Raw genomic sequence first — 115,343 nt, 5'->3', positions numbered from 1 at the left:
CCACCAATTTTTACACGCACTTTTCCTGGTGCAAGGTCTAATTCGTCATAAATGACAAGTAAATTTTTTAAATCTAATTTATAAAATCGTAAGGCTTCGCCAATGGCTTGACCGGAGAGATTCATGAAAGTTTGAGGCTTTAGAAGAAGAATTTTCTCATCATTTATGAGACCATTGGAAATCTCGGCTTGAAATTTTCTCGACCATGGAGAAAAAGAAAAAGAGTGGTAAATGGCATCAATAGCCATAAAACCGATATTATGGCGGTTCTTTTGATATTGTGAACCAGGATTGCCAAGACCCGCAATAAGCCACATGCGTATGCCTTCAGTATAGTATAAGGAATTTGAGAATTTTAAATAAGGGAAGGCGGGAATTTTCCCGCCTGCTAAAATTTATCAAGTTGTTTCGTTGTTTTCATCATCCTCTTGTTCGGAAGTTTCATCACTGACATCCATACCAGCAGGGGCTGCGATGGTTGCAATGGTAAAGTCTCGATCTTGGATAACGGGTGTAACCCCTTCTGGTAATTTTACTGCTGAAATATGGATAGAATCACCAATAGAGTAGCTTGCGAGATCAATCTCAATCGCTTCAGGGATAGCGTTTGCTGGAGCGGTACATTCAATTTCGTGGCGGACAATATTGAGGACACCTCCCTTTTTAAGACCAGGTGCTGTCTCTTCATTGAGGAAGTGGACAGGAATATTCACTTCGACAACTGATTTCGCTGAAATACGTAAGAAATCAACATGTAAGGGGAAGTCACGCACTGGGTCTAATTGGTAATCTTTTGGTAACACCATAATTTTTTGTTTACCAATAACAATAGTTGCGGTGGTGGTACGAAAACCACCAGCCTGAATTTTATAAAAAATTTCTTTATAGGGAACTGTGATTGCCAAAGGTGGTTGTTTTTCACCATAAATGACAGCAGGAATAAGACCGTTGCGGCGAAGTTCACGGGAGGACCCCTTACCAACCCGCTCGCGTATCTCGGCCTTAAGAGTATAGCTTTTGCTCATAATTTAAGTCCTTTTATATGATTGGAGATTCATCAAAACCAACAACAGTTTTGTATGAATATGAAGATATACGTTGCTAAGCAACGATTGCTCCATCCTGCGTTGCCTCCAAGGGTGTCTACGCAGAAGACTGTTCTATAATTCAAACTGTTTACAGATGCAAGAGTTGTGGGAAAAATCGATGATTTCTATCGTTGGGAAAGAGGAAATGTTACACACATGGTTTGGATGGAGAATAAATATGCGCCGATATATTCAAAATCAAATACTGGAGATGTTATGAAAGTTGATATCGCCTTGGGTGAGATGACAGAATGTCGTGCTTTGCATAAAGCGATGCCCGCATGCGTTGATTTGGAAGAATTATTGGCAACACGTCTTCTTGTGCAAGGTAATTCTGGTTCAGGAAAATCACATCTTCTCCGTCGTCTTCTGGAACAAAGTGCTGCGTGGGTGCAACATTGTGTGATTGATCCAGAAGGTGATTTTGTCACTTTAGCAGATAAATTTGACCATGTTGTTGTTGAGGCTCAACGCAGTGAACGAGAATTGACACGCATTGCCCATCGAATTCGCCAACATCGGGTTTCTGTTGTTTTCAACCTTGAAGGTTTGGATACGGAACAACAAATGCGCGCTGTGGGTGCTTTTCTTGGTGCATTATTTGATGTGGAGCGTGATTATTGGTATCCTATGCTCGTTGTGGTCGATGAAGCGCAATTGTTTGCTCCAGCTGTGGCGGGTGAAGTTTCTGATGAAGCACGTAAGATTTCCCTTGGTGCTATGACCAATCTTATGTGTCGAGGACGCAAACGTGGTCTTGCCGGTGTCATCGCTACCCAGCGTTTGGCTAAACTTGCCAAAAACGTAGCTGCTGAAGCATCAAATTTTTTAATAGGGCGAACTTTTTTAGATATTGATATGGTGCGCGCTGCTGATCTTTTGGGGATGGAGCGTCGTCAAGCGGAAATGTTTAGAGATCTTGAACGAGGGCATTTTGTTGCTTTAGGACCAGCTTTATCACGACGCCCCTTACCGATTGTCATTGGCCCTGTCGAAACATTGGCACGTTCTACTAGCCCTAAATTAATGCCCCTCCCAACGGAGCGGGTTGATGTCAAAGAACTCGTTTTTACGGCTTCTCCGGAGGAAATTTTACTTCCCTTTAAACAATCACGAGAGATGGCACGAGAGCCGGTCAGAGAAAAATCAGTTCATGAGATATTAGAAGAAGTCGCGCATAAAAAACAAGAATCGTTGGAAGAAGAACCAAGCTTATTTTCTGAACTTTCTGCCGTTGATCGTGATATCCAAGCAGAACATGTTATTCGGGAAATTCTTGATGATCCTGAGGCTTTTTATCGTTCAACAGCCGTGCTTTATCAAGATTTCTTGGTTCGTTGCCGGATTCATGGTCATTCAGGACAGCTTTTAAATCTTGCACAATTTCGGCGTAAATTGGCTGTTGCTCAGGCTGATGTTGATGAAGAAACTGCGGTAAGTGAAAACTGGAAACGTATTTTACATCTTTCGGAAAGTTTGGAAGATGATGTTCAAGGTGTTTTTTTGAATGTGGCGCAGGCTGCTTTAAGCGGAAAACCATGCCCATCCGATGCATTTTTGGCACGTCTTTATGGGACACACTCTTTAAGTCGTGCTCGTCGGCTTTTAACCTACTTCGAAGAGCGTGGACTGGTTGTTGTTCATACACATTTTAATGGTCAACGCATTGTCGCTTTTCCTGATCTTGGTATAGAAACAGCACCAGGAGATCCAAAGGGACCAGCTTAACCAAATAAGCTTGAGACAGATTGTTCTGCTGCTGTTCTGGCAATTGCTTCTCCAATAAGGTCGGCAATGGGTAAAACGCGAATATTATGTGCTTTTTCAATTGCTTGCGTTGGCATAATTGAATCTGTAATAACCAATTCTTTCATTTCTGAATCGGTAATGCGTTCAATAGCATTTCCAGAAAGAACACCGTGCGTTATGTAAGCTGTAACACTATTGGCACCATGTTTAAGGAGAGCACTTGCTGCATTGCACAGTGTTCCACCTGAATCAACAATATCATCGAGCAAAAGACAATCTTTTCCAGAGACATCGCCAATGATATTCATAACTTCTGATTCACCAGGACGTTCACGACGTTTATCAACAATAGCAAGCAAACTGTTCAGACGCTTGGCGAGTGCGCGTGCGCGCACTACACCACCAACATCAGGTGAAACAACAATAACATTTTCAAGGGAGTAGTGCATTTTAACATCCCGAGAAATAACCGGAACAGCATAGAGATTATCGGTTGGAATATCAAAAAAACCTTGAATTTGTCCTGCATGAAGATCCAAAGTTAAAACGCGATGCGCTCCTGCTTCAGCAATCAGGTTGGCAACAAGTTTTGCTGAAATAGGTGTGCGTGGTCCAGGTTTACGGTCTTGACGGGCATAACCAAAATAGGGGATTACAGCTGTAATACGACGTGCCGAAGAACGGCGAAGCGCATCAATCATGATGAGCAATTCCATCAAGTGATCGTTAGCAGGATAGGATGTGGATTGCAAAACAAACACATCTTGTCCGCGTACATTTTCATGTAATTCTACGAAAATCTCTTGATCGGCAAAGCGTTTCACAGTTGCCTTGCCTAAGGGAATATTTAAATAATTCGTAACATCCTCAGCAAGGCGTGGGTTAGAATTGCCGCAGAAAAGTTTCATAGTAGAACCTCTAAAGAATCACGGTAGAGATGGTGTTTAACTTCTTGTTACCAGAAGACAAGACAACAATTACAAAAGCATTACAATTTTCTTTATCATTATGAAAGAGCTATGCGTTTGGTTTTTTCTTTTTCCAGAATTTTTGTTACTTTTAAGCAGCATTCTTTTGGGTTATGAGGTGAAAAAGACCTTTTTATTAAGCTTTTTTCTTTCATGTTATAACAAAACGATATCACTCTATGTGATTTCTGATCTATGAATATTTTTTTCCCATCATAAGAAAATCTTGAAAAGAACATGCGTTAAAGCGCTTATATGCTCCAAGTTAAGAGATCATTTTGCGATAAAGTGCCATCCTATAAGAGAAGTTGTTAAAATTTATTGAGAGATAAAAATTATTGTACAATTTTGCTCTTCTTCTTTAAAATCCAAGGATCGTTATCTCTTTTTCAGCATAAGAGCAGAAATTTGCCGTTCATCATCAGGTTCATTGTGGTGTATCGCACGGCGATAGGAAAAAAAGCGTTGTTCATCCTGATAGGTACAAAGCTCTACACAAGAAGCGTGAACTCCTGCTTCTTTTAGTTGATTCATAATGAATGCCCATAGGTTAAAGTGAAAGTGGTTTTCTTTATCTGTTTTCAAAAAATATTTTTGGAATTTATGATGGCAATCAACAAATTGGTGATAAAATTCGCTGGTGACTTCGTAGTTGCAAGGACCGATACAAGGTCCAAGGACTGCTGTTATCGATTGTCTTTTGGCGCCTTGTTCTTCCATCACACAAATGGTTTTTTCTACAATGCCATTGAAGCTTCCTCGCCAGCCAGCATGTGCAGCAGCAATGACACCTGCTTGTGGATCAGCAAAGAGAACTGGTCCACAATCTGCGGTAAGAATACCGATTGCTAGTCCTTGTGTGGTGGTAACAAGAGCATCGGCTTTTGGAACGTCATCAATAAAAGCTTGATTAACCACGACAACATTGCAGGAATGTATTTGATTGAGAGTGACGAAATTTTGCACCTCAACACCAAAATAATCGGTAATCAAAATGCGATTTTGGTCATTATATTCAGGTTGGTTATGTGCTTTTTGTCCAAAATTTTGGCTTTGATAAAGACTTTTTGAAACCCCAGTTTGACGTGTAAAAAAACCATGTTTTATCCCATGCGGATGTAAAGCAGAAAGATCTTTTGCTAGGATAGGAACAGGGATAGAATTCATAAAAGTTCCTTATAGGGGGTGTCTTTTTTTAAGTAGAATGGCGGATAAGATGTCTTTGTCAATAAGCATGATTGCCGGTTATTAAAATTGAGGAGGCAAAGATATGTTTTTATCACAAATATATAAGACTTTAAACAATTTTCCCATTTGATCTGGACCGGCTAATCGTTCGATGTCTTGACGGATTTTATCTTTTTGTGTCGTGCTTTTTCCTGCTCCAAGCTGTTGTGCGCGCTCCAAAAGTCCCATTTTTACAAGAAACTCTCCTTGTTCTAGAATTTCAGTAAAACAGCCTTGTTCAAGAGCTATTTTTTTTAAAAAAGAAAAATCAACATGGGATGTTAAATCATGTTCACCGGGAGATTCAAAGATATTGCGGAATCTATGCTTTGAAACTGCTTGTAATGTATCGCCAAAGGCAAGATCAGAAGCACCATAGTCAATAAGCAAAGCAGAACCTGTTACTTTCCTTAAGTGGTTGCTGATTTGTTGCATTAATTGATGTCGAGAGGGAGCGTGTTCAAAAATTGTTCCGTCAGGGACTTTAGAACAATAGGATTGTAAGCAGGAAGAAGGAAGTTTATGTGGAGAAGCGATAAAGGTAAAGTCTCCTTCTTGATTGACTGTAATAAGGCGTTCTTTCCATATTCCGTTGATTTTAATATATTGATTGATGGGAAGAGTATCGAAGAACTCATTGGCAATTAAAAACAGAGGTTTTGAAGGAATTTGAGAAAAGTTGTTAAGATTGTAGATTTTTTTCTGATAAGAAGAAAGACGTCTTTTTTGTTCCTCGGCAAGCTTTTTACTGATTTCAATAAGAAAAATTTCGGCAGCATTAAAGGCTGTTGTGGATAATTTTTGAATGGTACGTAAAATATCATCCATGAGTGTTCCACGTCCTGGACCCATTTCAGCCAGAATGAAAGGTTGAGGACAGCCATGGGCTTTCCAGCTTGCAAGGGTCCAAATACCTATCATCTCTCCAAATAATTGGCTTATTTCAGGAGCGGTGATAAAGTCACCTGTGCTGCCAAAGGGTTTCTGGGTTTGATAATAGCCAAATTCACAATCAGTAAGCGCTAATGTCATGTACTGACTGACTGTGATTGGCCCATTCTGCGCAATGATTTCTTTAATTTTTTCTTTGAGGCTAATCATTTTCTGTTGGCTTGTGTTTAAAGGCTTGGAGAATGAAATAAAATCCTAAAAAAAACATGGGAAGAGATAAAGCCATACCGTAGGTCAATCCAGTAGAATGGAAAAGAGTAGAAAACCATTCTGGATCTTCTTGAGGAGCACGGTAAATTTCTGAAAAACTGCGTGCTATTGCATAGCCTATAATAAAGACTCCTGCTATCAGTCCGGGGCGCTTTAACGCTTTAAAAGCAAAAATCATAAAGTATAAGATGATGAAAAGAAGAAATCCTTCCATGAAAGCTTCGTAGAGCTGGCTTGGATGACGAGGGAGATAATAGGGATCTAGGGGAAAACAAACAGCCCAAGGTTGTGTGGTAACATTGCCCCATAATTCTTGGTTAATGAAATTGCATATTCTCACAATACCAATACCAATAGGCGCACCTGCAGCAACGATATCAAACATTGCTCGTATGTTGATATTGTTTCTTCGGGCAAACCAGACCATGGCAATGATAATGCCAATCAATCCACCATGAAAGGACATTCCTCCATCCCATACTGCAATGATGGCGCTTGGATGGCTAAAATAATAAATGGGATCCCAGACGAGAACTTGTCCTAAGCGTCCACCAATAACAATGCTGATGGCAGACCAGACAACAAAATCCCCTATTTTTTCTTTATCCATGGGAGGATGATTTGCATACCATAGTGGTTGTCTTTTTAATAATTTTTGCGCATACCACCAAGCAAAAAGAATACCCACTACGTAACCTAGTCCATACCAATGGAGAGATACGGGTCCTAACTGTATAATGACGGGATTAAGAAAAGATGGAAAAGCAATAGCAGGACAAGAAAGAGTGTTCATGAGTTAAGCATTTTACATTATGAAAGAGACATGATGGTGAGGAATGACAGAAGAATGCGGAATGGTCAAGCTAGGAGAGGCTTAGGTTTCCACTGAATTTTAGTGTGAAAACTTTATAATGGAAAAAAGTATAAAAAGGCTTAAAGCAAATCTTCATGGAAAAATAAACTCTATAGGATAAAAGGAACAAATACAGTATCTAAATATTATGAAAATACGCTATAATGGGTGTGTCAGTCAGTTCACTTAAAGGAAAATCTTATGCGTAATGGATCTAATCGCATTCTTGATGAATTAGCAAAACTAGCAACAGATGCAGCGAGTGTTGCACAAGGTATACGACAGGAAGCCGGAACAGCGTTTCGTTCGCAGGCTGAAAAAATCGCCAATCAACTTGATCTTATTCCACGGGAAGAATTTGAGACCTTTAAGGAGATGGTATTGAAACTACATGCCGACAATGCCGATTTAAAAAAACGTCTTGATGCGTTAGAAAAAATAAAGCTACAGAAAAAATAAGAGCATTAGAAAAAATATCCCCAATTTTTCAATGCCATGCGTGGAGCTAAAAAATGCTTAATCTTGAGTCTGTTAGAGGAGAGGTGTTCTTCATTTTTTGATTTGTTTTTCGTAAAAGAACATTTTTTTGAATCAGGGGGGCTAGTACTATAAAATTGTATCAATACACTGGAAGAACTTGATGATTCGTTTTTTATTATCAGGTTACCGCGGGGAACATTATTGTGGTCCGGGGTGTGTGTACTGTCGATTGTTTTTAATGTGTATTTGTTTCGTGTAAAAGTTTTGATTGTAGCAAAATATTGTTACAGTTTGGGTTGTTTATATTCTGTTGACCAATGTTTTAATGTGATTGAGGGTTATGATGAGGCTTGCATTTCGCGCCACAGAAAGGGAAGAGCATCCTGTTGACTTTATTGAACAGATTGCCTGTAAATATGATTGGTCGTTTGAGCGAGATGCTCAAGATGAAATTAGTGTTTGCGTGGAAGGAAAACGGGCAAATTATCGCCTTGCTTTTTCTTGGATGGAAGAGCAGGAGGCACTCCATTTAGCTTGTGCATTTGATCTTTCTATGGAAAATGCGCGAACAGCAGAAATGCACCGCTTATTGCTAGCAATTAATGAAAAATTGTTGCTGGGACATTTTGATTATTGGCAAGGGAATAATTCTGTTATTTATCGACAAGGGCTTCTTCTGGCTGGGGGGGTGCACCCGTCTCATATACAGGTTGAAACATTATTGATCTATGCGCTTAAAGTTTGTGAAAGCCATTATGTTGCATTTCAGATGGTTGCTTGGAGAGGGGAGAGTGCTTGCAAGGCACTGCAATATACTTTGTTTGAAACTGTAGGGAATGCTTAAATCGGCAAGTTTTCGTTAGATTTCCTTATGGACGATTTGTGAGCTATGACTCATAGAGGAATATCAACAGTCGCGCGTAATCCCCCAAGCGGGCTGTCATTTAATTGAATGTTGCCTCCATGGCTGCGCGCTATATCTTGAGCAATAGAAAGGCCAAGGCCCGTTCCACTTGCATCTTGATTGCGTGCTTTATCAAGCCTAAAAAATGGCTTAAAAACTTCTGTACGCATATTTTTACGGATTCCAGGTCCGTCATCGTCGATAGTTAAGATAAAAGATTCTTGTTTAGAGGTGGCTCTTAAATGGACAGTGGTGGCATAACAAAAGGCATTTGACATAAGATTGCTTACAAGGCGTGTGAAGGCACGGGGGCGCACTTGTATGTATGTCGGGCCTTCAATGGTATAGGAAAATTGACGTTTATGAAGATGCGCATCGGCAGAGAATTTTTGCATAAGAGCATTTAAATCAAAGTTTTTAACACTTTCATTTCCTTCGCCACGGGCAAAAGAAAGGTAATCTTCTAACATATTTTGCATGTCACTTACATCTTGCTCAAGGGGTTTCATATCCATGTCAGTATCTGCTAACGCTAGCTGCAGTTTAAAGCGTGTAAGAATGGTTCTTAAATCATGGCTTACTCCTGAGAGCATCATGGTACGTTGTTCAATTTGCCGTTCAATACGCTCACGCATGCGTAAAAAAGCAATACCCGCACGACGAACCTCATCAGCACCTTGTGGTTGAAATCCTTTGGGCAAAGGACGACCACGTCCAAAACTCTCTGCTGCTTCAGCCAATTGTTGAATCGGTCTGATTTGGTTGCGCAGGAAATAAATTGCTATCAGCAATAAAACGAGCGCTGTTCCTACCATCCAGCTTAAAAAAATAGCCGTATTGGAAGCATAAGCTTGGCTGCGTAATGCGAAGACGCGCAAAATATTATGACCAAGATGAATACGGATTTCAACAAGATCAGAATCACCTACGGTATCAATCCAGAAAGGGCGGTTAATTTGGCGTTTAATTTCTTCGCTTAAAAAATAATCAAGAATGGCAAAAAATGGTTTGGGTCCTGAAGGCGGAAGGGGAGATGGGGGTAAAATAGAAATGTTTAATCCCATGCGTTGTTGTGCAATACGCTTGATATCTTCATAGTTATCTTGTTGCGGATAAGTTTCAATAATATCAATAATGGCAGAAATATCATGAACAACAGCCGTTGAAAGACGCTCAGTGACCATTTGCCAATGGCGTTCCATAAAGACATAACCAATTACTGTTTGTAGGAGAACCATAGGAGCAATAATAATGATCAAAGAGCGGGTATAAAGCCGTTTCGGCATCCTCTTTGTTAGCCATTGGATAAGTTTTCTTGAAGATTTGATCATTATGTCTCTATTCAATGGAGAGTTTATAACCTATTCCTCGCACAGTTTGAAGCCATATGGGGGTTGTTGGTTCTTGTTCGATTTTACGACGGAGACGGTTAATTTGTACATCAATAGTACGCTCACTGATAGTGCTGTCCTCCGTTGCAAATTTATGGCGTGGAATTGTATCACCGGCATTTTCGGCAAAAAGGACCATCATTTCTTGTTCCTTGTCTGTTAATTTGATAATTTCTCTCCCTTTTTTGAGTTCTCGCCGTGAAATTGAAAAAATATAAGGTCCAAAAACAACCTGTTCAATTTTGGGTTGAGAAAGAGGAGAGCCACGTCGTAAAATAGCATTAACGCGCAGTAAAAGTTCACGAGGATCAAATGGCTTAGCGAGATAATCATCTGCGCCCGCTTCTAAGCCATCAATACGATTGTCTGTTTCTGATAACGCTGTGAGCATGAGGATGGGAACATCTTTTGTTTGACGCAGTGCGTAGGTAAGATCGATACCGTTTTCACCAGGCATCATAACATCAACAATAAGAAGATCAAAATCTAAGCTTGAAAGTTGCCGTCTTGCTTGCTTAGCATTGGAGGAGACTGAAACACGAAATCCATTTTTAATGAGAAATTGAAATAAAAGATTACGGATACGGGTATCATCATCAATTACAAGAAGGTGAGGTGCATCGTCACATAAAGTTTGAACATGATCACTCATTCTTTAAAAACCTTGACAAAAATTTAGTTTATACAAAGTCTAAGTTTACATAAGTTGCATAAAACTGTCGAGCAGGCTATTTTTTGTAAAGGGAGAGGGAATGCTCCTTATAGACTTAGAAAAATTTTACTTTTGGATAGGATATCATGGGGAAGCTTAGTACATGTATTATTCCGGTTACAGCTTTTCAACAAAATTGCACTTTGCTTTTTGATCATGAAAAAAAAGTGGGTGTTCTCGTTGATCCTGGTGGTGATTGGTTTCGAATTCAAGAAGTGATTAAAAAGAGTGGTGTTATTGTTGAGGCTATTTGGATAACGCATGGTCATTTTGATCATGTCGGAGCTGCTATGCAAGCAAAACAGGCGCTTGATGTTAAAATTATTGGTTCCCATCGTGATGATAAACCTGTGATGGAGAGTGTGAGAGAAAGCGCAAAAAATTATGGTATTGATGACGTATGTATTTGTATTCCTGATCAATGGTTAGAAGATAGCGAATACGTTCATTTTGCTGGACATGTGTTCAAAGTCTTTCATACACCGGGACACTCTCCTGGTCACGTCATTTATTTCAATGAAAAAGAACGCCTTGCTCTACTCGGTGATGTTCTGTTTCGTGGCTCGATTGGGCGTACGGATTTGCCATTCTGCTCTCATGAAAAATTAATGAAATCGCTTCGAGAAAAGGTTTTGCCTTTGGGTGATGGTGTTTGTTTCATTTGCGGCCATGGTCCAGGAAGTCGCATAGGCTATGAACGTCAAAACAATCCTTTTCTTCAAGAAATTTAAGGGATAGATACATCAAAAACCCGCTTTAGAGCGGGCTTTTTCAGTGTTCATTTCATTTTATTGGGTTCATTCAATTCACCGGAGCATAGCAGACATGATCTAGACCATCATATCCTCTAAAAGTTCCTGTTTTAGGATTGAATGAACGGTAATTTTTTGTGCAATATTCAAGCCATTGAGCTTTCGAAGTTTGCTCTAATGGTAGATATTCCACACTTTCCTGTACTTGATAAACCACCTGATTTTGTGGTGGTATTTGATAGATAACTTGAGGCTGCGCTGGTTGTTTCAAAATATTACCCAAAATAGCACCCGCTGCAAGGCCAAGAACACCCGCGGCTAAAGTATCTCCTGAGTTATCGCGATTCACATAAACATTACGATATTTTGTCTTTTCGCGTTCAACATAATGATATGTCTCACGTTCAACGTAACGATGGCTTTTTTCTCTCCTTTTATGATCCACATGATGATATTTCTTAGAATCATAAGAGGGATGATATCTCTTAAGAGTTGAACGAGAGCTATAGTCCTCAGAACGGATTCTAAAGTCGTTAGAAGGGAAACGCGTTTCGGACTTCATTCTTTTCATCGAATGATCCATTTCCTTTCGCATGTTCTCTATTCTTCTTGTGACAGATTCACTATGAAAGGATGCCATATCCGCACGTGTTGTACCCAGTGATATCAAAACAGTTGCCGTTGACATTGCTGATAATACCGCTAGTTTGATTGCTTTTTGCATAGCAACACTCCTTATATAAATTCGCATTTTTTCGTATCTTACACGGACCAAACTGAATAGAACCTGAACAAATTTAGAATTTATTTATTTTTACAAAACGAATAAAAAGCTCTTTAGTTAAAATATATAGCGTGAAATCATAGAATAATATCATGTCAAAAATTTGATTTTAAACATTATACTTTTCTTCGCTTAATTTATTTATAAACGTGGATTAAGAGCACTTTATTTTTACTATGGATGTAAGTTCTACATTGAACAATACTTATTTATATCTTTTGATCTTAGATCGCATCGATAGTATGAGCATAAACAAAGACTCTCATTTTTCTCATTATAGGATTATGAAATGGTGATAAAATATTGCTTTGTTTCTTTGCACTATGGAGCTTTGTCCTTTTTGTTTGCTTTTATAGGGTTGATGATCTTTCGCTATTATGATCGTATAGACAATGTCTGTGGTGTATGAGATACTACAAGATATTGATTGATAACGATAATTTATCGTTTTTCATGTTGAATTATTCCCCGAATATTGTAAGATTCTCTTATCTTATGTTTAATCAATCAAAACTATGTTTCTGCATGCCACCAAGCAGAGCTGTCATGTGGGTAAAAAACTCTAAAAAAGGAGTAAAAATGCTTCTTATGAATCGTCTCAATATCAAGGGCTGTTGCAACATTGGGGGTTGGTAATATAATGATGAGGCCGGATTGCATGCTTCATAAGCGTAAAGATGGTGATGCTCAATGGCTTTCACACTATATCATTTACCGGTGCCGTCGTGAAATGGGCTTGGATGTTTTAAGAAATGTCTCTTTAAAGCAAGTGCGTGAATGTGCAACTGGGTGGCGATCTGTTTTGCATAAGGGTTGTGATCCCATTAAAGAATGTGAGAAACAAAAGTATGAAGCAATGCGTAATCTGCATTATTTAAAAGATTTTGCTTTGTATAGTTTTGGAACTCGTAAAGCTGAACTAAAAGGAAATTGTAAAAATGGTGAGTGGTTTTCATCTTTAAAACTTCATATTTTCTCTAAATTAGGTTGTTTACTGGTTTCAGAGATTACGCAAACTGAGATATATAACGTATGGGGATTTTTTTGATATATGAGAAAAATTCTCTCATTAATTTTTTGTGCTCATTTAGTTTCTGGAAGTATTTTTGGCACATTTTTACAGTTTTAGAGCTTTTGCATAAGCTGTTGGAGAAAGAAAAATTGTGTTAAAAGTTAATCAGTTGAAGTGTTTTTTGGCAAATGCTCTCTCTTATATTTTTTGAGACAAATCGGAGCATTCTTGATGTTTGAGGTTATCTTTTTAAAGATAACGCTCTTTTTTTTGGTCTTTAGTTGTTTTTTCAAAAGAATAAAAGCTTCTTTTTAGTGCTTTGAAACTTTTTGCTGGTTTGCTAGACGTTTTTTTATTTTCGCTTTGTTAGAGGGGAATGAGATTTTCGTTTTCCTTTTCGATTTTCCAAAATACCAGTATCTATCGTTGGTCCCATATGGTTAAGGTCTGGTTTGGAAAAAAGGCTTTGTTGTAGCATGGGTTCGTGGGTAGATTGTTCGCTATGATGTGGTAAGGGATCATTGGCAATCGCTAGTTCGATTTTTTGTAAGTGTTTGATTTCATCACGAAGTCGCGCGGCTTCTTCAAAGTTAAGATCAGCAGCTGCTTCATGCATTGATTTTTCGAGATGTTGAATATGGAGTGCTAAATTGTTGCCAACCATTTTGTTTTTCTCGATGAAATCAGGAATATTTGTCTGAATAGGGTCGTTTCCATCGCCTGAATTGAGAATATCTGCGATATTTTTTTTGATACTGGTCGGTGTGATATGGTGCTCTTTGTTGTGAGCGATTTGTTTTTGTCGACGTCTTTGTGTCTCCTGCAAGGCGCGTTCTATAGAACCGGTGATTGTATCCGCATAGAGGATAACACGGCCATCGACGTTGCGTGCTGCGCGTCCGATGGTTTGTATGAGAGAAGTTTCTGAGCGCAAAAAACCCTCTTTGTCGGCATCTAAAATAGCGACAAAACCACATTCTGGGATATCTAAACCTTCTCGCAATAGATTGATACCGATTAAGACATCAAAAGTGCCAAGCCGAAGATCTCGTAGAATTTCAATACGTTCTAATGTATCAATATCGGAGTGCATATAGCGGACGCGGATACCTTGTTCGTGGAGATATTCCGTTAAATCCTCGGCCATACGCTTGGTGAGGACAGTTACCAGTGTACGGTAGCCTTTTTGGATTGTTTTATGAATTTCATTCATAACATCATCTACTTGATTTTTGGCTTTGCGGACTTCTGTTGGTGGATCAACAAGCCCTGTTGGGCGAATAATTTGTTCCGCAAAAATGCCGTGAGATTGTTCCATTTCCCAGCGACCTGGTGTTGCAGAGACGGCAATCGTTTGCGGACGCATGGCATCCCATTCTTCAAAGCGTAGTGGACGATTGTCCATACAAGAGGGAAGGCGAAAACCATATTCTGCTAAGGTCGCTTTTCTCCGAAAGTCACCTCTGTACATGCCACCAATTTGCGGAATTGTTACATGGCTTTCATCGATAAAAACAAGGGCATTGTTTGGAATATACTCGAACAAGGTTGGTGGTGGTTCACCGGGTTTTCGTCCTGTTAAATAGCGTGAATAATTTTCAATTCCCGCACATGAGCCGGTGGTTTCTAACATTTCTAAATCAAAAATTGTACGTTGTTCCAAACGCTGTGCCTCTAAAAGACGCCCCGCTGCGTTCAATTCATCGAGGCGTTGAATGAGTTCTGTTTTAATTGATTTCATTGCTTGATTGAGTGTTGGGCGTGGTGTTACATAGTGTGAGTTGGCATAAATTTTAATAGATTGAAGAGCACCTGTTTTTTGACCTGTGAGAGGATCAAATTCAGTAATTGTTTCTACTTCATCGCCAAACAGCGAAATACGCCAAGCACGATCTTCGAGGTGGGCAGGGAAGATTTCAATTGTATCTCCTCGAACACGAAAGGAACCACGAATGAAATTGATATCTTGTCGACGGTAATGTTGGGCAACTAAATCGGCCAATAATTGCCGTTGATCAAGCCGATCACCTTTTTCTATTGTAAAGGTCATCGCAGTATAGGTTTCTACCGAACCAATCCCGTAGATACACGATACAGATGCAACAATAATGACGTCATCACGTTCAAGGACAGCACGTGTTGCGGCATGGCGCATACGATCAATTTGTTCATTAATAGAGGATTCTTTTTCAATATAAGTGTCAGAGCGTGCCACATAGGCTTCTGGCTGATAGTAGTCATAATAGGAAACAAAATATTCTACAGCATTGTGGGGAAAAAAGCTTTTAAATTCTCCGTAAAGTTGGGCTGCAAGAGTTTTATTGGGCGCTAAGATCAGGGCCGGACGTTGTGTTTTTTCAATGATTTTGGCCATAGTATAGGTTTTCCCCGATCCGGTAACGCCCAAAAGGACTTGTGTACGTTCACCCTTTTCAATTCCTTCAACCAGAGTTTTAATTGCTTTGGGTTGATCTCCTGCTGGTTCAAAGGACGTTTCGAGTTGAAAGGAAATGCCACCTTCAGATTTTTCAGGACGAACAGGGCGGTGAGGTGTCCATAATACACCATTCTTAAAAAGAGGATTTCCTGAAGCAATGAGTCTGGAAAGAGCCTCAACTGTTGCTGTAACACCATTTTTCATTATTGCTTCCTTTGAGAGAGAAAGGCATATGCTTTTCAGGGAATATTATATTCACCAAGATTTGATCGAGATAACGACAAAGCGTTGTTGAGGGGGGATTCTCGCTTGTTAAATCTTTCATAGAACATTTTCTTCGTTCTCTAAAGCGTTTCTTTTTGCTTTTTTAGCATCATGACAGTTGAGGTTCTTTGTATTGCTTTTGTCATTTATACTATGATGATGTTCACTGCCATTGCTATGGATAGTGAGATTGTCCATATGGCAATTTGTAACAGGAAGTCTTGCATATGTGCGGTAAAGATCATCACCATCTTTAAAGGAGAGATAGCGTGATGATACCCAGCCTGTTTGAGTGTTATATTGTATATGGCACCAGTTTCCTCTACAGGTTTGGACAAAGATCAATGTTCCTGCAGGAATTAAACCACGAAGTGTATGTTGCGTACTTGGTCCCGTTCTAAAATTAAGATTGCTTGTGACAAAAGCACCGATAGCTCCAGAGACACTTGTGTTTAGAAGGAGAGAGCTAAACACAAAAAAAATTACCAAATTTTTCATTTTTCCACAGAAGATTCCTCTCGAGATTTCTCTTCCTTCTCTTTTCATATAAGATCTCTTTTGTTAGACTATGATAAAATAAAAAAAATTACAATTATTTCTTCTATTATAGGATGTTTCGTTGAATATTTTAAATGTCCTCATTATTGAAGTTTGCTCAACAAAATTGTTGAATGCTTTGTTTTCCTTTTTATTTTTATATGGAAAAGAGGGGTGCTGTACTATATAATATATAGAATTGTGGTTTTCGGATTCCAAAAGTGATTTTGGAAGCCGTTTTTTATGTTTTTATTGATCCTTCTATGTAACAGAAAGGGACGCGTTATGAAAAAAGTTCCGATGACTACAGCTGGTTTTGAGAATCTTAAAGAAGAGTTGCGTTGGCGTCAACAAGAGGAACGTCCGCGCATTATTGAAGCGATTTCTGAGGCGCGTGCGCATGGTGATCTATCGGAAAATGCTGAATATCATGCTGCTAAAGAGGCGCAAAGTCATAATGAAGGGCGTATTAACGAGCTTGAAGATTATATTGCTCGGGCAGAAGTTATTAATGTTTCGCGTCTTTCAGGTGACCAAATTAAGTTTGGAGCGACTATTAAACTTTTGGATGAGGATACTGAAGAGAAAAAAATTTACCAAATCGTTGGTGATCAAGAGGCTGATGTAAAAACTGGTAAAATCTCTATTTCTTCACCTATTGCACGTGCTCTCATTGGTAAACGAGAGGGCGATGTGATTGAAGTGATTGCACCGGGGGGAGCACATAATTATGAAATTATTAAGGTTCAGTATATCTAAACGAATATGCGTATGTCTTTAAAAGAGACTGAGATTATTGCTCCTCACTTTAAAAAGCGGTTATCGGGGGTGACATCTACAGTCGTTCAGCTTATTCCATTACAGCGCAAGCAAGGTGTGTGTATATCCACTTTTGGGTTTGGATTACCGAAAGATTTGCCAACTCTTGCTTTTAAAGATCTTTTGGGACTTTGGAAGAGTCCAGAGGGTAAGCCCTTTCGTATTTGGCATGCACGACGCAATATTGAAATGCTTTGTGGAGTCTTGCTGCGCGATGTGTTGCGGATGAAGTTAAAACTCGTCTTTACATCAGCATCTAGGCGCCATCATAAATCTTTTACTAAATGGTTACTGCGTCGTATGGATAAGGTGATTGCAACCAGTGCATGTACGGGATCCTACTTAGAGGTGCCTTATCAGGTGATTATGCATGGAGTGGATGTGAAGCGCTTTTCTCCACCAAAGGCGATTGATGATTACTTTGCTTCATCAGGATTTCCTGGAAAGTATGCCGTGGGGTGTTTTGGGCGTGTGCGTTACTTAAAGGGTGTTGATTTGTTTGTGGATGCAATGATAGCATTATTACCCCGCTATCCTGAATGGACAGCATTTATTGCTGGTCGTACGACAGAACAACATTATAATTTTGAAAAAAAATTGCGACAAAAAATTACTGAAGCCGGTTTGAGTGAACGCATTATTTTTCTTGGTGAGGTGTTGAATACACCCGTGTGGTATCGTCGTTTATCGCTTTATGTGGCACCTTCTCGTATGGAAGGTTTTGGTTTAACGCCATTGGAGGCAATGGCTTCACAAACTGCTGTAGTGACGAGTGATGTTGGAATTTTTAAAGAATTGGTGGTAGAAGGGACCGGAACGGTTGTTCCAGTAGACGATGGAGAAGCTTTAACGACAGCAATTGAATCGTATTTTGCTGATTTGAACAAAACATTAGCAGCAGGGCAAAAGGCTTTAGACCATGTTCGTGCGCATTTTCCTCTGGAAAAAGAGGCGAAAGCAATTGGGAGTCTTTATGAAGAAATTTTTACAGAAAAAGCACTTTAAATATATTAGAAATTTTCTTGAGAGGTAGGGAAAAATGCTCTCTTTAAAAATTTCCGCAAATAAAGATTTTCCGCGAACAATTTAATAATACAAATATTATGTTACAAAATTTAGGCGTATTTTGGGGGATGTTACGACAATAAGCTGTAAGCGTTTTTAAGCATTGTTTTTCAATTTCAGAAAAGATATTAAAATGAAATGATTTGTTCGGGTATTTATTCGTTTATTTATGCCTACTGTAAAGCTTTCTTTTTTCTTACCATTTTTTCAACTTTCTGTTAGTCTTTTTTACATTCTTAATCTCAACAGGTTTAGCTAGGTTTAAAATTTCCATTTTTCTATACCTGACGAAGTATTAAAATGTTTGTTCGTATAATTAATGCGTGCTCATAAATTTTTATAATCTTTTTTATTGATTTGTACCCAATATAGATTGTTATCCACCTGTTTCAGCCCCCTTTCGAATTGAACTAAAAAGGAGTTTTTTGTTTGTTTAAAATGTATTTTCTACATTTTTTGGGTTTGGGTTGTTTTGATAACTTTGAGGATTAAGACTTATCTTTAATATATTGACGATCTATCTGAATTTATGGTGATTTTTACATATTTCAATAACAATATTAAGCCGTAATTTTTACTAGGGACTCTAAAAGAGACTATCATTTCGAAAAAACTTTGAAAACTTTTGCTGTTGGTGCATAGAGTATACGACCGTCATCTCAGTAGAAAAGGATAAGAACTTTATCCTTTTAGGTAATGTAAAAGACAAATAAGAGAGATTTATTGATTATTCTACTCATACACTTTTAAGAATAGAGTGTACTATTCTTTACTATGATGGCTGTACTATCGAAGCTGTTTGTATTGCTCTAGTTGGGTAAGTTGTTGTGCATTTTTAATAATCAAAATTTATGAGAGATGTCTTATAATAAAAAAATATTTTTATGAGCAAACATTGCATTTTCAATGAGAAACCATTTAAGAGGTTATATTCAATCTATTATCCTTTTTGATAAAGAATCTTCATAAAGAAGAATGTTATAACAGTTTATCTGATATGGAGGGTTTTTGCCTGCGCTTTATCATTTTGGTCCATGACAGCCGTTTCCAAGGGTTTGTGTGCTAAAAAGGAGGGTGCGAAATTCCTATTTCGTGTCAAATTTCTATGACGGTATGATTTAAGTGCTTGAAGCTTTTTATAGGTTTCTCAATAAGCAGAATGAGAATTAGGGCTTATAATGTACACTCTTTATCTTATGAATGTCTGATCATTCCAAAATTAAACGCTGTACATTAAAATTGTTCACGCCAAAAAGCGGGGATAAAAAGCACGAATATAGTTATAATTTCAAGACGTCCGGCTAGCATGAGAAAACTCAAAATCCATAGGGCATTATCGTTAATGGTAGAGAAATTACCAGCAGGACCAATAATGTCTCCAAAGCCTGGGCCAACGTTTGAGAGAGCCGTTAAGACACCGGTAAATGCAGATGTAAAATCAAGACCGGTTGTGAGGAGAAATGCTGTGCCGATAACAAGACAGAACATATAAAGAGAAACAAAAAATAAAACTGCTTTGGCAACGTCGCTTGATATATTTGCGTTGTCATAATGGGCTTTTACAACAATATTGGGGGCAATAAGCTTTTCTATATTTGCTTGTGTAAGGCGCCAGAGGATAATTAAACGATTGATTTTCATACCGCCAGAGGTCGAGCCTGCACATCCCCCTGTAAAAGAGATAATGAAAAAAATCCCAAGGGCAAAAGATCCCCAAAGCTGATAATCTTCAGCGCTATATCCAGTGGTGCTTATAATAGATGTGAGGTGGAAAATAACATCAAGGAAAATCCAGTAGAAGGCGCGATGGTCATGAAAATGTAACCATGTTGCTAAAGCAAGGCTAAAGAGGAAAACAATATTGAGAAAAACAATTACTTGTGGATCAATAAAGCGTTTGGAGTGGCCAGGGAGCACGAGTTTAACATAAAGTACGAAAGGCAAGGCAGAGAGTAACATAAAGATTGTTGAAACAATTAAAATAGCGGGTTTATCAGAAAAATATCCAAAAGAAGCATCGTGGGTTGAGAAGCCCGCTGTTGCTACCGTACTCATTGCATGGTTTATAGCATCAAATAAACTCATGCCTGCGGCAAAATAGGAGAGTATACATGCCAATGTTAATCCAATATAAGCTATGATAATTCCATTGGCAATTTGGTTGATGCGAGGCAATATTTTTTCAGATTTATCTGATGATTCCATATGAAAAAGTCGTACGCCTCCAACACGCAGTGAGGGTAAAAGCAATAAAGCTAAACCGATAAAACCAATACCGCCAATCCAACATATAAGTGAGCGCCATAGCAAAATACTTCGCGGGAAATTGTCAAGACCTGTAAGCACTGTAGAACCCGTGGTTGTAATGCCAGAAACAGATTCAAAGATTGCTCCTGCGAGAGAAATTGGAAGAGGAGAGAGATAAAGAGGTAAAGCACCAACAACACTTCCTGTTAGCCAAAGACAAACAGTGAGCATAAACCCTAACCTTGCTGAAAAACGACACGTAGCACCTTTGGTCGCTAACAGAATCAGTGTCGCTAATATGGTGATTATAGCACAAGAGTAGAGAAAGCTTACCCAATTATGGTTTCTATCGTGCAAATCCACAAGAATTGGCAGAAGCATTGCTGCTCCCATGATCAACGCAAAACGCGCACAGATGTTGATAATAAATTGAAAAATGGCCGTTCTCTATTTTTGTATCTATATTGTTGTTATGATTTTATGCTTATAAGAATTTACGTTTTTCTTTTTATAGGGTAAAGATTGATTTCTACATTAAGCATGCCTCGATGAATTGACAATTGAACTTTTCACCAAACCTGAAAAAAGTATGTATATACTATAATTTAGGCTATTGAAAAATGTTTTTTTAAAAGGCTGTATTTCGTTATAATTTATAGAATATTTAAAAAAAGTGAAGGGGATGCTATGGCACAATCGCATATTCGTCTGCTCATACTTGGTTCAGGTCCAGCTGGTTATACGGCAGCGATTTATGCAGCAAGAGCAATGCTTAAACCGGTTGTCGTTACTGGTTTACAACAGGGCGGACAGTTGACGATTACAACGGATGTTGAAAATTATCCAGGTTTTGCCGATCCAATTCAAGGGCCATGGTTGATGGAACAAATGGCAAAACAAGCCGAAAATATGGGAACAGAAATTGTCTATGATAGCATCACAAAGGCTGATTTATTAAAATACCCCTTTATTTTATATGGGGATTCTGGGACACAATATTGTTGTGATGCGCTCATTATTGCAACGGGAGCGAAGGCACGATGGCTTGGTTTGGAAAGCGAACAGACTTTTATGGGTGGTGGTGTGTCTGCTTGTGCTACATGCGATGGTTTTTTTTATCGTGGTAAGGATGTCATTGTTGTGGGAGGAGGAAATACAGCTATTGAAGAAGCCCTTTATTTATCGCATCTGGTGAAGAGTGTAAGCGTGGTTCATCGGCGCAATTATTTCCGAGCAGAGAAAATTTTGCAAGATAGATTGCTTGCTTGTGATAATGTTCGTGTTCTTTGGGATCATGTTGTAGAGGAAATTGTTGGTTTGCCAGCGCAGGATTCAAGAGGAGCCGTTGTCACGGGTGCTCGCCTTAAAAATGTGAAAACCGGTCAAGAAATGAAGGTGAATGCGGAGGGAATATTTATTGCTATTGGGCATGATCCGGCTGTTTCTTTATTTGAAGGACAATTGAAACAAAAACGTGGTGGATACTTATGGACAGTACCAGATTCAACAGCAACAAGCATTGCTGGGGTTTTTGCTGCAGGTGATGTAACAGACGAAGTCTTTCGCCAAGCTATAACAGCGGCGGGAAGAGGATGTATGGCAGCATTGGAGGCAGAACGTTTCTTAGATCTACAAGCATGAAAATTGATTTAAAATAAGAGGTTAAATTGTGACATCACCGTTGGATTGGGATAAATTGAGGGTTTTTCATGCTGCCGCGGAAGCAGGTTCTTTTACTCATGCGGCGCAAAAGCTTCATTTATCACAATCAGCAATTTCACGGCAGGTTTCGGCTCTAGAGCAAGAGGTTGGTGTCTCCTTGTTTCAACGTCATGCACGTGGGTTAATTTTAACAGAACAGGGGGAAATTCTTTATCGTACAACCCATGATGTTTTAATGAAGCTTGAGAGTGCACGCTCACAATTAAGCGAAAGTTGTGAAAAGCCAACAGGGAGTTTACGTATTACATCCACCTTTGGAATGGGGGCGGGATGGCTTGTAGATCGTATGCCAGAATTTCTCAGTCTGTATCCCGATATACAGGTTCAACTCTTGTTTGATGATAAAGAACTTGATTTGACGATGCGTGAGGCAGATTGTGCTGTTCGTTTACATCAGCCCCAACAACCCGATCTTATCCAAAGAAAACTCTTTACAATTCATATGCATGTTTATGCTTCAAAAAATTATATTGAAAATTACGGTAAACCAGAAACACTGTCTGAGCTGGATGCACATCGTATTATTTCATTTGGTGAACCTGTGCCCTCCTATTTATCTGGTTTGAATTGGTTGGAAAAGGCTGGTAGAAGTGATGGTTCTTTGCGTTTTTCAGTGTTGCGAATCAATAATATTATTTCAATCAAGAATGCAATTATGTGTGACCTTGGTATCGCTGTGCTTCCTGATTATATTGTGAATAACGATGAACGACTCGTGCGTCTTTTTCCTGATATGGTTGATATTCCCTCCTTTGATACTTTTTTTTGTTATCCTTATGCTTTAAAGAATTTGGCAAAGTTGAAAGCTTTTCGAGATTATATTTTTTTAAAAGCGCGTCAGTGGTCTTTTTAATGATATCATATTTTAAGCTATGTGTTTATTGCATAGCTGATGCGCTAAAGTCTTTATTGTGTTTTTTCTGATAAAATGACATAGAGTATTATCTCTTGATTATGTTGCCTCCCATTGCATTTTCTTGAGTGTTCCCTTATGAAAGTCTACTAGATTGATTTTATCTCTGGAGATTTTCCAAATTTGCCGGACGTTTGTCCGGCTTTTTTTTAGCTTTTGAAATAAGCTTTTAAAAATATGAATATCTTAGAAGATGGTAGAAAAATTTTTCATAAATTTTATGAGTGTCTAACAATTTGGGGCACATAATATGTGAGAAGCTTTGGATTACAATGATCATTGCAAAATAAAAAAGTTTGATTAAAGGGTATCGTTTTTATAAAGGGCTCATTTTTAGCTTCATAAATTGAGTTAAATAGTGTGAATCTTATGAGTATATAAAAACTTTTTAGTAATGGAGATAACTATAATATCCCAAAAGAATTGTTTCTTCGTTGTAGAGTTAAAATAGCCAACAGTATAAGCTTCAATATGGGAAAAAGATATCTCAAATATCATTCTTAAAATGACGTGTAATCCCTCTTTTCAAGTAAAGCATTTCAGCTTTTTCTTTTGTTTTTTGCTTGTATCGTCATGCATTTTTACTGTTATATGTGTTTTACAAAGTTTGTTCATGCATAATTTAACAGTTAAAAACCGTCCAAAGAAATTGATGTGCGGTAAAGATATGACTAGTGGAGTAACACGCTAAGTTTTTAAAGCAAACTATTACAAAAACGTTGGATACGTAAGCAAGCCTCTTCAAGTAACTTTTCCGATGTTGCATAAGAAATGCGAAAAGCTGGTCCTAGTCCAAAAGCAGAACCATGAACAACAGCAATTGATTCTGCTTCTAGAAGTGCTATGACAAAGTCTTCATCATGGGAAATGATTTTACCTTCCGGTGTTTTTTTGCCAATGAGTTCTGCACAGGAAGGATAAACATAAAAGGCGCCTTCTGGTGTTGGACAGTGAATGCCAGGCGCTTGGTTTAACATGGAAACGACGAGATCACGCCGTGCTTGGAAAGTCGTTTTATTTTGAGCGATAAAATCTTGTGGACCAGTAAGAGCTTCGACAGCAGCCCATTGTGAGATAGAGCTTGTGCCGGATGTTTGCTGACCTTGAATGGTATCCATGGCTTTAATCAATTCCTGCGGTCCCCCCGCATAACCGATTCGCCAACCTGTCATGGCATAGGCTTTAGAAACACCGTTCATGGTAAGTGTGCGGTCATAAAGCTTTGGTTCTACTTCTGCTGGAGTAACGAAGGTGAAGCCTTCATATGTTAGATGTTCATAGATGTCATCGGTGAGGATATAAACATGGGGATATTCTAGCAAAACATCTGTTAGTTTTTTTAATTCGTCGTATGTATAAGCGGCACCTGATGGATTTGAAGGAGAATTAAAAATAAACCATTTGGTTTTAGGTGTGATGGCAGCTTCTAGATCTTGCGGTTGAAGTTTATAAGAAAACGCGGCTTTGGTTTCTACAAAGACAGGTGTACCATCATTGAGTGTGACCATTTCCGGATAACTCACCCAATAAGGAGATGGAATGATAACTTCGTCTCCTTTATTTAAAGTTGCCATAAAGGCATTGAAGAGGATTTGTTTACCACCGGTACCAACGATAATTTGCTCTGGTTGATAGTTAAGATTATTTTCTCTTTTAAACTTGGTTGCAATTGCTTGGCGTAATTCTGGAATTCCCGATATGGGAGTATATTTTGTTTCTCCCCGTCGAATAGCTTCAATGGCAGCATTTTTGATATTGTTTGGTGTATCAAAATCAGGTTCTCCAGCGCTTAAAGCAATAACATCACGCCCTAGTGCTTTCAAATTGCGTGCTTTTTGGGAAACAGCAATTGTTGCAGAAGGTTTGATATGGGAAAGTCTCTCGGCGATAAAAGCCATAATTTTCGTCCTTAGATGATATAAGCAAATGATTGCTAATTTAAGAATATTCTATAAGAGATTACGTTGTATGCAAATATTGTATGCAATAAAAAATTGCAGGAAAATTTTGAGATGTTACGTGCCTGAATAAGGGGTGCAATAAAGGCAGTTGTTACCCTCTCGTTAGACAATAAAAATGCTCTCATAAAGCCGATGGGGACCCTCCTTTGATACCTTTTATAAAAATTCTATCTCAAGAGCAAAAGCTTGGCAAGGGATTTACGGTTTATTGAAAAAAGTTTCGGGAAGCGGTGTTGAGGCTTGGAAATCTTTTTCGTTGTCTTGTTGCAGCCGTTTATTTCGTTTTGAAAATGAGAACTCAAAGTTTTTTACTTTCAAAGTCAGTGGTAGTGTAACAATAAATGCTATGCGTTTTGTGTGGGGTAGAAAAGACGGATAAGGGTAAGAAAATTTATAAAGAGCTTGGGTATGAAGCTCTAATGGTTGATGCTCTGTTGGTCTGTATTCATCTCTATCATTGCTTCTCATTATAAATAACAAGGTATTGATTTATAAATATAATTCATCTTTTTGCATAGTGAATTAGACCTCGAATATTGTAAGATTCTCTCATCTCAACTCCCCTTATGTTCAATCAATTGAAGTCACGTACTTGCACGTCACAAGCGGGGCTGATGCGTGAGTAAAAAACTCTAAAGAAAGGAGTAAAAATGCCTTTAATGAAATCTTCTCAATACCAAGGGCTGTCGCAACATTGGGGGTTGGCAAAGTGTATGATGGTGCCGGCTTGTACCTTCACAAACGTAAAGATGATGGTGCTCAATGATTTTTACGCTATACCATTTATGGGCGCCGTCGTTAAATTGGCTTGGGTGCCTTAAGAAAGGTCTCTTTTAAAAAGGAAAGAGAGTGCAACACTATAATAAAGACATTCACAAAAAACGATATTTTATGGGAGAATTGTTCAAAATATTAAACAGATGGGATGTCTTTTTTAGCGATTTGATAGAAAGTATTTTCTTTTATAAGATTTCTGAATTCGTTTGGTAAAAAACAAAAAAATCTCCGCCTTTGCAGGCGGAAACCTTTAAAGCATATTGCAGAATTGAAAGATTAAAGTGCTGCGAGATTTCCAGCAGCAAATTTTCCAGAACGACGATCTTGAAGAACATCATAGGAAATTTTCTGTCCCTCATTAAGATTACTTAGACCAGAACGCTCAACAGCGGAAATGTGTACAAAGACATCTGCACTTCCATCACTAGGCTGAATGAAGCCAAAACCTTTTGTTGTATTAAACCACTTAACTGTTCCTGTAGACATAGGAAACTCCTTAGAATATATAATTATGTTATGCATTGAAGCCAAAAAGCCTCCAATACGGTTTTAGATCGAAATTGGGTGGGAGAAGTTTCGTCGAAAGTGCAGATCGCACAGGAAAGAAAGTCACATAACCGAAAGTTCGATGAAAATCATATAAGAGTTTTTACAGTAAAAAGCAAGCCTTAATTGGTATTTTTATATAAAAAGATCGAGAAAAAGTCTTTTGTATCATAGCAGAAATTTTAAGTGAAATAGCTCTGTAAGGAGCGCACCTCAAGGCCCATTTTTTTGAGTGCTTTAATAGCTTCCACGGCAGCTTCGGCACCAGCGACTGTTGTATAATAGGGGACTTTTTGCATCAGCGCTGCATGGCGTAATGATTTAGAATCAGAGACAGCACTGGCAGTACTGGTTGTATTAAAAATCAATTGAATTTGCCGATTACGTATGGCGTCCTCAATATGAGGGTGCCCCTCTAGGACTTTGTTAATTTTTTGTGCCTCAATTTTATGTTCGGTAAGAAATTTTTGTGTTCCACTTGTTGCTAAAACAGTAAAACCAAGATCGGCTAAAAATTTTACAGGATTTAAGATACGCTTTTTGTCTTCGTCTCTTACAGAAACGAACAACGTTCCTTCCTTTGGGAGTTCAACACCAGCTCCAAGTTGGGCTTTAGCAAAAGCAAGAGAAAATTCATAATCCAGTCCCATAACCTCACCCGTTGAGCGCATTTCTGGACCAAGAAGTGTATCGACACCTGAAAAACGTGCAAAAGGAAAAACGGCTTCTTTGACAGCGATATGTTGTTTTTGTTGTAGAGAGGGTAATCCACCATAAGCTTGAAGGGCTTTATCAAGAGTTTCTCCTGCCATAATCCGTGCGGCTATTTTAGCAATAGGGCGACCGATTGTTTTTGCAACAAAGGGAACCGTACGCGAAGCACGGGGGTTGACTTCCAAGACATAAATTGTGTCATCTTTAATGGCATATTGTACATTCATTAAGCCGCAAACATGAAGGGCTTTTGCGAGTGCTTTTGTTTGACGCTCTAATTCAGATACTATTTTATGCGAAAGTGTATGGACTGGTAATGAACATGCTGAATCACCAGAGTGGATACCAGCTTCTTCAATATGCTCCATAATACCAACAACGAGCGTTTCTTCCCCATCGCAGAGACAATCAACATCAACTTCAATGGCTTCTGTTAGATAGGTATCAAAGAGCAGTGGATTTTTACCAAGCAATGTATTGATTTGTCCTGTTTTGTCGTTTGGATAACGGGCTTTGATATCTTCTGAAACCAACTCAAGGACACTCTCGAGTAAATAGTTTTGTAAACTGCGTTCATCTCGGATAATCTGCATAGCACGTCCTCCTAGAACATAGGAAGGGCGTACAACCAGTGGAAAACCTAATTCATGGGCAATAAGGCGTGCTTGTTCAACTGAATGGGCAATACCATTTTTAGGCTGTGTTAGGTTAAGTTTAAATAACAATTTTTGAAAGCGATCTCTATCTTCTGCTAAGTCGATGGCTTCAGGAGAAGTGCCTAAAATGGGGATATTATATTTTTCGAGCGTGCTGGCCAACTTCAGGGGTGTTTGTCCACCAAATTGGACGATGACACCAACCAATTCGCCTTTTTGCTGTTCCGTTTCTAAAATAGCAATAACATCTTCAGTTGTTAAAGATTCAAAATAAAGACGGTCAGAGGTATCGTAATCCGTTGAAACAGTTTCAGGATTGCAGTTAATCATAATCGTTTCAAATCCTGCCTCACGGAGTGCAAAAGCAGCGTGGCAACAACAATAGTCAAATTCAATACCTTGACCAATACGATTTGGTCCGCCACCTAAAATAGCAATTTTTTTGCGTTTAGAAACATGTGCTTCTGACTGTTCTATACCTGCAAAAGGCATTTCATATGTTGAATACATATAGGCTGTTGGTGAAGAAAATTCAGCTGCGCATGTGTCAATTCGTTTAAAAACGTGCTGAACATTGAGCGATTTGCGTAGAATAGCAACAGACTCAGGATCTTGCCCCGTGAGGGTAGCTAAACGTGCATCCGAAAATCCCATAGCTTTTAACATGCGTAAATTTTCTGCGTCTTGGGGCAATCCATGAGTGCGGATGTATTGTTCCATTTCAACAATGGAGGCGATTTGTTGCAAAAACCATGGATCAATCTTGCTGATCTGGTGAATTTCATTTAAAGGTAAGCCTGCGCGCATTGCTTGGGCAATATAGCGTAGACGATCGGGACTTGGGATTGCTATGGCGGAGCGTATAGAATTCTTTTCATCGCCTTCCGCATGTTCAGGGATTATAATTTCATCAAGACCAGTAAGACCTGTTTCAAGTCCACGGAGCGCTTTTTGCAGCGATTCTTGAAAAGTGCGTCCTATTGCCATGACTTCTCCTACAGATTTCATCGCCGTTGTTAAGACAGTCGATGAACCAGGAAATTTCTCGAAAGCAAAACGAGGAATCTTGGTAACAATATAGTCAATGGACGGTTCAAATGATGCCGGTGTTGCTCCACCTGTGATATCATTTTTTAATTCATCAAGTGTGTAGCCAACAGCCAATTTAGCTGCTACCTTGGCAATGGGAAAACCTGTTGCTTTTGAGGCAAGCGCTGAGGAGCGTGAAACACGTGGATTCATTTCAATAACAATGAGGCGGCCATTTTCAGGATTAACAGCAAATTGCACATTGGACCCACCAGTTTCAACACCAATTTCACGCAGTACAGCGATTGAAGCATTGCGCATACGTTGATACTCTTTATCCGTTAAGGTAAGGGCGGGAGCTACGGTAATGGAATCGCCAGTATGAATGCCCATAGGATCAATGTTTTCAATGGAACAAACAATGATACAGTTGTCATTCTTATCGCGAACAACCTCCATTTCATATTCTTTCCATCCCAAAACGCTTTCTTCAATCAAAACTTCTGTGGTCGGTGAAGCTTCAAGCCCTCGTTCAATGATTTCATAAAATTCAGAGCGATTGTAAGCAATTCCGCCACCGGTCCCACCAAGGGTGAATGAAGGGCGGATAATCGCTGGAAGACCAATAGTGTCAAGAGCTTGCACTGCTTTTGCGGTTGCATGTGCGATATAATGTTGTTTACGGTCAGCTTCTGTATGATGCCAGTTGCGTTCAAGATCTTCTAATGCTTGGTCAAGAGTATCACCAGAAAGTTTTGCTTTAAGTTCATCGCGCATTTTTGCATGCTGTTTGCGATTTTCTTCTTTAAGTTCTGTTGCATTGGCTAACATAGACCGTGGTGTTTCTAAACCAATTTTTGCCATTGCTTTGCGAAATAAAGCACGATCTTCTGCTTTATCAATTGCGTCGGCATTTGCCCCTATCATTTCAACGTGATAGCGGTCTAAAACACCCATACGTTTTAATGATAGGGCTGTATTAAGAGCTGTTTGCCCTCCCATAGTGGGTAAAAGAGCATCGGGACGTTCATGAGCAATAATTTGAGCAACTATTTCAGGAGTAATGGGTTCAATGTAAGTTGCATCAGCTAAATCTGGATCTGTCATAATGGTAGCAGGATTAGAGTTAACCAAAATAATTCGGTAACCTTCTTCTTTTAATGCTTTACAAGCTTGTGTTCCTGAATAATCAAATTCACATGCCTGACCAATAACAATAGGTCCTGCTCCAATAATAAGAATAGATTTTATATCTGTGCGTTTTGGCATGGTTTTTTCCTATGACAAACATCCGTGCGCAATTGCGTCAGGCTGAATATTTAAATTTTAAAGCTGAAACTCATTTTATAGGTTAAGTGATAGAGAAAGTAAGCCATAAAATGCCTTTTCCATGCTTTTTTTATAGAATAGAAAAGGAGGCGCTTTGTATATGCTTTTTCAAAGTCAAAAATTGAGGATGGTAAAAAAAGAATGATTGATATCGAGTTGTTTATTTTAGCAGTGGGTAAAATAGACTAAAATGCTCTAATGTTATATTAAAAATATCAACAAGCTTATTGTATGTGTATTTGTAACACAAATTTAGATATTGCGTTTGATAACTTGAGGTCATATCAATATTATAGGTAGCTTTTCTGTCTTTGATAGAAGTTTATTTGAGGGCTCTTAAAACAATAATCCCTAGTGTTTTTGCTACGTAATCCATAAAGGGTGAGTCCACAACTTTTTCATTTTCTTTTCGTGAAGAAGCATTTCGTAACATTGGACCATTCTCTGTTACAATGAAGAAGCCAACATGGGTTACATCCAATCCGGCAAGTTTGGTGTATATACCAATAAAATCACCAGTTTGTAACTGATTTATAACGTCTTCATTAATAAAGTTACTTGGAATATAAGTTATGTTGCGTTTCACAATTGGTAATCCGGGCAGGTAGTTTCCACCGTCAGCCTTTTTATTGAGATATTTTTCAGTGGTTACAGCATTGGGGCTAAGCTGTGCCGTGATATCAGTGGCAAGTTTCTTTTCTCTATAAGCCCAGTCCGTGAAAAAATGCTTCCTCTTTAAAAAGCTTATATTACCATCAACATAACGTGTTTGGATAACGTTGTTTATGAATTCTGTTTGCGAAGTTGATTTCCGTAATGCTTCGACATAGTCTAGATAAGTAAAACAATCTAAACCTCTAAAGTCGATTATGAGTTCTTCTGGTACGGTTTTTGAACCATGCAACATATTTGCTTGGTAAGGTGTTCCTAAAAAAGCTCCTGATAAAAAGTCGATTATTTTTCCTGTTTCATGTTTATCAATTTTCGAGCGTTCTTTAAGAAGAACATTGAGTTTTTCTAAAGTATAGGGATCTAGATTCACTTGTTTTTTTTGCTGTGTTTCCGTTTTGTTTTCCGTTGTTTCTTTCTTTCCCTCAGAACTTTGAAAATCACATCCTGTGACTAACGCTGAAATTAAAATAAATTGGAGTATTTTTCGCATTTTTTCACCATTTTTGTATTAAACAATGAGTAGTCCTTTTCTGCGTTAATCAGTTTATTTTCATTATCATATATCATGAATGTAACATAAATAAAGAGAGCTACGATTTTATTTTATGTCATTCTGATTGCAGGTGATGTAAATATTTTTTTAGATGAAAATATACAAAAGTTTTTACTTCATTGAAGTCATATGAAGAGAATTTATTATTGTAAAAGAGAATTTACTCTTTTTAGATAAATATATTTATCAGTAATATTTTTTCAAAAAGCGTTATCGGTGGGTTCTTATCCTGGAATTTTTATGCATAGAATTCATTAAAAGAGATTTTTTGAAAAGACGATTTTTTACAAAAATATGGTGTTGTATGCCTGTTAAAATCAAGGTTTGTGAAAAGTTTTCACTTTCATTATCGTTTTTGTGAGAATAGGTTATATTATATCGCCATTTTTAGAAGCAGGGGGGATTTAGCAAATTGTAGGAAAAACAATTTGCATGTTATGAGCAATCAAAAAATCGGTTCAAAATTGATCTATGATGGGCTTAGATGGGCTTATTTTTAGTTTTTATTGCTTTAATTAGATGTGACGCGTATCGCTTATGAAGGAGCAAGCAGGCCCCCTCATACTCTTTACTGGCCCCCAATGTTGCGACAGCCTTTGGTATTTAGACGATTCAAAAGAGGCATTTTTGCTCCTTTCTTCAGAGTTTTTACCCACATGACAGCTCTGCTTGTGACGTGCAGATACATGGTTTCACTTGATTGAACATGAAAGGAGCTTACAATATTCGCAGGTCTAATTCAACATGCAAAGCGATAAATTATTACTATAAATCAATACTTTACTCTTTTAAAGTTGATGACTACTGATATTCCTCAATATGTAACATCTAAAAGTGGAAGGCGTTATTGTTTGCGTATTCTTGATGATCTCTTCAATTTTGAAGGAACAGCATCACTATCATCTCCAAAGATCACACAAAGTGAAGCCTTTTAGAATCCTTTAAAGAAGGATCTGAGTTTTAATTTAGATGACGAAGTTTCAGCAATAACAGTGGTAAGATGCGATTTTGATGATGATAATGCTCTGAATGCTTTTCGATACAGGGCTATATAGATATTGGTTCTCTGGAGGTAAGAAATACAAAGATAAATGCGATAAAGTTGCTAATGAATTATGCTATTATCAACGTAGAATGAGTAATACGCATTATTGGACGTCTTTGTTAGGAAATGTTGTAGGGGCTGTTTTGTCTGCATTGTTGGTGGGAGGAATAGCGGCTTTAGCACGAGGAGGAGTGTTTAGAGCTTCAAAATTAGGTCAAGCATTTTTGAGAGCTGGTCAAACTTTAGTGGGAAGATTCGGGAAATATTGTGGTGAGAAAGCAAGTTCATTTCTCAGTATTACCAAAAACACACCCTTCTCACATTCGCTTAAAGTAGGGATTGCATCTTAAAATGGATTATACTACTGTTAGCGCACAGCATTTGGTACATTATAGGGTGAAGGATTAGGTAATATACTCTAAACCATATTATTTGGTGCAGGTTTGGGATTAGTAGCGACAGCGCTTGGAAGTGTTGGTGGGTCTATGATTGATTCAGTTTTGGGAGATGTTCTTAACTATTTTAAACCTTCTCATGTAAGACAACGTATTGATTTATAATGATAATTTACTGTTTTGCATATTGAATGAGACCCCCGAATATTGTAAGATTCTCTCAATTCAAATCATATTATGTTCAATCAATTAAAGTCACTTATTTGCACGTCATAAGTGGGGTTGGTGTGTGGGTAAAAAACAGTTTAGAAAGGAGCAAAAATGCCTTTAATGAATCGTCTTAATGCAAGGGCTGTCGCAACATTGGGGGCTGGCAAATATAATGATGGTGCTGGCTTGTTACTTCATAAGCGTAAAGATGGGGGTGCTCAATGGCTTTTACGTTATACCATCCACGGGCGGCGTCGTGAAATGGGATTGGGTGCTTTAAGAAATGTCTCTTTAAAAAAAGCACGTGAATTGGCAACTGAGTGGCGTTCTGTTTTACAAGAAGGTCGTGACCCCATTAAAGAACGTGAAAAGCAAAAACGTGAGGCAATGCGTAATCTTCATTATCTAAAAGATATTGCTTTGGATGCTTTTGAAAGTCGCAAAGCAGAATTAAAAGGAGATGGTAAAAATGGTGAGTGGTTTTCACCTTTAAAACTTCATATCCTCCCTAAATTAGGTTGTATGCCGGTTTCAGAAATTACACAAACCGATATACGCAATACGCTTGCTCCCATCTGGCATACAAAAGCTGGAACAGCTATACAGGCTCTTAATCGCCTCAATATTTGTTTCAAACATGCTGCTGCCTTGGGTTTGGATGTTGATTTACAGGCTACAGAAAAAGCACGCGCGCTCCTAGGAAAACAACGCCATAAAACGCAAAATAGACCTGCAATGGATTGGAAAGATATACCGGCTTTTTACAAAACACTTTGCGAAACAACAACCATGACACATCTAGCTTTGCGTTTACTTATTCTTACAGGTGTTCGTACCTATCCTTTGCGTCATATCCATAAAGATCAAGTTGAAGATGATATATGGACCATCCCTGCTGAAAATATGAAAGGAAGGCTTGATACTACAACAGAGTTTCGCGTACCTTTATCAACAGAAGCATTGGAAATTTTGAAACAAGCGCGTTTGCTGTCTCGTAATGATTTCTTCTTTTCTGCAAAAGGTCGTGGTCCCCTTGCTGATACTTGCATGTCAAAATATATGAAACAAACTGGACTTGATGCTTGTCCCCATGGTTTTCGCTCTAGTTTACGCGATTGGTTAGCTGAAACAACCGATGCCCCTTTTGAGGTCGCAGAAACCATTCTAAGTCATACCGTCGGGGGTAAAGTAGAACGTGCTTATCGTCGTACTGATTATTTAGAACAGCGCCGTGTTTATATGGATAAATGGGCGGCTTATGTCACGAGCAAATCTTAAAAGATGGGGGCTTGTACCCCATTTTTATTCCATTATCTGTGGATAACTTTCTCTCTTCGTTCTCTCATTCCGTTTCAATAAGACTCATAAATTATCAAATGAGAAAATACATCATAAAGTACTGTTTTTTATGATTAAACTTACTTTCAAATCTCAATAAAATATGGTTAATAAATACTTATGATTTGTTGCTCTTTTTAGATTGAAAGGATTTAGTTATGACTGAAAATGATGTTCTTCTTACAGACCGTGAAAGTGCACAATTATTGCATATAAGCGTTTCAACATTTCGTCGCCATGTCACCAATGGATCTTTACCAAAGCCCTTAAAATTTGGTTCTTTATCGCGTTGGTTAAAATCGGATCTGTTGAATGTGATTGAAAAAGCCAAAACGCAACGTCAACATCTCAGTGATGTGGCATAAAAAAACCTTGTCACGTAAGGACGGACAAGGCTTTCTCAAATTATCGTAAATTGAAAATAGCAAAACCCGTCCTGTGACGCAACGTCTAAGGACAAGAAAAATGTATCATTTTATAAATGCTCGGGGCATTACAAATGCCTTGCGGGGTGTCTGGCATGGTGCTTATGGACTAGCCCGCTGCCCTGCCCATGATGATCAAGTGCCTAGTTTAGCTCTATATTCTTTTAAAGAGACCATAGCAGAGCTTTATTTACGCAAGCGTGGTATCACTTGTAACTTGCCTCCCTAGTTTACGCTTTCATAGCAACTGCCCCCATCCCTCTGGGAAAAACATCCCCGCGTTGGTTGCTCTTGTTGAGGGTGGTGGCTCCTTTGCAATCCATAGAACCTTTTTACAAGACAATGGATGCTTGCTGCCCGTGCGCAATGCCAAGGCTTTGAAGTCTTGATGATGCAAGCTCCCCATGGCTCTGACTTCAACATTTTATTATTCAATTATGAAAGCTAAAAAAATGACAAAAAATATTCTAGAAAACAATGAAAATAGTTCTGTAAATAATACTGATAACGATAACACCCCTGTCTCTTTAAAGGAGCATCCCTGTTTACAAGCCATTCCTTATGAACAGGCTTTGCAACAAATGGGATGGGGCGAATTAAAACCGATAAACAAAGCGCTTTTACCGGTTGAACCTTTTCACCCCGAACAAATGCCTTCAACTTTACGAGACTATATTTATGACGTGGCTGAATGCCAACAATCTTCTCTCGATTTTATTGCTGTCTCGGCTCTGTGTGGGTTAGCTGCCCTGATTGGCAATGGAATTCGCATTGCTCCAAAACAAAATACGCACAATTGGAAAATTGTCCCTAATCTATGGGGCGCCATTATCGGGCGATCTGCAACTCTCAAAACACCTGATATGCAAGCCGCTCTCGCTCCTCTTTATTCCTTTCAAAATGAATGGTATCAACAATGGCGTAAACAGAAAAAACAGAAAGAGACAAAAAATCTTCTCATTGAATTAGAGAGACAAGAAAAGAAAAAACAAGCCCGAAAAGCTTTTAAAAATAAAAACAAGCAACAAGCTATCGCTCTTCTTAATGAACCTCTTGAAGATCAAGAAAGTGAGGATGAAACTCTTGTTAAACGACGTCTTCTCGTCAATGATGCAACGGTTGAAAAGCTTGGAGAATTACTGAGAGAAAACCCGCGCGGGTTATTAATGGTCCGCGATGAACTTTCTGGTTTTTTAGCTAATATGGAAAGAAAGGAATATCAGACTGACCGTTCTTTTTATCTAACGGCTTTTAATGGAAATTCTCCTTATACCTATGACCGTATAGAACGTGGAACAATTTATATTCCCAATGCAACACTTTCCATTATAGGAGGCATTCAACCTTCTCGGATTATTCCTATTGTACAAGCGATAAACCGTGGGATAAACGATGATGGTTTATTGCAACGGTTTCAACTGATGGTATGGCCCGATAACAATAAAGAGAGAGAATGGAGGGATGAATATCCCAATCAAAAGGCATGGGAAGCTTATGAAAAAGTGTTTCGTTCGCTTTATGATAAACCGGTAGGATCTTCTCAACATCCAACGACCATGCGTTTTTCTCCCGATGCACAAGAGATGTTTAGTGAGTGGTGGGAAAATCATCAGAAAGCGATCAGAAGGGATGATCTCTCTGAAGCTTTGCAATCCCATTGTGCAAAAATGGACAAAACCATAGTAAGTCTTGCTTTGATTTTTGAACTTGTCGAAGGTGGTCGTTTTGAAATCAATAAAGAAGCCCTTCAAACAGCCTTGCGTTGGGAAACCTATTTGTTAAGTCATGCGAAACGTCTTTATGCGGCGGATGATAGCTTAACAACAGAGCGTGCAAATTTGCTTATAGAGCGTTGTAATTGCTTACCTGAGGTTTTTACTGCTCGTGATATCTACAGACGCTGCTGGACGCATTTAAAAGACAAAGAAGCCGTTAAAACAGCTTTAGATGTTTTATGCCGTTGCAACTATCTTCGTAAAATCTGTGATGACAAGGAGCAAAAAGGCGGTCGTTCTACCATACGCTATGAATGGCATCCTTTGGTAAAAAATCAGAGTATTAAGCAATGAAGAAAGCTCTTTTAAAGCTTCTCAAAACAATTTTGCAAAACTCTTTTCAATGGCATTCTGTTAGGTAACCTTCTGCAAAGGAAATGATCAGAATTCTTTTGTAAAAAGAGTTTTGTCTCTTTTGACAGTTTTGTCTGTTGATTTACCCCCCCTCCTATTTAAAAAAATTGAGAGAAAAAATAAAAACATTCTATTTCAATAGGTTAGCATTATACAAATTTTTGCAATCCAATGCATAAAAGCCATGTGAGTAAGATAGACCATCAGTGATTTGAGTTTTGTCTGTTTTGTCAATTTTTGTCGGTAAATTTTAATAGACAATTGTTATGATATTTTGAGATCATAAAACACTTCGAAACAATCATTTTGATCTCTTAAAACACGATTCGCATTTGTTTTTATTTCCATAAAACGAATAGTAAATTTTACTACTTTGCTGTTTATAGGCTGTTTATAATTGCATCTTGTAAATTTTTTTGACGCATTTGATAGGTTTTCGCGCCATTTTGGTTTATTGGGTACTCGATATTTGTTCTAAATGTATTTATGAAACGCCATTGTGATTTTTTGAGTCTCATAAGGCAATGGAGTTTATTGAATAATGTCTCAATCTCTCAATTCTGATAAGAAACAACCCTCTTTACGCGCTCTCTTACAGTCTTATCGCCAACAGGCAACCTCAAATGCAAAAAAAGGAAAAATCTTTGAAAGTTTTGTTACTAAATACCTTATGCATGACCCGCTTCATTATGGGCGATATGAAAAGGTTCAGAGCTATTACGAGTGGGCTAAAGAGCGTGAAGGTTGGAATAAAAATGATATCGGTATTGATTTGGTTGCAAAACTCCGTAATCGAGATGGGTATGTTGCTATTCAATGCAAATTTTATGAAGCAGATCATCAGATCAGTAAAAAGGATATTGATAGCTTTATTGCTGCCTCTGGGAAAGACATCTTCAAATATCGCCTTCTGGTTGATAGCACTGAAGTGAATTTAAGTGACAATGTGAATGCAATGATTAAAGGACAAGCGATACCGGTTTATCGCATTGACCTTCGTCATATGGAAAACAGTCGTATAGACTGGCAAATCTTTGCAACAAAAGAAGAAGTTGTCCTTAAATCGACAAAAGAACCACGCCCTCATCAGATAGAAGCAATTCAGAAAGTCTGTGAGGGTTTACAAGAAGCAGACCGTGGCAAGCTGATTATGGCTTGTGGAACAGGTAAAACTTTCACCAGTCTTAAGATAGCAGAACAAATAGCCGGAAAAGGCAAGCGGGTTTTATTTCTGGTACCTTCTCTTGCATTAGTCTCACAAACCATAAGGGAATGGACAGCGGATGCACAAATTCCATTGCATTCCTTTGCTGTTTGTTCGGATACAAAAGTTGGCAAGCGTCGTAAAAATCAAGATGATATTATTGAAATGGAAACATCCGATCTTGCATTGCCTGCTACAACGGATGCACAAGCACTTGCCAAAGAAGCTCGTGAAAACCAAGCAGATGCAATGACGGTGGTGTTTTCGACTTATCATTCGATACAAGTGATATCGGATGCACAAAAAGATCATGGTTTACCTGAATTTGATCTGATCATTTGTGATGAAGCTCATAGAACAACTGGGACATCCTTAGGAAGTGACGACAATGAATCTGAATTTGTCAAGGTTCATGATAACACTATTGTTCAGGGAAAAAAACGTCTGTACATGACGGCAACCCCGCGCATTTTTAGTGATACTGCTAAAAGGCGTGCGGATGAGATTAATGCCGTGCTGGCTTCTATGGATGATGAAACGCTTTATGGCAAACAACTGCATCATTATAGCTTTGCGGAAGCTGTCGATAATGAACTTTTAACACCTTACAAGATTGTGGTCTTAGGCATTGATGAAACCTATATTACACCAGCCATACAGGATATTATTGCCAATGAAAACCGTGAAATTGATTTAGATGATGCTGCAAAAATTATTGGCTGTTATAGAGCCCTGACCAAAATAGATAAGGAAGCAGCTATTGATGAGGATGATACAGAGCCCATGCAGAGTGCTTTGGCTTTTTGCAAAGATATCAATACCTCTCAATATATTACAAAGCTCTTCAATAAAATTATCAAATCTCATATCAATGATTTCCTTCAAACAGTTCCCTTTCTCAACTGTGAAGTAAGACATATTGACGGAAAGCAAAGTGTCAAAAAACGCAATGAAGAACTGGATTGGCTTAAAGGAGATGCCGGTAAAAACGTTTGTCGGATTTTAAGCAATGTAAGGTGTCTTTCTGAAGGGATTGATGTCCCTGCTCTTGATGCGATCATGTTCTTACATCCGCGTAATAGCCAAGTAGATGTGATACAGGCGGTGGGGCGTGTGATGCGTCGGGCTCCCAATAAGAAAACAGGTTATATCATTTTACCGATTATCATTCCCTCACACTTAGAAGCTAAAAAAGCTTTACGAAACAATAAGAGATATCGTGTTGTTTGGCAAGTTTTGCATGCTTTACATTCCCATGATGAAAGGTTTGCTAGGACGATTAATCAAATGTCTTTAGGACAAGATAGCAGTCATACGATTAAGATTATAGAGATTAAGCGTGCCAATGAATTACAAGAGCTCACCACAACGGTTGATGAGATCTCGATACCGGCAAAAGCAGAAAGTTCTGGACGTACCATAGGAACAGCAGAAAACAAATCTCAAACGTGGTATAAAGAGCAAAAAGACTTATTCCACCGTTCTAAATTTTTTGATTTTGTCAAAGCCATTTTTCTGGATAGTTTTAAAATCACGGATTATTGGGGCATTTGGGCGAACAATGTTGCTGAGATTGCGCAAAACCATATCGTCCATCTTCATGATACGCTTTCCGATAACAAGAGCAAAACTTACCTTGCTTTTGATGCATTTCATAAGGAATTACAAAACAATGTAAACAGTGAAATAAAACAAGAGGAAGCCGTTGAGATGTTAGCGCAGCATCTTGTAACGCGTCCTATATTTAAAGCTTTGTTTGAGGGCAATGAATTCGTACAGAACAATGCCATCTCGCAAGCAATGGACAAAATACTCATTGAACTCGATAAAACGAATATCGAAGAAGAGTTGAAAGATCTTGATAAATTTTACAAAAGTATCACGTTCTGTACAGCAGGGATTACCGAACCTCATGCAAAACAGAACCTTATTATCAAGCTTTATGAAAGCTTTTTTGCCAAGGCGTTTAAAAAGACAACAGATAGGCTTGGCATTGTTTATACCCCTGTTGAGGTTGTGGATTTTATTATTCATTCGGTTGATGATGTTTTACGCAAGGAATTTGGCAAGAGCTTGGGTTCACGGGGTGTTTCTATTCTTGACCCCTTTACGGGAACAGGTACCTTTATCACAAGGCTTTTACAATCCAATCTGATAAAACCAGAGGATATGGAATATAAGTTCCGTCATGATATCCATGCCAATGAGATTGTTCTTTTAGCTTATTACATAGCAGCGATTAATATTGAATCGACCTATCATAGTCTTATGAAAGGAGATTATATCCCCTTCAAACATATTGGATTAACCGATACGTTTCAGATGCTTGAAGAGAAAAATCTGCTGCAAAAATTGTTTAAAGAAAACAGTGAATATTTGGAACTTCAGAAAAACCTGAATATCGAAGTTATCTTTGGCAATCCTCCTTATTCCGTGGGGCAAAAGAATGAAAATGATAATGCCAAGAATACTCCTTATCCCCTCTTAGATGACCGTATTCGTGAAACCTATGTTGCTCAGTCAAAAGCAACGAATATACGAGCGCTTTATGATAGTTATATACGAGCAATTCGCTGGGCAAGTGACCGTATTGAAAATGCTGGGGTTATCGGTTTTGTTTCTGGTTCTGGTTACATAGAAAAGCCAACTATGGACAGTTTACGCAAATCTTTAGCCAAGGAATTTACGAGTATTTATGTACTCAATTTACGGGGTGATCTTCGTAAAAACATGTTAAGTGGTGGTAGAGCTGAAGAAGGTGAAAATGTTTTTGGCAATGGTAGTATGACCGGTATTGCTGTGACATTATTTATTAAAAATCCCAATGTTTCTGGAGATTGTAAAATTTACTATCATGATATTGGTAATAATCTTACGACAAAAGAAAAACTCGCTGCTCTTGAATACCTTAGGAGTATTGATGGTATTGCGGATAAATCAAGTTGGCAACTCATTACACCAGACAAGCATGGTGATTGGATAAATCAACGTGATGACAGCTTTGAAACATTTATAGCTATGGGTGTTAAGAAAGGTCGTGGTAAAAAACTTTTTGAGACTTACTCTCGTGGCATTATGACCAGCCGTGATGCGTGGGCATATAACTCAAGCCTTAGGCTTTTAGAAAACAATATGCGTAATATGATTAACTTCTATAATAGTGAAGTAGAACGTTTTAATGATACTTATCCACATAATAACCGTACAATACGTGCAAATGCTGTAAATGATTTTGTTGACTCGGATGTGAGTAAAATAAGTTGGAGTTATAATCTCAAACAAGATTTGATAAAAGGAAAGGCTTTCAACTTTAAGGAAAATTATCTTATCAAAAGCTTATATCGTCCTTTTACACGACAGTGGCTTTATTGTGATTCTGCTCTCAACTGCGATGGTGCTTATCAGATGCGTATATTCCCTATAGGAAAAGCGGTTAATAATAGAATAATACAAGCTTCTGCTGTAGGAGCACGAAACAGCTTTTCTGTTTTGATGATTAATACTTTACCTGATGTAAGTATGATAGATAATAGCCAATGTTTTCCACTATACCTTTATGAAGATGTTGCGCTTTCAAAAAATAAAACTAATACCCAATCTCATTTATTTACAAATTCTACAGAAGAAAGCAAAAGTGCTGGTTTACAACGCCGTGATGCCATTACAGATGAAGGATTAGCACATTTTAAAACTGCTTATCCTAATGAGAACATCACCAAAGATGATATTTTCTATTATGTTTACGGAATCTTGCATTCAGAAGATTATCGTGCCCGTTATGCTGATAACCTCTGTAAAGAGATCCCTCGCATCCCTTGCGTAAAGAGTGTTAAGGATTTTTGGGCATTTGTTAATGCGGGGCGTGAATTAGGCAATTTACACGTCAATTATGAAATGGTAGAGCCTTATCCCGTGACCTTTAAAAAAGGCAATCCAAAACTTACCGATATCCCTAATCCTGAGAAATTCTATTACGTTACAGAAATGAAATTCGCTGGCAATAGCAAGGAAAAGGATAAAAGCACTGTTTTTTATAACAGTAATATTACGATAACAGACATTCCTCTTAAAGCTTATGAGTATATTGTAAATGGTAAACCCGCTCTTGAATGGGTTATGGGGCGGCAATGTGTAAAGACTGATAAAAAGAGTGGCATTGTTAATGATGCCAATCGCTATGCTATTGAGACCGTTGGAAACCCTGCTTATCCATTGGAATTATTCCAAAGGGTTATTACGGTAAGTTTAGAAACAATGAAGATTGTTAAAAACTTACCAAATCTAGAATTAAGAGAAACTGAATAGACTTATGAACATGCCAATCTCATAAGGGGTATAGATCTTATAACCATAATCTATACTTTCTTATTAGGTTGCTTACCTATAATCTTAAAAGGAATGATTTACTATGCGCTATTCTAAAAAGAGAAGCCTTGCACTTTTAGACACTCTTATTTGGATTGCTTTAAGGTTTTTAAGAAATCCCATCTTAAATAGAATGAGATTTTTTTACATTGCCTTTAAAAGATTATATCGCAATCTCAAATGATGCTATCATATCTCTCATAAGCTCTCTTTAAAGAGAATTATGCGTATTAATAGGTTGTATTTATCAAGAGAGATTGTTTTTTGAAGCATTGATAAGACTTAATATATTGAAATATAATACTTTTTATCTTTTTAGTGTTTTTTTCTTTAAAACACAAAGTTTCAAAACTCAAAACCCCCTTTAAATTGATAAGTTACTCTTTATAACACGCCTCATAACCATCTCTTGTCTTTTGAAAGGCATTTAAAGAGCCATATTTCCTCTCATAAAACATGATTTAAACACGCACTCTAATCATAACAATTGTCTTTTAAAATTTACTGACAAAATTTGACAAAACAGACAAAATGCGTGTCATTAATTGTCTATATTACTCACATTGCTTTTATACGTGATGTTTTAAAATTTTGAAAAATACTAACCTATTGAAATATAATGTTTTTATTTTATCTCAATTTTTTTAAATAAAAGGGGGGGGGTAAATTAACTGACAAAACAAACAAAAGAGACAAAAGCCCATAAAAAGGCATTTTGATAAGGATACAAGAATTCAAAATGTTTTTATAAAAATCAAAACCGCATGATCATATTATCCTTTTTATGAGAATGATGCGGTGGCTATAGAGAATGAATCAAAACAATAGATTTGAATCAAAAGCGCTGGTTATAAAGACGCGGTCTCTATAAAGCTGTTTAAATTACAAACCTCTTATAAAAAATTCACAAAAATATTCACAAGTTATCTCATAAAAATAATGATGCGTTATAAAGTTAAAAATAGGCATTATGAGAGCGTTTTTAGTTATTATGATGTTTAAAAGAGAAAAATAACGCAATTGCGTAATATAGAGTCAAATAGATGCAATAAAACAGAAACTATTCATAAGCATATGACGCATATTTATACATAATGGTATAAAAAATAATTATAAAAAACACAAAAAAGAATAAAAGATAGTTGACAATAAATACGTAATTTGTTATATAAATACTCAAGTGATCAAAACACTAATCTACAAGCGGATGGGTTACGATAAACCTAATCCCTAATCTAAAAAAACTGGCTGTCTTTTATGCTCTTGTTAGTATATTAAGATTCTGTCGGGTGTAGTTACGCCATACAATACCTTTTCGAAGGAAAAGCGTAACAACGGACTTGTAGCCGTGTTTTGAGCGCCCGATGCCCTTATAGGGTGTCAATTCAAAACTTTTATTACTACAAGGAGACACTAGCCATGAATGCTACTGTTAAAAATAGAAAATCATCCAAAAAATATGAATTAACCACTGAAAACTTCACTTTTGATGGGATTACTTTACACCGCATTCGCGCATTAAGAGATTTTGATGATGTAAAGGCTGGTCAATTGGGTGGCTTTATTGAAAACGAAGATAACCTCTCTCATGATGGCAATTGTTGGATTTATGATAATGCCGCGGTTTTTTTGGATGCCAAGCTTTATGAGAATGCTAAAATTTATCAAGAAGCTAAAGTTTTTAGACAAGCCAAGGTTTATGGAAATGCTACTGTAAATGGCAAGGCATGGGTGTTTGATTATAAAGCTCATGTTTATGAAAATGCAAAAATTAACGATAACGCTAGGGTCTGTGGTCATGTCTCTGGCAATGCCGTTGTAAGTGATAACGCTACTATTGCTGATGGTGCCAAGGTTTATGATAACGCACGGGTTTATGAGAGGGCACATATTTGTGGCTATGTTTTTGGAAATGCCCATGTTTATGGTAAATCACGTATTTATGTATGGGCACATATTTATGATAATGCCCATGTCTTTTGCAATGCCTGGATTAAGGATTATGCAAGTGTCTATGGCAATGCAAAAGTCTCTGGCTCGGCGCGCGTTGGTTGCTTGGCAAGAATTTATGATAATGCCAAGGTTTATGGTAAATCAAATATCGATCATCATGTAAAAATTTATGGCAATGCCGTGGTTAATAGCCATATAAAAATTCGTGATGATATTTGTACTAACGATCAGTCTCTTAAAGATGCTGCGTAAATAACACCGTGGGCGCGGCGGGGGCGCCCCTCTCTAAATTTCATTCAAAATTTTACTAACTATAGATTAGGAGCTCCCTATGACCACTATAAATGTATCTAAAATTGTATCCAAAAAATATGAAATTACAAATGAAACCCGTGTTTTTGATAATCATACCCTTTATCGCATTCGTGCTTTGAGAGACTTTGATGATGTTAAGGCTGGTCAATTGGGGGGCTTTATTGAAGATGAGAGTAATCTCTCTCATGAGGGCAATTGCTGGGTTGCTGATGATGCGTATGTTTTAAAACCCGGTCGTGTTTATGAGAATGCTAGGGTTTATGGCAATGCTGCGGTTGGTGGTTTTGTTTATGGCAATGCGCATGTTTATGATTTTGCCAAGGTTTTTGCCAATGCCCATGTCTATGATAACGCACGGGTTTTTGATAGTGCAAAAATTATCAGTAATGTCCATATTTATGAAAATGCAAGTGCCTATGGCATGGCTATTGTTACTAAAAATGCCTATAGCAATACAAGAGAGAATGTTTATACAGAACGGCTCTCTCCTTATGGCGAGATTTCCTTTGTAATGTGTCGTCCATAAAAAGCAGCATAAATAACACCGCGGGCGCGGCGGGGGCGCCCCCTTCTTAAGAACATTTCATTCAAATTTTATCGATTATTTAGATTGGGTTTTCTCATGATTAGTACAGTTGTAACTAAAAAATATGAATTAACAAATGAAATCAAAGAAATTTACCAAAATAAGGATGGTAAATTTGTGCCTATAAATCTTTATCGCATTCGTGCTTTAAGAGATTTTGATGATGTCAAGGCTGGTCAATTGGGTGGTTTTATTGAAAATGAAGATAACCTCTCTCATGATGGTAATTGCTGGGTTTATGATGAGGCGTGGGTTGCTGACAATGGCGTCGTGTCTGAAAATGCAAAACTTCGTAATGAAGCTGTTGTTGCTAAACATGCTAAAGCTTATGGGAATGCTGTTATTAGTGATCATGCTAAAGTTTATGGTCATGATACCCATGTTTATGACAATGCCAAGGTTTATGATCATGCTAGTATCTCAGGGAATATGTGGTTTCGAGACAAGGGGTGGGTTTATGGCAAGTGCGTGGTTAATGGGAATGCCAAGGTTTGTGGTCAAGTTTATGACAATGCCGTGGTTTATGGAAAAGCCTTTATTACTATAGAGGCAAAAATATATGAAAATGCAAAAGTTTTGCATAGTGCTTATGTGAATGGCTCTGTTTATGGCAATGCAAAAGTATCGGGCTCTGCTTATGTAAGTGAGGGTGCTCATATTTTTGAAAATGCTAGGGTTTATGGAAAAGCGGTTATTGAAAAAAATATCAAGATTTATGGCAATGCAAAAATATTTGGAAATGCGTATGTTCGTAATGAAGTAAGTGATGATGTTATAATCAATAATCGTGAAAAAATTATCGAAAATGAAGCAACGTAAATAACAGGCGTTGCGGGGGCGCCTGCTTTCCAAATTCTTTCATTTCAAATTTCATTCTATAAGGATTGTTCCTATGCAAAAGAAATTTGCACTTACAAATGAAACGCGTCTCTTTGGTAATCGCATATTGTATCGCATTCAGGCTTTAAAAAGCTTTTCTGATGTCAAGGCTGGTCAACTCGGTGGTTTTATCGAAAATGAAAATAACCTCTCTCATGATGGCAATTGCTGGGTTTATGGTAATGCTCTGGTTTTAAACTCAGGTCGGGTTTCTGAAAATGCTAGGGTCTATCATAACGCTATTATCGCTGGTTATGTCTATGGCAATGCAATCGTTCTTGGTAAATCGATCATTTATGACCATGCTCATGTCTATGGTAATGCACAAATTTATGATCACGCCCGTGTCGTCAATTATGTTCATATTTGTGAAAATGCTCATAGTCACGGCATTGTTATGATTTTAGAAAAGACACGTGATGATATTGAAACAAGGTCTTATATCGAATTGCTTTCCAATAATGAAATAAAAATCATCTGGCTGCGTAATAAAGCCTTTTTAAAGCTTTAAAGCGCCGCGGTCATTCCATTTTTCCAACATTTTCCATGCAACTTTTTTCACAAAAGAGATTGTGAGGGGTTTTATGATGTCCAAAAAATACAAACTAACTAATGAAACAAAACAACTGAAAGATAAAATTACACAAAAAATTACAACGCTTTATCGCATTCAGGCTTTAAAAAGCTTTTCTGATGTCAAGGCTGGTCAACTCGGTGGCTTTATTGAAAAGGAAGAAAATCTTTCTCATAACGGTCTTTGCTGGGTTTATGATAATGCATTGGTTTATAAACATGCCCGTGTCTATGAGAATGCAAAAATACGAGGCAATGCGCAAATTTGTGGTCTTGTCTATGGCAATGCTCAGGTGCATGATAAGGTGTTTATTTCTCAATATGCAAAAATTTATGACAATGCATTTGTTTATGATAGTGCGCATGTGGCTGGCTATGTTTATGGCAAGGCTCGTGTCTATGGCAATAGTCGCGTTTCAATTGAAGCCCATGTTTATGGCAATGCGCATCTTTTTCATAATAGTTATCTTTTTGAATATGCAAGGCTTTATGGCAACGCTAGAGTGTTAGGCTCTGCTTGTCTTTTTAGCACTGCGCATGTTTATGGCTATGCTGTTGTTAATAGCCGTGCCAAAATTTATGGCAAGGTTTATGACTATGCAAAAGTGAGTGGCTGTGCGCAAATTTATGGCTCTGTTTATGGTAAAGCTCAGGTTTCTCATACTATCAAGGTCTTTGGTCGTGCTTGTGGGCGTGCAAAACTGAATCGAAAAAGTGAGATAAGAGAGGTTCCCAAAAATAAGGAGGTTAATAAGAGCGATATTCTTATAGAGATTATTGATACTGAAGAATAAACAATAAATGCGGGGGGCGTTGGTTTTATACCATTTCAAAAGACAAGAGTGCAAAAAAGAAAGCCGTGCCATTTTACGTGACGCGGCTTTCATGTCTCAACTCTAATGGAGTAATAAATGCATATATACAAGACGTATTATATTGCAAGCTCTCTGGTCTCTTTATAAAAACTTATCCAAAATAATATATATGAAAGCGTTCTTTTAGATCATCACATTTGAATGAAAAAACATGTTAGTTCTGTAATGATTTAAAACCTCTTCATAACAATGCCCTCATTTTTGAGGTGGTCAATTTGAAAGAAAGCACCTTCTCAAAACGCTTTGTAAAGTTATATCAAGTCAATCAAAAGCAAGCGTTGGTTTTTAAAGCAATCTCTCATAAAACAAAAAACAGCTATAGAGCTCTCTTTTAAACATCTGCGTTTAATTATGTTATCTCTCAACTTCTCTCTGCTTATGAAAAAAGGTGCCCTCATTTTTGAGGAGACCCTAATCACTCAATCCAAATTTGGATTAACCTCTTAAAGAACGTTTCAAGTATCTGCATTTGAACAAGCCCTCATATTCAATTGCGTTTTAACAATGCGATTATGTGATAAAAACGTCTTGTAAAATTTATGAGATGTTATGAATGATAACTGCTTTGCATTTTATTTGAATGCTCTCATATGTTATAACATTGGCATCATGATTTGCTTTTTATGCTCTGTTTATAGATGGCTATTGTTTATAAAAAATGATCAATTGAATCGTGCATAAAAGTGTGGATTCATAGGTGGATTCATATAAAATAAATGCACTTAATATACTGATTTTATTGTGTTTTTCTTCATTATCCTCTTTATCATTAAGAGGCATTCCAAGAGAAACATTAAGAGAAATTAGTAAGAATTTAAACAGAGATACTGTTGAGGCGCTTGGAGAATCTTTTGCGCGTTCAAACAGCCCTCATGATTATGTTGTTGATCACAGTCCTTTATTACAGAATCTTGTCTTTGAAATTTTAACAAGAAATCCGGATGCTTTTCTTGATTTGATGGAAAGAGCCAGCATAAGAGCGAAGGGAGGAGGAGAACGTATTCATCAGGCAGCTGATGAACATTTTATTCCTCGTGAAAATATTGTAGTTTTAAAAGATGATCTTATTGCAAGTCGGGATGCAGCAGAAGAATCCCTTTATGAAATAGCAAAAAAGACACCGATAGGGGAAGAATATTATGGTGTTCTTAATGAGTTGATGAAGCGCCCTTATTTCAAAAAAGCTTATGATGAAGGGGTAGAGCTGTTCATGAATGGTGGGAACAACGTTATCCCGTTTTCTTCTCAAAAGTTTAGTCTTCTCAAGGAAAAACCGGATATGGGAGTACTTCATGAAACGCAGGATAGACTTCGTTTTATGATAGATACAGCGAGGAAAACGGGAGATGATAGTAAAGTTAGCATCTTAATAGGCATCTTAATAGGCATGCGGGAAAAATTATTAGAGATTATGGATGATATATCGTCTAAATATACGAAGGGACGGGCGATTTATCATCAATACAGTTTATGTATAGATGCTATTGATGAGGGAGAGAAAATCCTTAGCAAGACGATTGATAAGAAGCCATTTAATAAAATTTTTGATGAATTATCGGAGCAACAACAAGAATACTTTAAAAAAGCAGCAAGGGAAGCACTTTCCCATGGGATAAGGCAAACGACCGATCAGGTCTCCACGGCAAAACAGATTTTCGATTCGGGTGTTTTTTATAAAAGATTTGCAAAGATTTTCGGAGCCGATAAAGTTGCTGCTGTTAAGAAAGTTGTCGATAGAGAAGCGAATTATGCTGATCTTTATAATAGAATCCACGGTTGTATTCGTATAGTGGCACTTGAAAAGTCGTGGAATCCTTTTAAAGAAGCGGCCTTAAAGGAGAGAGAACGTATAGAAAAGGACGTAGTCAAGTTGTTAACAGGGGGAACAAAGTTTTCCAATGATGAAATTATCAATGCCCTTCAAAGAATGGTGTAAGCACATCATGAAGGATATGTGACTAAAGAGTGGACTTAAAAAATTTTCTGCTGCTTTGTATAGGTCAGATTGTTTTGGTATCTCTTATTCCACCTTATTTTTCTAAGCGATGGAGCAATTGGCATGTTGCGATGTTGGGTTTCCTTTTTGCATTGGTTGCTATGCTTGGCTACACATTTGTAACTCAAGGTTAGATAGCTTATCTGGTTTTGTACCATGCTTCAATGTCTTATTCATGCTCCGATGTACGCTATTGTTCCAGAATAGGTCTTCAGTAAATGCATCAGAAGAGTTGCAGGGAGCGATGGCTTTTGTTGTTTCTCTAAGTTTAATATTGGATTCTCTTTTTTATCTATTTCTTTTCGAATAATTTACATATGAAAATGCGGTTTTTCATTTTGGGGGTGCTTCTTTTAATTCAGCTTTACGGCTTTCAAAAGCATCCAACGCAATATCTTTTAAATAATGCAGATTACGCATTGCCGCACGCTTTTGTTTGTCACGTTCTTTAATGGGGTCACGACCCTCATGTAAAACAGAATGCCCCCTCATGTAAAACCATTGTGTTGCACATTCACGCGCTTGTTTTAAAGAGACATTTTTTAAGTCCCCAATCCCATTTCACGACGCCGCCCGTGGATGGTATAACGGTAAAGCCATTGAGCACCACCACTTTACGCTTATGAAAGCGCAAGCCGGCACCATCATACTCTTTGCCAGCCCCCAATGTTGCACAGCCCTTGGTATTGAGACGATTCATTAAAGGCATTTTTGCTTCTTTCTAAACGGTTTTCTCCCCACACACCAACCCCGCTTATGATGTGCGGAAACATCGTTTCACTTGATTCAACATACGGGGATTTGAGATGAGAGAATCTTACAATATTCGGGGATCTCATTCAACAGGTAAAACAGTAAATTATCATTATAAATCAATGCTTTGTTTTTATTATGAAGTTTTTGTGTCTTTATCGTTATAACGATTGTTTTCGCTTTGTGGATAAACGCATTCTTTTAGATCTTTCTTGATAAGAATACGTTTTCAAGTTCTATGAGGTCAATAAAACGTGTAAGCTTTAGAAGCAGATTATATTCTATCCTGAAAAGTTGTATGTTTTTACGAAATGAAAGGATACAATTTAAGGGAAGCGATTGAAGAGAAGAGCATTACAATTAAGTTGTCTTTTTATAATTCATGATAAGTTCGCTGAAATGTTGAAAAAGATAGTGACTGTCTTGTGGGCCTGGGGAGGCTTCGGGATGATGTTGAACAGAGAAAACAGGTTTTCCAATTATGCGAATGCCACAATTTGAACCATCAAAGAGGGAAATATGTGTTTCTTGAACATGGGGTGGTAAAGAGCTCGTATCTACGGCAAAACCATGGTTCATTGATACAATCTCAACTTTTCCAGTGTTGAGATCTTTAACAGGATGATTGGCACCATGATGTCCTTGGTGCATTTTTATGGTTTTTGCTCCAAGAGTGAGAGCTAAAAGTTGATGACCAAGGCATATACCGAAAAGTGGCAAATTATGCTCAATCAATGTTTTAATCGTTGGAATGGCGTATTGCGCTGTCGCTGCTGGATCGCCTGGACCATTGGAAAGAAAAATACCATCAGGATTCATAGCTAGAATTTCTTTTGCATTTGTGTGCGCAGGCACGATGGTAATGCGTGCATTCTGGGTAGCCATAAGACGGAGGATATTACGCTTAATGCCATAGTCAATTGCTATGATATGAAGGTTGTGCACATTATTTGTATGATACCCTTTATTCCATATCCATGGCTTTTCATCCCATTGCTTTAATGATTGAGATGTGACTTCTTTTGTGAGATCAAGATTAAGGAGACCAGACCATTTTTGAGCACGCTTCTTTAGCGAAGGGATGTCAAAATTCCCATGAGGATCATGTGCAATGATAGCATTTTGTGCTCCCTTTTCTCGGATAAGAATGGTGAGTGCACGTGTGTCAATGCCGCAAAGGGCAATAATTTTACGTGTTTTAAGCCATTGATCGAGGTTTTTATTTGCACGATAGTTCGAGGCATGTGTAATGTCGGCTTTGAAAAGAGCACCTACTGCACCATGACAGTTGATGGGTGTGAGATCTTCGATATCTTCGTTATTTGTCCCTACATTTCCTATATGAGGAAAAGTAAAGTTGATAATTTGTTGCGTATATGATGGATCTGTGAGGATTTCTTCATAGCCTGTTATAGCGGTGTTGAAACAAACTTCACCTTCAGCAATGCCTGTTGCACCTACGCCTTTTCCTTCAATAACCGTTCCATCAGCTAAGATTAAGAGGGCTGTAGGTTTCTTTACGCGCCAAGGACCGCGAGAGGGGGCAGTTTGTGTCATAGTGTGTGCTCACGATTGATTTCTAAAAGGTAGAAACAACCAACGTTATATAAAAGCATAACAGCTTTTGTATAGATTGTTTACAATATTGTGCTTGAGAAAAAGAGTATAGGTATATTCTATGAAGAGGTAAAGTCCTGTTTTTGAATTTTCTAAAATCCCGATATTTATTATTTTTTATCATGCAATGTAAGATCTATAAGGATTACGGAGAAGAAGCTTTTTTTCATTGGATAGAATGAGGATAATTTTCATTGTTTGACCCAATTGATTGGGTAATAAGGTGCTTATTTTGGAGGTGCAGAAAAGTGTCTATCTCGCCATACTTTGTTTCGTGACTTGCTGGGTTAGAGATTGTAATTTTTTTACCATTGTGAAAAAAATGAGAAGTGGGAAGCTATCATAGACAATTTATTTGAGTTGAAATGACGAAATAAAATGAGAGGGCAATATGTATTTATAAAGAGTTTGTTTGCTTAGAATCGCTAGAAAGAAGGATGGTTATTTATAAGCTTCTTGTCCATTAATTTGCTGAGATGTGAGTAAAACAAGTCTTTTCTGTAGTTTTAGTACAAGAAAATATAGGAGATTAAGTGATCTGTGTCAGATGGTCTTGCTAAGGGGACTCTCTACAAAGAAAAGAAATTTTCTAAAATTTTGTAAAAAGTTGTAGAAAATTCTATCGAGCAGAAAAGTGCCGCTGGTCATTATCACCAGTGATTCTTGAATGGGGTCACGACCCTCATGCAAAACAAAATGCCATTGTGTTGCACATTCACGGCTTTTTTAAAACAAACATTTTTAAAGGTGTCCAAGCCCATTTCACGACGGCGTCCATGGATTGTATAGCGGAAAAGCCTTTTAACACTACCATCTTTATGTTTGTGAAGGTGTAAGCCGATACCATCGTTTTCTTTACCAGACCTCAATGTTGCAATAACTCTTGGTATTTAGATGATTCATAAGAAGCCTTTTTACTTCTTTCTTTAAAGTTTTTACCCATATGCTCGCCCCATTTGTGACATGCAAATAAATGATTTCATTTGATGCAAAATGAGAGGATTTGCAATGAGAGAATTTTACAATATTTGGGGGCTCATTCAATGGGCAAAAAGATAAATGATTCCTTATAAATCAATATATTGCCTTTTAAAAAGCCCATAACCTAACGCTATGAAGTCATATCCATTAGAGAAAACACCATAAAATGCATCTGTTAAAGTAAGAAAAGAGATATTTTTTGTTAATGAATAACGAAAACATCTGCCATCTATTTTATGTCATGTTCTTTTTTAGGATATTCTTTTTATCACTTATGCGGGATTTGTTGTGTAAAGGGGTGAAGCCGTTAAAAATAATTCTGTTAGCAGCAATGGTTTGTTTTTTAATCGCAAACGCGAACGGCGTGCCCACAGTGCGCCTTGTTGGCCAATATGAATGTAATCGCGGGTTAAGTTTCCATTGTTAAACAGATAGTGTCCCAATGGTTTTGTGCCCAGATACATAATTTCTTGATTGTGTTCGAAGAGCGTTTCTTGCGGTATTACAGTGCGTCCAACAAGCCAAGGTTGATTGTCACCCATCAGTATGACTTCGCGTAACCAGTAAAGTGAGCTATCAGGGAGATGTTGTACTTCTTCTTTCAGTTTATCCCGTGTAATAAAACATTCACGTTGTGGTTCGACTCGTATGCAGGTACAGTATTTTTTCAATCGAAGCGTCATCGAGCCTGTTTCCATGAGCCAATCACGGATATTTTCTGGTATTGGAGGATCTTGATCAGATAGCCACTGTAAAGGCGGCAAGATGGAATCTCGGGATTCAGACATCATTTTACTCCATATCCAAAACCGTGTTCCATGTGATATGCTAGAGAATACGAACAGACATTCCCATTGTAATATAGAAATGTAAAGGCAGCAAGATTTTAAACGGAAAAAAGATATAAGAGCTATTTAAAAGAGGAGATATGAAAATTATATGATGAGTCGTATTTCCATGAGAAAAGGTCAAATATCATGTTTTATGATTTATCTAAAGCTCTTTCATATAATGCACTGTGGAATTTTCTTGATAGCAACAGGGGCTTGGGAAAAACATTTAGTACCTTAAAATTCGTTTGTAATGCCTATAAAAAAAGAAATGAAGAATTTATCTATGTAAGACGCACAAAAGCAGAAATAGGAAGAATAGCAGATGGCTTATTTAGTTCTTTAGAAAATGAGGGAATACTCAGGTCATTTGAGTTTAGATGTAAAGGTGATTGTATTATTTATAATCCAGAAACGCATTTAAATAATTTGGAAAGAGTGAAATGGAGTAAGAGTTACAAAAAAACTCCTGTAACTAAGCCTGAACATGATAAAATATGTGGTTACCTCATACCTTTATCTTTAGTGCATCAGTACAAACAGAACGCATTTCCAAACGTTAAAACTATTATATTCGAGGAATATATTTGTGAAAATAATAGGTACTTAAGAGATGAACCACAAAAATTAGTGAGCTTATGTGAAACTGTTTTCAAAAACCGTAATGATGGTAGAGTAATATGTCTTGGAAGCAGTAATTCAAGATCTAATCCTTATTTTGACTTTTTTGAATTATATGATCATGAAAATAATGAATTTACTCATTATAGCTCTCGGAGTATTCTAATAGGCCATACTGTAGGAAAAGAATTTTTAGAAAAAAAATTAAATACTCGTTTTGCAAGGTCAATTAGAAACATAAGTTATGGTGCACCCGTTCTAGCAAACACCCTTCTTAAAGACGATTTTACTTTTGTAGACAAGATGAAATCTGTACATAAAAAACCATTCTTTAATCTTATTATAGATGGGCAAGAGTTAGCTGTATTTTTTGCAAATGAAAAACTATTCATCAAAAAGGGGAGAATTGACGGATATATTACATATAGTATAGATAATGATGTTTTGTATGAAAATGCAATTAAAGGAAAAATTTCAAAAGATTTCCATTTAAAACAGTTAGCTAAATTTATTAGAGAAGGTGATGTTTGTTTTCATACACCGGATGTAAAAAGAGCTATGGAACCTTTTATTAAAAAGGTCTGATTATTATGAAATAATATACATTAATAAATAAAATATTCACATAAAATAAATATATACATATACAATAAGTATATTATTTTTTCCAATCTAATTCTAACAATTTGAGTATAGGCAATAGTATTTGAGTAATCAGAGGTTACAAACAGTGATATTTAAGTCAACTGTGAAAAGTAAGCTAGGATTGCACTGGAACAATACCGTTTTCCATACTGGTATAAAGAGATTTTAACAGATTGGGAGAGGAGGATGGCTCGTAAAAGCTTTTGTTGTTTCTCGTTTAACAATGAAGTGAGGGAAGGCTAAAATAGATGGAATAATGACCAAAAGGGGATAGTGATGTAAAAAGAACACTGCTTGAGCATCCCACCATCACTTCCCCGTTGGTTAAGACTTTAAGGGCTATGGCAAAAATATCCTCATTTTTTATTGAGGTATCAAAAGTGCCTTAAAAACCAATAAATGTTTTATGATCGGACTTTTCTTCCTATCCAGATAAGGACGCAGGCCCCTATAAAACCTGAAATGAGATAACCAAGCCAACCAGAAAAGCTTACACCTAAAAGGCTGAAAATAAAACTGGCTAATGCAGCTCCAATAATTCCTAAGATAATGTTTAGAAACACTCCTGTCTGGCTTTTCATAAAATATTGCGCAGCCCAACCTGCAAGGCCGCCGATAATAATAGCTGCAATCCAGCCGATATTTGCGTCTTCCATTTATATTCTCCTTTGCCTAAATCTTAACTAGGGTAAGCTTTATAAAGATCAAGATTCACTTTTTTACTTTAAGGAGGGATACTACTGCTAAAAACTTTGTTACATTTACTTCGCTATTTTTTATTCGTGCAAATATTTTACATGTGCAATATTATATCTGTAAAAGCATAAATACACAGCACTCCTTTGATAATATCCAAAAGGGCTGAAATGCGCAATCATTTTACGTAAAGAAAAAGTATTTTGAAAATATAAAAACTGTATTTATGAGGAGATTTATTGTCAATTCCTGTAACAGGTTAAAAAAGTTAAGATGATATGAGTAAAGAAACAAGCACAATCGATATTCAAAAAGTTTGAAGGGTAGCTTGCTCATACGATATCAATAATACTTGAAATGATATTTTAAAATGGTGTTATTGTAATTTTCACAAACCATTATATTCGTTTAAAGCTTTTAAAACATATCATTTTTGCAAACAGATGAAAGTTTATATTTTTTATGGTGTATTTCTTTGCTTAGTACTGTGGTTTTTAAAAGTATTTGATTTGACTAAGGTATTTAGAGACGCAACGTTCAATCATCTATGTGATGCGTTTATTGTGCAAATGTTCTCAAGGGGAAGGTTTCGCTGTTTGTTGTTCAGCAGAATTCCGTAGGCGGGAGCTTTGGAGAAGTCCTTGTGCTTCTAAAATGGGATAGATCATTGAGGTTAAAAGAGAATTGATTTGTTTCAAATCGCGTACAGTGTCGAGATGAAGGCTGGACGACTCTATGTTCTTAAGATCACCTTCACGAAGGCGTTTAAAATGCTTCAAGCTCATTTCTTTTTCTAAGCTTCGGAGTTGATCTTTTTTCTGTACAAGTAAACGCGCGGTGTGTGTATCACGCGAGACAAGAACATTAAAGGCGATATGCGCATTGGCTAGAACAATGCTATGGAAGCGGAGGAGGTCATTCCATCCCTCACTGCTAAATTGTAGACCTTTTTGTTGTTTCTTTTTCACGAGCATAAGCATATTATGGATAATGATGTCTCCTGCTTGATCTAATTTTATACAAGCACCTAGTAGTTCTTGTGTTTGCAGGGCTTGCTCATCAGACAATTTTTGTCCAGCTAATTGGGCGAGATAAAGTTTGATTGCGGTATGCTTTTTGTCCAATATGGTGTTTAGTTGGTTAAGCTCACGGATGATATCGGGATCAGGTTTTTCATAAAGTCCCATGATTTTTTCTAGCATGATGTCCACAAGGTCGCAAATATGAATGACTTCGCGCATGACATTCGAAAGCGCTAACGTTGGACGTTCAAGAACGCTATCATCAAGAGCGGTTTGATCAGATAAATTCAGTGTTTTATCACTTTGCGTTTTTTTTGTACTCACATGGACAATTTTAGTGGTTAGTTTTAAAACCGATTGAGAGAGTGGTATGCCAGCAAGGAGAATAAAAACGTTAAAAATGATGTGGGCATTGATAACTTGCGTAGAGGGGGTATTGCCAAGCCACGTGATTGGTGGCTGAAAGGAGAGAAATAAGACAAGGATTAGGATAGAACCAGCGCCACGCATGAGTAAATTCCCCAAGGGAACGAGGCGAGCATTAGGGTGGGCATTGCGTGTTAAAAGCGGTGCTATAAGAGAGGAGCCAAAATTAACGCCAAGGACCATGACAACACAGAGTTGAGCGTGGATAAGGCCATAGTTGGCGAAATTGACCAGCAAAATAATTCCTGCAATGGATGAATGTAAGAGATAGGTGAGTGCTGCTGCCAACAAAAAAGTAGAAACAGGATCGGTTGAAAGATAACGAATGATGCTAGGTAAAAGAGCGCTATCACGTAAAGGCTCTGTGGCTGCGCTTATCATTTGTAAGGATAAAATCAACAAGCCAATACCAATGACAATACGACCGATTTGACGCCACTCACGTTTTTCAGTCGTCATGAAGATACTCGTGCCAATTAAAAGACACAGGGGCACAACAGTAGTAAGGTCATAGGAAAGAATTTTGACAACAAATGCTGATCCTAACTCTCCTCCACGGACTGCCATCAGTCCTGCTACACCGGAGACAAAACCAGATTCAACAAAAGAACCAACAAGCAGTGTGATTGCTGTAGAGCTTTGTAAAATCATCGCTGAAAAAAGTCCAAAACTTACAGCAAACAAAGGTTTGGAAATAACATGACGCATTTTATATTTCAGTCTATCACCATAAGCACGTTCCACACCTGTGCGCACCATGCGGGTGGCCCAAAGAAGTAAAGAAATAGCGCCGGCAAGATGAAGGAGTACCAATGAACTATTCATGATACTTTCTCTTTCTTTGTTGTTATAAAGAATGTTGGTCTAAAAAATTCATAAATTGAGGTTCTTCTACTTTTCTTTCGTTTCTAATATATTACGAAAATCATAGCCACTTGGATTTTGAAAAATCTTTAGACCAAAACTAGGGAGAATGGAATAAAGGTGATCGAAAATATCAGATTGAATTTGTTCGTATTCTAGCCAAACAGTTGTGTTGGTAAAACAATAGATTTCCAAAGGTAAACCATCAGGTGTAGGAGGTAATTGTCGCGCCATGAGGGTCATATTTTTTTCAATGCTGCTGTGGTTTTCTAGATAAGCAAACACATAAGCACGAAACGTTCCAATGTTGGTTAAACGGCGGGTATTGGCTAACACGTCATGATTTTTATCTAATTGCGTATTCCATTGATCGATTTCTGGTATTTTTTGTGTGAAATAATCTTCTAACAAATTAAATCTAGAAAGATATTTTTGTTCTTCTTCTGTGTGAAAGCGGATACTTGATTGATCAATAAAGAGGGACCGTTTAATACGCCGTCCACCTGCTTCTTCCATTCCACGCCAATTCTTAAAAGGGTCAGTTACGAGTTTACGGATAGGGACAGTTGTGATTGTTTTATCAAAATTTTGAACTTTAACAGTATGAAGTGCAATTTCAGTGACGTCGCCATCAACATCGAGACTGGGGATTTGAATCCAATCACCAACACGGACCATATCGGTGGATGAAATTTGGATGCCTGCAATCAGAGAAAGAAGTGTATCTTGGAAAATCAGCATGAGAACAGCGGCCATTGCACCAAGACTGGAGAGAAGGATAAGCGGTGAGCGATCAATTAATGTCGCTACCATGAGAATTGCAGCTACAGTAAAAAGCGCAATTTTAGCGATTTGAATATAACCCTTTATTGGTTTTAACCGCGCTGTTGGCTGTTGTTCATAAAGGATATTAATAACATTGAGAAGGGAAGAAATGGCGAGGGCAACCACAAAAACAATGAAGGCGTTCGCAACATTACCTATAACAGTGTTGAGGGCATCAGGGAGTGTTGGTATAAAATTGATGCCAATAGAGAGAGTAAAGGCTGCAATAATATTCGCGATATATCGAATGGTAGACTCAATATCAACGGTGGTCTTCTTAGGAAGGAAGAAAGAGAGCCTCTTTACTCCATGAAAAAGAAGGCTTCGTGCTAAAAAATTGACTAACAGCGCAATGATAATAAGAATGATGAGCCAAACAATAGATTCTAGCAAGGGATATTGAACAAGAAATTTTATCACTTTATCTCCTCTCCATTTTTGAAAAATTTGCGGTTGAAGCTTGAAAAAACTTCAACCGTTTAATAGGAATTATTGGAATTATGCTCTAAAGTGGTTAAAGATGCAAAAAAGAATTTTAAAACTTTGTGAGAGATAATGCGCTTTCCACCCGATTTCCTTGATGATCTTCGCACGAGATTACCAATTTCGACAGTTATTGGTCAAAGGGTGACATTTGATCCCAAGAAAAGCAAACCTTCGCGAGGAGATTTTTGGTGCTGTTGTCCATTCCATGGTGAGAAGACGCCAAGTTTTCATTGTGATGATCGTAAAGGACGCTATTATTGTTTTGGCTGTGGTGTGAGTGGTGATATTTTTACTTTTCTTTGTGAGCTTGATGGATTGCACTTTTCAGAAAGTGTAGAACGTTTGGCTGATTTTGCGGGAATAAAATTACCTCATTTTGATCCACAAAGTCTTAAGCGTCAAATGGAAAAGGCTGATCTTTATGATGTTATGAAAATTGCTACAGACTTTTTTCAACAGAGCTTACATGATAAAGACGGTGTTAATGCGCGTCGTTATCTTGATGCGCGGGGGGTGACACCAAAGCTTGTAGAGCGTTTTCGAATTGGTTTTGCTCCAGGAAAACGTACAGCTTTGAAAGACGCTTTAAGTGCGCGCGGTATTTCCATCAAGCAAATGGAAGATTGTGGGCTTCTCAAATTGAGTGAAGATAATGCAGATTCTTATGATCGATTTAGAAATCGTATTATGTTCCCCATTGAGGATTTACGTGGACGTGTGGTGGCTTTTGGAGGGCGTGCATTAGAAAAAGATGCACCAGCAAAATATCTCAATAGTCCTGAAACAGTGTTGTTTCATAAAGGAAATATCCTTTACAATGCAGCAGCAGCGCGCAAAAATAGTCGCTTCGTTGGCGATGAAAAGATCCATTCACTTGTTGTTGTTGAAGGTTATATGGATGTAATTGCGTTGACGAAAGTTGGTTTTGAAGGCGTGGTAGCGCCTTTAGGGACAGCTCTAACGGAAGCGCAAATTGGACTTTTATGGCAAATGGGGACTGAACCTATTTTGTGTTTCGATGGTGATGAGGCCGGTTTAAAAGCTGCTTTTCGTGTTGCTGATCGCGTTTTGCCTCTTTTAAAGGGAGGGGTTTGTGTACGCTTTGTTTTGTTGCCAAAAGGGAAAGATCCAGATGACATTGTTTCTTCTGGTGGCGCACAACTTTTTTCTTCTTTTTTGCAAAAAGCAATTCCATTGATTGAGCTTTTGTGGTGGCGTGCTGTTTATGGAAAAAAATTCGAAACTCCAGAAGCGCGGGCAGCGCTGGAAAAACAACTGAAACAACAAATTTTCACGATTAAGGATGATGATATACGCCGTTATTATTTGCAAGATATAAAGAAACGGCTTTTTGATTTTTTTCGTCCTGCTTTTTCGAAAAAAAATGGCGCTGGACGCTTTCAACAACCTTTCCAAAATAGGATGTTGAAAGAGCAACCTTTTTCCGTTTTGGCAAATTCTGACATCGTGCGGAATTCGTCACAATCTATTCCTCTGCGTGAAGCCGTTATTTTATTAATTTTAGCACACTATCCTGAATTATGGTATGAAAATTTTGACGTTCTTGCTGAACTGGCGTTACAAAACACGCAATTGGTTTGTTTTCATCAATCTATGTTGGAAATTCTTGGAAATCAGCAGCTTCATGATAGAGAGACAATGATTGCGCTCTTAGAAGAAAAAGGGCAAAAAACTTTGCTAGAGCGTATGAAACATCTTGTACAACATATTGGTATGCGCTCTGTTTTTATTGGAGCTCCTATAGAAGATGCTCGTGCTATATTAAAACAGGCTCTCTACTTGCATCTTCAAGAACACCACCTACATAAGAGATTACAAGATATTGAGGAGCAACTTGTAGAGAATCCTAACAGTGAGGTCTTTAATCTGCTTCGTGAAATAAAAAGTGAGTTGAAGCAGACGCAGGCGACAGAAGCGTTAATTGAGGGATTTGGAAGTTGGTTAGACGAAAAAATAGACGGGAATAGCCAAGATACGATAAAATGATTCGCTTTTTTGACGCGAATCAGTCACCTAAGGCTGAAGATGAGGAAGTTTATGTAGAGCAACATTTTTATAGAGTGATGATTAAATTTTAGGAAAAGCGGGAAATTGGTTCTTAACTATATGCTACAGAGATTATCTCAGAAAAGCTGAGAGGTGTCGGGGAAACTTCTGGGGTTTTCCCGCGTTTTTGTGTGAATGAAATATGTATACAAAATATCTTCTTTCCGGTGGTAATCTTCTTTCAGAGGAAGTATATATCAGAGAAGTTTAGGTACGTTAGGTAAGAACGGGAAAAGCTTGTCACGTGAAAGCTGTGGAGTGATCAAGTGGAGTTACGGTATGGCAACAAAGGTTAAACAGAAAGATAATGTGGAAGTAACAAGCCAAGCGAGTTTGGATAGTCCTCTTCTTGATTTTTCTGATGACGCCATTAAAAAAATGGTTAAGCTTGCTAAAAAAAATGGTTATGTGACGATGGACGAACTGAATGCAGTTCTTCCATCTGAAGAGGTGACGTCGGAACAGATTGAAGATATCTTGGCGATGTTTTCTGATATGGGTATTAATGTTGTCGACGATGAAGATGAAATTGATTCTGAACCCGATGAAGAAGAAGTTACAATAGAGGGCGGAGATCTCGTAGAGGCCTCTAGTCATGCAATCGCAACAACAACGAATAAGCGTGAAATTACAGATCGTACAGATGATCCAGTGCGTATGTATTTGCGTGAAATGGGGGCTGTTGAGCTGCTGTCGCGAGAAGGCGAAATTGCCATTGCCAAGCGTATTGAAGCAGGGCGGGAGACAATGATTGCTGGACTTTGTGAGAGCCCTTTGACTTTCCAAGCCCTCATTATTTGGCGGGAAGAATTGAAAGAGCAGCGTATTCTCCTGCGTGAAATTATTGATCTTGAAATGACTTATGCTGGTCCCGAGGCTAAGCAGGCTCCTATTGTTGAGCGAAGTGAAGTTGATAAGATAAAAGAGGAAAAAATACCTTCGAGCATGCGTAATATGGAGGGAATTGCAGGAGATAGAGGCGCTGAGGAGGAAGATGAAGAGGATGACGAAGCGAATTTGTCGCTTGCTGCAATGGAAAATGAACTCTGTCCTCAAGTCATGGAAACATTGGATTTTATTGCGCAGACTTATGTGAAATTGCGGAAATTGCAAGATCAGCATGTTGAGAGTAGTTTGGCAGAGCGTAAAGAGGGCGCTCTTACGCCGTCTCAGAGAAAAAAATATATGCAATTAAAGGGTGAGTTGATTCAAGCAGTGAAATCCCTTTCGTTGAATCAAAATCGTATCGAATCTTTGGTTGAGCAGCTTTATGATATCAATAAGAGACTGATTCATAATGAGGGTAAGCTGAAGCGGGTTGCTAATAGTTATGGCATTGGTCATGAGGATTTTTTGAAAGAATATCAAGGACGTGAATTAGATGCTGATTGGATAAATTATGTTGCGACTTTGCCAGGATCTGGGTGGAAAGAATTCTCAAAGCGTGAAGCAAAAGAAATTCAAAGATTGCGTAGCGAAATACAAAATCTTGCACAAGAAACTGCTATTTCAATTGGTGAATTTCGTCGAATTGTTACGCAAGTGCAAAAAGGTGAACGCGAATCAACAATTGCTAAAAAAGAAATGGTAGAGGCTAATCTTCGTCTCGTGATTTCAATTGCAAAAAAATACACGAATCGTGGCTTGCAATTTCTTGATCTTATTCAAGAAGGAAATATTGGTTTGATGAAAGCCGTGGATAAATTTGAATACCGTCGTGGATACAAATTTTCAACTTATGCAACATGGTGGATTCGTCAGGCAATTACGCGTTCAATTGCTGACCAGGCACGTACTATTCGTATCCCTGTTCATATGATTGAGACAATTAACAAAATTGTTCGTACATCGCGACAGATTCTCCATGAAATTGGGCGCGAGCCTACACCAGAAGAATTGTCAAACAAGCTTTCTATGCCATTAGAAAAAGTACGAAAAGTCCTTAAAATTGCAAAAGAGCCTATTTCCCTTGAAACGCCTGTGGGTGATGAAGATGATTCGCATTTGGGCGATTTTATTGAGGATAGAAATGCATTATTGCCGATTGATGCTGCTATTCAGGCGAATCTACGGGATACAACAACGCGCGTCCTTGCTTCATTGACACCGCGTGAAGAACGTGTTTTGCGAATGCGTTTTGGTATCGGGATGAATACAGATCACACGTTGGAGGAAGTTGGGCAACAATTTTCAGTGACAAGGGAGCGTATTCGACAAATTGAAGCAAAAGCGCTTCGTAAGTTGAAGCATCCTAGCCGTTCACGGAAATTGCGTAGTTTTCTCGATTCTTAAGAAAGGACTTAACCTTTTTTAAGGATGTATCTTTTTCTTGAGGATTGTGGGCGAGGTGCATATTCCGTATCTTTTAAAATGTTTTTTTAGAAAGTAATGGGACAAGCGTGGTAAAATATTTGCGATGTCTCATGGTTCTCTTGACTTGTGTATTTGTGTTTTTCTTTATAAAAATAATGAGAGATGTGACATAAAATTCCTATGATAATCTCTCAATGAAATGAACGTGGTGTGTGAGGCATTTTTGTGTTTGTCATGAAAATATAAGATCTTAAAAAAACATGACTTTTTGAAGTTAGCTTATTGAAAAATAAATATTTTTATGAAAAATACCTATTTTTTGTACTCATGAGGTTTTTATAAAACCGGCTTATGCAGATAGAGGGAAGTTTAAAATTCCATTGGAATGATGTTCTTGTTTTAGATTGTAAACTCTTTGATTGCGTGCTGAGGTTACTTGCTCTGTTGCTCATAACGGATATTTTTTGATGTATATTCTCCTTTAATAGGGTGTTTGCTAAAAATGGAGTGTAATCTTTTTTATTGGTTTTAAAAATTGTCTTGAGAAAATAAAGTGAATTTAATGTTTTTTAAAACAAAGCTTAATGTCATTATAAGTATTAAATTTTTTTATTGCTGTTGTTGATAGTTTTTTCAAAAAGATATGAGCGGTTTTATGAGTGAAAAAACGCCCTTTTGGAAAGTGAAAAAGTTAGAAGAATTTACCATTTCCGAGTGGGAGAGCTTGTGTGATGGTTGTGGGCGATGTTGTTTGCACAAAGTAGAAGATGAGGATACTGGCGATATCTATACAACTAGTGTTGCTTGTCGTCTTTTGGATGGAGAAACTTGTCGGTGCCGGAATTATGTTCATCGTAAATCCATTGTTTCCAATTGTATATCATTGGATGTTGCAACCGTTAAAACAGCTCGATGGCTTCCGGAAAATTGTGCTTATCGGTTGATTAATGAGGGAAAAGACCTACAATGGTGGCATCCACTGGTCTCTGGGAATCGGCAGACGGTACATCAAACGGCATTTTCTGCACGTGAACGGATAGAAATTCACGAGGATGAACTATCCTCTGAAGAAGATTATCTCTACCATATCACCGGCCTTCTCTGTGAAGGCTAGTGAAATGGTTGTTTCATACAATGATCTATAAAATTTTGAGATTCATTCTATAGAGAATACTACGGTAACATTGATGTTATAATCCAATTTACCTCCTGAAAAATTTGTATTAGTAGGGCTTTCATTAGTATGCATAAGGCGAGGTTGTGGATATCTATCATCTATTTCATCGATTTTAACGATTTTTCCTAATTTTACATTTGCTGCCTGTGCTACAATTTACGCTTTTTCAATGGCTGCAGCGATAGCTTTTTTAATTGCTTCTTGATAAAATGGTTTGTTTGCGTTGACAAGCATAGTTTGATTCACTGAGCTGATACCAAGTCCTAATACTTGAGCAAAAATTTTATCCAAATTGGTGAGATTGTGGATGCGCGTTGTCAAATGGCTTGAAGCACGATGTAGTTCTTCATTATTCTTTCCTTCGTGATGTTGATTGGTGGTATGTTGGGTGATAAAGAAACCTGTTGTTTGTAGGTCATTTTCTTGAATGCCATTGCTTTTGAGAGTGTTTATAATATCATTCATATATTTATTATTAGTAGCTAATGCTTCTTGGGCACTTTTTCCCTCTCCAGTAACGGATAGAATGATAATTGCCATGTCCGGTGCTGCGTAACTTTCGCCAGTTGCAGTCACTGTAATTGTTCCATTTTGCACTTCGCTTTTTTCAGCGTGCACGGGAAGTACACAGACCAGCAGTGCGAGTGTTATCATAGCTATTTTAATTTTGTAATGATTCAACGGTTGAAAAATTGTTTTTGTCATGTTTCTTCTTTCTCCTTTTGTATTTATCAGCTGATTATTTTCTCATTTTGGAGAATTCCTGTAAAGAAATTAGAGCATTTTGAAAAAAAATCGATGGATAAAGAGAAGATGTAGCTGTCATCAGTTACAGAAGCTAAAATAAATTTGTGGCTATCAGAAAGTTATATTTATCGATCCGATTAATGAGAGACATGATGTTCAATGATGATATCAGTTGGTGTAGTATTAAGAGTCTTTAGACGGTAATTAGGTGATTCTCCGTGCATTGACAGATAAAAATTTACGAAGATGAAGTATCAACTGAAAAAGACTATCTCTACCATATCACCAGCCTTCTCTGTGAAGGCTAGTGAAATGATTGTTTCATGCGATGGTCTAAAAAATGTTGAGATTTAGTCTATAGAGAATACTACGCTAACACTGACATTATAGCCTAACTCACCTCCTGAGAAATTTGTATCGTCGTAACTTGCACGTGACGCGCTGCTCATAAGGCGTGGGCTTGGATAATAATTATCATTATTTTCATTGATTTGAATGATTTTTCCTAATTTTAAGTTCGCGGCTTGTGCTATAGTCTCAGCTTTCTCAAACGCTTCAGTGATAGCTTTTTTACGTGCTTCTTTATAAAAGGGTTTTGTATCGGCGTTGGTAAAGGTAATGCCATTAACTGTGTTAACACCCAATGCCATCGCTTGATCAAATATTTTACCAGCATTGGCGAGGTCACGAATGCGCACTGTTAAGGAATTTGAAACGCGATAATGTTTTTCATTGTTCTTTTTTTCATGACGTTGATCGGAGCTTGTTTGATAAATGGACAAGCCTGATGTTTGCAAGTTATTTGCTTGGATTCCATTGTTCTTAAAAGCAGTGACAATATCATTCATAGATTTATTGTTGGCTGCTAATGCTTTTTGAGCAGTTTTGTCCTCTGTAACAACAGCGAGATTGATAATTGCCATATCTGGTGTTGCTTGGCTTTCACCCGTTGCAGTCACTGTAATCGTTGCGTTTTTCATTGTGTTTTCTTCAGCATGTATGGGAAGTGAACCGGTTAGCAGGGCAAATGCGACTATAGCTGTTTTTACACTATAATGATTTAGCGGTTGGAAAATTGTTTTTTTCATATCTGCTCCTTTATATTTATCAATTTACTATTCTCTCATTTTGGGAAGTTTTTGTAAAGAAACTAGGGTACTAAAGAAAAAAACCGATAGATAAAAGAAAAAATATGGATTATAGTTCGGGCAGGCCCTTGTATCGTAGGGCGTTTTAGTTTAGAGAAAAGCAGTCTGTGTGGGGCCTGTAGCTCAATTGGTTAGAGCCAGCGGCTCATAACCGCTTGGTTGGGGGTTCGAGTCCCTCCGGGCCCACCATCTAAAGAGTTCGCAGACATCTAAAGAGTTCGCAGAGGCGTTTTGAGATTCTGCTTTCTTTGTGCTTTTGAGTTGTCCTCTGTTTATCTTGAATCTTTTTAATCTTCTTGTTGGTTTTTGAATTGCTTTGTTGTGAAGGAAAGCTCTTTGCCCTTTTGATATAGGGGAGTGTTCTTATCAATCTTTTAAAAAGGCTTTTGTTTGTGGTGTTGTAACATCTGCGTTAAGCTTATATGCATTTTCTTAATCCATAAATTGCTCTTTTAATTTCTGCTGTAGTATGTCTTTCACAAAGCAGGATGCGAAAATTTGCCTTGATGCAATTTATGATGCAATTTATTTCTTTTTTTCCAGAAAATGAATATTTTCTCTCAAGAGAGTGTATTTCAGGTATTTGCTGTTCTGTTCAGATAAAACTAGGAGAAAATATCATTTTAAAGTGATTTTTTTATTTTTTAGTGAATGATATTCGCTATAATACCTTTTTGTTCAATTTGAACTGTCTTACGATGATTCAAATCTGTACAAAAAAGGACATTTTGTAGATATTTATGATGTGCTATATAAGGATAATTACATTTATCTGTGATTTCTTTTCTAAGCTGGTCATCTCTTCTTCTTTTTAAGAAAAAAACTTTAGCTGATCGTTATATGATTCTCTAAAAGTTTTTGACGCATTGCCCTTTTAAAAACTTATTGTGTGTTTTCAGAAAATTTTATGTGGCTGTGTTTTTTTACATTGTGCAATGCTTGCTGTAATACATGTTTTTCATTGCTTTATGGGGAATGCTTCTTATGAAATGAGAGGCACTTTTATCAAGATGTGATTCCTTTATCTATGTTTTTTGTTAAGTGATATGATTTCATCGGTGTTGGCATTGTCATCGAAGAGAAAATTTATAGAATCTTTTTTAATTTTTATCCTAGTAAGATTTAGAATTTTGCGTAAAGCTTGCTTTTTCTGTACTTATTTTAGAGCTCTATGAACCTCCTCTTTTATGTAAAGCTGTTCATGATTGTTTGAAATTTTGTTGAAAGAACACGTGGATTTCCCTTTTTATACATGCTGGGTCATTTATGTTGTGATCTCATTAGAGATTATCCATTGTATCTTTTTAAGTATTGTCGTTTTTGTTTATGATAGATCTCTATGCTAGATTTTAAGGGTGCCTTTGGAAAGAAGGCGAACTTTTTGCAAAGCATGTCACAGAGTTGTAAGCAGTGTTGCTGTTCATATTGTATTGTTGTGTTTTTATTTTACGATATCGTTTTTTAAATATCATTGGTGCTGTATAGAATAAAACTGTGATATATTATTTTTTCAAAATAAGCTTTTTCATATTCTTTTACGTAGAGGTCAGCAGCATTTTCAGAGATATCTTTACGTCGATTAGTTATTGGTCCGAATCACAAGATCTGCGTAACATTATTAAGGTTGTTGATAAAAGTGGTCGTGTCAATTTTATCATGAAAAGGTCTGAACCGTGCGATGTTTTCTGTTTCATCATGGTACATAACCAACAGGAATTCATCTGATTTTATAAAACGAACTTATGCGCAATTGCTTCCATACTGCTGTCTATTGCAAATATTTTTTTCTAAGGTATGGGGTATATTTCAACGCTTTAGCGTTATATAGTGTGACGACATGGAGTATAACTATGAAGAATGAGAAAAAGTTTGAAGCAGCTTTATCCGATATTATCGTGAAATGGGAGGCCCTTTCTACGGCTCAAAAGCAAGAGGTATTGAGAATAGTAGAAAATTTTACAAATGTTGCTCAGTTAAAAGAATACTTAAAGCTTCAATCTTCTTTTTATCTCCAGAGGAAATCAAAGCGATGAGTTTTAAATCTTCATCGGAGATGTTAAAACCAGTTATGACATATATGGCGCTAGCATTTCCGAGGGTGTTAAGAATGGCCATTAGTTTATCTACAGAAGGTCTTTTCCCTCCTTTTATCATTTGTTGTACGTAATTTTGTCCACACCCTGCTGCTTTGCTTATTTCAATCATTGTACGTCCATCACTTTTTATTAAGTCAATTAAGCGTTGGAACCAATCTTTTTCAGTCTTTGTCATTTTTAGACCTTTACATATTTACGCTATAGCGTTAATATTGCGTTGCGAATCCAGAATATACGATATAAGGAGCGTAAAAATATCCATGCGTAGCTTTTCGCTTATGAAGGATATAGAGTTGTTTTTAACTAATAACAAAATGTCCCCATGCACTTTCAAATTTGAATCAATAAGAAATAGTTGCTTAGTTTCACGATTGTGACAGGGTGATTGTGTATGACCAAAGATGGAAATACACTTGATGTGTTCATTAAATGTCACTAATAGTATACGCAGCACTATTATAAATCAAGATATACCCTAACATTGGCATTTGTAAGAAGTTTCTGCATTATGGCAGTGAACCGGTGGGGTTGAAGCTTTATGTCCTTAAAAAAGGATTATTGCTGTAGAGAAAAGACAATAAATTCATGAGCGTATGGCGTTGTTTTTTCTTTATTTTTAATAGATTAAATTATGATTAGATGGTGTTTCATATGTGTATGTTAAGAGAAGTTGAAAATATCAAAAAATGATTTTGGTAATTTTATAGAGCATAAATGGATTTTCAGTTACGAAGGCGATTGATCTTTTATAAAAGAGAAATGTGTGGTTGCTGGTACCATGATTTATAAAGATGTTTGTATTTGTGATGACGGCGTTCTGTGTGATATGGCATGGATATCATATCTCTCCTATTTACAGAGCTTATTTACGTGTATGGTAATGTATCGATCTGTGAATGTTCGTATTTATAGTACTATTCAAGTTTAGAACTATAAGATTCTTAAAAACTCTAAAATTTATGTTGATGCTTTAGTTTGCGGCTATGCAAAAGTCGATAGGGCAGCAAAAGTTGATGGCAATACAGAGGTTTATGACTATGAAGATTTTCGCAATGACAAAGAATTTCGCATAGAGAGTTGCATTTCATATAGCACAAAAGGGATAGCAATAACGATACGGCAAAAGCATTTGTTGCATTCTTGCGTTTTGTATAAGACGAAACGGTGAGAGTTTTTGCGCGTGTATGATTTAGCAGCTTTCATAGAGTTGCTTTGTGTTGTTTTTTAGCATGCTTTTTGGGAGAGGATAAGGGTACTGAGTATGATTTATCATACTTGGTAGGTGTGCCTTTTTGCGCTCTTTTTTATGAGAGCGTGAAACAAAACAGATTGGTCACAATAATCAATTTAATGGTACTTCAAGGACGTCAAAATGAGTGTAAATGAAATTTTATTAGGAGTGGTGATTGTTGTTTTTCTTTTTAGTGGGATCATGTTTCGGTTTGCTTGTTATTATCGCAGTCAGGTTAAAGCTCTTAAAGAAGAAGTAAGAAAGCTAAAGCATGATTTTTTGAGAGATTCCATGAAGATGAATGAAGAACGAGATAGGATGATTAAAGAGAAAAGTATGATGGTTAAAAGACGCGATCAAGCAATTGAAAAATTGAAAAGACAAATTAAGCAATATGAGAATGATGAAAAAAAATTAAAAAGAAAGGCAATCTAAAGAGGATATAAAAAGATTCGTAAAGGGATTTGGGAGAGTGGAAGAGATAAACTTTAATTATAAAACAATTGTAGGGAAGCTGGTTTAGCTATGTGTTTTGATAATAGTTAACTTTATTCTAATCCTATGGTTTATGAAAATCTTCGAGGTTGCAGGAAAGGAGTCATTGTTGGCAATAAAAGTTTATAGCGATATATCAGTTTATAGAGATGCTAAAATTGTTGCATGTACATATCTCATCTTGCGGTGGTTGATGAAAGTGTAATGATTGATGATGACTGTGTATATTTGCCAACAACCATGTTGTAAAGAGTGTGCTCATTTGGAAACTCGGTATATTTATTGCTACCCTTAATCAGATAAAGGGGTATAGGAGGAACGAGATGGCTTCCTGTTTTTGAGGGTGAATGGGCAGATTGTTTATGATGACTGAATGAAACAAATAAAAAGAAAAAATGGAGCAAAAGCTCTTAGAAATTTGGCAGGATATTCATAATTTATACATTGCGTGCGTTTTATGCACTCTTATTATACGAAAAAACACACTCACTCTTTGCAAGAGTGCGATTGATAAATTCAATAGCGATTGGATTGTTGAATTTTTCAGAGCGGAACATTCTGTAGAAAGTTTTTTAGTTGTTCGGTATGTTAAGAATTATATAGAAATTTCTTCTCTTAAGAAAAAAACTTCTTACGCATTGTAAAAATGCAGCACAAAATTTTCAAGATAGAAAGTAGAATTTTTATTTTAATCGCAAAGTTCGTCAGGACTGTAACTCTCTAATAAGGGCTTTATGTGTAATTTCTTTTATCTGCTCAATATTTACCAAGATATCTTGTTTTGTTGGATAACCTTTACTAGAAAAAGCGATTTTTTGTTTGTCTCCCGAGATTAAACGCCAATACCATTGATTGTGAACACCTTGAAATACCTCAAAAAACATGCTTCCCACCTCATAAAATAGCCGTAATTCGTAGGATAAACACCCAAGCAATATGATCATAAGCACTAAAGTATGTCTCTATAGCGAGTAGTCAATATATCCCCCTTATTTTTTTAAACTTAAACAAAACTTCTATGAAAGCGACATTTTGTCACAAGAAAATATTGATTGTCAATAAGCTATAAACAATTGCTTTATACTAAAAAATCTACTTTTAATAATTTCATTACGCTGTATTTCTAGATTATTTTAGTAAATTTTTGCTACTGATCAAACGTATTCCATTTTCTTATTATAAAACTTCATATGCTTACGCCTCATCAAACTCCATCAGTATGAAAAAAGAAGAATATTTTTTTCACGCTGATAAAGTTTGCACTTTGTTTGTTATTCTTTGTGATAAAAACATTTATTGATTAGCGATAATCTCTTGTTGTGCCATACTCCGAATAAGTAAATCAATGAATAAGCTAAGGGTATAAGAATTAGCCATTTTTGCTTTCATATCGAACAGCGAAATTGCTGCTTTTGGGGTAGGACTATTAGATAAGCCTTGTTTTGATAAATATTGCTGCAATTTTTTATAAGAGCTATCAATTGTTTTCTGATTTAGTTTCTCACCATGATCGCTCTTGGTAAGAATTTCTTCAAGCCCTTCAATTTTTTTTATAAAATAATTCCAATCAAAGTCACTTTTCATATACTCTGCGTCAAACATTTTTCCTTGTCCGGTTAAAAGCCAATTAATATTGACGCCGTACAATGTGCGATATGTTTGTAAAACATTAAGATTTGGTTCTCTTTCTCCGCGCTCATAAAAAGCGATAGAATTTTTCGTCATGCTAAAACTTTTAGCCAATGCTTCACGTGATGGGTCCCCTAAAGCAAGACGTACATAACGTAAACGTTTTCCAAATATAGTTTTTGATTCAGTTTCTGGACGTGCCACGAATTATCTCCCTCAGTAAATCATCATGGTATAGATTTTAACCAATAAAGGCACACTATGTATTAATAACTCTTGAGGCAATGTCAATATTGATAGTTTTATTTTTCTTTATTTTTAAAAATTTTAGTGGATAGCAAGCAATTTTTGATCTGTTGTATTCAATGTTATTTAAAATTGGTCTTCATCTTAGATGAGAATAATGAGATGACTGGTACTTTTCTTGTTTTTTCTATTGAAAATTCCATATAAATTTGCCGTATAGATTCTCTCTATTTTTGCGTTAACAGATGCATTTTTTCAATTTGCGCTACAGATGAATTTAAGAGAAGTGGATTTTAAGGAATGATCATGGCCCGATTAGGTTATTTTAGGTGGGCTTTTTTTTTCACAATTGTTGGTGTCTTTATGGGAGGGGCAATTGGTTGGTTGGAAACAGAAAGTTTTACTGGTTTTCTTAAATATTTTTTTATTTGCTGTGTTCTAGGAATTTTAGAAATTTCTTTGTCTTTTGACAATTCTATTATCAACGCTCGTGTTCTTGGAAAAATGGATCCAGTATGGCGCCGTCGTTTTCTGGTGTGGGGTATTTTGGTGGCAGTGTTTGGGATGCGGATTGTTTTTCCATTGCTGGTGGTGGTAGTTGCTGTTGGGATTAATCCAATTGCAGCGGTAAAGTTAGCAATATGGGAGCCGCATCAATATGCCGCAATTTTAACAGATGCTCATGTAGGAATTGCCGCTTTTGGTGGAACTTTCCTAATAATGGTTGGTTTGAGGTATTTTTTTGATCCTGAAAAAGAGGTACATTGGCTTGCTTTTATAGAAAAGCCTGCTCAAAAGTTGGGAGCACTTGTTGGCGTTGATATTGCAATCGTTTTAGCTTTGATATTGTTTTTTTCAGAGCAGATTGTAACAGAAGATAAAGTGACTTTTTTACTTGCTAGCCTTTATGGGCTTTTGACGTTTATAGCTGTTGAAGCGATAGGTTCGCTTTTGGATGGTCCAAAAGCGACTTTAACGACTGTTGCTAAAGGAGGGGCGGGTGCCTTTCTTTATCTAGAGATTCTCGACGCGAGTTTTTCTTTTGATGGCGTTGTTGGTGCTTTTGCTTTTTCACACAATCTTTTTATTATTGCCATTGGTCTTGGTATTGGTGCATTCTATGTGCGTTCTATGACGATTATGTTAGTCGAATCAGGGGTGTTATTGCATTATCGTTATTTGGAGCATGGCGCTTTTTATGCAATCTTAGTTCTTGCAGTGATTATGTATCTGCAAACTGTTATATCGGTCCCTGAAATATTAACAGGTCTTTTAGGGGTATGTATTATTGGCATGGCATTTTATGCTTCTCTCCGTTTTAAGCATCATAATCTGAATAAACATGGTGTCTCTGAGTAAATTGAAAATTCTTATGCGTTAATAGCAAATCAGAAGGTGTTTTAGGAAGCCATTAAGAGCTCTATACCGGATTCGTTCATCGTTTTCAGCATGGCATTTAGTGACCCATTGAGATCGATCCCCGCACAGGCATTTAGTGAAACACTTACTTTGAAGCCACATTGTATAGCGTGGAGTGCGGAAAATCCCACACAAAAATCGGTTGCTAAGCCACACATAGCAAGTTTTGTAAAACCCTGTTCTCTGAGATAAAATTGTAAACCTGTTGGGGTTTTTTGATCATTTTCAAAAAAAGCCGAATAGCTATCAATTTTTTTATTATACCCTTTCTTTAGAATAAGTTGCGCCTTTTCAACGTTGAGAGATGTATGAAAATCCGCCCCTTGTGTTCCTTGTATGCAATGATCAGGCCAAAGTATTTGCGGGCCATAGTCAAGTTCAACAGTATCATAGGGTGCTTTTTCAGGATAGGAAGAAGCAAAGCTGCAATGGTTTTTGGGATGCCAGTCTTGGGTTAAAATAACATGGTCAAAATGGTTTATCAGATTATTGACAGCGGGTAAAATAGCATCGCTTTGTGGGACTGCAAGTGCTCCACTTGGTAAGAAGTCATTTTGAACGTCAATGACGATTAAGGCTTGTTTTTCCATGAATATATTCCTGTAGGAGACTTGCTCTCTATAATACCTTTAAGAGGCTTTACTTTTATCTTGAAGTTTTGCAATGATTTCGTGGATATTGGTATTATTTTTGTCATTATCAAGCCATAAAAGGGGGATGGAAAGGTTTTTACAATTGTTTTTATAGTTTTTTACGAATTGCAACCATGTGCCGATGGGAAGCGCACTATAGCGACCAATGGCAATATGTTGGTATAAAGCTTTCATGATCATCAAACTTGGAACGTCAGATCCCATAAGACGGCGGTCATTTTGTAAACACAATTTGAGCCATAATAGGGAAAGGGAGGAAGTCCATTTTTTTCCATGGCACACAATTGATGAAAAAAGGCAAGGATTTTGCGCGGCATAATCTAAAGCCCATAAGGCAAAAAAAGAGGGAGCATAGAGAATTGGTTTTCTTGGGGGAACATTCTTGCATTGAAATGTCGGTTTAATACGATAAAAACACAATGTCGTATTTGGTAGGGAAAAGATGGATGATGTTTGATAGCATGTTTCAGGTACAGCTAAAAAGATTTGTTTTTTGCTCTTTGAAGGGACATTTTTTTGCATTCTGGACCGTAGAGAGGGCTTGTGAGATTAGAAAAAATATATCAATATAAAGTGGAAGGCTTTTGATACAAGGCAAGCGCTTTTTACCGCGCAGTTTGAGAAAAGAAAAGAATTTTTTAAGCTCTCATTTTATAATACTGCACAATTTTAATATTGCACAATAAAAGAGAAATTTATGGCACGTCAATTTATCTATCACATGGCTGGGCTTAACAAGGCTTACGGCAATAAAAAAATTTTAGAAAATATTCATTTGTCTTTTTATCCAGATGCCAAAATCGGTATTTTAGGGCCCAATGGTGCAGGTAAATCAACCATTTTACGGATTATGGCTGGACTCGATAAAGAATATACGGGAGAAGCATGGCTTTCTGAAGGCGCACGCTGTGGTTATCTTCCTCAAGAACCCGTTCTTGATACAAGCAAGGATGTTTTTGCTAATGTAATGGAAGGTGTTGCGGATAAGCAGGCAATTGTTGAGCGTTATAATGCGTTGATGATGAATTATAGCGAGGAAACGGCTGATGAGGGTGCTCGACTTCAGGACATTATAGATAGCCAGAATCTTTGGGATTTAGAAAGTCAAGTGGAGATGGCTATGGCTGCTCTTGGTTGTCCTCCAGCCAATGAGAGTGTGGAAAAACTTTCAGGAGGTGAGAAGCGGCGTGTTGCACTTTGTAAGCTCCTTTTGTCAAAGCCTGACTTATTACTTTTGGATGAACCAACGAATCACTTGGATGCGGAAACGACTGCTTGGCTTGAAAGGCATTTGCGGGAATATCCTGGTGCTGTGCTTTTAATTACCCATGACCGTTATTTTCTCGACAATGTAACTGGTTGGATTTTAGAATTGGATCGCGGTAGAGGTATCCCTTATGAGGGGAACTATTCTGCTTATTTGGGGGCGAAAGCTAAACGTTTGGCTCAGGAAGGTTGTGAAGAGGCTGCTCGTCAGCGTGCATTATCACGCGAAAAAGAATGGATAGCTTCTAGTCCAAAAGGCCGGCAAGCAAAGTCAAAAGCGCGAATTAAAGCCTATGATGCGTTAGTTCAGGCAGCAGGTGAGCGCCGTCCTGGAGAAGCACAAATCATTATTCCTATTGGTGAGAGATTGGGCCAAGTTGTTATTGAAGTGGATAACCTTTCTAAGGCATATGGTGAGCGTGTGTTGATTGATTCTCTTTCTTTTAAGCTTCCTGCTGGTGGTATTGTTGGTGTCATTGGTGCCAATGGTATGGGAAAGTCTACTTTATTTAAAATGTTGACCGGACAGGAACAGCCGGATTCAGGTCAAATACGCATTGGTGAAACAGTTCACATGAGTTATGTTGATCAAAGTCGTGATTCATTGGTGGGTGAAAAGACCGTTTGGGAGGAAATTTCCGGCGGAAATGATGTTATTAAGTTGGGGAAATATGAAATGAATAGCCGTGCTTATTGCGGTGCTTTTAATTTCAAGGGGGCAGATCAACAACAAAAGGTAGCAAATTTATCAGGAGGGCAGCGCAATCGCGTCCATTTGGCTAAACTGTTAAAGGAGGGAGGCAATGTCCTTCTTCTTGATGAACCGACAAATGATCTTGATACTGAAACATTAGGGGCATTAGAAGAAGCATTGGAAAGCTTTGCTGGTTGTGCGGTTATTATATCGCATGATCGTATGTTTCTTGATCGATTGGCAACGCATATTTTAGCCTTTGAAGGCGATGGCCATGTCGAATGGTTTGAAGGAAATTTTGCTGAATATGAGACCGATAAGGTTCGTCGTTTTGGTGCAGACGCTCTTAATCCAAAACGTGGAAATTATAAACCACTGACACGCTAGAATTTTTTATTGCTTTTATTTGATTAAGAAAATGATGCTACTGTTTGGTGTTTTTTGCAAAAGAGAGTGCTTTTGTCGTGTTGTAGATTTTTATTCATCACTTCTAAGAGAGAAATAAAAAAACTAACAATATGGATATTGTTCTCCAGAAAGTGCGTTATTCTGTCTTTATGATCTATTATCATGCCTTTATGACGGATATGAGAGATTATTTTTTTAGGTTTTAAAACGCCGGTACTTTCGCTTGTTTTGTGTAGAGAGAGTGAGAGGAGGTATTCTTTTTTATATTATTACAGAAAACAATATGAACAGGGGTGATGCAACTTTATGCCTTCTGCTTGATTTTCTATTGGTAGAAATAAATGGCTCATTTGAGCAGTAGGGAATATTGATGAAAAAACAAGTAAGTTTGGATACAATGATTGTGCTGCTGAAAACCATAGCAGAGACAAGTTGTTTGCGGTTTCTTGCACTCTTGTGTCGTGACGATTTAACAGTTGCTGATTTTACTTTTATCCTTGGTCAGTCGCAATCGCATGTATCACAGCATTTGCGTTTATTGTGTGAAGTAGGGTTGATTACCTGTTATCAAAAGAGGGAATGGACTTATTTTAAGTTTTGTCACAGCTGTTTTGGTAAAGATATTGTGATGGCGGCCCTTGCTGCTTTGTCAAAGCATGATGTGATCTTAACATATGATTTGGAACGTTTGTTAGATGTTCAAAAAAAGCGTGGAGCGCTGAGGAAGCAGTCTTTTTTACAAAATTTTGTGCAGTGGAATGCATTACGGCTATCCTATTTTTCAGACCATAGGGTGGAGCGTGCCTTGCTTGAAATTATTGGTGATCAACCATTTGAAACATTGCTAGGGGTTGGTATAGATATAGGTTTTGTTTTAAAACTGTTTTCAGGTCTTTATACGCGTGCTGTTGAAGTTTCGCCTGAGAATGATGTTGTGCATTTATCTGTTGGAGAGACAAGTTTTGATTTGGTTGTTCTTTATTGGGCTTTACATTTTCTTGAGAATTCTGAGCAATCGTTTAATGAAATAGCACGTGTTTTGCGTCCTCATGGGCGTTTGCTGATTGTAGATTTTTGTTATCATGAAGTTGATTCACACTCTTCTCATGTTTATAAGTATTTCGGATTTCTAGATTCACAAATAAAACAATGGCTTAACAATGCGGGGCTTATTTTGGAAAAAACGGTTTGTCTTCCTTGTGTGCAAAAGGAAAATCATAAAGAGCCCATGGTTAAACTTTGGCTTGCACGTGATCCGCGTTTACTGGTCGATGACCTTAAAGACAAAAAAGTAGATTTTGCATAATGATGTTTGTTAGCGTGCTTTATTTTTGGCTTTTTGCATTTAGAAGCGTGAAGAAAGAATTTTAGGAAATTTTGAAGAGTTATCGTTTTTTGGTTCCGCATTGCGTTTTTTGCGTGGGATTACGGATGCTTCAATCTGTAGATCTTTAGAGGGCTGTAGATCTTTAGAGGGATAGCAAAAGGCGCTTTTATAGAATCAAAGTTGTGAAGTGAGTCATTTAATATCTATTGATATAGTATTTGTTCGAGAATCAATATACTGACTTTATAGATGGCAATTTTTTGTTTTGCATTTTGAATGAAAGTCTTGAAGACAAGATTTCTTATTTCAACGCTGTTGATACAACCCTTAAAATGATTCTTATATGTTGTAATAGAGGGCTATTTCAATAAAAATCATTTGAGAAAGAAGCATCGCTTTTTAAAAATACAAAAATAGCAGCAATATTTGAGGGGCAAATATAACGATGTTGCTGTTTTGTTACTTCACGCATTAAAGGAATAGTGGTCCAAAGAGAACGTGTTTTATATCATTTACTGATGGTGCTCAGAGATAGATGAGAAGTTTAGAGGTGATGTTGAACAAGGACATAAATGAAAAATGTTGTAACATACAGTTTTTGTATGAAGTGTAAGCTTGTTACAGCTATGCGAACAGTAATAAGAAGGTACTGCACAATTTCATTAAAGAGAATAAGGGATGAAAATTTTACATACAGAAATTGCAATTTTATCATTTTGCAAGAGAGTTTAGGGCGTGGAGATAGGAAGGCAATAATCCTTAATCGTTGTTATTAGAATTCATTGCTCATTATAAATAATCTGTCATTCCGTAAAATCCTGAGAATGGATGATTCAAAATAAATTATGTACGGGAAAGACTTCTGTTTTTACTGTTTGAGTGAGAGTTTTTAAACAAGTGATTCTTATTTTTATGTGCTGTGCCTTTCATAAGAAAAGTTTCTACAAATTGAGGCTTCTTCTAAAAAATGAGAATTATGATGATCGTCGATTCTCATCGATTTTCTATGAAATAAAATTGCTTCAAATTGGATCATTTTGAGTATTTTTTGCCTAAATTTTTCCATTTTTAAGCAATTTATAATTTTTTTATGTTTTTTTGCATGGAAGATGATAAGAATTCCTTGTTGTTTCGAACGTTTTATTCCATAGCAGAAATATTGCATTGGTTATCTTAATAGCTGATGCGAGAAGACGATCAGGGAACCTCCTCCCCCCCCCCCCCGCGTGGATCCCTTAGATTGTCTGGCCTGGCTGAGGAATTCCTCAGCCAGGTTCTTTTCGGCTTAAACTTTTGTTGCGTGTTTTAAGGGGGAAGGTAGAGGCTCTTTATTTTGTGTATGAGGAGAAATTAAGAGCGATGTGATGTTATTCTTGTAATATTTTCAATGATGAGGAAGAGATTCTTGATTGAAAATTCAATGAGTTCTCTGAGGGAAATTTTCTACTATGATGCTTAGGTAAGAGATGATGGGGTTTTGCTGGCGTCGTGTTCTTCTTGTGTTATTGGTCTTTTTTGTGTTTTTCACAAGCACTTTTGCTTTTCGGAGTGCTTCCGTTCGTGAGTTTTTATTTAACCGGTCTTCTCCTTCTCATCAGGTTGATGTAACAGAGGGGATGATTTTGGAGAGATTAGCACTTTCCTCTTCTGAGATTATAGCGCAACTTTCTAAGCTGAGTCCTCAGCAACAAAAGAAATTGATTGAGCGGGTGTATCGCGATGTTGTTGTTGCTGCAGAAGCAAATGGTCAGAGTCATGAGCAGGCTCAGAAGTTGGGGGGCACTGTTGTTGCGTTTTTATTGAAGGCGGTTTCTCGCCCTTCCATTGCTGATAGTTATTTTTAGTCATCTCTTTAAGAAAACGTGTATTTACATCTGGTGTTGAGGATATTGATGGTACTTTTGGTGGAGTCTTGAGAAGAGTGGAGAAAAATTACACAGCTTCTTTTTTATGCGATAGGATAGCTGAATAGAAAAGAGTAAAATTTTTGAAATTCTTTTTTCCGCAGGTTTTAAGATATTTAATTATATATACTTTTTAAAAGATAGGAATTTCATTCTCAAAACTTTATGAAATCATATTATGCGGGCAAAATAGTTAAATGGGGGTCAGTAATCCGCATTTTTATTGCGATGGTTTTGCGTTCTTTGTATTGTCTCTTTATAGAATGATAAAGCAGAGAGATGTGGTTATGAAGTTTTTCTCTATGGCATAAACATTTAATATGTTTATGCGCTCCTCATGTACCATGTTCGTTTTTATAGATGAGTCCGTTTTTCATAGATGGATTATTTGGTATAAAATTGTTTCAGCCGGTCTATATCAGCCAACGGACAGAGTTGATAACGGTTTTTCTTGCCAAGAGAATTCGGTGGTGACAAGAGCCTTTGGTAAAGTTGTTTTTGTTTCTATTGTTTTCAGTTTTTAAAAGTTTGGTATCTTTATTTTCTTTTAACAATCGATCTGAGTATATTCTCTCCTTTAGCAGGTTAAAAATTTTATTATATTTTTGTACTCTTTGATATACAGAGAGATATAATAATTTATTTAAGTAATTTTCTTTTATTGCAAAAAAATAACTTGAAATTGTCTTAATATTTTCATTTTTGCACCGCTCTTTAGCTTTTTTTTTCTGTAAAATACATTTGCAAAGCTATCATGACTAGCGTTGGAAAGTGTTTTTATGAAGAGAAAGAAAATGCAATTTTTGAAAATCCTTTTAAATGCAGCATTTGCTGTATTTTTTGTATTTGATGTCAGTTTGGCTCATATTGTTTTGAATGTTGCAGGCGCAAAGGAAAGCTCAGTGACTATTGCTTCTAAGGTGCCTACGCGTCCTTATGAGTCTCTTATTCAGAGATTTGCAAATAAGTATAATGTTCCTGTTGATTTAGCCCATGCTGTTGTAAAAGTTGAAAGTAATTATAAGCCCCAGACAAAGGGGGCTGCTGGCGAAATAGGCTTGATGCAAATTAAACCATCTACGGCACGATGGTTGGGTTTTAATGGTTCTGTGCAAGATCTTTACGATCCTGCAATCAACCTTGAGTATGGGATGCGTTATTTGGCGCGGGCACATACGCTTAGTGGTGGAAAGACTTGTGGTACGATCCTTAAATATAATGCAGGTCATGCTGCAAAAAAAATGAATTCCATTTCAGCGAAATATTGCTCAAAAGTAAAAATGTATTTGGCTTCATTAAAATGAAAATGACCTTGAAGATGATGCGTTTGTTATAAAATATCTAGAGGGTGGTATTTTCACGTCATGAAAAATGTTTTATAGGTGATATATCAGTCGGCTGGGCAGCCGCGCTTGTCTTATGCTGAAAGGTGGCAGGTGAGGAAAGTCCGGGCTCCACGGAAAGACGGTGCCGGGTAACGCCCGGCGGGGGCGACCCTAGGGAAAGTGCCACAGAAAGCAAACCGCCTATTTTTATAATAGGTAAGGGTGAAAGGGTGGGGTAAGAGCCCACCGCGCATTCAGTAATGAATGTGGCAAGGTAAACCCCACCGGGAGCAAGACCAAATAGAAATGACGCGCAAGGCTTAACTTGCAGCCGATTTCCGGGCGAGTCATTCGGGTAGGTTGCACGAGGCGGGTGGTAACATCCGTCCTAGATGAATGGTTGCCATGGAGAGCGTAAGCTTTACCATACAGAACCCGGCTTATAGGCCGACTGATATTTCGTTGTTGTTCTATGTTATATCATAAATTTTACGGATAATTGATCTTGTGATGTGAGTGTATAGAGGTCCTTCCTATGGAAGGGTGCGTTTCTAAAATCGGCACTCAAATAAAGGTTGTTCTTTTACAATTATAATATTTTTTTAAGTATAATGCGTTAGAATGCATATCTGGTTCGCTTTGGCTTTCATTGTGATGGAGATGAGAGCTGGAGTTGTGGTTGTTTGGATACCAGTTACCATGAACGATTGTTGATTTGAAAAAGCATAAATTAAGACGGATTATTTTGACAGAGCAGGGTGATAAAACTGAGCGCCATATTCCAGTGTTATTACAGCCAGTTTTGGCTGGGCTTATGCCATTGATTGGAGCAAGAGTGATTGATGGTACTTTTGGTGCTGGTGGTTATACGCGCGCGTTGTTAAATGCGGGTGCACAGGTTATTGCTCTTGATCGTGATCCTCATGCTATTGACCAAGGACAACCTCTTGTTGATGAATTTTCTCCACGTTTTCGTTTGGTGCAAATAGAATTTTCTCAGTTGGATCGTGTTGTTGAAGAAAAGGTCGATGCTGTTGTTTTAGATATTGGTGTTTCTTCAATGCAGCTTGATGAAGCAGAGCGAGGGTTCTCTTTTCAAAAAGATGGTCCATTAGATATGCGAATGGCTCAGACTGGTTTTACCGCTGCAGATGTTGTCAATCGTTTGAAAGTTGATGAGTTAGCGCGAGTCTTTAAAATCTTAGGAGAAGAACGCTATGCGGGTCGGATTGCACGGATGATTGAAAAGCGCCGTAATATTCAGCCTTTTTTGCGTACAGGGGACCTTGCTCATGCCATCGAGGCGTTGGTAGGTCGAAAAAGTGGAGATCGCATTCATCCGGCAACGCGTGTTTTTCAAGCTCTTCGAATTTATGTTAATGATGAAATTGGTGAACTTGCACGTGGTTTATTTGCTGCTGAACGCATTTTAAAAGAAGGGGGGCGTTTGGCTGTTGTCAGTTTTCATTCTCTTGAAGATCGGATGGTCAAGAGATTTTTTTCTGCTCGTTCAGGAGAACGTATGCAATCGCGCTATCTTCCTGAAATAGAGACAGCTCCAGCAACTTTCTTTCCTTTGTTTAAAGGAGGAATAACTGCAAGTGAAGAGGAAGTGCAGAAAAATCCTCGTTCACGTTCTGCACGATTACGTATTGGTGTTCGCACTAAGGCGGATAGTCTTGCTACAGATATGAATTTATTTGGTATGGCAGAGATTGCTCGTTTTGAGGGCGGCAAGAAATGACAGTTTTTCGTACATTTGATATGATTTTAGTGATGATTATGGTTTGTATGGCAGGTCTTACTTATAAGGTAAAATATGATGTTCAAAAACGGATGAGTGAAATCCGTCATCTTGAACATGAAATTGTTGCAGAAAAGAATACAGTAAGTTTACTGCGTGCTGAGTGGGCTATGATGATAGAGCCCACACGTATGCAAAAACTTGCGAAGCGTTATCAAAAAGAGCTTGGTTTAGAGATTATACAGCCTTGTCAAATTGTAGAGCTTAAGGATATTCCGATCCGTATCCATGATCCAATTGAAGAAGTGATTAAACAAAATATCTTGGAAGAAGAAAAGGGCATTTTAGCAAATAATCGTCCTTCTCAGGTGAACAATATTGTTCAAGAAGGCAAACGGTGATGAAATCGACCTTTCTATTTTCGAAGAAGAAAAAGTGCTTAGAACCTCCATTAGATATTCATAACCTGTCCGTTCGTCGTTCCTCTTCTCATCGTTCTCGCTTGCTTTTTTCTTTGCTCTGTTTTGTTCTTTTATATGGGGTAATGGGGGCTTGTCTTATTTCTTATGGGTTGGAAGGAGGGCAAATTGAAGAGGCAAAAGGGCCAAGTGTCTCTCAATTGACTGCGCGGCCTGAGATTATTGATCGTAATAATCGTTTGTTAGCAACGGATATTAAAACTTATTCACTTTTTGCTGAACCACGACGGATTATTGATGTCGATGAAACAATAGAATTGCTTTCAACTGTTTTGCCCGATCTTAATTGGCAGGAAACTTATAAACGTCTCAAAAAAAAATCTGGTTTTTCTTGGATTCAACGGGGGTTAACACCAACACAAAAGACGCAAATTATGGCTCTTGGTATTCCAGGGATTGGTTTTCGCACTGAAATCCGTCGTTTTTATCCAAGTGGATCGGTGGTTTCGCATATTCTCGGCATGGTTAATGTTGATAATCAGGGCATAGCGGGGATGGAAAAATATATTGATGATGCTGGTTTGAGTGCTCTGCGTGCTGCTGGTCTTGCAACTGAGGAAACATTAAAACCAGTTCAACTTTCGATTGATGTGCGCATTCAGAGCATTGTGCATGATGAACTTATGAAGGCAATGAAGCGTTATAAAGCGCTTGCTGCAGGAGCTGTTATTTTAAATATCCATACTGGTGAAGTTTTGGCTTTGGCATCGCTCCCAGATTTTGATCCTAGCAATCCCGTTGAAGCTCTGAAAAGTGATCGCCTCAACCGGATGAGTGCTGGAACTTTTGAAATGGGGTCTATCATAAAAAGCTTTACGACCGCCATGGCGCTTGATTCAGGTCTTTTTCATTTAAACAGTGTCATTGATGCTTCACGGCCTCTTCAAGCAGGTAATAATTATTTTATTCATGATTTTCATGGAAAAAAGCGTCCTTTAACACTTTGGGAAGTTTTTATTTATTCTTCTAATATTGGTTCTGCTAAGGAGGCCTTGGCGGTAGGAATTGATGGGCATCGTAATTTCTTGAAACGCCTTGGTTTGCTTGATCGATTGACAACAGAATTGCCTGAAGTCGCCCATCCTGTTGTGCCACGTCATTGGAAGGATATTCATTCTATGACCATAGCTTTTGGACATGGTATGGCAACAACACCTTTGCAAACAGCCGTAGGTGCTGCTGCTTTAATGAATGATGGTTGGTTGATTGAACCGACCTTTTTGAAACGCACAAAAACCGAAACTTTGAAATATGCAAAACAGGTTTTAACCCCTAAAACCAGTCAAAATATGCGTTATCTTTATAAGTTAAACAGCGATATCGGTTCTGGGCGTAGTGCAAAAGTAGAAGGCTATCGGGTTGGTGGCAAAACAGGAACAGCTGAAAAAGTTGAAAATGGAAAATATTCTAAAACAAAAAATTTCAATAGTTTTCTTGCTGCTTTTCCTATTGAAAATCCTGCTTATGTTGTTTTAACAATTATCGATGAACCTCAGCCTGAAGAGGGACAGCGTTCAGCAACAGCAGCCATGAATGCGGGGCCGATGCTTGCTAATATTATTCGCCGTTCAGCAAGTCTTTTGGGAATAAAACCAGATTTTGAAAAAGAGTACGCGCCTCTTTTGAACACAAGGGATAGTTTGAAATTTGTTAAACAACAGTAAAATGAATATAAAGGTGTGTTATCATGTTGTTTGGAACAGTTTTTACAGAATGTCTTGAAGATCAGAACCTTTCTTCAATGGAAATAACAGGAATAAGTGCGGATTCTCGGCAGATTTTACCGGGCTATGTTTTCGTGGCTGTTCAAGGAAAGCACGGTGATGGTAGGCACTATATCAATGATGCACTAAAGCGTGGTGCACGAGCAATTGTTACAGATTGTGATATGACGCTTGAGAATTTAGCTGTTCCTATTTTACGGGTTTTGGATGTTCGTCATAGTTTGGCAATGGCTGCAGCGCGTTTTTATGGTTCTCAACCTGAAACTGTCGTTGCTGTGACAGGGACAAGTGGAAAAACATCCGTTGTCTCTTTTGTGCGGCAAATTTGGACGCATGTTGGATTATGTGCCGCTAGTATAGGGACGGTGGGTGTTGTTTCTCCTCACAGGAATGAAGAGGGTTCTCTCACCACCCCTGATTCGGTCGTTTTGCAGCGTCTCCTTTCTGAAATTTCCCATGAAGGTGTTACTCATGCGGCCCTTGAAGCGTCTTCGCATGGGCTTGATCAACGCCGACTTGACGGGGTACGTTTGACCGCTGGTGCTTTTACCAATTTAGGTCGAGATCATATGGATTATCATCTATGCGTAGAGGATTATTTACGTGCTAAAATGCGCCTGTTTGATACTTTGTTACCGCAAGATGCACCTGCTTTGATTTTTGCCGATGATGTTTATTCGCAAAAGGTTATTGATCATGTGAAACAAGCAGGTCGCCGTGTCTTAACAATTGGGCGAAAAGGACAATTTATCACCATTAATCGTGTTGAGCATCAACGTTCGAAACAGTGTGTTGAATGTCGTGTGGAGAATAATATTTATACATTTGATTTGCCTTTAGCTGGAGATTTTCAAGTGACAAATGCGCTTATGGCAGCGGGACTAGCAATTGCAACAGGTGTTTCTCCTGATAAGGTTTTTCGTTCGCTTGAATCTTTGCAGGGAGCGCCTGGGCGATTGGAATTGGTTGGAAAGACAAAAGATAATGCCCCTATTTATATAGACTATGCACATAAACCAGAAGCTTTAGAGCAGGTATTGCTTTCTGTCCGCCCCTTTACGCAAGGACGTTTAGTCCTTGTCTTTGGTTGCGGAGGTGATCGTGATCAAGGGAAAAGGTCTTTGATGGGAAAAATTGCAAAAGACAAGGCTGATCTTGTGATTGTAACGGATGATAATCCGCGCACGGAAATGCCAGAAAAAATCCGTAAGGATATCTTACAAGCTGTTCCACAGGCAATGGAAATAGCAGATCGTGGTGAAGCTATTGCTTATGCGGTTGGGCTTTTAAAAGCAGGAGATACCTTAATTATCGCTGGAAAAGGTCATGAGAATGGTCAGATTATAGGAGAAAAAACCTATCCTTTTTCAGATCGTCTAAAGGCGATTGATGCTTTGCGGGAGCGCAATGAATGACAGTTTTATGGGATAAACAAGCGCTTGTTGCCGCAATTGAAGGTGTCGTCATTGGATGTTTACCAGAAACTTTTTCTGGAGTTTCTATTGATAGCCGTACTCTTGAGAAGGGTGCTATTTTTTTCTGTATTAAAGGGCATCATCTTGATGGACATGATTTTGCTGCGCAAGCTTATCAAAGAGGCGCAGGCGTTCTTATTGTTGCGCAAGAGCGTTTGGCTGACATGAAAAAAATATCCGCTCCATTGATTGTTGTTCCTGACGTTTTGCAAGCCTTAGAAAAACTTGCGCAGGCTGCACGCAAGCGCTCAAAAGCTAAAATTATAGCGATAACAGGTTCTGTTGGAAAAACAACGACAAAAGAAGTTTTGAAGCAAGTGCTTGCAACTGTGGGGAAGGTGCATGCAAATTCTGCTTCTTTGAATAATCACTGGGGGGTGCCACTTACTTTGGCACGAATGCCTGCGGAGTGTGATTATGGTATCTTTGAAATTGGTATGAATCATAAAGATGAAATTCGTCCCCTGGTTAAGTTGGTTCATCCGCATGTTGTTCTCATTACGCATATTTGTGCGGCACATCTGGGATTCTTCAAAAGTCTTGAGGAGATAGCAGATGCAAAAGCCGAAATTTTTGAAGGGATGGATGAGAAGGGCATTGCTGTTTTAAATGCCGATAATGATTTTTTTTCTTACTTAGTGCAAAAAGCAAAGCAATGGGGTATCAAAAAGATCTTAAGCTTTGGTGAAGCTAAAAATTGCGATTATCAAGCAAGAGATATACATCTTTTAACAGATCGTTCTTCTATGATCGTCCGTATCTCTGGTCGAGATAGGATGGTTAAAATTGGTGCTCCGGGACGACATATTGTACAAAATAGTTTAGGTGTTATTGCTGTTTGTGATGCACTTGGTGTTGATTTAGAGCGTATTTTGCTTTCTTTGAAACGTTTTTCTCTTCAAGAGGGACGCGGTATTCGTTATCGACTGTCTTTGCCAAGTGGAGGTGAATTTCATTTAATTGATGAAAGCTATAATGCGAATCCTGCATCAATGTGTGTGGCTCTTGATCTGCTTGCTACAGGACCAGTAGCGGGGGATGGTCGGCGAATCGCTATTTTGGGTGATATGCTGGAGTTGGGAGCGCATAGTGAAAAACTCCATCGTGATTTGCTAAAGCCTGTGTGTCATTCTGGTGCTCATCTGGTTTTTTTATTTGGTGAGGCAATGAGGTTTTTAGCCACGGATCTGTGTGCATATGTTGAGGTTCATTATGCTGAAAGTGTTGAAAAAATTTTACCGCTTATCTTGGCAGAAGTTTCCAATGGAGATCTGCTTATGATTAAATCATCTCGTAGTCTTTATTCATCGGATATTGTGACTGCATTGCTTGATCGCTATAAGGTGGTTTCTCTATAATTGAATAGGTTTTTTGTCTCATGATGTTGTTTTTGTCTGCGTTTAGTGATTGGTTTCCAGGTGTCAATGTTTTCCGTTATATTACTTTTCGCACTATAGCTGCGATGCTTACATCAGGGCTTATTGTCTTTTTATTTGGCCCTAGCATTATTGCCTCTCTTAAATTACGGCAGGGAAAAGGGCAACCCATTCGTGCTGACGGTCCTCAGACACATTTCAAAAAGGCAGGAACACCTACCATGGGTGGGTTGATGATTCTAACGGGCATTGTGATATCAGCGCTTTTATGGTGTAATTTATCGAATATTTATTTTTGGGTATCGCTTTTTGTTATGCTTTCCTTTGGGGCAATTGGTTTTTATGATGATTATCTTAAGGTCACGAAACAAACGCATAAAGGATTTTCTGGTAAGGCTCGGTTAAGTTTAGAATTTTTTATTGCCGCGATTGCTGCCTTTATTATCTTACAAGTTGGCTCTCCTGGATTGGCTTTGCCCTTTGTGAAGGATTATTTTATCAATTTGAGCTGGTTTTTTATTCCTTTTGCTGCTTTTGTCATGGTAGCAACAGGGAATGCGGTTAATTTGACCGATGGTCTTGATGGACTGGCTATCGTTCCTGTTATGGTTGCTGCCTTGTCTTTTGCTCTGATTGCTTACCTTTCTGGTAATATAAATTTTGCTGATTATTTGCAAATTCGTTATGTTTCGGGAACTGGTGAACTGGCTGTTTTATTGGGTGCTGTTGTTGGTGCGGGGCTTGGATTTTTATGGTTTAATGCACCACCTGCGGCTATTTTTATGGGGGATACTGGTTCGTTAGCTCTTGGAGGACTTTTAGGTGTTATCGCTGTTGCTACAGAGCATGAAATTGTTTTGGCTCTGATTGGGGGCCTTTTTGTTGTGGAAGGGTTTTCAGTTGTTATCCAAGTTGGTTATTTCAAACTAACAAAAAAGCGCGTTTTTCTTATGGCACCCATACATCATCATTTCGAGAAAAAAGGGTGGACTGAAAGCCAAGTCGTGATACGTTTTTGGATTATTTCGATTGTTCTTGCTTTGATTGGTCTTTCAACACTTAAGTTGCGGTAAAAATTTGATTTCTGTTAGCTGTTATAAAGATCAGAAAGTTGCTTTGTTTGGGTTGGGGCAATCCGGATTAGCAACTGCACAAGCATTGATCAATGGTGGTGCTGAAGTGGTTGCTTGGGATGATAATCCCTCAGGTCTCCAAGCAGCTTTTCAGAAAAATATTCCAACGAGAGATCTTCAATATGAAGATTGGTCAAAATTTGTCGCGTTAATTTTAGCACCTGGCGTTCCTTTAACTTACCCTAAGCCTCATTGGGTTGTTGAGAAAGCGCGGCAAAAAAATATAGAAATTATCGGTGATATTGAATTATTTATTCGTGCGCGCAATCATTTTTTACAGCATAATGGTTTTTGCGATGAAGATGTTCCGTTTATTGCTATTACCGGTACGAATGGGAAATCAACAACGACAGCTTTGCTTACTCATTTGTTAGAACAAATGGGTTATGATGTGCAGATGGGGGGAAATATTGGAACCGCAATATTAACTCTTAAGCCCTTTGTTCAAAAACGTATTTATGTGATTGAATGTTCATCGTTTCAAATTGATCTCACGCCCTCTCTTCAGCCAACTATTGGGCTGTTATTGAATTTAACGCCTGATCATATTGATCGACATGGTAGTTTTGCGCATTATGTGCAAGCCAAAAGACGTTTGGTTGCTGAGGCTTCTCATGCTTTTATTTCAGTTGATGATGCTGCTTGTCAGGCTTTATATCAACAATTGCTTCATGAAAATCATCAAGTTGAAGCAATTTCTAAGGAGCATTTTGTTGAAAATGGCTTTTATGCAGAGGGGACGAAACTCTTTTTTGTTCGCCATGGTCGGCGTCATATGCTTGCAAATCTCGCTCATATGATTGCATTGCGTGGTTGCCACAACGCGCAAAATGCTCTTATGGCGTTAGCAACATTACAGGCTTTAAAAATCACTGATCCACAGATAGAAAAGCATTTGGCAAGTTATAAAGGATTGGCTCACCGTATGCAGCAGGTGCGTAAGATAGGAGCGGTGTTGTTTATCAATGATAGTAAAGCTACGAACGCAGATGCATCGGCTCCTGCACTTGCTGCTTTTAATGATATTTTTTGGATTGTTGGAGGGCAGGCAAAAGAAGGGGGGATTGAGGCTTTGAGAGGATTTTTTCATAAAATTCGTAAAGCTTATTTGATTGGGAGTGCGGCGGAAGAATTTGCTAGTGTTATTGGATCCTCGTTTCCCTTTTCTATGAGTTTAACTTTAAAAAATGCAGTGCACGAAGCTGCTACCGATGCAATACATTGTAAGGCAAAAGAAGTGGTGGTTCTCTTTTCACCCGCCTGTGCAAGTTATGATCAATTCAAAAATTATGAAGTGCGTGGGGAAGCCTTTGTTTCTTTGGTTAGCCAGTTAAAAGAAACATGAACTTTCAAAAAACACTTGTATGTTAATATTCCAGAATCTTTTTTTATGTAATTTGGCTCGTTAAGTGTTTGCTAAAAAGAGAGGAACCATTCACTTTGATTAGAATTATGAAAAAGATAAGGTGGGTATAATGGTGACACGTGCGGATAGAGATCCAATTGCTAATTGGTGGTGGACAATAGATCGCTCTATCTTTGCTGCTTGTTTAATTTTAATGGGGATTGGTATTATGCTCTCTTTTGCGGCAAGCCCCACTATTGCAAAAAAAATCGGAATTGCTGATAGTTTTTATTTTGTTCGATGGCATATCATTTTTAGTATTCCGGCGTTTTTTACGATGATTACCATTTCTTTTTTCTCGCTGCGTAATATTCGTCGTTTATGTGCTCTTTTGCTTGTTGTAACGCTCGTCCTTATGGTTGCAACTTTGTTTGTGGGACCAGAATTAAAGGGGGCGCGTCGGTGGATTCCTCTCTTTGGTTTTTCTGTACAGGCTTCAGAATTTATGAAACCAGCTTTTGTGGTGATGTCTGCTTGGCTTTTTTCGGAACAGATGCGGCGTAAAGGTATTCTTGGCTCTCTGTTGGCTATTGCACTTTATGCTGTTTGTTGTGTGCTTCTTGTTTTACAGCCTGATATTGGTCAAACATTTTTATTGAGTGCAACATGGGGCGGTTTGTTTTTTGTTGCTGGTGTGCCTCTTACTATTATTTTCTTATTTATTGTTTTGGGGATGGTTGGAATTATTCTCGCTTATTTTTTTCTTCATCATGTACGCGAACGTATCAATAGTTTTTTGACAGGGGAAGGTGATACCTTTCAAGTGGATGTAGGACGAGAGGCTATTTTGAATGGTGGTTGGTTTGGGAAAGGTCCGGGAGAGGGAACAGTGAAACGGATCATTCCTGATAGTCATACAGACTTTGTGTTTTCCGTTGCTGCTGAAGAATATGGTATTATCTTGTGTCTCTTCATTATGATGCTTTTTGGCTTTATCGTTATGCGTTCATTGTATATAGCGTTGAATACACGTGATTCATTTATACGTCTTGGTATTACTGGTATAGCGATGATGATTGGCTTTCAAGCAGCGATTAATATGGCGGTCAATCTTCATTTAATTCCTCCAAAAGGTATGACACTCCCCTTTATTTCTTATGGTGGTTCATCAATGCTGGCGATTGCATTTTCAATGGGCATTTTGCTTGGTTTAACACGCCGCTGGCCAGAAGCACGTCTTTCTGCCTTTTCCTCTCCTTCTGCCTTGGATATTACTTATGACGGATAATAAAGTTATTGTTTTGGTGGCTGGTGGTACAGGTGGACATCTTTTCCCTGCTGAAGCACTTGCCGTTGAATTAAGGCAACGTGGGTATGATGTGCACTTGGTAACCGATAAAAGAGCGCAAGGTTTTGTCCGCTGCTTTGATGAAGAGCATACACATATAGTTTCATCAGCAACATTTACACGACGCCATCCTTTTGCACTTGTCAAAACATTTTTAGCTTTATTAAAGGGCATGGGGCAGTCGTTAGTACTGTTTTATAAGCTGCGCCCTATGCTTGTTGGTGGATTTGGCGGATATCCTACTTTTCCCCCCCTTTTTATTGCGGCCTTGAGTCGGCGTGCAACATTTATTCATGAACAAAATACGGTTATGGGGCGTGCTAATCGCGCATTGGCAAGTTTTGTGCGTGCAATAGCAGGGGGATTGTTGTCGCCTAATAATACGTATGCTCATAAAATACTTCTTACCGGGAATCCTGTGCGTGAGGCTGTTCTTAAAGCGGCAGAAATTCCCTACTCTCCTTCAACGAATGAAAATCCATTTCATTTCTTGGTTTTTGGTGGGAGCCAAGGGGCTTCTTCTTTTTCACGCATTGTTCCAGAAGCAATTGCTTTACTGGATGATGAGAATCGTAAACGCTTACGAATTGTTCAGCAAGTTCGCGATAGAGCTGAAGAGTTGATAGAAATCTATCATAAGATGGATGTGCAAGCAGAAGTTGCCTCTTTCTTTGAGGATATTGCTGAACGTATGGCGCGGTCTCATTTTATTTTATCACGTGCCGGAGCTTCATCTGTTTGTGAAATAGCGATCATTGGTCGTCCCGCTTTGCTTATCCCATATCCTCATGCTTTAGATCATGATCAGGCAGAAAATGCTGCATTGCTTGCTTCTGTGGGGGGGGCTCAAATTGTCGCAGAAAAAGATTTAAGCGCACAAAGACTTGCTTCTCTTTTAACAGAGGCTTTGGGTTCTCCTCATGTATTGGAAAAACAGGCGCTTGCTGCAAAAAAAGTTGGACAACCTCAGGCAACCAGACGCCTTGCCGATATGGCAGAAGCGTTGATAGCAGGGCAATCATTGTCAGATATAAGAGAGGAGTTTTTTGATGAAAATGCCGCTTAATATAGGCGTTATCCATTTTATCGGAATTGGTGGTATTGGTATGAGTGGAATTGCTGAGGTTTTTCATGATCTTGGCTATATAGTCCAAGGCTCAGATCAAGTTGAGAGTGCAAATGTTGAACGTTTACGGAGAAAAGGAATTAACGTTCATATAGGCCATCATTCTGAAAATTTAGGAGACGCAGAGGTTGTTGTTTTTTCTACTGCCGTTAAAAAAACAAATCCTGAATATATTGCTGCGAAAGAAAGGCATTTACCACTTGTCAGACGTGCGGAAATGCTAGCGGAGCTTATGCGGTTTCGTCGGGCAATTGCTGTTGGTGGTACGCATGGTAAAACCACAACGACATCTATGGTCGCAGCCCTTCTTGTTGCTGGTCATTTGGATCCGGTGGTGATTAATGGTGGTATTATCAATGCTTATGGTACAAACACCCGTATGGGAGAAGGTGATTGGATGATCGTTGAGGCGGATGAAAGTGATGGTACATTTTTAAGGTTGCCTGCTGACATTGCCGTTGTTACCAATATTGATGCTGAGCATTTAGACCATTATGGGAGTTTTGATGCTGTGCGTGACGCTTTTCAGCAATTTGTAGAGAATGTTCCTTTTTATGGTTTTGCTATTTTGTGCCTTGATCATCCAGAGGTGCAATCGTTGGCCGGCCGTATTGATGATCGTTGGGTCATTACTTATGGTGCCAATCCACAAGCGGATGTTCGTTTTTTAAATCTTTCGATGGATGGTCAAAAAACGCATTTTGATGTTGTTATTCGTTCGCGCAAGACTGGTCAAAAGACTGAGTTAAAAAATTTAATTTTGCCAATGTCTGGGCAACACAATGTTTCTAATGCAACAGCAGCGATTGCTATTGCTCATGAACTTGGCATTTCAAATGAATCGATAAAAAAGGGTTTAGCAGAATTTGCTGGCGTAAAACGGCGTTTTACGCAAACAGGAAGTTGGCGTGGCATTGAAATATTTGATGACTATGGACATCATCCTGTCGAAATAAAAGCTGTTTTATGTGCCGCGCGTGAAAGTGCAAAAGGGCGTGTGATTGCGATTGCACAACCACATCGTTACTCGCGTTTGTATCATTTGTTTGATGATTTTGCTGCTTGTTTTAATAATGCAGATACAGTATTGATTACGCCAGTCTATGCCGCTGGTGAAGAGCCTGTCCCTGGTTTTGGTGCTCAAGAGCTGGTCGAACATATTCAAATGGCTGGTCATCGTGATGTGCGTTTGGTTCATTCTCTAGAAGATATTGTTTCTATTGTCTCTACATTTGCTCAAGCGGGGGATTATGTTGTTTTTCTTGGTGCGGGCAGTATCACACAGTGGGCTTGTGCCTTGCCTCATCAGTTGGCGAGTTTGAATAGCAATGATAAATTTTCAACGCATTGATGGTGAAGCGCTGTTGGCGCAATTGCAACCGCTGCTTTGTGGAATAAGAGGTAAACTTACGCCTAATGTAGGAATGCGTAAGGTGACGTGGTTTCGCACTGGCGGATTAGCAGAACTTTTTTATCAACCTGCTGATGAAGCAGATTTAGCTCTTTTCCTGAAAAATCTCCCTCTCTCTATTCCTGTAACCATTGTGGGAATCGGTTCTAATCTTTTGGTACGTGATGGGGGCATTCCTGGTGTTGTTATTCGTCTTTCAGCAAAAGGCTTTGGACAAGTGCGGCAAGTCTCTCCAAAGCGTTTTTTTGTTGGTGCTGCTACGGCAGACAAACATTTAGCAGCGGCTGCTTTAGAAGCTGAGGTTGCAGGTTTTCATTTTTATCATGGTATTCCTGGTGGTCTTGGAGGAGCACTTAAAATGAATGCTGGGGCTAATGGTATTGAGACAGCGGCACGTGTTGTGGAGGTCTATGCCTTTGATCGTAAAGGACAGCGCCATATCTTAAGTTTAAAAGATATGCAATATTCCTATCGTCATTGTCATGTTTCTGAAGATCTTATTTTTACGGCTGCTTTGTTGGAAGGACACTTAGGAAATAAAGAAGATATTCGTGCTGCTATGGATGAAGTGGCACGTCATCGGGAAACAGTGCAGCCTATTCGCGAAAAAACAGGTGGATCCACTTTTCGCAATCCTGAAGGGACATCTGCGTGGCGTGTAATTGATGAAGCAGGATGCCGTGGTTTGCGGGTTGGTGGTGCACAAATGAGCGAAATGCACTGTAATTTTATGATCAATACGGGGCAAGCGACAGGCTATGATCTTGAGGCTTTGGGAGAAACAGTTCGTGCACGTGTTTTTGCACACTCAAGACATCTCTTACAATGGGAAATATGGCGTGTCGGTCAATTTGAACAAGGTCGAAATGTTGTCTCTTTTGAACCGTTTCCTTGATTTATTGTGTGCATTAAAAATGCAATAAAAAAATTGAGTCATATCAAAGAGATAATAAAAAAATTCCATTAAGAATCAATAAATTAACAGAGAAGCTCTTGCGTCTTGCGCCTGAGTCTGATTCATTACAAAAAATGCTAGGTAATTGATTCGCAAGGATAAATCTTAGTATTTTCTGTATATGGTATCAGTGGTTTTTATGTAGTCTATATATAGTAGACAAAGGAGGGTGAATTGTTATGAAAGATGAACATATAGCTGTATTGATGGGGGGGATTTCCTCTGAGCGGTCTGTAAGTTTGTCTTCAGGTACTGCTTGTGCTGATATTCTTGAAGCACAGGGGTATCGTGTAAGCCGTGTGGATGTTGATGGGCATATTGCTTCTGTTCTTGAACAGTTGCAGCCTGATATTGCTTTTAATGCTTTGCATGGTCCCTTTGGAGAAGATGGTCGTATTCAGGGAATTCTTGAATATTTGAAAATTCCTTATACGCATTCTGGAGTTATGGCGTCTGCATTGGCGATGGATAAGGGGCGTGCAAAAATTGTTGTTGCAAGTGTTGGAGTTCCAGTTGCTCCTTCTGTTGTTATGAGCCGTTTTGCTGTTGGGCGAGGGCATCCGATAGAGCCCCCTTATGTGATTAAGCCTGTGTGCGAAGGGTCGAGTTTTGGTGTGGTGATTGTCAAAGAAAGTGAGACTGCGCCGCCGCATCATATTGTGGGGACTGAATGGGTTTATGCCGATGAGGTGATTGTTGAAAAATATATACCTGGTCGTGAACTTACTTGTGCCGTTTTGGGAAATGAGATGCTGGAAGTGTGTGAAATTATTCCCAATCAGCAGTTTCAATTCTATGATTATGACTCGAAATATAAAACAGGAGGTTCTCTTCATATTTGTCCTGCACAACTTTCATTAAATATTTACCAAAAGGTGCAAAGAATGTCTTTAGCTGCACATCAGGCGATAGGTTGTCGAGGTGTTAGCCGTTCTGATTTTCGTTTTAATGAGGAAACAGGAGAATTGGTTTGGCTTGAAATTAATACCCAGCCCGGTATGACACTCACTTCTCTTGTTCCTGATATTGCAAAAGCAAGTGGTCGTAGTTACGGCGATATTGTTCAGTGGATTGTGGAGGACGCGTCGTGTATGCGTTGAATGTTAATAAAACAAATGTTTCGATGGAGGGGCCATTCGTGTCAGTTTTGCCACGTCTTTATCGCCGCGTTCTTCGGGTTATGTTTGAGTTTATCGCCAGTGTTCATGTTCCTCGCCATTTGGGCTCTTTTGCGGTTTTGTTGTCTTTCTTTTTTACAGTGCTTTATGGGCTTTCAATAAATGGTCATATGGGCGTGATTGTGAAATCTGTCATAGAGGATATTGGTTTTGTGGTCACAGATGTTGATATCAGTGGTAATAAGCGCTTGGAAAAGCAGGAGATTTTAAAGCTCTTAGAACTTGATTTTGCTCAATCTATCTTCACTTTTGATGTTGATAAAGCGCGTTTTGTTTTAGAACAGCAAGCTTGGGTTCAATCGGCAAATGTTCAAAAAATCTATCCCAATAAAGTGCGTATTTCAGTTGTAGAGTGTAAACCTTATGCAATTTGGCAACATGATGGCATGATGGATATTGTTGATGATACAGGTCGTATCATTTTACCTTTTAAAGGTGTAGCTATCCGAGATTTGCCTCTTTTGGTTGGGCAGGGTGCACAAAATGCGGCTAAAATGTTTCTTCAAGAGCTTTCTTCGTATCCACAGTTGTACAATCGTGTTCGTGCTTTTGTGCGTGTAGGTGATCGGCGCTGGGATCTTGTTTTGGATAATGGGCTACGCATTATGTTGCCTGAAAATGATGCACTTGAAAGGCTTTCTTCTTTGATAAAAACGGGTACAATACAAGATCTTTTTTCTCGTGATATTCTCAGTATTGATTTACGTCTTTCTGATCGTATTACAGTTTCCTTGTCCGATGAAGCTTTGGAACGTCGTAGCGCTGCTGTGGCAGAAGAAGAGCGCATTTTGAAAGCGCGAAAGGCAGGAAGCCTATGACGTTGCTCGGATCAAAGCATATGGGAGGACGCAAAACACGCTTTCTAACGGTGCTTGATGTTGGTTCAAGTAAAATTGTTTGTCTTATTGCTTGTTTGCGTCCTTTGAAACATACGCACTATTTGCATGGTCGTACACATTCTATGGAAATTCTAGGCTTTGGAGTGCAGCGCTCACGCGGTATAAAATCGGGTGTTGTGATGGATATGTTTGCGGCAGAGCAATCAATACGGTTGGCTGTTGATGCCGCAGAAAAAATGGCTGGTTTGGTTGTGGATTCGGTGATTGTCAACTTTTCTTCAAGCCGACTGCAAAGTGCTTTTATCAATGGCATGGTCCGTTTGAATGGTCGTGAAGTGACCCAGCGCGATGTGCGTGTGGCCTTTTCAGATGTTTCTCGCAAAGCTTTTGATGCTGAACGTCATGTCATGCATTCCGTTCCGGTCTCTTATGTCTTGGATGGAGATAAAGGGATTTCTGATCCTATTGGAATGGCGGGAGAATTGTTTGGTGTCGATGTGCATGTGGTCTCTGCGGAAACAGCGTCTTTGCGTAATTTAGAAACCTGTATTAATCGTGCACATTTGAGTGTTGAAGCAATGGTTGCAACGCCTTTTGCGAGTGGTCTTGCTGTTTTGATGAATGATGAGGCACATTTGGGGGCGGCATGTATTGATTTTGGTGGTGGAACAACAACATTTTCAGTGTTCTTTGAAGGAAAATTTGTCCATGCAGATGCACTCGCGATTGGTGGGAATCATGTAACGCTTGATGTTGCACGTGGTTTCTCTATGTCACTTGCAGAGGCAGAGCGTTTAAAGGTTGTCTATGGTTCAGCACTTCTGACAAGTTCTGATGAACGACATATGATTAATGTGGCAGAGATTGGGAATGGACAGCGTGAAACGCAATATCCTCGTGCTGTTCTTGGTCGTATCATTCGTGCGCGTATTGAAGAAATTCTAGAGATGGTACGTGATTGTTTAAATCGTTCTGGTTTTGGTCACATTATTGGTAAGCGTGTCATTTTGACTGGAGGAGCTAGCCAGTTAACAGGATTGCCAGAAATGGCACGGAGTATTTTGGGAAGAAATGTTCGCATAGGACGGCCTTTAGGTATCTCAAGGCTTCCTTCTCTTGCAAAAGGGGCGGCATTTACATCTGCTGTTGGATTGTTGATTTATCCGCAATTGGTGGGGTTTGAAGAAAAAACAATGCAGGGTGCAGTAAAACATTTATCGACGGGCACGCGTGGGTATTTTCAGCGTGTTGGTCAGTGGTTGCGTGAGAGTTTTTAAATAAGTTTATCGAGGTAAGTTAAATTTTATCGCTTGGGCTTGCGATGTTTTATGAGAAGGAAAAGAAAATGACGATTAATCTGCATCGGCCAGATATCGCGGAATTAAAACCACGCATTACCGTTTTTGGTGTTGGCGGTGGTGGTGGAAATGCCGTGAATAATATGATTAATGCTGGTCTTCAGGGAGTTGATTTTGTTGTAGCAAATACTGATGCACAGGCTTTGGCTATGTCAAAAGCTGAACGTGTTATCCAGCTTGGTGCAGCCGTTACGGAAGGGCTAGGTGCTGGTGCTCTGCCAGAAGTAGGACAGGCGGCGGCAGAGGAATGTATCGATGAAATTATCGACCATCTAGCAGATTCCCATATGGTTTTTATTACTGCTGGTATGGGGGGTGGCACTGGAACTGGGGCGGCACCCGTTGTGGCTCGCGCAGCGCGTGAAAAAGGTATTTTGACCGTTGGTGTGGTCACAAAGCCATTTCAGTTTGAAGGTGCACGGCGTATGAAAACGGCAGAGGCTGGTATTGAAGAATTGCAAAAATCTGTTGATACCTTGATTGTTATTCCTAATCAGAATCTTTTTCGAATTGCGGATGAAAAAACAACATTTGCTGATGCATTTGCTATGGCTGATCAAGTACTTTATTCCGGTGTGGCCTCTATTACGGATCTTATGATTAAAGAGGGTCTCATTAATCTTGATTTTGCCGATGTGCGTTCTGTTATGCATGAAATGGGTCGAGCAATGATGGGAACAGGTGAGGCATCTGGTGAAGGTCGTGCTTTGGCTGCTGCTGAAGCCGCTATCGCGAATCCACTGTTGGATGATACTTCTATGCGGGGTGCGCGTGGCTTGCTTATTTCTATTACGGGAGGGCGTGATATGACGCTCTTTGAAGTTGATGAAGCTGCTAATCGTATTCGCGAAGAAGTGGATGCAGATGCCAATGTTATCTTTGGTGCTATTGATGACGAGTCATTAGAAGGTGTTATTCGTGTTTCTGTGGTTGCAACGGGTATTGATCGTGAGGTGAGTGATATCATTCAGCCGTCTCATCCTCAGCTGCAAAGACCTGCCGCGTCAATTCGTAAGAGTGAACCCGCAGCGTCGCAGACTTCTTTTCATGTTCAGTCACCCCCTTTGCGTTCTGAGTCCATGGTAGAAGTAATAGAGTCCCTTGAGATAGAAAAGGGTAAATCGGCTGGAGAACAGTTCCGCCCTAAGAGTCAAATCTTTGCACAGCCTGCGGAGGCCGTTGCTGCACGAAGTGCAAATCCAGTTCCTTATGCTTCGAGTGTTGTGCATAGTCAGATACCAAATGCACCACGTATGCAAGTTCGCCGTACTTCTCAGCAATCAATGGTTGCACCTGTAAGTATGGAGGCTACGGCGCATGCTCTTGATGAGATGACAGAGGTTGTGAAGCAGAAAGACAAACAAGTACAACAGATGCAAGTACGTTCACCAATGCGTATGCCTGAGTTAAAAGATTTTCCTCCTGTTGTTCATACACAGCGTGAGAGCGCACCAGCAGCTAGTCAAGGGCCGCGCAATCTTTGGCAGCGTTTGAAACAGAGCTTGACACATCGTGAGGAAGTTGAACCAGAAGCTCGCCTAGAGCCTGCTGTGAGATCTTCTCAGCAGAAAGAAGCATCGGTTTATAATAAAAGCTCTCAGGATGCTTCTGTTTATGTGCCACGTCGTTCTGGTGAATTGCACCCTCAGGTTCCGCAAGATCAACGTAATTTTATAAGCGAAGAAGATCAATTAGAGATACCAGCATTTTTGCGCCGTCAGGTCAATTAATGGCGCAAAATTGAGAAAAAAGATCTTTTAATAGATCTTTTATGATGGTTGAACACCTTAAATGGTAATCTATACTTCGTTGTTGTAAAAAATACTCTATTTTTTATTATAAACCCGTTTATTATAAACGGGTTTATTATTTGCTATACATATCATTTTTATAGTTTTATAAGTATAATGTTGTAAAAACACTTCAATAAAGTAACATGATAAGTCTGATGCAAAAATATCAGTCCACTCTAAAAAAAAACGTAGTATTAAAGGGCTATGGTGTTCATAGTGGGTGTCTCTCTGAGGTGAAGATACAGCCAGCTGAGGTGGGACATGGTATTGTTTTTAAGCGTTGTGGATTGGGAGAAAAAGATCAAGTCCTTTACGCGCATGCATCACAGACAGGAGCGACTGAATTATCAACAGTGCTTGGAAATGATGCGTTTAGAATTGAAACAATCGAACATTTGATGGCTGCGATTGCCGCTTATAATTTGGATAACCTTGTTATTGAAGTGTCGAGTCATGAAATTCCTATTTTGGATGGGGGAGCATGGCAGTATTGTCAAGCTTTTGAAGAAGCTGGTCTTGTACAGCAAAATGCGTTGCGTGCTTATTTCGTTATTAAAAAGCCCATGCGTGTTGAAGTTTCTAGTGGTTTTGCGGAATTTTTGCCGTTTGATGGGCGTCGTTTTGATATTACGATTTCTTTTCCTTCTTCGGCTATTGGGAAGCAACATTTTTATTTTGACCTTACCACAGCAGGTTTTCGCGACCATTTGTCACGTGCGCGCACTTTTGGTTTTGTCAAAGATGTAGAAAAATTATGGACTTCTGGGAAAGGAATAGGGGCTTCTTTAGAAAATTCTCTTATCATTGGACTTCATGACAAAATTATGAATCCAGAAGGTCCTTATTGGGAAAATGAATGTGTGCGACATAAAATGCTTGATGCGATTGGTGATACTGCTTTACTTGGAGCCCCTTTTATTGGATTGTTTCGTTCCTATTGTAGTGGGCATAGAATGAATTCGCAATTGGTAAAAGCTGTGTTAGCGGATGAATCTTGTTACGAAAAAAGTTACTTGTAGGGAGCCTCGTACAAAAATTAAAAAGATTTTTTTATAGCCTTTTTGATTTTTAAGGGGATGGTTGACCTAAGTCACTAAATTGGTTAGTGGATTTTAAAGTGATATGATATAAAAACGTCTCATAAATGATTTATGCTACAAGGTGACATTCTCTGGAGGCCGGAAAAACTATGACAAAATCTTATATATCTATTGAAAATATGGCAGATAGGAAATCTAACCTTGTCCGCAAGGTGTTGGGGGTGATGCTTTTGGGAAGCAGTTGCCTATTAGCAGGTTGTTTATTTAAAGAGAAAAATACTCTTGATCCGTCTGCGTATGTGTTAAAAATCGATCCACCAGATGTTTTATATAATCAGGCGCTTGCGAGCTTTGAGAGTGGACGACTCGCAGATGCATCAAAAAAGTTTCTAACGATTGAAAAGCAGTATGCTTATACGGATTGGGGTCGTAAATCCTTGGTGATGGGTGCTTTTACAAATTATCGACTTGGTAAGTATGATGATTCAATTAGTATGGCTCAGCGCTATATCACTCTTTATCCAGAGGCAGATGATGCCGCTTATGCATATTATATTATCGGTCTTTCTTCTTTCCGTCGAATCCCTGATGTTACACGAGATCAACGTGATACAAAACGTGCTATTGCTGCGATGCAGCTTCTCGTGGAGCACTATCCACATTCTGAATATGTTGAAGATGCTAAAGCAAAAATACGTTTTGGACGAGAGCAGTTGGCTGGTAAGGAAATGCAGGTTGGCCGTTATTATGAAGAGGGGCGGCGCTATCTTGCTGCAAGTCGAAGGTTTCGTACAGTGGTTGAGGAATATTCCGATACAAATCAAGTTGAAGAAGCACTTTTTCGCTTGACGGAGGTTAATCTTTCTCTTGGCTTGACTGCGGAAGCGCAGACAGCAACGGCTATTTTAGGACGCAATTATCCTAAAAGTGAGTGGTATAAATTTTCTTATAATTTATTGCAAAAAAATAGTATATCTCCACAGGAGCATAAATCTTCTTGGATCTCACATGCTTTAAGTGGTGGTAAGAAGAAGGTACGTTGATTTTATATGCTGATACAGCTTTCGATTCATAATATTGTTTTGATCGAAACGCTTGATATTCATTTCACAGCGGGTTTATCGGTTTTGACTGGAGAAACAGGTGCTGGGAAATCTATTCTCCTTGATGCTTTGTCGCTCGCTCTTGGTGGGCGCGGTGATGCTTCGCTTGTGCGTCATGGTGCTGCACAAGGGCAGGTGACCGCTGTCTTTGATGTTCCTGTTGCACATCCTGCGCGCCATCTTCTCCGTGACAATGGTTTTGATGATGAGGGTGATATTATTTTACGACGTGTGCAATCAAGTGATGGTCGTAGTCGTGTTTTTATCAATGATCAGGTTGCGAGTGTAGCCTTTATGCGGTCTGTTGGTGGTCTGTTGGTTGAAATCCACGGACAGCATGATGATCGTGCACTTGTTGATGTTGCAACACATCGTCAGTTATTAGATGCCTTTGGGGGGCTTGAGGGTGAAACAGAAAATTTACGCCAATCCTATCGGGTATGGCGTGAATTTGAAGAGCGTTTGCAACAACAGCGTAGTAAAGTAGAAAATGCTATGCGTGAGGCTGATTATCTTCGTGCGTGTGTGGAAGAGCTTGAAAAGCTTGATTTTCAAGTTGGTGAAGAAGAGGCTTTGTCTCTTCGTCGTGCGGATATGCTTAAATTAGAAAAAATAGCGACAGATATTAAGGAGGCTGATGATCTCTTGAGTGGTTCTAAATCACCCATTCCTGTCCTGTCTAATTTGGTGAGGCGATTGGAACGAAAAATCCCTGAAGCGCAAGAGCTCATTACACCTGTAGTGAAATCTATTGATGAAGCATTACATGCGCTTGCAACAGCACAAGAAGGGGTCGAGGCCGCAATGCGGGCATTGGATTTTGATACTGGTGAATTGGAGCGGATAGAAGAGCGTCTTTTTGCTCTTCGTGGTTTTGCTCGTAAATATCAGGTTCCTGCGGATGAATTGGTTTCGTTGCGTGATAAAATGGATGCGGAGCTTGCTGATTTTGAGGATGCGCAAGCGCTATTAACCCATCTTGAAGATGAGGCAAGGGAAGCAAAAAAAAATTATGATATATTAGCACAAGCTTTGTCAACAAAGCGTCGAGAAGCAGCAAATCACTTGTCTGAAAGCGTGATGGTTGAATTACCAGCATTGAAGCTCGAAAAAGCAGAATTTATCGTTGAAATACAAAGTGATGCTGAAAAACGAAGTGCAGAAGGGATAGATCGTATAGAATATTGGGTTCGAACCAATCCCGGAACACGAGCAGGACCAATGCTCAGTGTGGCTTCTGGTGGTGAATTGTCTCGTTTTTTGTTAGCGTTAAAGGTTGTTTTGTCTGATCGTGGATCTGCGCCGACATTGATTTTTGACGAAATTGATACGGGGGTTGGGGGAGCTGTTGCAGCTGCTATTGGACAACGGTTGCAGCGTTTATCACAAAATGTTCAGGTTTTTGCGATTACACATGCACCACAGGTCGCTTCAAAAGCGCATAGCCATTTTCTTATTTCAAAGGTTGAAAGTGGTGATAAAGGGCGTTTTATGACGGGGGTTCATAAAATGGAGGAGCATGAACGTGCAGAAGAAATTGCTCGCATGTTAGCAGGGGAGCAGATTACACAAGAAGCCCGTGCAGCTGCTCAAAAACTTCTTACATAGATTTCATTGATGCGCATGTGTTCACGTGGATTCTCTTCACGTAGAAAAGAGAGGAATTTTATGATCATGGTCCAGAGTTTGGAATCAATTTTATGAAAAAGGAAACAACAAAAAACTTAACTGCTCTTGAAGCAGAAAGTGAATTAGAATGGTTAGCAAAAGAAATTGCTCGTCATGATGTCCTTTACAATAGTAACGACCAGCCTGAAATTTCTGATGCAGAATATGATGCTCTTCGTCGCCGTAATGCAGAAATTGAAGCCCTTTTTCCTGAGCTTATTCGTGCAGATTCTCCTTCCTTTAAAATCGGAGCTCCAGTTTCTGAAAAGTTTGAAAAATCTGTTCATACACAGGCAATGCTTTCCCTTGATAATGCATTTAGTTCTGAAGATGTTCGTGAATTTGTTGAGCGCGTTCGTCGTTTTTTACGGCTGCCAGAAACCCAGATATTGGAAATAACTGCTGAACCTAAAATTGATGGTTTATCTTTGTCTTTGCGCTATGAAGAGGGAAGACTTGTGCAGGCTGCAACACGTGGTGATGGATATGTCGGCGAAAATGTTACAGTGAATGCACGAACAATTGCCGATATTCCAAAAGTTTTGCAGGGCAAATTTCCTGATATTCTTGAGGTGCGTGGTGAAGTTTATATGGGACAGGAGGATTTCCAAGCACTGAACAAGAGGCAACAAGAAAAAGGAAAGTTAACTTTTGCTAATCCTAGAAATGCAGCAGCTGGTTCGTTGCGTCAACTTGATTCACGAGTAACCGCAAGTAGAAAGCTTAAATTTTTTGCTTATGCTTGTGGTGAAGTGAGTGAAATCTTTGCCGAAAGCCAAATGGAGATGATAAAAAAGCTAAAAGAATATGGCTTTGTTATCAATCCATTAACAAAAGTTTTCAAAACAGCAGAAGAGATGACTTCCTATTATCATACTATTGAAGAACGTCGTCATTCCTTAAGTTATGATATAGATGGGATTGTTTATAAGGTGAATGATTTAATGCTCCAGACACGTTTGGGGTTTGTCTCTCGTTCACCACGTTGGGCAATTGCGCATAAATTCCCAGCAGAAAAGGCTCTGACACTTTTAGAAGCTATTCATATTCAAGTCGGTCGAACTGGAGCTCTAACGCCTGTTGCACATCTTGCTCCTATTACTGTTGGTGGCGTGGTGGTTACCAATGCAAGTTTGCATAATGAAGATTATATTAAGGGAATTGGTCATAAGGGTGAGCCAATTCGTGAAGGGCGTGATATCCGTGTCGGTGATACAGTGATTGTACAACGTGCTGGTGATGTAATCCCTCAGATTGTTGATATTGTTATTGAAAAGCGTCCTCACAATGCTTCTGCTTTTGTCTTTCCGCATCTGTGTCCAGCTTGTGGGAGTCATGCTGTTCGTGAGGTGGGTGAAGCGGTACGCCGATGCACTGGTGGGCTTATTTGTCCGGCACAAGCAATTGAGCGTATGCGTCATTTTGTTTCGCGTAATGCCTTTGATATTGAGGGACTTGGGAAAAAACAGGTGGAGTTCTTTTTTCATGTTCAAGATGAAACGCTTTGTATTCGTACACCAGCCGATATTTTTACTTTACAACGGCGACAAGAAAAATCTTTGACGCGTTTAGAAAATATAGAAGGTTTTGGTATTGTTTCCGTTCGTAAACTTTATGATGCCATTAATGCGCGCCGCAAAATTCCTTTAAGTCGTTTTTTATTTGCACTTGGAATTCGTCATGTTGGAGAGGTCAATGCACGGCGTCTCGCACGCGCATATCAAAATTATACAACGTTTGAAACTGCTGTGATGGCAGCTAAGATGCCGTGTGATAAGAAGAATGAAAAAGGCAATGAGGCTTGGATGGAGCTTATGAACATCGAAGGAATTGGATCGCAGGTAGCGAGCGCAATCATTGATTTCTATCAAGAAGCGCATAACCGTGAGGTTTTGTCTCTCTTGCTTAAGGAAGTGACACCTCTTGATGAAGAACTTATCATGACAGACTCTTCACCCGTAGCAGGAAAGGTCATTGTTTTTACAGGAACTTTGGCGCGCATGTCCCGTGATGAAGCAAAAGCACTGGCAGAACGATTGGGTGCAAAGACCTCCGGTTCACTTTCTAAAAAAACCGATCTTCTTGTTGTTGGAGCTGGAGCAGGATCGAAGCTAGCCAAAGCGCAAGAATTAGGTGTTGAGGTTATCGATGAAGAGACTTGGCTGCAATTGTTGTCAACACATTGATTTATAAATATAATTTATTATTTTGCATGTTAAATTAGACCCTTGAATATCCTAAGATTCTCTCATCTTAAATCCTCTTATTGAATCAATTAAAGTCACTTATTTGCACGTCATAAGCGGGGCTGGTGTGTGGGTAAAAACTCTAAAGAAAGGAGTAAAATGCCTCTTATGAAGCATGTCAATTGCTTTAGTTTAACGCTATAAGAGGCAAAAATCCGCTTTCTGGTAGCTATATATCGGGCGGCTTTGTTTGCAAGGCGTGCTGACTCAAGACCAGTACGACGCAGTGCAACAGTATCTACAGATAAGAAACAACTATCTTTGTGCAAAAGGCTTGCCAAACGCTATTTATGATGAAATGCTATCCTCTTCTGATGTAAAGCAAGAGACAAATGGGGTGAATTTGCTACAGAGCAGTTTTTAAACATGTAAGAGGCACTAAAAGAAGCACAATGCCTCTATAGACAGTATAATCTATACGAAGCAATACAATATCTTGTTATAGAAGACTAAATTCTACCGCATCTTGTAAATTCATTGCGCGTTGCTCTTAATGCGCTTTAAAACCATTTTTTACAAAAATATACACAGGTTTAAAAGTTATTCCACAAGTATACCAAGTTTCTTCAATTTTTTGATTCCATAGAAATTTACAACACCATACAAAAGGATTGAGACTATTGTTGAGGTAAAAGGTAAAATAAAAGTTATTATTACTATTATGAATGTGATTATTGTAATAAGTAATGCTTTTAAAAATCCCCAAAATCTCATACTCAGATAAAAAAGGCAGTGAATCGATACGAATGGTAATAATTCTATTGGAACTTTTATAAAATAAAGAACAATGATTAGTGCTATTAAGAAGATTGTAGGTCTATATGCTACAAATTTGCTTATACTAATATTTTTACTGCTATTTTCTTGGTGTTGATTATTTTCAAAAGTTTCACAATAGAATTGATCGTAAATAGCTCTTTTGTGAGGATCTTTAAGAATTTCATAAGCTTCACGAATTTTTCTGAATTTTTGTTCAGCTTCTTTAGTATTAGGGTTATGATCAGGGTGATATTGAATAGCTAACTTACGAAAAGCAGATTTTAGCTGTTTATCATTGCATTCGTTGTTTACACCAAGAATTTCATAATAATCATCTTCATTTACTATCATTACATATTACCATCTGTATTGTACTTATTTTTACATCATCGTTTAACTGATTCCCTTTGAGTGTATCAATATGTGTTATTTTGATGTTGACAATATGTTGCAAATCGTATTTAGTGACATCACTATACTTGGTCGTAATGTGTCTAAATGAGGGGCAGTGCAGTGTGAAAGTCCCGCATTTGCGGGGTTTTTTATTATCGGGAGGGAGTATTTTATGACATCAGAAAATACAGAGCCAACTCCACCAGTCAAAAGAAAATGGATACCACCAAGAGCAGAGATGGGCGTGTAAAAGGTATCCCTAAAAAATGATTTGCATTTTAAAAGAGGCAGAGGTGATGGCTGCCGAAAATGCCGGTAATAAAATAGGCAATGAGGGCTTAATCTCTTATTTGGAAAAACAAGTAATGGATTGCCTCGTTGCTTATTTAGCATTGCTTGGTAAGGTGTTGTTTTTACAGGTTACTGGTTAATATGGCAACACATTGATTTATAACGATAATTTATCGTTTTGCATGTTGAATTAGACCCCCGAATATTGTAAGATTCCCTCATCTCAAATCCTCTATGTTGAATCAATTAAAGTCACTTATTTGCACGTCATAAGCGGGGTTGGTGTGTGGGTAGAAAACAGTTTAGAAAGGAGCAAAAATGCCTTTAATGAATCGTCTCAATAACAAGGGCTGTTGCAACATTGGGGGCTGGAAAAGAGTATGATGGGGTCGGCATAGCTTCATAAGCGTAAAGATGGTGGAACAGTAAAGATCATAGGGCATGTTGAAATCGCTTCTTTAATTGATTGAGGGGTATTATTATTTAGGGAAAAGATTCTTCAAATAGGATGAATTCATTAATACTTATCATATTTTATGAGATGAGATTTATTTTTAGTACCGTAAAATATTGTTTTTCAGAATGGTGATGGAATCAGAAAAATACGAGAATAACCATTTTGAGAAAGGGACAGTCATAAATAAGTGTTGCCTTTTGCAAGCCTATTTCATTTTGTTCTATCTAAGTTAGCGTTTGTTATATTCGTACAAAAACTTGAAGAAGATTATAAAAATATTTTTTGTATTTCTTGATAGAGATATATGTTCTTCTCTTTAAAAGAGGAGATAAGGTGTTTTGTAAGAAGAATTAGAGGATGTTTGCCCAATTCCACTTAAAGAGGCTTTGTTGCTTCTTTTGCCCATTTCTTATCTTCTTCATTTAAATAAGGTGCATTCACTTGATAAACATGTGCATGGTAATCATTTAGCCATTGTTTTTCTTGTAATGTCAAAAGTTCTGGGAGGATTAAACGCCGGTCAATGGGACAATTTGTGAGGGTTTCAAATGAAAGCATTTCTCTATCTCCACCATTAATTTTTTGTTCTGGCTTTACAATGAGTAAATTCTCAATACGAATACCAAAAGCACCTTCACGGTAATATCCAGGTTCATTAGAAATAATCATTCCGGGAATCAATTCTTGACATCCATTACGAGAAAGATTTTGTGGTCCTTCATGAACAGAGAGGTACGATCCAACGCCATGGCCCGTGCCATGAGCATAATCAAAACCAGCTTTCCATAAGGCTATGCGTGCTAGAGCATCAAGGTCTTGTCCGCGTGTTCCTTTTGGAAAGCGAGCTGTCGAAAGAGCAATCATTCCTTTGAGGACAAGCGTAAAGCAGCGTTTCTCTTCTTCGCCAATATTTCCAATTGCTACTGTGCGTGTGACATCTGTCGTTCCGTCACGGTATTGTCCACCTGAATCAATAAGATAAAGCTCACCGGCATTTAGAACTTTATTTGTTTTTGTCGTTACACGATAATGGACAATGGCACCATTGGAACCTGCTGCTGAGATTGTATCAAAAGAAAGATCTTCCAGTTTTTCTCCCATTTCCTTTGCTGTCGTTATGCGAAATTCTTCTAATTTTTGAGCAGTAGAAATTTCATTCATTGTGCCTGGTGTCTGTTTCTCTAGCCAAGAAAAAAAACGGGTAAGGGCTATACCATCGCGCAGGTGTGCTTTACGCGCACCATCTAGTTCTATGTTATTTTTAATGGCACGTGGTAAAGCAGCAGGATCAGTAAGCCTTATAAAAGAGCCCCCTTGTTGTTCAATGACGGTGCGTAATTTTTCGCATGTTAATTGGGGGTCTAAGGCAAAAACCATTCCTTTTTGAACATAATCTTTGATTTTTACAATCAGCTGTTCTGGTTCATATAATTTTGTATAGCGTTCTAAATATTGTTTTTGTTCTATTCCCAATTTTTTGCTGTCGATGAATAAGGAAGGTGTTCCTTTAATAGGAATAAGAGCAAAACAAAGAGCAAAAGGTGTGTTGGAAACGTCATTGCCACGTATATTAAATATCCACGCAATAGAGGAGGGATCTGTGAAAATAAAAGCATCTCCATTGGCTTTTTTGATATCTTGGCAAATCAAGGTCAGCTTTTCATTCGTGTCGCACCCTGCATATTTGAGAGGATGAATCGATAGAGCAGATTGCGGTAATGGTGGTTGATCATGCCAGATAAGATCAATAGGATTTTGTTGAACGGCGATAAGCCTTCCACCTGCTTTCATTTCTAAAGTTTTTTTCAATGTATCTGTAGCGGAGATCGTGTGGAGCCATGGATCAAAGCCAAGTGAAAGATTTTGTCCATTTTTTGCAAGCCATTGTGAGGGTGGGCAAGTTATGAGGTCTTCATAGTCAAAAATTTCAGGATTAGTTTGTTGGCGGACCTGTAGTTTGTAACGTCCATCTGTAAATAGAATGGCTTTGTTTTTTAAAATGAGTGCAATACCCGATGATCCCGTAAATCCAGTAAGCCAACCAAGACGTTGAGCATGTGGTGGGACATACTCTCCTTGATGTTCGTCAGCACGTGGGACAAGAAAGCCATCTAGCTTGAGACGATTGAGTTCTTTACGAAGAGAAGCAATGCGTTCTGCCGCATGAGAGGGATTTGTTATCGCTTCAAAAGTTTGATACATAACACGTCCTTTTTGTTTATTTCAGATGTAGAGTAACCCATCCTTGACGGTGGTATGTTTCAATATGTTTTAGCCCTTGCTTTATATATGCTTCCAACACATTGTCGTGTTGTTCTTCAAGAATCCCAGAGAGTATCAGCGATCCACCTTTTTTGAGTGCCTGTACCATTTCTTGCGCAAGCTCAATGAGTGGATTAGCAAGGATATTGGCAACAATCAGATCGAAGGGTGCACGGGATGCAATTTTATCGTGAGAAAAACCTGTTGCTGTAACAGCTGTAATATATTCCTTTACGCCATTGAGTTCGATATTGTGTTGTGCAACTTGAATAGCAATTGGATCAGTATCGGATGCAAGTATAGAAACAGGCTTAAGCATGGCAATGCCAATGGCAAGGACACCGCTACCCGTGCCAAGATCAAGGACATTTTGAGGATTTTCTTTTTGCATGACTTTGGCAATCATTTCTAAACAACCAGCGGTCGTTCCATGATGTCCGGTACCAAAAGCTTGACTGGCTTCAATTTCAATCGGAAAAACATTGGGGGGAATGCTGTTTCTGTTATGGCTTCCGTGTAAAAAAAAAGGACCAGCATGTACAGGTGTTAGTCCTTCAAGGCTTTGCTTAACCCAATCAATATTGGGTAGAATTTTAGTCTTAATTTTATCAGGATTTATAGAAAGAACATTTGCAAAACGTTTGCAAACACTCTCTTGGTTTTCTTTATTGACATAAAGTGAAAGTTCATACACAGCATTTTTTTCATCTATCTCTGTCAGAGCAAGAGGATATCCTTCTTCGTCAAAAGCTGTTTCCATAAGAGCATAAAACCGCTCTGCTTCGTCTTTGAAAGCAGTATAATACAGACGAATTTGCTGTGACATTCCGTTCTTTCTTTTAAATACTTTTTAGTTGGCAACCAGCTTCTTCAAACGTTCAATGGCGATATTGTCTTTTATTTCAGGATCGATCTCTTTCGTTTCATAAGGAATAACACCAGCTAGTTTTCCGCCTTTTTTGAGTAAAAAAATCGCTGCTGTATGGTTATAAGTATAGTTTTCATCTGTTCCTGGTACTTTTTCAGCAACAATGTTAAAGGATTCAACCATTTTATGAACTTTTTCGGGGTCTCCGCTAATCCCAATAATTTTGTTATTAAAATTACTGAGATAATTATGAAGCACTTCTGGTGTATCACGTTCAGGGTCAACTGTAACAAACCATATCCCTAATTCATTAGCCTGTGGGCCAAGAGCTGTTAACCATCGATCAAGATTGATCAAGGTGGTAGGGCAAGTTTCAGGACACATAGTAAAGCCGAAAAAAATTGCTGAAGGCTTGCTTCTAATATCCTTTTCAGTAATTGTTTTTCCATTAGAATCAATAAGTGTAAAATCATCACCCAAAGGTTTATTTCTTAACGCATCATAAATAAAAATACCCGCAAGAAATATGATTGTTACCCCAAAAATGCGCATTACATTTTTCATCGTTTAACTCTCTTCAATAGAACGAGAAATTGTAACATTGGTTGGGTCACTTTGCAATCGCTGTTTCATGGTTGATTTTGTTTATTTGGTTGGGTGAAAAAACATTTATGGAAAAACAATTGGTGAGGGATGAATGGATAGTGAGAAAGATCTTCGATTTCATGAGAGCGAGCCTCGTATTCATACGACAGCACGATTGCATGGTTGTAAATTGGGACGCTATGTGGAAATCAATGAACGTGTGGTTCTGCGTCATGTAACAGTGGGAGATTTTTCTTATTTTGAGCATAATAGTGAAGCGATTTATAGCGATATTGGACGTTTTTGTTCTATTGCCTCTCATGTCTGTGTCAATGCACTAGAACATCCTATGGAACGCCTTTCTACACATAAAGTAACTTATCGACCTAACGAATATTTCCGCTATAGATCATTAGATTGTTCTTTTCGTGAAAGACGTTGTGCAAAACGTGTGATCATTGGGCATGATGTGTGGATTGGACATGGCGCGGTTATTATGCCAGGGGTAACTATCGGGCATGGCGCGGTCATCGGAGCGAACGCTGTTATAACAAAAAATGTTTTACCTTATACAATTGTCGCTGGTGTTCCTGCAAAGTGTTTGCGGATGCGTTTTTCAGATCATGTGATCCAAGAACTTTTGGAGATGGCTTGGTGGAATTGGCCGCTTGATAAAATTTATAACGCATTGCCCGATATGCAAAACCTTCCAATCGAGGATTTTATTCGAAAATGGAAAGAGCGCTTAACATAAAATGAAAAAATAGCTTGTTATTTGGAAAGATTACTTTGATATGCTTCTTTATGCTTTGCTGACAAAATTATCAAGGACACGCTTTTCACCCGCTTTCTCAAAAACAATGGTTAATTTATGACCATCTATGGCTGTGATATGACCATAACCAAACTTTATATGAAAAATCCGATCATTGATAAAAAAATTGGAGGGTGCTTGAGAGACTGATTGGGTGATGACTTTTCCTTCAATGTTCTTTTGTGTGCGCTTTTGTTCTCGTGTGGAATAATCATTATAAAACGAATTATGGTGGTTAAAAGAAGAGTTGCCATAACCACCATAAGAGGTTCCCATTTTGATAATTTCTATATGTTCTTCTGGTAATTCATTGAGAAAACGCGAGGGGAGTGTGGATTGCCAAAGTCCATGGACTCTCCGATTAGAGACAAACCATATATGCAAATGTTTTTTTGCTCTTGTCAGCCCTACATAAGCTAGTCGTCGTTCTTCTTCTAAACCCAAACGACCGCCTTCATCTAATGAACGTTGGTGAGGAAAGAGACCTTCTTCCCAACCAGGAAGAAAAACGGTTTCAAATTCAAGCCCTTTGGCTGAATGAAGAGTCATGATGTTAACAGCATCAGTATTGTCATTGTTTTCAGCATCCATTACCAGTGCAACATGTTCTAAAAAGCTATGGAGGCTTTCAAATTGTTCCATAGAGCGGACCATTTCTTTGAGATTTTCTAGCCGCGTTGGTGCTTCTGGTGAGCGATCTTCTAGCCACATCGCTGTGTAGCCTGATTCATCAAGAATTGTTTCGGTAAGTTCTTTATGGGGAGTGTATGGCAGCATATTTTGCCAGCGGCGAAAATCTTCGACAATATTTCGTAAGGCACTGCGTACCTTGGGTTTTAGTTCGTCCGTTTCAATGATTTCAGTAGCAGCTGCAAAGAGAGGAATAGAACGTGCACGTGCACTTTCATAAAGAGTGCGTAGGGTTGCATCTCCTAAGCCGCGTCTTGGTGTGTTAATAATGCGTTCAAAGGCTAAATCATCTGCTGGTTGGACCACAACACGTAAGTAAGCCATGGCATCACGTATTTCCATTCGTTCATAAAAGCGTGGACCACCAATAACACGGTAGTTAAGACCAAGGGTTACAAAGCGATCTTCAAATTCACGCATCTGAAATGATGCGCGCACTAATATCGCTATATGATTTAATGAATGACCATTTTGTTGTGCTTGTTCAATTTCTTCTCCAATTGCACGTGCTTCCTCTCTAGAATCCCAGGATTCATGGACTTTTACCTTTCCTCCTTCAGTCATTATTTGATCAGAAAACAGTGTTTTTCCAAGCCTTTCTTGGTTATGGGAAATGAGATGAGAAGCCGTTGTGAGTATGTGTGATGTTGAACGATAATTGCGTTCTAAACGAATAATTTTTGCAGAAGGAAAATCTTTCTCAAAACGTAATATATTTTCGACTTTAGCACCGCGCCATCCATAAATAGATTGGTCATCATCGCCAACACAACAAAGGTTGACAGGTTGTTCTTCAGGTCGTTGTGCCAAAAGACGAAGCCAAAGATATTGTGCTGTATTGGTATCTTGATATTCGTCGACAAGAATATAGCGGAACTGAGAGTGATATTCGCGGAGAATATCTGGATTATGTTGGAAAAGAGAGAGTGAATGGAGGAGAAGGTCGCCGAAGTCACAGGCATTTAGACTTTTTAATCTCTCCTGATAGCTACGGTAAAGTTTTCGCCCCATACCGTTGCCAAAGGCATAAGCATCTTTTTCTGAAAGATGTTCTGGTAAAAGCCCTTGGTTTTTCCAAGAATCAATCATTATGGCAAGGTTGCGTGCGGGCCAACGTTTATCGTCTAATCCTTCAGCCTGAATAAGCTGTTTTAACAGTCGCAGGACATCATCGCTATCAAGAATTGTAAAATTGTTTTTTAAGCCAACAAGTTCTGCGTGGCGGCGCAAAATTTTTGCCCCCGTGGAATGAAAAGTTCCAAGCCAAGGCATGCCTTCAACAATTTCTCCAATAAGTGTGCCAATACGCATTTTCATTTCGCGTGCTGCTTTGTTGGTGAAGGTTACAGCAAGTATTTGCTT

General features: G+C 38.3%; 82 protein-coding genes, 1 tRNA gene, 1 other RNA gene and 9 pseudogenes (2 of these 93 only partly in view). 58 read left to right on the top strand and 35 right to left on the bottom strand.

The window, feature by feature from the left end; translation table 11 throughout:
* Both pth and LNM86_RS08900 read right to left on the bottom strand, forming a co-directional pair.
* Positions 1 to 317: the 5' portion of an aminoacyl-tRNA hydrolase gene (pth, locus tag LNM86_RS08905; RefSeq protein WP_241437398.1), read on the bottom strand. Its footprint begins 265 nt before the window's first position; 317 of the gene's 582 nt are visible here — the first part of the coding sequence; the start codon lies at positions 315 to 317; its stop codon lies off the left edge, out of view.
* Positions 318 to 398: 81 nt separating this feature from the next.
* Positions 399 to 1,025 carry a 50S ribosomal protein L25/general stress protein Ctc gene (locus tag LNM86_RS08900; RefSeq protein WP_241437397.1) on the bottom strand — a complete coding sequence of 209 codons (627 nt, stop codon included), beginning with the start codon at positions 1,023 to 1,025 and terminating at the stop codon, positions 399 to 401.
* 279 nt (positions 1,026 to 1,304) lie between these two features.
* Here LNM86_RS08900 and LNM86_RS08895 point away from each other — a divergent pair, with 279 nt between their 5' ends.
* Positions 1,305 to 2,816 carry a helicase HerA domain-containing protein gene (locus tag LNM86_RS08895; protein WP_241437396.1) on the top strand — a complete coding sequence of 504 codons (1,512 nt, stop codon included), beginning with the start codon at positions 1,305 to 1,307 and terminating at the stop codon, positions 2,814 to 2,816.
* Here the strand turns inward: LNM86_RS08895 and LNM86_RS08890 are convergent.
* The 4 genes from LNM86_RS08890 to lgt all read right to left on the bottom strand — a co-directional run bounded on the left by LNM86_RS08890 (position 2,813) and on the right by lgt (position 6,986).
* Positions 2,813 to 3,745 carry a ribose-phosphate pyrophosphokinase gene (locus tag LNM86_RS08890; protein ID WP_241437395.1) on the bottom strand — a complete coding sequence of 311 codons (933 nt, stop codon included), beginning with the start codon at positions 3,743 to 3,745 and terminating at the stop codon, positions 2,813 to 2,815. The genes LNM86_RS08895 and LNM86_RS08890 overlap by 4 nt on opposite strands.
* 438 nt (positions 3,746 to 4,183) lie before the next feature.
* Positions 4,184 to 4,972, bottom strand: coding sequence for a peptidoglycan editing factor PgeF (gene pgeF, locus LNM86_RS08885; RefSeq protein WP_241437394.1), 789 nt, complete (start codon positions 4,970 to 4,972; stop codon positions 4,184 to 4,186).
* Positions 4,973 to 5,053: 81 nt separating this feature from the next.
* A complete protein-coding gene (locus tag LNM86_RS08880) occupies positions 5,054 to 6,133 on the bottom strand; it encodes a class I SAM-dependent methyltransferase (RefSeq protein WP_241437393.1) in 1,080 nt (359 codons plus the stop codon).
* Entirely contained in the window at positions 6,126 to 6,986 is an 861-nt protein-coding gene (lgt, locus tag LNM86_RS08875) for a prolipoprotein diacylglyceryl transferase (protein WP_241437392.1), read from the bottom strand. Before lgt ends, LNM86_RS08880 begins: the two co-directional genes overlap by 8 nt.
* A gap of 261 nt (positions 6,987 to 7,247) precedes the next feature.
* Here lgt and LNM86_RS08870 point away from each other — a divergent pair, with 261 nt between their 5' ends.
* Together LNM86_RS08870 and LNM86_RS08865 are read left to right on the top strand one after the other, a co-directional pair.
* Positions 7,248 to 7,505: an accessory factor UbiK family protein gene (locus tag LNM86_RS08870; RefSeq protein ID WP_241437391.1), complete on the top strand. Its 258-nt coding sequence runs from the start codon at positions 7,248 to 7,250 to the stop codon at positions 7,503 to 7,505.
* A 364-nt stretch (positions 7,506 to 7,869) separates the two neighbouring features.
* The gene (locus LNM86_RS08865) at positions 7,870 to 8,370 is read left to right on the top strand and encodes a type III secretion system chaperone family protein (protein ID WP_241438971.1); all 501 of its coding nucleotides are present in this window, start codon (positions 7,870 to 7,872) and stop codon (positions 8,368 to 8,370) included.
* A gap of 50 nt (positions 8,371 to 8,420) precedes the next feature.
* Here the strand turns inward: LNM86_RS08865 and LNM86_RS08860 are convergent, their stop codons facing one another.
* Complete coding sequence (locus LNM86_RS08860; protein ID WP_241437390.1) at positions 8,421 to 9,761, bottom strand: ATP-binding protein; 1,341 nt, start codon at positions 9,759 to 9,761, stop codon at positions 8,421 to 8,423.
* A 7-nt stretch (positions 9,762 to 9,768) separates the two neighbouring features.
* On the bottom strand, positions 9,769 to 10,473 hold the full coding sequence (locus LNM86_RS08855; RefSeq protein ID WP_241437389.1) for a response regulator: 705 nt from the start codon (positions 10,471 to 10,473) through the stop codon (positions 9,769 to 9,771).
* A 146-nt stretch (positions 10,474 to 10,619) separates the two neighbouring features.
* Here LNM86_RS08855 and LNM86_RS08850 point away from each other — a divergent pair, with 146 nt between their 5' ends.
* Positions 10,620 to 11,264, top strand: coding sequence for an MBL fold metallo-hydrolase (locus LNM86_RS08850; RefSeq protein WP_241437388.1), 645 nt, complete (start codon positions 10,620 to 10,622; stop codon positions 11,262 to 11,264).
* A gap of 70 nt (positions 11,265 to 11,334) precedes the next feature.
* Here LNM86_RS08850 and LNM86_RS08845 read toward each other — a convergent pair whose 3' ends face one another.
* Positions 11,335 to 12,009 carry a BA14K family protein gene (locus LNM86_RS08845; protein WP_241437387.1) on the bottom strand — a complete coding sequence of 225 codons (675 nt, stop codon included), beginning with the start codon at positions 12,007 to 12,009 and terminating at the stop codon, positions 11,335 to 11,337.
* Between the two features lie 639 nt (positions 12,010 to 12,648).
* Here LNM86_RS08845 and LNM86_RS08840 point away from each other — a divergent pair.
* A pseudogene (locus LNM86_RS08840) lies at positions 12,649 to 13,099 on the top strand (integrase); the annotation flags it as partial.
* Positions 13,100 to 13,433: 334 nt separating this feature from the next.
* Here LNM86_RS08840 and uvrB read toward each other — a convergent pair.
* Positions 13,434 to 15,722, bottom strand: coding sequence for an excinuclease ABC subunit UvrB (gene uvrB, locus LNM86_RS08835; protein ID WP_241437386.1), 2,289 nt, complete (start codon positions 15,720 to 15,722; stop codon positions 13,434 to 13,436).
* Positions 15,723 to 15,986: 264 nt separating this feature from the next.
* Positions 15,987 to 16,280: pseudogene (locus LNM86_RS08830) on the bottom strand (SH3 domain-containing protein); the annotation flags it as partial.
* Positions 16,281 to 16,604: 324 nt separating this feature from the next.
* On the opposite strand from LNM86_RS08830, the gene greA reads away from it, so the two are divergent.
* Complete coding sequence (greA, locus tag LNM86_RS08825; RefSeq protein WP_241437385.1) at positions 16,605 to 17,078, top strand: transcription elongation factor GreA; 474 nt, start codon at positions 16,605 to 16,607, stop codon at positions 17,076 to 17,078.
* Positions 17,079 to 17,084: 6 nt separating this feature from the next.
* Positions 17,085 to 18,143, top strand: coding sequence for a glycosyltransferase family 4 protein (locus tag LNM86_RS08820; protein ID WP_241437384.1), 1,059 nt, complete (start codon positions 17,085 to 17,087; stop codon positions 18,141 to 18,143).
* Between the two features lie 1,293 nt (positions 18,144 to 19,436).
* Here the strand turns inward: LNM86_RS08820 and LNM86_RS08815 are convergent.
* The gene (locus tag LNM86_RS08815; protein ID WP_241437383.1) at positions 19,437 to 20,831 is read right to left on the bottom strand and encodes a TrkH family potassium uptake protein; all 1,395 of its coding nucleotides are present in this window, start codon (positions 20,829 to 20,831) and stop codon (positions 19,437 to 19,439) included.
* A gap of 306 nt (positions 20,832 to 21,137) precedes the next feature.
* Here LNM86_RS08815 and trxB point away from each other — a divergent pair, with 306 nt between their 5' ends.
* Together trxB and LNM86_RS08805 are read left to right on the top strand one after the other, a co-directional pair.
* Positions 21,138 to 22,091 (top strand): thioredoxin-disulfide reductase, encoded by a 954-nt coding sequence (trxB, locus tag LNM86_RS08810; protein ID WP_241437382.1) that lies wholly within the window; start codon positions 21,138 to 21,140, stop codon positions 22,089 to 22,091.
* 28 nt (positions 22,092 to 22,119) lie between these two features.
* Positions 22,120 to 23,025: a LysR family transcriptional regulator gene (locus tag LNM86_RS08805; RefSeq protein ID WP_241437381.1), complete on the top strand. Its 906-nt coding sequence runs from the start codon at positions 22,120 to 22,122 to the stop codon at positions 23,023 to 23,025.
* A 755-nt stretch (positions 23,026 to 23,780) separates the two neighbouring features.
* Here the strand turns inward: LNM86_RS08805 and LNM86_RS08800 are convergent.
* Positions 23,781 to 24,983, bottom strand: a complete 1,203-nt coding sequence (locus LNM86_RS08800) for a pyridoxal phosphate-dependent aminotransferase (protein ID WP_241437380.1) — start codon at positions 24,981 to 24,983, stop codon at positions 23,781 to 23,783.
* Between the two features lie 713 nt (positions 24,984 to 25,696).
* Between LNM86_RS08800 and LNM86_RS08795 the strand changes: the two genes are divergently transcribed.
* Positions 25,697 to 25,867, top strand: a complete 171-nt coding sequence (locus tag LNM86_RS08795) for a hypothetical protein (RefSeq protein ID WP_241437379.1) — start codon at positions 25,697 to 25,699, stop codon at positions 25,865 to 25,867.
* 232 nt (positions 25,868 to 26,099) lie between these two features.
* On the opposite strand, the gene LNM86_RS08790 is transcribed toward LNM86_RS08795, so the two are convergent.
* From LNM86_RS08790 to LNM86_RS08780, 3 genes are all read right to left on the bottom strand, one after another.
* Positions 26,100 to 26,309 carry a cold-shock protein gene (locus tag LNM86_RS08790; protein WP_100128310.1) on the bottom strand — a complete coding sequence of 70 codons (210 nt, stop codon included), beginning with the start codon at positions 26,307 to 26,309 and terminating at the stop codon, positions 26,100 to 26,102.
* 242 nt (positions 26,310 to 26,551) lie between these two features.
* Positions 26,552 to 30,037 carry a carbamoyl-phosphate synthase large subunit gene (carB, locus tag LNM86_RS08785; RefSeq protein ID WP_241437378.1) on the bottom strand — a complete coding sequence of 1,162 codons (3,486 nt, stop codon included), beginning with the start codon at positions 30,035 to 30,037 and terminating at the stop codon, positions 26,552 to 26,554.
* A 382-nt stretch (positions 30,038 to 30,419) separates the two neighbouring features.
* Entirely contained in the window at positions 30,420 to 31,259 is an 840-nt protein-coding gene (locus LNM86_RS08780; protein ID WP_241437377.1) for a DUF1460 domain-containing protein, read from the bottom strand.
* Positions 31,260 to 32,119: 860 nt separating this feature from the next.
* On the opposite strand from LNM86_RS08780, the gene LNM86_RS08775 reads away from it, so the two are divergent.
* The 13 genes and pseudogenes from LNM86_RS08775 to LNM86_RS08715 all read left to right on the top strand — a co-directional run bounded on the left by LNM86_RS08775 (position 32,120) and on the right by LNM86_RS08715 (position 49,550).
* Complete coding sequence (locus LNM86_RS08775) at positions 32,120 to 32,257, top strand: hypothetical protein (protein WP_241437376.1); 138 nt, start codon at positions 32,120 to 32,122, stop codon at positions 32,255 to 32,257.
* Between the two features lie 199 nt (positions 32,258 to 32,456).
* Positions 32,457 to 32,717, top strand: a complete 261-nt coding sequence (locus tag LNM86_RS08770; protein ID WP_241437375.1) for a hypothetical protein — start codon at positions 32,457 to 32,459, stop codon at positions 32,715 to 32,717.
* A gap of 366 nt (positions 32,718 to 33,083) precedes the next feature.
* Entirely contained in the window at positions 33,084 to 34,250 is a 1,167-nt protein-coding gene (locus LNM86_RS08765) for a tyrosine-type recombinase/integrase (RefSeq protein ID WP_241437374.1), read from the top strand.
* A gap of 218 nt (positions 34,251 to 34,468) precedes the next feature.
* Positions 34,469 to 34,675, top strand: a complete 207-nt coding sequence (locus LNM86_RS08760; RefSeq protein ID WP_241437373.1) for a helix-turn-helix transcriptional regulator — start codon at positions 34,469 to 34,471, stop codon at positions 34,673 to 34,675.
* Between the two features lie 100 nt (positions 34,676 to 34,775).
* Positions 34,776 to 35,115, top strand: a pseudogene (locus tag LNM86_RS08755) (DUF7146 domain-containing protein); the annotation flags it as partial.
* A 72-nt stretch (positions 35,116 to 35,187) separates the two neighbouring features.
* A complete protein-coding gene (locus LNM86_RS08750; RefSeq protein WP_241437372.1) occupies positions 35,188 to 36,804 on the top strand; it encodes a YfjI family protein in 1,617 nt (538 codons plus the stop codon).
* Positions 36,805 to 37,405: 601 nt separating this feature from the next.
* Positions 37,406 to 42,373 (top strand): DEAD/DEAH box helicase, encoded by a 4,968-nt coding sequence (locus LNM86_RS08745; protein WP_241437371.1) that lies wholly within the window; start codon positions 37,406 to 37,408, stop codon positions 42,371 to 42,373.
* 1,479 nt (positions 42,374 to 43,852) lie between these two features.
* A complete protein-coding gene (locus tag LNM86_RS08740; protein WP_241437370.1) occupies positions 43,853 to 44,638 on the top strand; it encodes a hypothetical protein in 786 nt (261 codons plus the stop codon).
* Between the two features lie 79 nt (positions 44,639 to 44,717).
* Entirely contained in the window at positions 44,718 to 45,227 is a 510-nt protein-coding gene (locus tag LNM86_RS08735) for a hypothetical protein (RefSeq protein WP_241437305.1), read from the top strand.
* Positions 45,228 to 45,323: 96 nt separating this feature from the next.
* Positions 45,324 to 46,106, top strand: a complete 783-nt coding sequence (locus LNM86_RS08730; protein WP_241437369.1) for a hypothetical protein — start codon at positions 45,324 to 45,326, stop codon at positions 46,104 to 46,106.
* 73 nt (positions 46,107 to 46,179) lie between these two features.
* Entirely contained in the window at positions 46,180 to 46,677 is a 498-nt protein-coding gene (locus tag LNM86_RS08725; protein WP_241437368.1) for a hypothetical protein, read from the top strand.
* A 76-nt stretch (positions 46,678 to 46,753) separates the two neighbouring features.
* A complete protein-coding gene (locus tag LNM86_RS08720) occupies positions 46,754 to 47,533 on the top strand; it encodes a hypothetical protein (RefSeq protein WP_241438895.1) in 780 nt (259 codons plus the stop codon).
* Between the two features lie 778 nt (positions 47,534 to 48,311).
* Positions 48,312 to 49,550: a type 2 periplasmic-binding domain-containing protein gene (locus tag LNM86_RS08715; RefSeq protein ID WP_241437367.1), complete on the top strand. Its 1,239-nt coding sequence runs from the start codon at positions 48,312 to 48,314 to the stop codon at positions 49,548 to 49,550.
* A gap of 411 nt (positions 49,551 to 49,961) precedes the next feature.
* Here LNM86_RS08715 and LNM86_RS08710 read toward each other — a convergent pair.
* The 4 genes and pseudogenes from LNM86_RS08710 to ubiC all read right to left on the bottom strand — a co-directional run.
* Positions 49,962 to 50,319: pseudogene (locus LNM86_RS08710) on the bottom strand (Arm DNA-binding domain-containing protein); the annotation flags it as partial.
* Between the two features lie 404 nt (positions 50,320 to 50,723).
* Positions 50,724 to 51,920, bottom strand: coding sequence for a glutamine-hydrolyzing carbamoyl-phosphate synthase small subunit (gene carA / locus LNM86_RS08705; RefSeq protein ID WP_241437366.1), 1,197 nt, complete (start codon positions 51,918 to 51,920; stop codon positions 50,724 to 50,726).
* 720 nt (positions 51,921 to 52,640) lie between these two features.
* Positions 52,641 to 52,883 (bottom strand): annotated as a pseudogene (locus LNM86_RS08700) (integrase); the annotation flags it as partial.
* Positions 52,884 to 53,233: 350 nt separating this feature from the next.
* Positions 53,234 to 53,752 carry a chorismate lyase gene (ubiC, locus tag LNM86_RS08695; RefSeq protein WP_241437364.1) on the bottom strand — a complete coding sequence of 173 codons (519 nt, stop codon included), beginning with the start codon at positions 53,750 to 53,752 and terminating at the stop codon, positions 53,234 to 53,236.
* Between the two features lie 186 nt (positions 53,753 to 53,938).
* Between ubiC and LNM86_RS08690 the strand changes: the two genes are divergently transcribed.
* On the top strand, positions 53,939 to 54,997 hold the full coding sequence (locus LNM86_RS08690; RefSeq protein ID WP_241437363.1) for a phage DNA encapsidation protein: 1,059 nt from the start codon (positions 53,939 to 53,941) through the stop codon (positions 54,995 to 54,997).
* Positions 54,998 to 55,461: 464 nt separating this feature from the next.
* Here the strand turns inward: LNM86_RS08690 and LNM86_RS08685 are convergent, their stop codons facing one another.
* The 3 genes from LNM86_RS08685 to LNM86_RS08675 form a co-directional block, all read right to left on the bottom strand.
* Positions 55,462 to 55,713 carry a GlsB/YeaQ/YmgE family stress response membrane protein gene (locus tag LNM86_RS08685; protein WP_241437362.1) on the bottom strand — a complete coding sequence of 84 codons (252 nt, stop codon included), beginning with the start codon at positions 55,711 to 55,713 and terminating at the stop codon, positions 55,462 to 55,464.
* Positions 55,714 to 56,328: 615 nt separating this feature from the next.
* The gene (locus LNM86_RS08680; protein ID WP_241437361.1) at positions 56,329 to 58,026 is read right to left on the bottom strand and encodes a Na/Pi cotransporter family protein; all 1,698 of its coding nucleotides are present in this window, start codon (positions 58,024 to 58,026) and stop codon (positions 56,329 to 56,331) included.
* A gap of 66 nt (positions 58,027 to 58,092) precedes the next feature.
* A complete protein-coding gene (locus LNM86_RS08675; RefSeq protein ID WP_241437360.1) occupies positions 58,093 to 59,310 on the bottom strand; it encodes a mechanosensitive ion channel family protein in 1,218 nt (405 codons plus the stop codon).
* A 135-nt stretch (positions 59,311 to 59,445) separates the two neighbouring features.
* Here LNM86_RS08675 and dnaG point away from each other — a divergent pair, with 135 nt between their 5' ends.
* The 3 genes from dnaG (at position 59,446) to LNM86_RS08660 (ending at position 64,870) form a co-directional block, all read left to right on the top strand.
* Positions 59,446 to 61,383 (top strand): DNA primase, encoded by a 1,938-nt coding sequence (dnaG, locus tag LNM86_RS08670; protein WP_241437359.1) that lies wholly within the window; start codon positions 59,446 to 59,448, stop codon positions 61,381 to 61,383.
* Between the two features lie 339 nt (positions 61,384 to 61,722).
* On the top strand, positions 61,723 to 63,735 hold the full coding sequence (gene rpoD, locus LNM86_RS08665; RefSeq protein ID WP_241437358.1) for an RNA polymerase sigma factor RpoD: 2,013 nt from the start codon (positions 61,723 to 61,725) through the stop codon (positions 63,733 to 63,735).
* Positions 63,736 to 64,411: 676 nt separating this feature from the next.
* Positions 64,412 to 64,870 (top strand): YcgN family cysteine cluster protein, encoded by a 459-nt coding sequence (locus LNM86_RS08660; RefSeq protein WP_241437357.1) that lies wholly within the window; start codon positions 64,412 to 64,414, stop codon positions 64,868 to 64,870.
* 42 nt (positions 64,871 to 64,912) lie between these two features.
* Here LNM86_RS08660 and LNM86_RS08655 read toward each other — a convergent pair.
* Together LNM86_RS08655 and LNM86_RS08650 are read right to left on the bottom strand one after the other, a co-directional pair.
* Positions 64,913 to 65,638 (bottom strand): annotated as a pseudogene (locus LNM86_RS08655) (SIMPL domain-containing protein).
* Between the two features lie 392 nt (positions 65,639 to 66,030).
* A complete protein-coding gene (locus tag LNM86_RS08650; RefSeq protein ID WP_241437356.1) occupies positions 66,031 to 66,768 on the bottom strand; it encodes an SIMPL domain-containing protein in 738 nt (245 codons plus the stop codon).
* 172 nt (positions 66,769 to 66,940) lie between these two features.
* Between LNM86_RS08650 and LNM86_RS08645 the strand changes: the two genes are divergently transcribed.
* Both LNM86_RS08645 and LNM86_RS08640 read left to right on the top strand, forming a co-directional pair.
* Positions 66,941 to 67,017: transfer RNA gene (locus LNM86_RS08645), tRNA-Ile, on the top strand.
* 1,661 nt (positions 67,018 to 68,678) lie between these two features.
* On the top strand, positions 68,679 to 68,861 hold the full coding sequence (locus LNM86_RS08640) for a hypothetical protein (protein WP_241437355.1): 183 nt from the start codon (positions 68,679 to 68,681) through the stop codon (positions 68,859 to 68,861).
* Here the strand turns inward: LNM86_RS08640 and LNM86_RS08635 are convergent.
* Complete coding sequence (locus tag LNM86_RS08635) at positions 68,785 to 69,099, bottom strand: helix-turn-helix domain-containing protein (protein ID WP_241437354.1); 315 nt, start codon at positions 69,097 to 69,099, stop codon at positions 68,785 to 68,787. The genes LNM86_RS08640 and LNM86_RS08635 overlap by 77 nt on opposite strands.
* Before the next feature lie 1,197 nt (positions 69,100 to 70,296).
* On the opposite strand from LNM86_RS08635, the gene LNM86_RS08630 reads away from it, so the two are divergent.
* Positions 70,297 to 70,590, top strand: coding sequence for a hypothetical protein (locus tag LNM86_RS08630; protein ID WP_241437353.1), 294 nt, complete (start codon positions 70,297 to 70,299; stop codon positions 70,588 to 70,590).
* A 764-nt stretch (positions 70,591 to 71,354) separates the two neighbouring features.
* Here the strand turns inward: LNM86_RS08630 and LNM86_RS08625 are convergent.
* Both LNM86_RS08625 and LNM86_RS08620 read right to left on the bottom strand, forming a co-directional pair.
* Positions 71,355 to 71,534, bottom strand: coding sequence for a YegP family protein (locus LNM86_RS08625; protein WP_241437352.1), 180 nt, complete (start codon positions 71,532 to 71,534; stop codon positions 71,355 to 71,357).
* Between the two features lie 409 nt (positions 71,535 to 71,943).
* Positions 71,944 to 72,483, bottom strand: coding sequence for a helix-turn-helix domain-containing protein (locus LNM86_RS08620; RefSeq protein WP_241437351.1), 540 nt, complete (start codon positions 72,481 to 72,483; stop codon positions 71,944 to 71,946).
* Between the two features lie 348 nt (positions 72,484 to 72,831).
* Between LNM86_RS08620 and LNM86_RS08615 the strand changes: the two genes are divergently transcribed.
* Positions 72,832 to 73,884, top strand: coding sequence for a DUF475 domain-containing protein (locus LNM86_RS08615; RefSeq protein WP_241438970.1), 1,053 nt, complete (start codon positions 72,832 to 72,834; stop codon positions 73,882 to 73,884).
* A gap of 41 nt (positions 73,885 to 73,925) precedes the next feature.
* Here the strand turns inward: LNM86_RS08615 and pncA are convergent, their stop codons facing one another.
* On the bottom strand, positions 73,926 to 74,534 hold the full coding sequence (gene pncA / locus LNM86_RS08610; protein ID WP_241437350.1) for a bifunctional nicotinamidase/pyrazinamidase: 609 nt from the start codon (positions 74,532 to 74,534) through the stop codon (positions 73,926 to 73,928).
* 39 nt (positions 74,535 to 74,573) lie between these two features.
* Positions 74,574 to 75,119, bottom strand: a complete 546-nt coding sequence (locus LNM86_RS08605; protein ID WP_241437349.1) for a hypothetical protein — start codon at positions 75,117 to 75,119, stop codon at positions 74,574 to 74,576.
* A 175-nt stretch (positions 75,120 to 75,294) separates the two neighbouring features.
* Here LNM86_RS08605 and ettA point away from each other — a divergent pair, with 175 nt between their 5' ends.
* From ettA to LNM86_RS08480, 25 genes and pseudogenes are all read left to right on the top strand, one after another.
* Entirely contained in the window at positions 75,295 to 76,944 is a 1,650-nt protein-coding gene (gene ettA / locus LNM86_RS08600; protein ID WP_241437348.1) for an energy-dependent translational throttle protein EttA, read from the top strand.
* 391 nt (positions 76,945 to 77,335) lie between these two features.
* Complete coding sequence (locus LNM86_RS08595) at positions 77,336 to 78,271, top strand: ArsR/SmtB family transcription factor (protein WP_241437347.1); 936 nt, start codon at positions 77,336 to 77,338, stop codon at positions 78,269 to 78,271.
* A 1,490-nt stretch (positions 78,272 to 79,761) separates the two neighbouring features.
* Positions 79,762 to 80,136, top strand: a complete 375-nt coding sequence (locus LNM86_RS08590) for a hypothetical protein (protein ID WP_241438969.1) — start codon at positions 79,762 to 79,764, stop codon at positions 80,134 to 80,136.
* An 854-nt stretch (positions 80,137 to 80,990) separates the two neighbouring features.
* Entirely contained in the window at positions 80,991 to 81,500 is a 510-nt protein-coding gene (locus LNM86_RS08585; protein WP_241437346.1) for a lytic transglycosylase domain-containing protein, read from the top strand.
* Positions 81,501 to 81,586: 86 nt separating this feature from the next.
* Positions 81,587 to 81,980: RNase P RNA component class A (rnpB, locus tag LNM86_RS08580), an RNA gene on the top strand.
* A 286-nt stretch (positions 81,981 to 82,266) separates the two neighbouring features.
* A complete protein-coding gene (gene rsmH, locus LNM86_RS08575; protein WP_241438968.1) occupies positions 82,267 to 83,265 on the top strand; it encodes a 16S rRNA (cytosine(1402)-N(4))-methyltransferase RsmH in 999 nt (332 codons plus the stop codon).
* A complete protein-coding gene (gene ftsL, locus LNM86_RS08570; protein WP_241437345.1) occupies positions 83,262 to 83,666 on the top strand; it encodes a cell division protein FtsL in 405 nt (134 codons plus the stop codon). The genes rsmH and ftsL overlap by 4 nt, the downstream gene beginning before the upstream one ends.
* Positions 83,666 to 85,408: a peptidoglycan D,D-transpeptidase FtsI family protein gene (locus LNM86_RS08565; RefSeq protein ID WP_241437344.1), complete on the top strand. Its 1,743-nt coding sequence runs from the start codon at positions 83,666 to 83,668 to the stop codon at positions 85,406 to 85,408. Before ftsL ends, LNM86_RS08565 begins: the two co-directional genes overlap by 1 nt.
* Positions 85,409 to 85,431: 23 nt before the next feature.
* Entirely contained in the window at positions 85,432 to 86,883 is a 1,452-nt protein-coding gene (locus tag LNM86_RS08560; RefSeq protein ID WP_241437343.1) for a UDP-N-acetylmuramoyl-L-alanyl-D-glutamate--2,6-diaminopimelate ligase, read from the top strand.
* Entirely contained in the window at positions 86,880 to 88,301 is a 1,422-nt protein-coding gene (locus tag LNM86_RS08555; protein WP_241437342.1) for a UDP-N-acetylmuramoyl-tripeptide--D-alanyl-D-alanine ligase, read from the top strand. Before LNM86_RS08560 ends, LNM86_RS08555 begins: the two co-directional genes overlap by 4 nt.
* A 20-nt stretch (positions 88,302 to 88,321) precedes the next feature.
* Positions 88,322 to 89,392 carry a phospho-N-acetylmuramoyl-pentapeptide-transferase gene (gene mraY / locus LNM86_RS08550; RefSeq protein ID WP_241437341.1) on the top strand — a complete coding sequence of 357 codons (1,071 nt, stop codon included), beginning with the start codon at positions 88,322 to 88,324 and terminating at the stop codon, positions 89,390 to 89,392.
* 4 nt (positions 89,393 to 89,396) lie between these two features.
* Positions 89,397 to 90,797 carry a UDP-N-acetylmuramoyl-L-alanine--D-glutamate ligase gene (gene murD, locus LNM86_RS08545; RefSeq protein WP_241437340.1) on the top strand — a complete coding sequence of 467 codons (1,401 nt, stop codon included), beginning with the start codon at positions 89,397 to 89,399 and terminating at the stop codon, positions 90,795 to 90,797.
* Positions 90,798 to 90,927: 130 nt separating this feature from the next.
* Positions 90,928 to 92,085, top strand: a complete 1,158-nt coding sequence (locus tag LNM86_RS08540; RefSeq protein WP_241437339.1) for an FtsW/RodA/SpoVE family cell cycle protein — start codon at positions 90,928 to 90,930, stop codon at positions 92,083 to 92,085.
* Positions 92,075 to 93,211: an undecaprenyldiphospho-muramoylpentapeptide beta-N-acetylglucosaminyltransferase gene (murG, locus tag LNM86_RS08535; protein WP_241437338.1), complete on the top strand. Its 1,137-nt coding sequence runs from the start codon at positions 92,075 to 92,077 to the stop codon at positions 93,209 to 93,211. The genes LNM86_RS08540 and murG overlap by 11 nt, the downstream gene beginning before the upstream one ends.
* Positions 93,195 to 94,622 carry a UDP-N-acetylmuramate--L-alanine ligase gene (gene murC, locus LNM86_RS08530; protein ID WP_241437337.1) on the top strand — a complete coding sequence of 476 codons (1,428 nt, stop codon included), beginning with the start codon at positions 93,195 to 93,197 and terminating at the stop codon, positions 94,620 to 94,622. Before murG ends, murC begins: the two co-directional genes overlap by 17 nt.
* Positions 94,600 to 95,577: a UDP-N-acetylmuramate dehydrogenase gene (gene murB / locus LNM86_RS08525; protein WP_241437336.1), complete on the top strand. Its 978-nt coding sequence runs from the start codon at positions 94,600 to 94,602 to the stop codon at positions 95,575 to 95,577. Before murC ends, murB begins: the two co-directional genes overlap by 23 nt.
* 239 nt (positions 95,578 to 95,816) lie before the next feature.
* Positions 95,817 to 96,737, top strand: coding sequence for a D-alanine--D-alanine ligase (locus tag LNM86_RS08520; protein ID WP_241437335.1), 921 nt, complete (start codon positions 95,817 to 95,819; stop codon positions 96,735 to 96,737).
* Positions 96,725 to 97,633, top strand: coding sequence for a cell division protein FtsQ/DivIB (locus LNM86_RS08515; RefSeq protein WP_241437334.1), 909 nt, complete (start codon positions 96,725 to 96,727; stop codon positions 97,631 to 97,633). The genes LNM86_RS08520 and LNM86_RS08515 overlap by 13 nt, the downstream gene beginning before the upstream one ends.
* A complete protein-coding gene (gene ftsA / locus LNM86_RS08510) occupies positions 97,630 to 98,931 on the top strand; it encodes a cell division protein FtsA (RefSeq protein ID WP_241437333.1) in 1,302 nt (433 codons plus the stop codon). Before LNM86_RS08515 ends, ftsA begins: the two co-directional genes overlap by 4 nt.
* 68 nt (positions 98,932 to 98,999) lie before the next feature.
* A complete protein-coding gene (gene ftsZ, locus LNM86_RS08505; protein WP_241437332.1) occupies positions 99,000 to 100,742 on the top strand; it encodes a cell division protein FtsZ in 1,743 nt (580 codons plus the stop codon).
* Positions 100,743 to 100,948: 206 nt separating this feature from the next.
* Positions 100,949 to 101,824: a UDP-3-O-acyl-N-acetylglucosamine deacetylase gene (gene lpxC, locus LNM86_RS08500; RefSeq protein ID WP_241437331.1), complete on the top strand. Its 876-nt coding sequence runs from the start codon at positions 100,949 to 100,951 to the stop codon at positions 101,822 to 101,824.
* Positions 101,825 to 101,994: 170 nt separating this feature from the next.
* Positions 101,995 to 102,888 carry an outer membrane protein assembly factor BamD gene (locus LNM86_RS08495; RefSeq protein ID WP_241437330.1) on the top strand — a complete coding sequence of 298 codons (894 nt, stop codon included), beginning with the start codon at positions 101,995 to 101,997 and terminating at the stop codon, positions 102,886 to 102,888.
* Between the two features lie 6 nt (positions 102,889 to 102,894).
* Positions 102,895 to 104,556 carry a DNA repair protein RecN gene (recN, locus tag LNM86_RS08490; protein ID WP_241437329.1) on the top strand — a complete coding sequence of 554 codons (1,662 nt, stop codon included), beginning with the start codon at positions 102,895 to 102,897 and terminating at the stop codon, positions 104,554 to 104,556.
* Positions 104,557 to 104,648: 92 nt separating this feature from the next.
* Positions 104,649 to 106,802 (top strand): NAD-dependent DNA ligase LigA, encoded by a 2,154-nt coding sequence (ligA, locus tag LNM86_RS08485; RefSeq protein WP_241437328.1) that lies wholly within the window; start codon positions 104,649 to 104,651, stop codon positions 106,800 to 106,802.
* A 209-nt stretch (positions 106,803 to 107,011) separates the two neighbouring features.
* Positions 107,012 to 107,312, top strand: a pseudogene (locus tag LNM86_RS08480) (hypothetical protein); the annotation flags it as partial.
* A 423-nt stretch (positions 107,313 to 107,735) separates the two neighbouring features.
* Here the strand turns inward: LNM86_RS08480 and LNM86_RS08475 are convergent.
* Positions 107,736 to 107,972: pseudogene (locus tag LNM86_RS08475) on the bottom strand (DnaJ domain-containing protein); the annotation flags it as partial.
* 214 nt (positions 107,973 to 108,186) lie between these two features.
* Between LNM86_RS08475 and LNM86_RS08470 the strand changes: the two are divergent.
* A pseudogene (locus LNM86_RS08470) lies at positions 108,187 to 108,442 on the top strand (hypothetical protein); the annotation flags it as partial.
* Positions 108,443 to 109,137: 695 nt separating this feature from the next.
* Here LNM86_RS08470 and LNM86_RS08465 read toward each other — a convergent pair.
* From LNM86_RS08465 to LNM86_RS08455, 3 genes are read right to left on the bottom strand one after another with little or no spacing between them, the layout of a single operon-like run.
* A complete protein-coding gene (locus LNM86_RS08465; protein WP_241437327.1) occupies positions 109,138 to 110,964 on the bottom strand; it encodes an aminopeptidase P family protein in 1,827 nt (608 codons plus the stop codon).
* A gap of 16 nt (positions 110,965 to 110,980) precedes the next feature.
* Positions 110,981 to 111,850, bottom strand: a complete 870-nt coding sequence (locus LNM86_RS08460; RefSeq protein ID WP_241437326.1) for a 50S ribosomal protein L11 methyltransferase — start codon at positions 111,848 to 111,850, stop codon at positions 110,981 to 110,983.
* A gap of 24 nt (positions 111,851 to 111,874) precedes the next feature.
* Positions 111,875 to 112,456 (bottom strand): SCO family protein, encoded by a 582-nt coding sequence (locus LNM86_RS08455; protein ID WP_241437325.1) that lies wholly within the window; start codon positions 112,454 to 112,456, stop codon positions 111,875 to 111,877.
* Between the two features lie 133 nt (positions 112,457 to 112,589).
* Here LNM86_RS08455 and LNM86_RS08450 point away from each other — a divergent pair, with 133 nt between their 5' ends.
* Positions 112,590 to 113,231, top strand: coding sequence for a DapH/DapD/GlmU-related protein (locus LNM86_RS08450; protein ID WP_241437324.1), 642 nt, complete (start codon positions 112,590 to 112,592; stop codon positions 113,229 to 113,231).
* Positions 113,232 to 113,279: 48 nt separating this feature from the next.
* Here the strand turns inward: LNM86_RS08450 and LNM86_RS08445 are convergent, their stop codons facing one another.
* Positions 113,280 to 115,343 carry the 3' portion of an ATP-dependent helicase gene (locus tag LNM86_RS08445; RefSeq protein ID WP_241437323.1) on the bottom strand. 264 nt of this gene lie beyond the right edge of the window, so only the last 2,064 of its 2,328 coding nucleotides appear in the window; its start codon lies off the right edge, out of view — the gene reads right to left on this strand; the stop codon is at positions 113,280 to 113,282.

Origin of the sequence: Bartonella machadoae, assembly GCF_022559585.1 — a bacterium.
Lineage (GTDB): Bacteria > Pseudomonadota > Alphaproteobacteria > Rhizobiales > Rhizobiaceae > Bartonella > Bartonella machadoae.
The sequence above is the reverse complement of the archived record's forward strand: the minus strand, read 5'-3'. Positions and strand labels throughout refer to the sequence as shown.

What these genes read in the sequence shown, in the direction of transcription:
- LNM86_RS08720 (WP_241438895.1), top strand. Translation starts at nt 46,754, where the DNA reads ATGTCCAAAAAATACAAACTAACTAATGAAACAAAACAACTGAAAGAT.
- mraY (WP_241437341.1), top strand. Translation starts at nt 88,322, where the DNA reads ATGATGTTGTTTTTGTCTGCGTTTAGTGATTGGTTTCCAGGTGTCAAT.
- LNM86_RS08760 (WP_241437373.1), top strand. Translation starts at nt 34,469, where the DNA reads ATGACTGAAAATGATGTTCTTCTTACAGACCGTGAAAGTGCACAATTA.
- murC (WP_241437337.1), top strand. Translation starts at nt 93,195, where the DNA reads ATGAAAATGCCGCTTAATATAGGCGTTATCCATTTTATCGGAATTGGT.
- LNM86_RS08590 (WP_241438969.1), top strand. Translation starts at nt 79,762, where the DNA reads ATGGGGTTTTGCTGGCGTCGTGTTCTTCTTGTGTTATTGGTCTTTTTT.
- LNM86_RS08900 (WP_241437397.1), bottom strand. Translation starts at nt 1,025, where the DNA reads ATGAGCAAAAGCTATACTCTTAAGGCCGAGATACGCGAGCGGGTTGGT.
- LNM86_RS08740 (WP_241437370.1), top strand. Translation starts at nt 43,853, where the DNA reads ATGAATGCTACTGTTAAAAATAGAAAATCATCCAAAAAATATGAATTA.
- LNM86_RS08730 (WP_241437369.1), top strand. Translation starts at nt 45,324, where the DNA reads ATGATTAGTACAGTTGTAACTAAAAAATATGAATTAACAAATGAAATC.
- LNM86_RS08790 (WP_100128310.1), bottom strand. Translation starts at nt 26,309, where the DNA reads ATGTCTACAGGAACAGTTAAGTGGTTTAATACAACAAAAGGTTTTGGC.
- LNM86_RS08850 (WP_241437388.1), top strand. Translation starts at nt 10,620, where the DNA reads ATGGGGAAGCTTAGTACATGTATTATTCCGGTTACAGCTTTTCAACAA.
- murG (WP_241437338.1), top strand. Translation starts at nt 92,075, where the DNA reads ATGACGGATAATAAAGTTATTGTTTTGGTGGCTGGTGGTACAGGTGGA.
- LNM86_RS08615 (WP_241438970.1), top strand. Translation starts at nt 72,832, where the DNA reads ATGGCCCGATTAGGTTATTTTAGGTGGGCTTTTTTTTTCACAATTGTT.
- LNM86_RS08880 (WP_241437393.1), bottom strand. Translation starts at nt 6,133, where the DNA reads ATGATTAGCCTCAAAGAAAAAATTAAAGAAATCATTGCGCAGAATGGG.
- ftsZ (WP_241437332.1), top strand. Translation starts at nt 99,000, where the DNA reads ATGACGATTAATCTGCATCGGCCAGATATCGCGGAATTAAAACCACGC.
- LNM86_RS08630 (WP_241437353.1), top strand. Translation starts at nt 70,297, where the DNA reads ATGAGTGTAAATGAAATTTTATTAGGAGTGGTGATTGTTGTTTTTCTT.
- ubiC (WP_241437364.1), bottom strand. Translation starts at nt 53,752, where the DNA reads ATGATGTCTGAATCCCGAGATTCCATCTTGCCGCCTTTACAGTGGCTA.
- LNM86_RS08650 (WP_241437356.1), bottom strand. Translation starts at nt 66,768, where the DNA reads ATGAAAAAAACAATTTTCCAACCGCTAAATCATTATAGTGTAAAAACA.
- LNM86_RS08855 (WP_241437389.1), bottom strand. Translation starts at nt 10,473, where the DNA reads ATGAGTGATCATGTTCAAACTTTATGTGACGATGCACCTCACCTTCTT.
- LNM86_RS08555 (WP_241437342.1), top strand. Translation starts at nt 86,880, where the DNA reads ATGACAGTTTTATGGGATAAACAAGCGCTTGTTGCCGCAATTGAAGGT.
- carA (WP_241437366.1), bottom strand. Translation starts at nt 51,920, where the DNA reads ATGACACAAACTGCCCCCTCTCGCGGTCCTTGGCGCGTAAAGAAACCT.
- ettA (WP_241437348.1), top strand. Translation starts at nt 75,295, where the DNA reads ATGGCACGTCAATTTATCTATCACATGGCTGGGCTTAACAAGGCTTAC.
- LNM86_RS08745 (WP_241437371.1), top strand. Translation starts at nt 37,406, where the DNA reads ATGTCTCAATCTCTCAATTCTGATAAGAAACAACCCTCTTTACGCGCT.
- LNM86_RS08845 (WP_241437387.1), bottom strand. Translation starts at nt 12,009, where the DNA reads ATGCAAAAAGCAATCAAACTAGCGGTATTATCAGCAATGTCAACGGCA.
- LNM86_RS08460 (WP_241437326.1), bottom strand. Translation starts at nt 111,850, where the DNA reads ATGTCACAGCAAATTCGTCTGTATTATACTGCTTTCAAAGACGAAGCA.
- murB (WP_241437336.1), top strand. Translation starts at nt 94,600, where the DNA reads ATGATAAATTTTCAACGCATTGATGGTGAAGCGCTGTTGGCGCAATTG.
- lgt (WP_241437392.1), bottom strand. Translation starts at nt 6,986, where the DNA reads ATGAACACTCTTTCTTGTCCTGCTATTGCTTTTCCATCTTTTCTTAAT.
- LNM86_RS08860 (WP_241437390.1), bottom strand. Translation starts at nt 9,761, where the DNA reads ATGATCAAATCTTCAAGAAAACTTATCCAATGGCTAACAAAGAGGATG.
- LNM86_RS08540 (WP_241437339.1), top strand. Translation starts at nt 90,928, where the DNA reads ATGGTGACACGTGCGGATAGAGATCCAATTGCTAATTGGTGGTGGACA.
- LNM86_RS08450 (WP_241437324.1), top strand. Translation starts at nt 112,590, where the DNA reads ATGGATAGTGAGAAAGATCTTCGATTTCATGAGAGCGAGCCTCGTATT.
- dnaG (WP_241437359.1), top strand. Translation starts at nt 59,446, where the DNA reads ATGCGCTTTCCACCCGATTTCCTTGATGATCTTCGCACGAGATTACCA.
- LNM86_RS08800 (WP_241437380.1), bottom strand. Translation starts at nt 24,983, where the DNA reads ATGGCTTTTATCGCCGAGAGACTTTCCCATATCAAACCTTCTGCAACA.
- carB (WP_241437378.1), bottom strand. Translation starts at nt 30,037, where the DNA reads ATGCCAAAACGCACAGATATAAAATCTATTCTTATTATTGGAGCAGGA.
- LNM86_RS08780 (WP_241437377.1), bottom strand. Translation starts at nt 31,259, where the DNA reads ATGCGAAAAATACTCCAATTTATTTTAATTTCAGCGTTAGTCACAGGA.
- pgeF (WP_241437394.1), bottom strand. Translation starts at nt 4,972, where the DNA reads ATGAATTCTATCCCTGTTCCTATCCTAGCAAAAGATCTTTCTGCTTTA.
- LNM86_RS08455 (WP_241437325.1), bottom strand. Translation starts at nt 112,456, where the DNA reads ATGAAAAATGTAATGCGCATTTTTGGGGTAACAATCATATTTCTTGCG.
- LNM86_RS08605 (WP_241437349.1), bottom strand. Translation starts at nt 75,119, where the DNA reads ATGCAAAAAAATGTCCCTTCAAAGAGCAAAAAACAAATCTTTTTAGCT.
- LNM86_RS08640 (WP_241437355.1), top strand. Translation starts at nt 68,679, where the DNA reads ATGAAGAATGAGAAAAAGTTTGAAGCAGCTTTATCCGATATTATCGTG.
- recN (WP_241437329.1), top strand. Translation starts at nt 102,895, where the DNA reads ATGCTGATACAGCTTTCGATTCATAATATTGTTTTGATCGAAACGCTT.
- ftsL (WP_241437345.1), top strand. Translation starts at nt 83,262, where the DNA reads ATGACAGTTTTTCGTACATTTGATATGATTTTAGTGATGATTATGGTT.
- LNM86_RS08890 (WP_241437395.1), bottom strand. Translation starts at nt 3,745, where the DNA reads ATGAAACTTTTCTGCGGCAATTCTAACCCACGCCTTGCTGAGGATGTT.
- LNM86_RS08520 (WP_241437335.1), top strand. Translation starts at nt 95,817, where the DNA reads ATGAAAGATGAACATATAGCTGTATTGATGGGGGGGATTTCCTCTGAG.
- LNM86_RS08565 (WP_241437344.1), top strand. Translation starts at nt 83,666, where the DNA reads ATGAAATCGACCTTTCTATTTTCGAAGAAGAAAAAGTGCTTAGAACCT.
- pncA (WP_241437350.1), bottom strand. Translation starts at nt 74,534, where the DNA reads ATGGAAAAACAAGCCTTAATCGTCATTGACGTTCAAAATGACTTCTTA.
- LNM86_RS08585 (WP_241437346.1), top strand. Translation starts at nt 80,991, where the DNA reads ATGCAATTTTTGAAAATCCTTTTAAATGCAGCATTTGCTGTATTTTTT.
- LNM86_RS08495 (WP_241437330.1), top strand. Translation starts at nt 101,995, where the DNA reads ATGACAAAATCTTATATATCTATTGAAAATATGGCAGATAGGAAATCT.
- greA (WP_241437385.1), top strand. Translation starts at nt 16,605, where the DNA reads ATGAAAAAAGTTCCGATGACTACAGCTGGTTTTGAGAATCTTAAAGAA.
- LNM86_RS08660 (WP_241437357.1), top strand. Translation starts at nt 64,412, where the DNA reads ATGAGTGAAAAAACGCCCTTTTGGAAAGTGAAAAAGTTAGAAGAATTT.
- LNM86_RS08595 (WP_241437347.1), top strand. Translation starts at nt 77,336, where the DNA reads ATGAAAAAACAAGTAAGTTTGGATACAATGATTGTGCTGCTGAAAACC.
- LNM86_RS08770 (WP_241437375.1), top strand. Translation starts at nt 32,457, where the DNA reads ATGAGTAATACGCATTATTGGACGTCTTTGTTAGGAAATGTTGTAGGG.
- uvrB (WP_241437386.1), bottom strand. Translation starts at nt 15,722, where the DNA reads ATGAAAAATGGTGTTACAGCAACAGTTGAGGCTCTTTCCAGACTCATT.
- rpoD (WP_241437358.1), top strand. Translation starts at nt 61,723, where the DNA reads ATGGCAACAAAGGTTAAACAGAAAGATAATGTGGAAGTAACAAGCCAA.
- LNM86_RS08635 (WP_241437354.1), bottom strand. Translation starts at nt 69,099, where the DNA reads ATGACAAAGACTGAAAAAGATTGGTTCCAACGCTTAATTGACTTAATA.
- LNM86_RS08735 (WP_241437305.1), top strand. Translation starts at nt 44,718, where the DNA reads ATGACCACTATAAATGTATCTAAAATTGTATCCAAAAAATATGAAATT.
- LNM86_RS08765 (WP_241437374.1), top strand. Translation starts at nt 33,084, where the DNA reads ATGCCTTTAATGAATCGTCTTAATGCAAGGGCTGTCGCAACATTGGGG.
- LNM86_RS08870 (WP_241437391.1), top strand. Translation starts at nt 7,248, where the DNA reads ATGCGTAATGGATCTAATCGCATTCTTGATGAATTAGCAAAACTAGCA.
- LNM86_RS08750 (WP_241437372.1), top strand. Translation starts at nt 35,188, where the DNA reads ATGACAAAAAATATTCTAGAAAACAATGAAAATAGTTCTGTAAATAAT.
- LNM86_RS08775 (WP_241437376.1), top strand. Translation starts at nt 32,120, where the DNA reads ATGACTACTGATATTCCTCAATATGTAACATCTAAAAGTGGAAGGCGT.
- LNM86_RS08725 (WP_241437368.1), top strand. Translation starts at nt 46,180, where the DNA reads ATGCAAAAGAAATTTGCACTTACAAATGAAACGCGTCTCTTTGGTAAT.
- LNM86_RS08795 (WP_241437379.1), top strand. Translation starts at nt 25,697, where the DNA reads ATGCCTTTAATGAAATCTTCTCAATACCAAGGGCTGTCGCAACATTGG.
- LNM86_RS08690 (WP_241437363.1), top strand. Translation starts at nt 53,939, where the DNA reads ATGTTTTATGATTTATCTAAAGCTCTTTCATATAATGCACTGTGGAAT.
- LNM86_RS08895 (WP_241437396.1), top strand. Translation starts at nt 1,305, where the DNA reads ATGAAAGTTGATATCGCCTTGGGTGAGATGACAGAATGTCGTGCTTTG.
- trxB (WP_241437382.1), top strand. Translation starts at nt 21,138, where the DNA reads ATGGCACAATCGCATATTCGTCTGCTCATACTTGGTTCAGGTCCAGCT.
- LNM86_RS08815 (WP_241437383.1), bottom strand. Translation starts at nt 20,831, where the DNA reads ATGCTTCTGCCAATTCTTGTGGATTTGCACGATAGAAACCATAATTGG.
- lpxC (WP_241437331.1), top strand. Translation starts at nt 100,949, where the DNA reads ATGATAAGTCTGATGCAAAAATATCAGTCCACTCTAAAAAAAAACGTA.
- LNM86_RS08865 (WP_241438971.1), top strand. Translation starts at nt 7,870, where the DNA reads ATGAGGCTTGCATTTCGCGCCACAGAAAGGGAAGAGCATCCTGTTGAC.
- LNM86_RS08820 (WP_241437384.1), top strand. Translation starts at nt 17,085, where the DNA reads ATGCGTATGTCTTTAAAAGAGACTGAGATTATTGCTCCTCACTTTAAA.
- LNM86_RS08560 (WP_241437343.1), top strand. Translation starts at nt 85,432, where the DNA reads ATGTTGTTTGGAACAGTTTTTACAGAATGTCTTGAAGATCAGAACCTT.
- LNM86_RS08625 (WP_241437352.1), bottom strand. Translation starts at nt 71,534, where the DNA reads ATGTTTTTTGAGGTATTTCAAGGTGTTCACAATCAATGGTATTGGCGT.
- ligA (WP_241437328.1), top strand. Translation starts at nt 104,649, where the DNA reads ATGAAAAAGGAAACAACAAAAAACTTAACTGCTCTTGAAGCAGAAAGT.
- LNM86_RS08465 (WP_241437327.1), bottom strand. Translation starts at nt 110,964, where the DNA reads ATGTATCAAACTTTTGAAGCGATAACAAATCCCTCTCATGCGGCAGAA.
- LNM86_RS08680 (WP_241437361.1), bottom strand. Translation starts at nt 58,026, where the DNA reads ATGAATAGTTCATTGGTACTCCTTCATCTTGCCGGCGCTATTTCTTTA.
- LNM86_RS08685 (WP_241437362.1), bottom strand. Translation starts at nt 55,713, where the DNA reads ATGGAAGACGCAAATATCGGCTGGATTGCAGCTATTATTATCGGCGGC.
- ftsA (WP_241437333.1), top strand. Translation starts at nt 97,630, where the DNA reads ATGACGTTGCTCGGATCAAAGCATATGGGAGGACGCAAAACACGCTTT.